Source organism: Chitinophaga eiseniae, assembly GCF_012641265.1.
Lineage (GTDB): Bacteria > Bacteroidota > Bacteroidia > Chitinophagales > Chitinophagaceae > Chitinophaga > Chitinophaga eiseniae_A.
Map to the genome: position 1 here is coordinate 461,372 of NZ_JABAHZ010000005.1, position 107,205 is coordinate 568,576.

Annotated in this window: 83 protein-coding genes and 2 tRNA genes (1 of these 85 running past the window's edge); 39 read left to right on the plus strand and 46 right to left on the minus strand. The window is 46.6% G+C overall.

The genetic code is table 11. The annotated features are described in order from the left end of the window. Both HGH91_RS21860 and HGH91_RS21865 read left to right on the plus strand, forming a co-directional pair. Positions 1 to 2,342, plus strand: the 3' portion of a protein-coding gene (locus HGH91_RS21860) for a valine--tRNA ligase (protein WP_168740920.1). 310 nt of this gene lie to the left of the window's left edge; only the last 2,342 of its 2,652 coding nucleotides appear in the window; the start codon falls outside the window, past its left edge; its stop codon occupies positions 2,340 to 2,342. Positions 2,343 to 2,401: 59 nt separating this feature from the next. Then, complete coding sequence (locus tag HGH91_RS21865) at positions 2,402 to 2,881, plus strand: hypothetical protein (protein ID WP_168740921.1); 480 nt, start codon at positions 2,402 to 2,404, stop codon at positions 2,879 to 2,881. Between the two features lies 1 nt (position 2,882). Here the strand turns inward: HGH91_RS21865 and HGH91_RS21870 are convergent, their stop codons facing one another. The 6 genes from HGH91_RS21870 to groES form a co-directional block, all read right to left on the minus strand. Next, positions 2,883 to 5,681, minus strand: coding sequence for a hypothetical protein (locus HGH91_RS21870; RefSeq protein ID WP_168740922.1), 2,799 nt, complete (start codon positions 5,679 to 5,681; stop codon positions 2,883 to 2,885). A 154-nt stretch (positions 5,682 to 5,835) separates the two neighbouring features. Next, on the minus strand, positions 5,836 to 7,263 hold the full coding sequence (locus HGH91_RS21875) for an L-serine ammonia-lyase (protein WP_168740923.1): 1,428 nt from the start codon (positions 7,261 to 7,263) through the stop codon (positions 5,836 to 5,838). 110 nt (positions 7,264 to 7,373) lie between these two features. After that, positions 7,374 to 7,850, minus strand: a complete 477-nt coding sequence (locus HGH91_RS21880; RefSeq protein WP_168740924.1) for an FKBP-type peptidyl-prolyl cis-trans isomerase — start codon at positions 7,848 to 7,850, stop codon at positions 7,374 to 7,376. 66 nt (positions 7,851 to 7,916) lie between these two features. Next, positions 7,917 to 8,381, minus strand: a complete 465-nt coding sequence (locus HGH91_RS21885; protein ID WP_168740925.1) for an FKBP-type peptidyl-prolyl cis-trans isomerase — start codon at positions 8,379 to 8,381, stop codon at positions 7,917 to 7,919. Between the two features lie 151 nt (positions 8,382 to 8,532). Beyond that, positions 8,533 to 10,170, minus strand: a complete 1,638-nt coding sequence (groL, locus tag HGH91_RS21890; protein WP_168740926.1) for a chaperonin GroEL — start codon at positions 10,168 to 10,170, stop codon at positions 8,533 to 8,535. Positions 10,171 to 10,224: 54 nt separating this feature from the next. Beyond that, entirely contained in the window at positions 10,225 to 10,506 is a 282-nt protein-coding gene (gene groES, locus HGH91_RS21895; RefSeq protein ID WP_079473337.1) for a co-chaperone GroES, read from the minus strand. Between the two features lie 357 nt (positions 10,507 to 10,863). Between groES and nusB the strand changes: the two genes are divergently transcribed. From nusB to HGH91_RS21920, 5 genes are all read left to right on the plus strand, one after another. Then, a complete protein-coding gene (gene nusB, locus HGH91_RS21900) occupies positions 10,864 to 11,793 on the plus strand; it encodes a transcription antitermination factor NusB (protein WP_168740927.1) in 930 nt (309 codons plus the stop codon). A 37-nt stretch (positions 11,794 to 11,830) separates the two neighbouring features. Beyond that, a complete protein-coding gene (locus tag HGH91_RS21905) occupies positions 11,831 to 12,274 on the plus strand; it encodes a DUF1573 domain-containing protein (protein ID WP_145674869.1) in 444 nt (147 codons plus the stop codon). Between the two features lie 29 nt (positions 12,275 to 12,303). Then, positions 12,304 to 12,648, plus strand: coding sequence for a preprotein translocase subunit YajC (gene yajC, locus HGH91_RS21910; RefSeq protein WP_246121254.1), 345 nt, complete (start codon positions 12,304 to 12,306; stop codon positions 12,646 to 12,648). Positions 12,649 to 12,758: 110 nt separating this feature from the next. After that, positions 12,759 to 13,355 (plus strand): dephospho-CoA kinase, encoded by a 597-nt coding sequence (coaE, locus tag HGH91_RS21915; protein ID WP_168740928.1) that lies wholly within the window; start codon positions 12,759 to 12,761, stop codon positions 13,353 to 13,355. Between the two features lie 73 nt (positions 13,356 to 13,428). Then, complete coding sequence (locus HGH91_RS21920) at positions 13,429 to 13,731, plus strand: HesB/IscA family protein (RefSeq protein WP_168740929.1); 303 nt, start codon at positions 13,429 to 13,431, stop codon at positions 13,729 to 13,731. Between the two features lie 90 nt (positions 13,732 to 13,821). On the opposite strand, the gene secDF is transcribed toward HGH91_RS21920, so the two are convergent. Then, positions 13,822 to 16,977, minus strand: coding sequence for a protein translocase subunit SecDF (gene secDF / locus HGH91_RS21925; RefSeq protein WP_168740930.1), 3,156 nt, complete (start codon positions 16,975 to 16,977; stop codon positions 13,822 to 13,824). A gap of 213 nt (positions 16,978 to 17,190) precedes the next feature. Between secDF and HGH91_RS21930 the strand changes: the two genes are divergently transcribed. The 4 genes from HGH91_RS21930 (at position 17,191) to HGH91_RS21945 (ending at position 21,172) form a co-directional block, all read left to right on the plus strand. Then, positions 17,191 to 18,408 (plus strand): serine hydrolase, encoded by a 1,218-nt coding sequence (locus tag HGH91_RS21930; protein WP_168740931.1) that lies wholly within the window; start codon positions 17,191 to 17,193, stop codon positions 18,406 to 18,408. A gap of 28 nt (positions 18,409 to 18,436) precedes the next feature. Then, positions 18,437 to 19,171, plus strand: coding sequence for a DUF4397 domain-containing protein (locus HGH91_RS21935; RefSeq protein WP_168740932.1), 735 nt, complete (start codon positions 18,437 to 18,439; stop codon positions 19,169 to 19,171). Positions 19,172 to 19,306: 135 nt separating this feature from the next. Further along, a complete protein-coding gene (locus tag HGH91_RS21940) occupies positions 19,307 to 20,500 on the plus strand; it encodes a pyridoxal phosphate-dependent aminotransferase (RefSeq protein ID WP_145674855.1) in 1,194 nt (397 codons plus the stop codon). 147 nt (positions 20,501 to 20,647) lie between these two features. After that, positions 20,648 to 21,172, plus strand: coding sequence for a hypothetical protein (locus tag HGH91_RS21945; RefSeq protein ID WP_168740933.1), 525 nt, complete (start codon positions 20,648 to 20,650; stop codon positions 21,170 to 21,172). 3 nt (positions 21,173 to 21,175) lie between these two features. On the opposite strand, the gene HGH91_RS21950 is transcribed toward HGH91_RS21945, so the two are convergent. Further along, positions 21,176 to 22,159, minus strand: coding sequence for a M23 family metallopeptidase (locus HGH91_RS21950; RefSeq protein ID WP_168740934.1), 984 nt, complete (start codon positions 22,157 to 22,159; stop codon positions 21,176 to 21,178). 22 nt (positions 22,160 to 22,181) lie between these two features. Between HGH91_RS21950 and HGH91_RS21955 the strand changes: the two genes are divergently transcribed. Together HGH91_RS21955 and HGH91_RS21960 are read left to right on the plus strand one after the other, a co-directional pair. Beyond that, positions 22,182 to 23,729, plus strand: a complete 1,548-nt coding sequence (locus HGH91_RS21955) for a methylmalonyl-CoA mutase (protein WP_168740935.1) — start codon at positions 22,182 to 22,184, stop codon at positions 23,727 to 23,729. A gap of 25 nt (positions 23,730 to 23,754) precedes the next feature. Next, positions 23,755 to 24,648 (plus strand): class I SAM-dependent methyltransferase, encoded by an 894-nt coding sequence (locus tag HGH91_RS21960; RefSeq protein ID WP_168740936.1) that lies wholly within the window; start codon positions 23,755 to 23,757, stop codon positions 24,646 to 24,648. Positions 24,649 to 24,723: 75 nt separating this feature from the next. Here HGH91_RS21960 and HGH91_RS21965 read toward each other — a convergent pair whose 3' ends face one another. Beyond that, positions 24,724 to 26,886, minus strand: a complete 2,163-nt coding sequence (locus tag HGH91_RS21965) for a S46 family peptidase (protein ID WP_211092385.1) — start codon at positions 26,884 to 26,886, stop codon at positions 24,724 to 24,726. Positions 26,887 to 27,052: 166 nt separating this feature from the next. Between HGH91_RS21965 and HGH91_RS21970 the strand changes: the two genes are divergently transcribed. After that, on the plus strand, positions 27,053 to 28,123 hold the full coding sequence (locus tag HGH91_RS21970; protein ID WP_168740937.1) for a sensor histidine kinase: 1,071 nt from the start codon (positions 27,053 to 27,055) through the stop codon (positions 28,121 to 28,123). Positions 28,124 to 28,313: 190 nt separating this feature from the next. Here the strand turns inward: HGH91_RS21970 and HGH91_RS21975 are convergent, their stop codons facing one another. Next, complete coding sequence (locus HGH91_RS21975) at positions 28,314 to 29,138, minus strand: M57 family metalloprotease (RefSeq protein WP_168740938.1); 825 nt, start codon at positions 29,136 to 29,138, stop codon at positions 28,314 to 28,316. Positions 29,139 to 29,692: 554 nt separating this feature from the next. Here HGH91_RS21975 and HGH91_RS21980 point away from each other — a divergent pair. Together HGH91_RS21980 and HGH91_RS21985 are read left to right on the plus strand one after the other, a co-directional pair. Then, complete coding sequence (locus HGH91_RS21980; RefSeq protein ID WP_168740939.1) at positions 29,693 to 32,500, plus strand: S8 family serine peptidase; 2,808 nt, start codon at positions 29,693 to 29,695, stop codon at positions 32,498 to 32,500. A 362-nt stretch (positions 32,501 to 32,862) separates the two neighbouring features. Continuing rightward, complete coding sequence (locus tag HGH91_RS21985) at positions 32,863 to 35,082, plus strand: DUF6055 domain-containing protein (protein WP_168740940.1); 2,220 nt, start codon at positions 32,863 to 32,865, stop codon at positions 35,080 to 35,082. Between the two features lie 79 nt (positions 35,083 to 35,161). Here HGH91_RS21985 and lpdA read toward each other — a convergent pair whose 3' ends face one another. From lpdA to HGH91_RS22020, 7 genes are all read right to left on the minus strand, one after another. Beyond that, on the minus strand, positions 35,162 to 36,568 hold the full coding sequence (lpdA, locus tag HGH91_RS21990) for a dihydrolipoyl dehydrogenase (protein WP_168740941.1): 1,407 nt from the start codon (positions 36,566 to 36,568) through the stop codon (positions 35,162 to 35,164). Positions 36,569 to 36,725: 157 nt separating this feature from the next. Beyond that, positions 36,726 to 37,385 carry a LolA family protein gene (locus HGH91_RS21995; protein ID WP_168740942.1) on the minus strand — a complete coding sequence of 220 codons (660 nt, stop codon included), beginning with the start codon at positions 37,383 to 37,385 and terminating at the stop codon, positions 36,726 to 36,728. 134 nt (positions 37,386 to 37,519) lie between these two features. Beyond that, positions 37,520 to 40,171, minus strand: coding sequence for an FtsK/SpoIIIE family DNA translocase (locus HGH91_RS22000; protein ID WP_168740943.1), 2,652 nt, complete (start codon positions 40,169 to 40,171; stop codon positions 37,520 to 37,522). A gap of 103 nt (positions 40,172 to 40,274) precedes the next feature. Further along, positions 40,275 to 41,687, minus strand: a complete 1,413-nt coding sequence (locus HGH91_RS22005) for an alpha/beta hydrolase family protein (protein ID WP_168740944.1) — start codon at positions 41,685 to 41,687, stop codon at positions 40,275 to 40,277. A 13-nt stretch (positions 41,688 to 41,700) separates the two neighbouring features. Then, positions 41,701 to 42,093 (minus strand): DUF423 domain-containing protein, encoded by a 393-nt coding sequence (locus tag HGH91_RS22010; RefSeq protein WP_145672785.1) that lies wholly within the window; start codon positions 42,091 to 42,093, stop codon positions 41,701 to 41,703. Between the two features lies 1 nt (position 42,094). Beyond that, positions 42,095 to 42,589 carry a shikimate kinase gene (locus HGH91_RS22015; RefSeq protein WP_168740945.1) on the minus strand — a complete coding sequence of 165 codons (495 nt, stop codon included), beginning with the start codon at positions 42,587 to 42,589 and terminating at the stop codon, positions 42,095 to 42,097. 33 nt (positions 42,590 to 42,622) lie between these two features. Beyond that, on the minus strand, positions 42,623 to 43,243 hold the full coding sequence (locus tag HGH91_RS22020; protein WP_168740946.1) for a 4'-phosphopantetheinyl transferase family protein: 621 nt from the start codon (positions 43,241 to 43,243) through the stop codon (positions 42,623 to 42,625). Between the two features lie 121 nt (positions 43,244 to 43,364). Between HGH91_RS22020 and dcd the strand changes: the two genes are divergently transcribed. After that, positions 43,365 to 43,901 (plus strand): dCTP deaminase, encoded by a 537-nt coding sequence (gene dcd, locus HGH91_RS22025; RefSeq protein ID WP_168740947.1) that lies wholly within the window; start codon positions 43,365 to 43,367, stop codon positions 43,899 to 43,901. 89 nt (positions 43,902 to 43,990) lie between these two features. On the opposite strand, the gene HGH91_RS22030 is transcribed toward dcd, so the two are convergent. Together HGH91_RS22030 and HGH91_RS22035 are read right to left on the minus strand one after the other, a co-directional pair. Continuing rightward, positions 43,991 to 45,115, minus strand: a complete 1,125-nt coding sequence (locus tag HGH91_RS22030; RefSeq protein WP_247651806.1) for an ATP-binding protein — start codon at positions 45,113 to 45,115, stop codon at positions 43,991 to 43,993. Next, positions 45,084 to 45,794 (minus strand): RNA ligase family protein, encoded by a 711-nt coding sequence (locus HGH91_RS22035; protein ID WP_168740948.1) that lies wholly within the window; start codon positions 45,792 to 45,794, stop codon positions 45,084 to 45,086. The genes HGH91_RS22030 and HGH91_RS22035 overlap by 32 nt, the downstream gene beginning before the upstream one ends. A 205-nt stretch (positions 45,795 to 45,999) precedes the next feature. On the opposite strand from HGH91_RS22035, the gene HGH91_RS22040 reads away from it, so the two are divergent. Next, positions 46,000 to 47,757 (plus strand): DUF885 domain-containing protein, encoded by a 1,758-nt coding sequence (locus HGH91_RS22040; RefSeq protein WP_168740949.1) that lies wholly within the window; start codon positions 46,000 to 46,002, stop codon positions 47,755 to 47,757. 53 nt (positions 47,758 to 47,810) lie between these two features. Here HGH91_RS22040 and HGH91_RS22045 read toward each other — a convergent pair whose 3' ends face one another. Both HGH91_RS22045 and HGH91_RS22050 read right to left on the minus strand, forming a co-directional pair. Continuing rightward, the gene (locus HGH91_RS22045; RefSeq protein ID WP_211092386.1) at positions 47,811 to 49,031 is read right to left on the minus strand and encodes a DUF4272 domain-containing protein; all 1,221 of its coding nucleotides are present in this window, start codon (positions 49,029 to 49,031) and stop codon (positions 47,811 to 47,813) included. A 251-nt stretch (positions 49,032 to 49,282) separates the two neighbouring features. Continuing rightward, the gene (locus tag HGH91_RS22050) at positions 49,283 to 50,137 is read right to left on the minus strand and encodes a DUF1080 domain-containing protein (RefSeq protein ID WP_168740951.1); all 855 of its coding nucleotides are present in this window, start codon (positions 50,135 to 50,137) and stop codon (positions 49,283 to 49,285) included. Between the two features lie 296 nt (positions 50,138 to 50,433). On the opposite strand from HGH91_RS22050, the gene HGH91_RS22055 reads away from it, so the two are divergent. Then, positions 50,434 to 51,156, plus strand: coding sequence for an SRPBCC family protein (locus tag HGH91_RS22055; protein WP_168740952.1), 723 nt, complete (start codon positions 50,434 to 50,436; stop codon positions 51,154 to 51,156). 92 nt (positions 51,157 to 51,248) lie between these two features. Here HGH91_RS22055 and HGH91_RS22060 read toward each other — a convergent pair whose 3' ends face one another. The 4 genes from HGH91_RS22060 to HGH91_RS22075 all read right to left on the minus strand — a co-directional run bounded on the left by HGH91_RS22060 (position 51,249) and on the right by HGH91_RS22075 (position 55,352). After that, positions 51,249 to 51,551, minus strand: coding sequence for a YtxH domain-containing protein (locus HGH91_RS22060; protein WP_145672803.1), 303 nt, complete (start codon positions 51,549 to 51,551; stop codon positions 51,249 to 51,251). Between the two features lie 582 nt (positions 51,552 to 52,133). After that, positions 52,134 to 53,378, minus strand: a complete 1,245-nt coding sequence (locus HGH91_RS22065; RefSeq protein WP_168740953.1) for a peroxiredoxin family protein — start codon at positions 53,376 to 53,378, stop codon at positions 52,134 to 52,136. Positions 53,379 to 53,382: 4 nt separating this feature from the next. Further along, positions 53,383 to 54,072, minus strand: a complete 690-nt coding sequence (locus HGH91_RS22070) for a YggS family pyridoxal phosphate-dependent enzyme (protein WP_168740954.1) — start codon at positions 54,070 to 54,072, stop codon at positions 53,383 to 53,385. 140 nt (positions 54,073 to 54,212) lie between these two features. Continuing rightward, a complete protein-coding gene (locus tag HGH91_RS22075; protein WP_168740955.1) occupies positions 54,213 to 55,352 on the minus strand; it encodes an acyl-CoA dehydrogenase in 1,140 nt (379 codons plus the stop codon). Positions 55,353 to 55,589: 237 nt separating this feature from the next. On the opposite strand from HGH91_RS22075, the gene HGH91_RS22080 reads away from it, so the two are divergent. After that, complete coding sequence (locus HGH91_RS22080) at positions 55,590 to 56,537, plus strand: arginase (protein ID WP_145672811.1); 948 nt, start codon at positions 55,590 to 55,592, stop codon at positions 56,535 to 56,537. Here the strand turns inward: HGH91_RS22080 and HGH91_RS22085 are convergent. Next, complete coding sequence (locus HGH91_RS22085) at positions 56,534 to 57,622, minus strand: DUF3810 domain-containing protein (protein ID WP_168740956.1); 1,089 nt, start codon at positions 57,620 to 57,622, stop codon at positions 56,534 to 56,536. The genes HGH91_RS22080 and HGH91_RS22085 overlap by 4 nt on opposite strands. Positions 57,623 to 57,637: 15 nt before the next feature. Here HGH91_RS22085 and HGH91_RS22090 point away from each other — a divergent pair, with 15 nt between their 5' ends. Then, a complete protein-coding gene (locus tag HGH91_RS22090; protein ID WP_168740957.1) occupies positions 57,638 to 58,516 on the plus strand; it encodes a fructosamine kinase family protein in 879 nt (292 codons plus the stop codon). Here HGH91_RS22090 and HGH91_RS22095 read toward each other — a convergent pair. Continuing rightward, the gene (locus HGH91_RS22095) at positions 58,508 to 60,940 is read right to left on the minus strand and encodes a PAS domain S-box protein (RefSeq protein ID WP_168740958.1); all 2,433 of its coding nucleotides are present in this window, start codon (positions 60,938 to 60,940) and stop codon (positions 58,508 to 58,510) included. The genes HGH91_RS22090 and HGH91_RS22095 overlap by 9 nt on opposite strands. A gap of 243 nt (positions 60,941 to 61,183) precedes the next feature. Here HGH91_RS22095 and HGH91_RS22100 point away from each other — a divergent pair, with 243 nt between their 5' ends. From HGH91_RS22100 to plsX, 3 genes are read left to right on the plus strand one after another with little or no spacing between them, the layout of a single operon-like run. Then, positions 61,184 to 61,726 (plus strand): YceD family protein, encoded by a 543-nt coding sequence (locus HGH91_RS22100; RefSeq protein ID WP_168740959.1) that lies wholly within the window; start codon positions 61,184 to 61,186, stop codon positions 61,724 to 61,726. A 12-nt stretch (positions 61,727 to 61,738) separates the two neighbouring features. After that, on the plus strand, positions 61,739 to 61,933 hold the full coding sequence (gene rpmF, locus HGH91_RS22105; RefSeq protein WP_079473289.1) for a 50S ribosomal protein L32: 195 nt from the start codon (positions 61,739 to 61,741) through the stop codon (positions 61,931 to 61,933). Positions 61,934 to 61,981: 48 nt separating this feature from the next. After that, complete coding sequence (gene plsX, locus HGH91_RS22110) at positions 61,982 to 62,935, plus strand: phosphate acyltransferase PlsX (protein ID WP_168740960.1); 954 nt, start codon at positions 61,982 to 61,984, stop codon at positions 62,933 to 62,935. A 153-nt stretch (positions 62,936 to 63,088) separates the two neighbouring features. On the opposite strand, the gene HGH91_RS22115 is transcribed toward plsX, so the two are convergent. Continuing rightward, positions 63,089 to 66,910, minus strand: coding sequence for a sensor histidine kinase (locus HGH91_RS22115; RefSeq protein ID WP_168740961.1), 3,822 nt, complete (start codon positions 66,908 to 66,910; stop codon positions 63,089 to 63,091). 5 nt (positions 66,911 to 66,915) lie between these two features. After that, complete coding sequence (gene mazG, locus HGH91_RS22120; protein ID WP_168740962.1) at positions 66,916 to 67,686, minus strand: nucleoside triphosphate pyrophosphohydrolase; 771 nt, start codon at positions 67,684 to 67,686, stop codon at positions 66,916 to 66,918. Between the two features lie 241 nt (positions 67,687 to 67,927). On the opposite strand from mazG, the gene HGH91_RS22125 reads away from it, so the two are divergent. After that, the gene (locus tag HGH91_RS22125; RefSeq protein WP_168740963.1) at positions 67,928 to 70,207 is read left to right on the plus strand and encodes a Tex family protein; all 2,280 of its coding nucleotides are present in this window, start codon (positions 67,928 to 67,930) and stop codon (positions 70,205 to 70,207) included. 59 nt (positions 70,208 to 70,266) lie between these two features. On the opposite strand, the gene HGH91_RS22130 is transcribed toward HGH91_RS22125, so the two are convergent. The 3 genes from HGH91_RS22130 to HGH91_RS22140 form a co-directional block, all read right to left on the minus strand. After that, a complete protein-coding gene (locus HGH91_RS22130; RefSeq protein WP_168740964.1) occupies positions 70,267 to 70,791 on the minus strand; it encodes a hypothetical protein in 525 nt (174 codons plus the stop codon). Between the two features lie 139 nt (positions 70,792 to 70,930). Beyond that, the gene (locus tag HGH91_RS22135) at positions 70,931 to 71,710 is read right to left on the minus strand and encodes an enoyl-CoA hydratase-related protein (RefSeq protein ID WP_168740965.1); all 780 of its coding nucleotides are present in this window, start codon (positions 71,708 to 71,710) and stop codon (positions 70,931 to 70,933) included. Positions 71,711 to 71,718: 8 nt separating this feature from the next. Next, on the minus strand, positions 71,719 to 72,726 hold the full coding sequence (locus HGH91_RS22140; RefSeq protein WP_168740966.1) for a DUF3667 domain-containing protein: 1,008 nt from the start codon (positions 72,724 to 72,726) through the stop codon (positions 71,719 to 71,721). A gap of 137 nt (positions 72,727 to 72,863) precedes the next feature. Here HGH91_RS22140 and HGH91_RS22145 point away from each other — a divergent pair, with 137 nt between their 5' ends. The 9 genes from HGH91_RS22145 (at position 72,864) to HGH91_RS22185 (ending at position 79,454) form a co-directional block, all read left to right on the plus strand. Beyond that, positions 72,864 to 73,712, plus strand: a complete 849-nt coding sequence (locus HGH91_RS22145) for a hypothetical protein (RefSeq protein WP_168740967.1) — start codon at positions 72,864 to 72,866, stop codon at positions 73,710 to 73,712. A 139-nt stretch (positions 73,713 to 73,851) separates the two neighbouring features. Next, positions 73,852 to 73,924: transfer RNA gene (locus tag HGH91_RS22150), tRNA-Gly, on the plus strand. Between the two features lie 20 nt (positions 73,925 to 73,944). After that, positions 73,945 to 74,030: transfer RNA gene (locus HGH91_RS22155), tRNA-Leu, on the plus strand. A gap of 123 nt (positions 74,031 to 74,153) precedes the next feature. Further along, positions 74,154 to 74,951 (plus strand): Fic family protein, encoded by a 798-nt coding sequence (locus HGH91_RS22160; protein WP_168740968.1) that lies wholly within the window; start codon positions 74,154 to 74,156, stop codon positions 74,949 to 74,951. Between the two features lie 75 nt (positions 74,952 to 75,026). Beyond that, positions 75,027 to 75,935 carry a helix-turn-helix domain-containing protein gene (locus HGH91_RS22165; RefSeq protein WP_168740969.1) on the plus strand — a complete coding sequence of 303 codons (909 nt, stop codon included), beginning with the start codon at positions 75,027 to 75,029 and terminating at the stop codon, positions 75,933 to 75,935. Between the two features lie 81 nt (positions 75,936 to 76,016). Further along, on the plus strand, positions 76,017 to 77,018 hold the full coding sequence (locus tag HGH91_RS22170) for an aldo/keto reductase (protein ID WP_168740970.1): 1,002 nt from the start codon (positions 76,017 to 76,019) through the stop codon (positions 77,016 to 77,018). 373 nt (positions 77,019 to 77,391) lie between these two features. After that, on the plus strand, positions 77,392 to 77,802 hold the full coding sequence (locus HGH91_RS22175) for a hypothetical protein (RefSeq protein ID WP_168740971.1): 411 nt from the start codon (positions 77,392 to 77,394) through the stop codon (positions 77,800 to 77,802). 57 nt (positions 77,803 to 77,859) lie between these two features. Continuing rightward, positions 77,860 to 78,432, plus strand: a complete 573-nt coding sequence (locus HGH91_RS22180) for a Crp/Fnr family transcriptional regulator (RefSeq protein WP_168740972.1) — start codon at positions 77,860 to 77,862, stop codon at positions 78,430 to 78,432. Positions 78,433 to 78,503: 71 nt separating this feature from the next. Further along, a complete protein-coding gene (locus tag HGH91_RS22185; protein ID WP_168740973.1) occupies positions 78,504 to 79,454 on the plus strand; it encodes an amidohydrolase family protein in 951 nt (316 codons plus the stop codon). 57 nt (positions 79,455 to 79,511) lie between these two features. Here the strand turns inward: HGH91_RS22185 and HGH91_RS22190 are convergent, their stop codons facing one another. Next, complete coding sequence (locus HGH91_RS22190) at positions 79,512 to 79,943, minus strand: VOC family protein (protein ID WP_168740974.1); 432 nt, start codon at positions 79,941 to 79,943, stop codon at positions 79,512 to 79,514. A gap of 114 nt (positions 79,944 to 80,057) precedes the next feature. Here HGH91_RS22190 and HGH91_RS22195 point away from each other — a divergent pair, with 114 nt between their 5' ends. Then, entirely contained in the window at positions 80,058 to 81,035 is a 978-nt protein-coding gene (locus HGH91_RS22195) for a GlxA family transcriptional regulator (RefSeq protein ID WP_168740975.1), read from the plus strand. 5 nt (positions 81,036 to 81,040) lie between these two features. Here the strand turns inward: HGH91_RS22195 and HGH91_RS22200 are convergent, their stop codons facing one another. The 8 genes from HGH91_RS22200 to HGH91_RS22235 all read right to left on the minus strand — a co-directional run bounded on the left by HGH91_RS22200 (position 81,041) and on the right by HGH91_RS22235 (position 93,351). Next, positions 81,041 to 81,976, minus strand: a complete 936-nt coding sequence (locus tag HGH91_RS22200; RefSeq protein WP_168740976.1) for an ester cyclase — start codon at positions 81,974 to 81,976, stop codon at positions 81,041 to 81,043. 71 nt (positions 81,977 to 82,047) lie between these two features. Then, on the minus strand, positions 82,048 to 82,674 hold the full coding sequence (locus HGH91_RS22205; RefSeq protein ID WP_247651807.1) for a Crp/Fnr family transcriptional regulator: 627 nt from the start codon (positions 82,672 to 82,674) through the stop codon (positions 82,048 to 82,050). Between the two features lie 161 nt (positions 82,675 to 82,835). Further along, positions 82,836 to 85,028, minus strand: coding sequence for a hypothetical protein (locus HGH91_RS22210; RefSeq protein WP_168740977.1), 2,193 nt, complete (start codon positions 85,026 to 85,028; stop codon positions 82,836 to 82,838). A 32-nt stretch (positions 85,029 to 85,060) separates the two neighbouring features. Next, positions 85,061 to 86,647 carry a RagB/SusD family nutrient uptake outer membrane protein gene (locus tag HGH91_RS22215; protein WP_168740978.1) on the minus strand — a complete coding sequence of 529 codons (1,587 nt, stop codon included), beginning with the start codon at positions 86,645 to 86,647 and terminating at the stop codon, positions 85,061 to 85,063. 11 nt (positions 86,648 to 86,658) lie between these two features. Then, on the minus strand, positions 86,659 to 90,009 hold the full coding sequence (locus HGH91_RS22220) for a TonB-dependent receptor (RefSeq protein ID WP_168740979.1): 3,351 nt from the start codon (positions 90,007 to 90,009) through the stop codon (positions 86,659 to 86,661). Positions 90,010 to 90,377: 368 nt separating this feature from the next. Beyond that, on the minus strand, positions 90,378 to 91,550 hold the full coding sequence (locus HGH91_RS22225) for a FecR family protein (RefSeq protein WP_168740980.1): 1,173 nt from the start codon (positions 91,548 to 91,550) through the stop codon (positions 90,378 to 90,380). Positions 91,551 to 91,618: 68 nt separating this feature from the next. Further along, positions 91,619 to 92,215: an RNA polymerase sigma factor gene (locus HGH91_RS22230; protein WP_168740981.1), complete on the minus strand. Its 597-nt coding sequence runs from the start codon at positions 92,213 to 92,215 to the stop codon at positions 91,619 to 91,621. Between the two features lie 131 nt (positions 92,216 to 92,346). Beyond that, positions 92,347 to 93,351, minus strand: a complete 1,005-nt coding sequence (locus tag HGH91_RS22235; protein ID WP_168740982.1) for an alpha/beta hydrolase — start codon at positions 93,349 to 93,351, stop codon at positions 92,347 to 92,349. A gap of 23 nt (positions 93,352 to 93,374) precedes the next feature. Here HGH91_RS22235 and HGH91_RS22240 point away from each other — a divergent pair, with 23 nt between their 5' ends. After that, positions 93,375 to 94,259 (plus strand): LysR family transcriptional regulator, encoded by an 885-nt coding sequence (locus HGH91_RS22240; RefSeq protein WP_168740983.1) that lies wholly within the window; start codon positions 93,375 to 93,377, stop codon positions 94,257 to 94,259. A 433-nt stretch (positions 94,260 to 94,692) separates the two neighbouring features. Here HGH91_RS22240 and HGH91_RS22245 read toward each other — a convergent pair whose 3' ends face one another. The 5 genes from HGH91_RS22245 to HGH91_RS22265 all read right to left on the minus strand — a co-directional run bounded on the left by HGH91_RS22245 (position 94,693) and on the right by HGH91_RS22265 (position 102,825). Then, the gene (locus tag HGH91_RS22245) at positions 94,693 to 96,159 is read right to left on the minus strand and encodes a TlpA disulfide reductase family protein (protein ID WP_168740984.1); all 1,467 of its coding nucleotides are present in this window, start codon (positions 96,157 to 96,159) and stop codon (positions 94,693 to 94,695) included. Between the two features lie 25 nt (positions 96,160 to 96,184). Next, a complete protein-coding gene (locus tag HGH91_RS22250; protein WP_168740985.1) occupies positions 96,185 to 97,612 on the minus strand; it encodes a RagB/SusD family nutrient uptake outer membrane protein in 1,428 nt (475 codons plus the stop codon). 11 nt (positions 97,613 to 97,623) lie between these two features. Beyond that, the gene (locus HGH91_RS22255) at positions 97,624 to 100,953 is read right to left on the minus strand and encodes a SusC/RagA family TonB-linked outer membrane protein (RefSeq protein ID WP_168740986.1); all 3,330 of its coding nucleotides are present in this window, start codon (positions 100,951 to 100,953) and stop codon (positions 97,624 to 97,626) included. Positions 100,954 to 101,065: 112 nt separating this feature from the next. Next, positions 101,066 to 102,196 carry a FecR family protein gene (locus HGH91_RS22260; RefSeq protein WP_168740987.1) on the minus strand — a complete coding sequence of 377 codons (1,131 nt, stop codon included), beginning with the start codon at positions 102,194 to 102,196 and terminating at the stop codon, positions 101,066 to 101,068. 80 nt (positions 102,197 to 102,276) lie between these two features. Next, a complete protein-coding gene (locus HGH91_RS22265) occupies positions 102,277 to 102,825 on the minus strand; it encodes an RNA polymerase sigma-70 factor (RefSeq protein WP_168740988.1) in 549 nt (182 codons plus the stop codon). Between the two features lie 308 nt (positions 102,826 to 103,133). On the opposite strand from HGH91_RS22265, the gene HGH91_RS31420 reads away from it, so the two are divergent. From HGH91_RS31420 to HGH91_RS22280, 3 genes are all read left to right on the plus strand, one after another. Beyond that, a complete protein-coding gene (locus HGH91_RS31420) occupies positions 103,134 to 105,044 on the plus strand; it encodes a histidine kinase (RefSeq protein ID WP_168740989.1) in 1,911 nt (636 codons plus the stop codon). A 10-nt stretch (positions 105,045 to 105,054) separates the two neighbouring features. After that, a complete protein-coding gene (locus tag HGH91_RS22275) occupies positions 105,055 to 105,792 on the plus strand; it encodes a LytR/AlgR family response regulator transcription factor (protein ID WP_168740990.1) in 738 nt (245 codons plus the stop codon). A gap of 164 nt (positions 105,793 to 105,956) precedes the next feature. Beyond that, positions 105,957 to 107,057, plus strand: a complete 1,101-nt coding sequence (locus tag HGH91_RS22280) for an acyltransferase family protein (protein ID WP_168740991.1) — start codon at positions 105,957 to 105,959, stop codon at positions 107,055 to 107,057. The last annotated feature ends 148 nt before the right edge of the window (positions 107,058 to 107,205 follow it).

Consider the following 107,205-nt stretch of genomic DNA (forward strand, 5'->3'; position numbering starts at 1 on the left):
CCCAGCTTACCCGCGAAGAGTTTCTCAAACATGCCTTTGAATGGAAAGATAAATATGGTGATATCATCTACCACCAGATAAAAAAACTTGGCTGTAGCTGCGACTGGGACCGGGTTACCTTTACCATGGACGATCATTACTATAAAGCAGTGATCACCGTTTTTATTGATCTCTATAAGAAAGGAGTGATTTATCGCGGTGCACGTATGATCAACTGGGACCCCAAGGCCAAAACAGCATTGAGCGATGAGGAAGTGGAATACAAAGACATACAGGGAAAACTGTATCATGTAAAGTATGCCATCACAGACGCCGCAGGCACGCCTACCGGCGAGTTCATTACCATCGCCACCCAGCGCCCTGAAACTATTATGGGCGATACGGCTATCTGCGTAAACCCGGAAGACGAAAGGTATACACACCTGAAAGGTCATTTTGCTACCGTGCCGCTGGTAAACCGCCGCATACCCGTAATATTTGATACTTATGTAGATAAAGAATTTGGTACCGGCGCGCTGAAAGTAACGCCAGCACACGATATCAACGACTATAACCTGGGTCTTAAACATCACCTGGAAATCGTAGATACCCTGAACGATGACGGTACCCTCAGCGCTGCCGCTATTGTTTTCGTAGGTGAAGACCGCTTCGTGGCCCGTAAGAAAGTAGTGGCCGCCCTGGCTGAAACCGGCCTGCTGGTAAAAGAACAGGAGTACACTACCCGCGTTGGCTATAGTCAGCGTAACCCTACCACCGTAGTCGAGCCCCGTATTTCCACCCAATGGTTTGTAAAAATGGCTGAAATGGCCAAACCAGCCCTGGATGCAGTAGTAAATGGCGATGTAAGAATACATCCCGGCGACCGCTTCCTGGCTACTTACAAATACTGGATGGAAAATGTAAAGGACTGGTGTATTTCCCGCCAGCTCTGGTGGGGACAACAAATACCCGCCTGGTATGCACCGGATGGCACTTTTGAAGTAGCTGCCACCGCTGCGGAAGCAGCCGCACAATTTGCCGCCCGCAACATTACCATCAGTGCAGCAGCACTGAAACAGGATGAAGACTGTCTCGATACCTGGTTCAGCTCCTGGTTATGGCCCATGGAAGTATTTAATGGTATTTCCCAACCTGGCAATGAAGACATCAACTACTACTACCCTACCTCCGTACTGGTAACTGGTCAGGATATTATCTTCTTCTGGGTAGCCCGTATGATTATGGCAGGCCTGGAATATAAAGACGTAAAGCCTTTCAGTGATGTATACTTTACGGGTATGGTACGCGACAAGCAAGGACGTAAAATGAGTAAACAGCTGGGTAACTCACCCGATCTGCTGGAACTGATCCACTCCTTTGGCGCGGATGCCGTACGATTTGGTATCATGATCTCTTCTCCTGCCGGTAACGACTTACTCTACGATGATGCCAGCTGCGAACAGGGACGTAACTTCTGTAATAAAATATGGAACGCCCTGAAGCTGGTGAAAATGTGGGAACAACGCCAGGAAGATGATACCGCTGCGGATGCTGCTGTCAGCAACTTCGCTGTGAAATGGTTTGAAAGCAGGCTGAATGAAGTACAAGCTGAAGTAGCCGCCCTGCATAAAGACTTCCGCCTCAGCGAAGGGCTGAAAGCCATCTACATCCTGATCTGGGATGATTTCTGCAGCTGGTACCTGGAATGGGTGAAACCTGGTTTTGAACAACCCATTGCCGCATCTGTATATCGTAAAACCGTATACTTCTTTGAACAACTCATGCAGTTGTTACATCCGTATATGCCGTTTATTACGGAAGAAATCTATCAGCTGTTAACGGCACGTGCCGCTGACGATTCCCTGATGATGAAACAATTCACTACGCCGGAAGCTCCTGTACACGCGACCCTGCTGGAAGGAACACTGGCTAAGGAAATAATCACCGGCATCCGTGATGCACGTAATAAAAACCAGATTAAGCCGAAAGATCCAATCGTACTGCATGTAGAAACCAAACACGACAATACTTTCAAACAACTGGAAGGTATGCTCGCGAAACAGGTGAATGCGTCTGCTATTCATTACGTGCAGGAACCGGTACCAGGTTGTATCACGGTGGTTATCGGTAAAGATAAATTCTACCTGGGCACTGAAATCGAGCTGGATACCACTACACAGAAAGCCACGCTGCTGAAAGACCTGGAATACCTGAAAGGCTTCCTGGTGTCTGTGGAGAAGAAGCTTTCCAACGAAGGTTTTGTACAGAAAGCGAAACCTGAAGCGGTAGAAGCAGAACGTAAGAAAAAAGCAGATGCCGAAGCCAAAATTTCGGTGATCGAGGAAAGTTTAAAATCCTTATAATTTTTATGATCGCCCGGTCGTTACTATACCGGGCGATTTTTTTATATCCCGGTACTATCATGCAAAAACACCTGTTACTTAGTTGCTTACTCACCGCTGTTGCCATGCCGGTATTTGCGCAAACCCATAAAAAAGTTCCTGCCGCTACCACTACCGCTGCCAGCAACAAAAGACCCGTGAAACTGCGTAGCAGCTGGGGTATTTACCTGAGCGATACCCTGCCTAAAACGGAAGTAGCCAAACTGCTGGATTCTGCACTGGTGGTAAGAGATGAAAAAAATAATAAGTACCCTGTCATTTCTTTTGCTTTTACCTACGAAAAGCATGAGCCCTATTTGAATGATACTACCGGCCAACCGGCCATCTATAAAGATTTTACGGGAGATAATTTTAAATCCCCGACCCTCACTCCGCTCTGGAGCAAAGGCCTGAAGGAATCTTTACAATCAGGCGATGTCTTATACTTCGATGAAATCATCATCAAATACGCGGAAGAAAAATACTACAAAGCGCCTTCTATCCGCATCAACGTTAAATAACTCAATAGTTAAATAATTGCTGGATCGGGATAATAAAATCCACGCGGTTCTGTGCATTGTCTACCGGGTCTTTATCAAACAGGTGGCTGAAGCGCACCCCAAATGTGAATGGCAGCGCATTACCTAAGCGCGTGTCCAGGAATAATTCCGTACCTGCAGAGGTAAAGCGGGTATTGACATTCTGCTGGTAAAAATTAGCTACGCTATAATCATAAAACAGGTTGGCACGGATACGGCTAAAGTAGAGCAACTGCGCAAAGCCCCAGTCGGGATAGGCCAATGGCAGGTGATAATTCGCGCCCAGCTTATAAATACGCGTATATAATGGCGTATTATATCCCCTTGCATATACGAAATTGTCGGTGAAGGTATAGTTAAATGACTTGTCCCTTTGCTGGAAAGCTCCCTGCAATACCAGGTTATGATTGTGCCATAACCCAGGCAGATACTGATCTAACCGCCCATACAGCTGTTCCGCAAATAAGCCGGTCACAGAATGGTTGTACTGCAAAGCCAGGTATTGACCAAAATGGGTAAAGATATTCTGCGTACCCTTGATGCGCTGATTGCTGAAGATAATGGAATTGGAGAGGAACTGTAAATCATTTCCCTTGTATTTGCTATCCAGGTAACGGTGGCGGATATTATAGTTACTGCCAAAAGACAGGCTGCGGCTGTACATACCGGCAGATAAATTGAGTGGTATGCTGAAACCCAGATACGCAGTAGCCTCATTCCAGTATACTCTCTGCCGGTTCTGATCCAGCCCGTTGCGATTAATAGTATAGTCGGCGCCCAGGTACAGCACTGGGAACCAACCGGCAAAAGTAAATCCAGCACCGATATTGGAGCTTTCCTCATTCCGGTTGTAGGTATACCCAATCGTGGTATTAGTAGTACTTAATATATTTTCGCCGACAAGTGAGATGCCATAGTCAGGGTCATTGAAAGACGGTACCCAGCTGTGGAAATTAAACGGATGGGTAAACTGGGCATATTTCTTTACCGGCAGCGAATCCCGTGGCACGATATCCAGGATGTTGCCACCCTCTTTGAACTCAGGATGCAGCCAGGCGCTGCGGCTTTCTTCAGATACCTGTTTCCAGTTGTTTTCATTCAGCGCAGCGTGGTATAACTTATATCCTTTAATGGTAAACTCACTGAAAACGAGGCTATCCCTGTTATGATCAATAGCCAGGTGCAGGGCGCTATTTCCCCTGTCGGTTACTTCATATATCTTCCGATCCGATAACGTCATGGCATATACGTTATTCACATCTTTATATCCTGCCGTAAAATAAACGGTATCGGCTTTCACTACCGGGATACCCAGGGCGGTATAGCTGAAAGGTGTTAGTACAGTGCTTTCTCCGGTGGAAAGCGATTGCTGTACCAGCGCCATCTCCCCCTTGTTGTTGCGTACTGCGCTGATCACCGCCTGATCGCCAGCAGCGAAGCGGGGATAAGTATAGTACCAGTTCTGTGGATTGGGCAATTGTTTTTCTACCTTACCTGTTTGGGTATTGATCAGTTGCAAACTGTATTGCATGCTGGGAGAGGTAGCCGCTGTAATCACCAGCTGTCCGTTTTCGCTGATATCCGGGGAGAAGAATTTTCCCCTGCCGGAGATGGTTTTCGTTTGACCGCTGACGTTATCCCAGATACGGATAACGGAGAAGTCTTTCCATCCCCAGCGGGCATCGAAGCGGGCGGCGGCCCATACGATGCGGCCATTGCGGTAGCTAAAAAAATCATCGTATACGATGCCTGGCCTTACCAGCAGGCGCTCCTGGCCAGCTGCGTTTAGCATATAAAATCCCGGTACTTTGTCACGGGCATCTTTAAGTATCACCCATTCGTTGCTGCCGGCGGCATATACATATTTATAGTTCGTAACCGGTTTTGCCACCGGTAATATACCGGTAGCCGCCGTGGTATCGGGGCGGGCCGCATAGTTATTCCACAGGGGCTGGTATTCTTTGAGCGTGGCCCGGTAAAAGCCGGTAATATTATAGCCGGTGCGTTTCTTCAGGCTATGCGACAGGGGATAAAAAAGTCCCCGGAAGCGCACTGCGTCTGTAGTAACATCTTTCCAAAAAGCGGTGCCATAATGTTCGCGGCCATAGCTGGTCATCAGGTACCCCAACGGGTAATGATCTGGTACAAAGTCGCGGTACGAGCCATTACGGATTTTCATATAGGCGTAATGTTTACCTGCCAGCGACAGTCCACGGAAGCCATCGAAGAAGCCAGGAAGCCTTCCCCTGCCCTGTGGGGTGAGTGCGGTTTCCATTACCACGGCATCGCCTTCCCAGAACCAGTTGGGTACTGCAATGTTGGTAATGGCGGCCTGTCCCAGCTGGCCACCGAGAATGGAAAACACTTTAGATACGCCCTGGCGAAAATTCATATTTTGTAGTACATGGCGGTACTCGTGTACCGACAGCTGTTCTTCCCAGTTCAGGGAGCCCAGGTCGAGGGAAGAGGGAGAAGGGGTCAGGTAAAACTCAGAGCGGAAGGGCCCGAGTTGTACGTATCCATTGGATTGCATGGTTTGATTCTGTAAAACGATGTTTACTTTCCTTTCCAGCGGCCCGATAGAGTTACGTGTATAGCGGTTGAGGTAATGCACGATATTGGCTACGCGTTCGCCCTGGGCTGTCATGCCTTTGGGAAAGATCACCCTGACGGTATCGTTGTTGATCTGTTGCCACTTAAGCGAAGGTGGATTTCCCCCGAATTGCTGTGCTGATAAAGAAAAAGAGAGGAAAATCAGCGTAATGGCAAGGATAGCACGCATAAAAAGTGATGAATTAAATTACGAATAACGGATCTAAACAATTGTAATAATGTATAAACGAAAATATAGTTCTTTCCTTATATAATCACAAGCATTCGTTTATATCTCTGCTTATATCTGCCATTCGTAATTTATCATCGTTGGTTGTACCGGGTTAGCACTCCGGCAAACTGATAGGAATATTAACGGCCAGGCCTCCATCGGAGGTTTCCTTGTATTTGGAATTCATGTCCTGTGCGGTTTCCCACATCGTTTTTACCACGGCATCGAGGGATACCTTTGCCAGTTCGGGATTGCTTTGCAGTGCCAGCTGGGAAGCGGTGATCGCTTTAATAGCTCCCATGGTGTTTCTTTCGATACAGGGTACCTGTACCAATCCGCCAATTGGGTCGCAGGTAAGTCCGAGGTGGTGTTCCATGGCTATTTCTGCGGCCATCAGCACCTGGCGTTGGGAGCCTCCCAAACATTCGGTGAGGGCTGCTGCTGCCATAGCTGATGAAACGCCGATTTCCGCCTGGCATCCGCCCATGGCGGCCGAAATGGTAGAGCGTTTTTTAAAGATGCTGCCTATTTCAGAAGCGGTAAGCAGGAATTGCTGGATTTTATCTTCGTGGAAACCATCGCAGAAAGCGATGAAATATTGCAGTACGGCTGGAATTACGCCGGCAGCGCCGTTGGTAGGAGCTGTTACTACCCGGCCAAAAGAGGCATTTTCTTCATTTACGGCCAGCGCAAAGCAGCTTACCCAGTCGAGCGTATAGCTGAAATGCTCTCCACCTGCGCGGATAGCGGTGATCCAGGAGCTATAGTCGCTGTAGGTGCGTCCCTGTAAGAGTTTTTTATTGAGCAAGGCAGCACGGCGAGCCACTTTGAGGCCCCCGGGTAAGTCGCCACCGGTATGACAGCCTCGGAAAGTACATTCCTGCATTACGCGCCAGATATTGAGCAATCCCTCACGGGTAGCTGCTTCTGAGCGCCAGGCCTGTTCATTTTCCATCACCAGTTCGGAAATGCTGTAGCCTGTTTTGATACACCATTGCAGTAGCTGGCGGGCGGTGTCGATAGGAAATGGCAGGTCTACCTGTTCGGCGCTGCTGCCGGATTCGCCTTCCTGTACCACAAAGCCACCACCAATGGAATACCAGGTAGAAGCAATTTGTTCTCCATCCTGGAAAGTAACCAGGAAGGTCATGGCATTTGGGTGGAAGGGTAATGATTCTTCAAAGAGGAAGTCGATATCTTCTACGGGATCAAAGTCTATTTCATATTTACCGCCCAGCATCATTTTGCGGTGACGGCGGATATCATCCATTTTAGGGTTGATCTGGTTAACATCGAACGTTACGGGGTCATCTCCGGAGAGGCCCAGTTGTATGGCGATGTCGGTGCCGTGTCCATGGCCGGTTTTAGCCAGGGAGCCATATAATAACACCTGTACTTTATTGACAATTGCTAATTTATGATCCTTTTCCAGTTCGGCCAGGAACCGGAGTGCTGCCCTCCAGGGGCCCAGGGTATGTGAGCTTGATGGGCCAACGCCTATCTTAAAAATATCGAATACGGAAATACATTCGTGTGCCACTAGTTAATTGATTTATCTGTAAAATTAACGGAAAAGCGGCGAATAAAAACAACGGCGCCGCGCAAGGTAAAACTTGCGCGGCGCCGTATTGTTAACGGTCTGACACGTTATTATCTATTTGTAAAATCTTTCAGCTTAATGTTAAAGATCAATACTGTGTTAGGCTGAATAGCTCCCTTACCGCCTGGTCCGTAAGCATACCCGGAAGGCAGGAAGAGGTTTACTTCCCCGCCCTTTCCTACTTTAGGTACTCCAACGGTCCAACCCTGGATGACCTCATTTAAACCGAACTTGACGTTCGTATTGCTTTCGAAAGTAGTTTTATTGAGCAGCGTACCTATGTAGTCTACTGTTATATAAGCTGCTGCATTGGGTTTATCTGCTGTGCCCGGGGTGATTACCTGGTAAAAAATACCACCTGGTTCATGTTGTACATTGGGAATATTATTCGCAGCAATGTAGGCGACGATTTTGGCGGAATCAACATTATACTGTACTCCCCAGTCGTAGGGTGGCGTATCATCTTTTTTAGAACAGGCTATCAGTGCAAGCAGGAACAATCCTCCCAACAGAAAAACTTTCTTCATACAATTTCGGTTTCGATTATTAATATAATTAAGGTGACAAAATAACAAGTATGCAATAAATGCTTTTTATCTGATACTTACTAATTCCAGGTCTGAAATCAGTACCGCATTAGGGGGAATGATACCAGGGATCCCGATGGAGCCATAGGCCAGGGCAGGCGGGATATACAGCCTGATTTTACCACCAAGGGAAATTTTCTGTAGTCCTATCTGCCATCCGGGGATATGGTTTTTCAGTTCCCGGTGATCGAAGTCGGTCGGACCAAAAGAGGAACCTACTGTTTCGCCGGTAAGCAGCTGGTTGGTATAGATCACGGTGGCAATTGAGGTAGCCTTCACAAAGTGAACACTGTCTCCTGTTTGAAGAATCTCGTAGTACAGGCCGGAAACATCCCGCTGGGCGGTGAGGTTATGAGAACTGAGATAATCCTGTATAACACTTTCAGCCCGGACATCTGCCTGGGGCATTTGCGACATATTATCTTTTTTCAGACAGCTTCCCATTGCCAGGAGGAAGCATGCACTTATCATAAGTTTTACAGCTATATTCATCCGCTTCTGTTTACTATCCAGTGTATTAAACGGCGATTTGTCGGAAAATGTTACAGTCGTTGTGTCGGGGGATAAAAAAACTCCTGACAGGGCGAACCTGCAGGAGTTTTTTGTATAGTAATAATACAGATTAATAATCCATACCCATACCGTGTCCGCCACCGCCCATTGCAGGAGCAGCAGATTTAGGTTCTGGTTTGTCTGCGATTACGCATTCGGTAGTCAGCAGCATAGCAGCGATAGAAGCAGCGTTTTCCAGTGCGATACGGCTTACTTTGGTAGGATCGATTACACCTGCCGCCAGTAAGTTTTCGTATTTCTCGGAGCGGGCGTTGAAACCGAAGTCGCCTTTACCTTCTTTCACTTTCTGTACTACGATAGAACCTTCGATACCGGCGTTAGCGGTGATCTGACGTAATGGTTCTTCGACAGCGCGTTTAACGATAGAGATACCGGTTTGTTCGTCTTCGTTAGCACCTTTCAGATCTTCCAGGGCTTCGATAGAGCGGATGTAAGCAACACCACCACCAGGTACGATACCTTCTTCAACGGCAGCGCGGGTAGCGTGTAATGCGTCATCAACGCGGTCTTTCTTTTCTTTCATTTCTACTTCAGTAGCAGCACCTACGTACAGTACAGCCACACCACCGCTTAATTTAGCGAGACGTTCCTGTAATTTTTCGCGATCGTAGTCAGAAGTAGTTACTTCGATCTGTGCTTTGATTTGTCCGATACGGCCCTGGATAGCTTCTTTTTCGCCTCTACCGCCTACGATAGTAGTGTTATCTTTATCGATAGTGATAGATTCTGCTTTACCGAGGTAAGTCAGGTCAGCATTTTCCAGTTTGTAACCTTGTTCTTCGCTGATAACGATACCACCTGTGAGGGTAGCGATGTCCTGCAGCATATCTTTTCTTCTGTCGCCAAAGCCAGGAGCTTTAACAGCAGCAACTTTCAGGGTACCACGCAGTTTGTTTACCACCAGGGTAGCCAGTGCTTCACCTTCCAGGTCTTCAGAGATGATTACCAGTGGAGCGCCTTGCTGGGCTACTTTTTCCAGGATGTGCAGGATATCCTTCATGGTGCTGATCTTTTTATCGTAGATCAGGATGTAAGGGTTAGCCAGTTCAGCCTGCATTTTTTCGCTGTTGGTAATGAAGTAAGGAGACAGGTAACCGCGATCGAATTGCATACCTTCTACTACTTCTACAGTTGTGTCGGTACCTTTTGCTTCTTCTACAGTGATTACGCCATCTTTGGTTACTTTCTGCATTGCCTGGGCAATCAGTTTACCGATTTCGCTATCATTGTTAGCGGAAATAGAAGCAACCTGTTCAATTTTCTGGGTGTCGTTACCAACACTTTCAGATTGTTTCTTCAGGTTATCAACGATAGCTTTTACAGCTTTGTCGATACCACGTTTCAGGTCCATTGGGTTAGCACCGGCAGCTACGTTTTTCAAACCTTCGCCGATGATAGCCTGTGCCAGAACAGTAGCAGTAGTAGTACCATCACCTGCCAGATCAGCAGTTTTGGAAGCTACTTCTTTTACCATTTGCGCACCCATATTTTCGATAGCGTCTTCCAGTTCGATTTCTTTCGCAACGGTAACACCATCTTTAGTTACGCCGGGAGCACCGAATTTCTTTTCGATAACTACGTTACGACCTTTTGGTCCCAGGGTTACTTTAACGGCATCAGCCAGTACGTCCACGCCCTTCTTCATTTTGTTGCGGGCGTCTATATTGAAGAAAATTTGTTTTGCCATAATACTTTTTTGTAGATTTTTCTTTTAGGAATTAATGCATTATCCGGCTTTATCTTAAACAATAGCCAGGATATCTGATTCACGCATGATTAAGTAATCCTCGCCTTCGATAGGAAGCTCCTGACCAGAGTATTTACCGTACAGAACAGTATCGCCAACTTTCACAGTGATCGGCTCATCTTTTTTACCAGGACCGGCAGCCACTACAGTGCCTCTTACGGGTTTTTCTTTTGCAGTATCGGGGATAATGATACCACCAGCTGTTTTCTCTTCTGCCGCTGCAGGTTTCACAATTACCCTGTCAGCTAAAGGTTTAATACTTAATTGTTTAGCCATAGTAGTTTTTATTTAAAAAAGATGTTTAATTTTTTATGTCCTTCCCGTCCACGAGAATTGTGCCAAGGCGGATTTCGGGTCAAATTTACAGGTTAGCACTACCGGGACTGGCGCAGTTACTGACAAATCATGACAGGTTACCCGAAAAAATGACAGTATTTCTTACGCCAAGCCGCCAAAAAGCAAAGGAGCAAAGTAAATAAGCCATATAGCCAGCCTTTTTCATTGGTATCAAAGACCTATAAAATTCCTTTACTGCTTACCTGCTGAGCACCTTTACGGGCAAAATTCCCCCGGATGTCAAATATGAATTTTTTTCTCTAATTTTGCGCCCTTATACCAGTTCTTTTTTATACGATGATCAGTAGAAGAAACATCCGGGTAAAGGTGATGCAAACACTTTATGCCCTGGAAACGATGGAGCAAAGCAGCATTAAGCCAGGTACGGCAACCAGACTTTTGAATGAGAAGCTGGACCAAACCTGCCAGATCTTTACCTACATACTTAATTCAGTAGTACAGGTAGCGCAATATGCAGAAATTGATGCGGCTGCCCGTGCCTCCAAACACTTACCCTCTGCCGAGGACCTGCAGGTAAATACCAAAATAGCAGGAAATGAGTTTATTTTCCAGATAATCAATGATAAGGGTTTCCAGGTGAACCTGGAACAGTGGAAGATGAAGCTGCATACGGATGACGATCTTCTCAGAAAGTTATATAACCAGTTAGTGACTACCGATACCTACAAGGCTTACATCGCTGATAACAGCCGCACTAAAGCCGGTGAAAAGGAAATACTGGAGTTCATTTATAAAGAAATACTGGCAAAAAGTGAATTATTTGCCCAGCATATGGAAGACACCTTCCTCCACTGGAGTGATGATGAGGAAATGATGGGGATTCTGATCAATAACTATTTCAACAAGCCTCATCTCTTTAATTTCCTCCAACTGATCAGTAAAGAGAAACTGGATTATGCGCGGGAGTTGCTGCTGACGGTAATCGATAAAAAAGAATACTGCCTGGAGCTGATCAAGCCTAAACTGCAAAACTGGGATTCTGAGCGTATTGCCGCAGTAGATATGTTGCTGATGGAAATGGGCGTATGTGAATTTCTCTATTTCCCGACTATTCCTACCAAGGTTACTATCAATGAATACATTGACCTGGCAAAAGCATACAGCACACCGCAAAGTGGCCAGTTTATCAACGGTATTCTTGATAACATCCTGAAAGACCTGGAAAAAGAGCAGCTAGTGCAGAAACAGGACCGTCCCAAAAAGTAAGTGGGAAAAGTTATTTTTACCTAAAAATAGCAATACCATGAAAAGACTGTTCTGTTTACTCGCCTGTGGAAGCCTGCTGATAGCGGCTTGCAACAACAGCGCAAAAAACAATGCCAGCGCGACCGGAACCGCTGGTAGTGCGCAAAAAAACGAGGCTGGTCAATCCGCTGCCTTGTCTTTTGAAGAAAAGGTGCACAACTTCGGAGAGATTGTACAAGGTGAAAAAGTAGAGTATTCCTTTAAATTCACGAATACAGGCACCAGCCCATTGCTCATTGAGGATGCTATTTCCAGCTGCGGATGCACCGTACCGGAATGGCCCAAAGAACCGATCAAACCAGGCCAGTCGGGCTATATGAAAGTTATTTTCGACAGTCATGGTAAATCTGGTTATACAGAGAAAGAAATCTCTGTTAAAATCAATAATAATGATGGCTATGTGCTAGGTCCTAAAATTCAGTGTAATATTATTACCAAATAGACCAGATTAAACTATTAAATCAATTATAGATGAACATCCTGAACATTTCTTTAATGGCACCTCAGGCAGGAGCCCAAGGTGGAGGTAGCTCCATGATTTCGTTCCTGTTTTTTGGTGGTATGATTCTCGTTATGTGGCTCTTCATGATTCGCCCACAGACTAAGAAAGCTAAACTGCAGAAACAATTTATCGATAATCTGAAGGAAGGAGATAAAATCGTTACTATTGCCGGTATACACGGTAAAGTGAAGAAAATTAACGATAACAATACCGTATTAATGGAAGTTAGTCCAGGAACCAGTTTCGTTATCGAACGTTCTGCCATCAGCATGGAATATACTTCAGCCCAGCAAAAAGCGGCTGATACCAAATAAGACATTACGGATTTATCCATATGAATTACGGAGTTGCCAGTAGATAGTGATATCTACCCGCAACTCCGTAATTCATATGGGGTAATTCCTATTTTTATTTAAATTGGGGCATGTTAAAAATAGGCATCACCGGCGGCATCGGCTCCGGGAAAAGTACCGTTAGTAGAATATTTGAACTATTAGGCATTCCTGTTTATTATGCCGATGAAAGAGCAAAAGATATCCTGACCAGGGACCCCGAGCTGATAGCAGCCGTGAAAGCCCATTTTGGAGCGGAAGTATACGATGAAAATGGCGTATTAAACCGGAAATACCTGGGTAATATCGTATTTAACGACAAACGCCAGCTGTCGCTGCTCAACTCCCTGGTTCACCCCGCTACTATACGCGATTCCAACCAATGGGCACAGCAACAACAGGCCCCCTATGTACTAAAGGAGGCGGCCTTGCTATTTGAAACAGAATCCTTTCACCACCTCGATAAGATCATCGGTGTTTTTGCCCCTCAGCCACTGCGGATACATCGCGTGATGAAGCGTGATAATGTTACCCGCGATGAAGTACTGGCGCGTATCAACAAGCAAATTGATGAAACCATTAAAATGCGCCTGAGCGACTACGTTATTTATAACGATGAACAACGGATGGTCATTCCCCAGGTATTGGCCCTGCACGAACAGCTGCTGGCGCTGGCTGCCGTCCATTAGCGGTTACCTTGGGTATACCGGTGCTACCCTGCGCCGGCCGTTTCCCTAACTTTGATAAAAATATGGATGAAAGATGAGTAAGGCGAATATATCTCCCATACAACTAACAGCCCAGGCTGCAGCCATTATAAAGGACCTGTTGCAGGGCGCTACCGAAGCCCCTTTCCTGCGCGTAGGCGTAAAAGGAGGCGGTTGTTCCGGTATGGCTTATATGCTGGGATTTGATGCCCGGATGGAAGACGATGACCTCTTCGAAGTAGATGGCATCCCGGTCATTATGAAGAAAGCGCATGGTATGTACCTGATGGGCATGGAAATAGACTATCAGCAAGGCGAAGAAGCTACGGGCTTTGTATTCAGGCAACCCGGCAGCTGATACTACCTTTCATTTTCCTGACACCCATAAAAAAACCTCCCGGATGACCAGGAGGTTTTTATTTATCAAACATTATTTCAGTTATCTCACTTATTTAGTAGCGGGTGTTGCTTTTTGAGCAGTCACTTCTACAGCGTCTGATTCGTTAGCCAGTTGGTTCTTCTTGTCGAAATCAACCAGTACCGGAGCAGCCACGAAGATGGAAGAGTAAGTACCGGTGATCACACCAATCAGCATAGCGAAGGCGAAACCACGGGTTACTTCACCACCGAAGATAAACAATATCAGGATGGTCAGGAACACGGTCAGCGAGGTCATAATGGTACGGCTCAGGGTATCGTTGATCGCCTTGTTGATCACTACATCCCTGTTACGGCCATGGCTACCGGTTCTGAAGTATTCACGGATACGGTCAAACACGATCACGGTATCGTTCATGGAGAAACCAATTACTGTGAGGATCGCCGCAATGAAGTGCTGGTCGATTTCCAGGGTGAATGGTACAAAAGAGCGGCACCAGGAGAATACTGCCAGTGTAACCAGTACGTCGTGCAGCAGGGAGAAGATAGTACCGATAGAGTACTGCCATTTGCTGAAACGTAACAGGATATACAGGAAGATAACCACGATAGACAGTACCGTTGCTTTTACGGCACCAGCGCGTAAGTCGTCCGAAATGGTAGGCGACACGGTCTGAGATCCTACTACATAACGGTTGTTGAACACATCCTGTGTAACGGTGTTATCGTAGAATTTCTTCAGGCCATTGTATAATTTATCTGCTACTTCCTTATCTACAGCGAGATTTTGCTGTTCGATCTTATAAGAGGTAGTGATACTTAACTGGTTAGTGCTACCGATGGTTTTAACGAATACTTCAGATTCGAATTCCTTTTTCAGTACGTCTGCCACTTCCTGTCTGTTCATCGGGTGTTCGAAACGAACCGTGTAGCTACGGCCACCGGAGAAATCGATACCGTGGTCGAAGCCGTGGAAGAAGGAAGAAACACCAGCTACCATTACCACAGCGGAAATGATATAAGCATATTTACGTTTGCCTACGAAGTCGAAAGCAGCGTGTTTAAATACTTTACGGGAAATCGGAGTAAAGTATTCGAAGTGTCTTTTCTTCTTCATCCAGAAGTCGGTTACCATACGGGATACCAGGATACCGCAGAACAGGGACAGGAACAGACCAATGATCTGGGTGGTGGCGAAGCCCAGTACCGGACCTAAACCGAAGTAGAACAGGATGAAGGCGGTGAGCAGGGAGGTAACGTGACCATCGAGTACCGGTGCATAGGAACGTTTGTAACCATCTGCCACAGCATCGTGGTAGGACTTACCATGGGTAAGTTCATCCTTGATTCTTTCGAAGATGATTACGTTGGTATCCACCGCCATACCGATGGTGAGTACCATACCGGCAATACCGGCCATTGTTAACGTAGCGCCCATAGAAGCCAGGATACCGAAGGTAAACAGCAGGTTGAGCACCAGCGCGATATTAGCTACCCAGCCGGCAGAGTTATAATACACCAGCATGAGTACGAAAATGATTCCAAAGGAGATCATGAAAGACTTAGCACCAGCGGCAATAGATTCAGCACCGAGGGTAGGTCCTACCACCTGTTCCTGTACGATTTGTGCAGGAGCCGGCATTTTACCGGATTTCAGGATGTTGGCCAGGTCATTCGCTTCTTCAATGGTAAAGCTACCACTGATGGAGGAGCGGCCACCTGCGATTTCACCCTGGATAGACGGAGCGGAATAAACGATATTATCCAGTACTACGGCTACATAGTTGAGGGTGGCTGGATCTTTAGGATTGCTAGGAGCCAGTTCGCCGGTCAGCTTTTTCCATTCATGGGCACCTACGTTGTCCATGGTCATGCTGATTTCCGGTTGGTTGTTCTGGTCCATATCCTGGCGGGCATCCACGATTCTTTCACCACCTACACGGGGAGCAGGATTGGCGGGGTTTACCTTCAGTACATAAACCGCGATTGGGCCGTGCTTATCTTCTTTATTTTCAGGACCGTATGCAAATACCGCATCTTTAGGCAGTACTGCTTGTACAGCAGGCATTTGCAGGTAACGGTTAAAGGTAGCAGTGTCTTTAGGTAAGATTCTTCCGATAGATGGACCCGGATAAACGGAACCGGTTTGCATATCTACGTTCGGGAACAATACCATGAACAGCGGGTTTTGTTTCTGCTGTTCTTTGATTTGCAGTTCTTTGCTGGCATTCTTACTGGTGTCGGTTTTAGACAGGTAAGAATTCAGGCTTCCGCTGGTATCGGCCTTTTCGTTGGCGGCAGTAGCAGCAGGTGTTTTTGCAGTAGTGTCTGTGCTGGCAGCTGCTGCAGGTGTATGTGCGCTGAGGGTATTTTTGATGGCCTCATTCATAGGAGTCAGCACATTCTGGATAAACTCCGGATTGTTTTTGTAAACTTCCCTGAACTCGAGGTTGGCAGTAGCCTGCAGGTATTTGTGAACGCGGGCGGCGTTATCCACACCAGCCAGTTCCACGGAAATCAGGCCTTTATTCTCGTCCAGGCTGATGTTTGGTTGTGCTACCCCAAATTTATCAATACGTTTTTGCAGTACGATATAGGTATTTTTGATAGCTACCCGTGATTCCTTCCGGATCATGTCCAGCACCTGCTGATTGGAGGAGTTGAAGTTGATATCCTTTTGGTAGGCGTTGGCAAAGATGGTAGCCAGTTTACCCTGAGGTGCTACTTCGGCGTATGCTTGTCCGAACAGCGTAACAAAATCGGCCTGGTTAGACTTTTTCAGTTCATTAGCCCTTTCCAGCGCTTTGTTAAATGCGGCGTCCTTGGATTGACCGGATAAAGCGCGGATCACATCTTCCACGTTTACTTCCAGTACCACGTTCATACCACCCACGAGATCCAGACCCAGATTCAGTTCTTTCTCTTTAGCCTTGGTGTAGTTGACATTCCATGGGAAACCTGCAATCTTCGTGCTGCTGGTACTGTCCAAAATCTCTTGTCTCCTCTGTTTAATAAACCCTTTCAGTGTATCTGAGTAGAAACTCTGCAGTTCCTGACTGCCAGGATATTTCTTTTCAGGTGTAGGGTATTGTTTGGCCACATCGTTTTCGGCCTGCTGCTCTATCTTCTTCTCATAGTTCCGCACTAAAAACGTGAAGGACAATTGGTACAAAGAGATAAGGATCAGTGCGATGGCAAAAAATCTTACCAGTCCTTTAAGTTGCATACTGTTTGTTTCGGGTTTATAAAAAAAAATTTTAAGAGTTGCAAAGATAGAATTTAAATCGATATATTAAAGCCCTTGTTAAAAGACGCGCAAAATCAGTATGCGCCTGCGTTTGCTGGCTAATTGGCATACTTTTTTGTAAATCTGCAGATCCTGGTTTGTGGTCTTTTAATATTATTCCGTTGCTTTACAATCAATAACAACGACAAATATATGCAAACGCCACATTATCCGACAACAGATAATTTTCTGGAAGCTTTGCTGAAAAGTCAAAAAAAGCGGCTGGGCGAGGTTTTTAGCGATCCTGCGCGGTACCGTTTACAGGTAATTTTTACCCGGATAGACAGGGATCCGGCCCAGGTGCCGCATTTTACGGAATACCGGTACGGGGTTTCCCCGGATACCTACTTCTACCCTGCTTCCACGGTTAAGTTACCCGCCGCCGCCCTGGCCCTGGAAAAGCTCCGCGATCTACAGGTACCGGGCCTGGACCGGACCACGCCTATGTTTACCGAGCCGCTGCCCGACATCAATACGGGGGTGGATAACGATCCTTCTGCGGCCGCTGGCGTACCTTCTGTGGGGCATTATATTAAAAAAATCTTTCTTACCAGCGACAACGACGCCTTCAACCGGCTATATGAACTGATAGGGCAGGAAACCTTTAACCGGCGCCTATGGGAAATGGGATACAACCAGGCACAGATCCGGCACCGGGTGGGCCTACCCCTCTTTGAAGAAGCCAACAGGCATACCAATGCCGTTTTGTTCCGGGTGGGCAACCAGGTATTTTACCGGCAGGCAGCCCAGCATAGCTCCCTGGCATTTTCGGCCAGGGAAGATTTTGCCGGCACCAGTCACTACAACCACCTCGATCAACTGGAACCCTATCCCATGAACTTCTCACACCGTAATAAACTTCCCCTCGCCGACCTGCATCATATCCTGCGCAGCATAATTTTTCCGGAGGCTGTAACAAAACGACAACGTTTCCGTTTAACTAGCAAAGATTATAGTTTTTTGTATCGGTGTATGTCGCAATGCCCGGAGGAATCAACGGATCCACGCTACAACCCAAAGCAATACCACCAGGCATATACCCGGTTTTTGCTTTTTGGAGGAAGCCGGCACTCCCGGATACCGGCTAACATCCGGATCTTTAACAAACCCGGTTGGGCATACGGATTTTTAACTGATACTGCCTATATTGTGGATTTTGCCAATAACACAGAGTTCTTGTTGTCCGCCAGCATCTTTGTTAATACAACAGGTATCCTGGGAGATGATCAACAAGCTTTTGAAAAAACGGGTAAACCCTTTCTCCGTACGCTGGGAGAAGTTATTTATGAAGCGGAAAAAGCGCGGCCCAAAGCTGTATTGCCCGATCTTTCCCGTTTCCGGTTTGTAAACGATGAAAAAATATCTGACTAATAACACAACTTTAAAAACTGAGCGCAAAATGCTAACCAAGAAAAATCGCGTATGGGCCGTTGTTGCCCTGTTGACCGGAGTAGCCGGATTTTCGTCCTGTCTGAAAAGTAATAATAACTACACACCGCCCAGACCACGGGCGCAGATTAACATATTGAACGCTTCAAACAGCCCTGTTTTTGCCAACTTCTATGACAATGATCAGAAAGTCAGCGACAATAACGTTACTTTTGGTTCTTACTATCAGTACTCAGTGTATGGTGGTCTTCATAAATTTGAGTTGAAAAACAAAAATGGGGATAGCGTCATTACCAGTCTCTCTGCCAATTACGACTCTTCCGCGTTTTATACCTACATTGCCCTGGGTAACCCGGTAAAATCCGTAAGTATTGTTTCTGATTTTACTTCTGCAGATGGCAGTAAAATTAACATTCGTTGCCTGAATCTTTCGAGTGGTGCTGACAAGGTCGATTTCTATATTGGCAATGAAAAAATAGATAGTAACAGAAATCCTATGGCACTGAGTGATCTCTACGCCGCCACGAAATTTGTACAGTTCAGTAATTTCAGTTCCGGTGGCAGTGTTTCTGTTAAAAAAGCTGGTACAAATGTAGAACTGGCCAGTGCTAGCGGTAGTACGTTGAGAGTAGGTTCATTCAATACTGGTAACGTATACACTATTTACTATTTAGGTAACTCAGCCAATCCTACAGGATTAGACAAACCACTGGTAAATGCTATGTTCAGCTTCTATAATCAATAAAATATTTTAAGTTCCAACAAACGCAGAACGGGCCGTGATTACGGCCCGTTCTGCGTTTGTATGGCAGCCCAGCATGATCTTTCCATGTATTATCTACTTTTTTTCAGTAGGTTTGTTGTGGTACAATGTTAAGATATGAATCAATTAGCAGACAGGCTGTCACGGATTTCCGAGCCTCAGACAATTAAAATGGCTAAACTCAGCCGTGAGTTGAAAGCCCAGGGTATAGACATCGTAGACCTCAGCATCGGAGAACCGGACTTTGATACGCCGGCGCATATCCGGGAAGCCGCCAAGAAGGCGATTGATGAAGGATTTACCCACTATACCCCGGTGGCAGGCATCGCGGAATTAAAGCAGGCAGTTGTTCATAAATTTAAGAGAGATAACGGTCTTGACTACACGCCAGAACAGATTGTGGTATCCACGGGCGCCAAGCAATGCCTGGCCAATGCCGTGCTGAGTATCGTAAACCCGGGTGATGAGGTGATTATCCCCACTCCGTACTGGGTTACCTATTCCGAACAGGTGAGCCTGTGCCAGGGAGAAGTAGTGTTTGTACCCTGCAGCATTGAAAACAATTACAAAATTACGCCCGCGCAGCTCGAGGCAGCCATTACGCCTAAAACCAGGCTGTTTATGTTCTCCTCCCCCTGCAATCCCACCGGTTCGGTGTACTCCAAGGCGGAGCTGGAAGGACTGGCAGCGGTATTTGCCAAACACCCGCAAATCTTTATCATTTCCGACGAAATATATGAATACATCAATTATGTAGGCAAGCATGAAAGCATTGCCCAGTTTGGCGATCTGATTAACCGCACCATTATCATCAATGGGTTGAGTAAAGGATTTGCCATGACAGGCTGGCGTTTGGGCTTTATGGCCGCACCGCTGGATATTGCCAAAGCATGTGATAAAATTCAGAGCCAATTTACTTCCGCTACCTGCTCTATTACCCAGCGGGCCGCAGTAACTGCCCTCACCGGCGATCTTAGCACCGCGGAAGCGATGGTGGCAGAATTTAAAAAACGCCGCGCCTTTATACATGAGGCACTGAAAAGCATTCCCGGATTAAAAGTAAATGATCCCGAAGGTGCATTTTATATGTTTCCCGATGTAAGTGCGTTCTTTAATAAATCGTTCGAGGATTCACATATCAAAGGTGCTGACGATCTTTGTATGTACCTGCTGCATAAGGCCAATGTTTCTGCCGTTACCGGCGTGGCTTTCCAGCAACCTAACTGCATCCGCCTCTCTTATGCTACCAGCATGGATAAACTTGAAAAAGGGGTGGAAAGAATGAAAACCTGGCTGGCCAAACTGGCGTAAGAAAAATAACTACTATTTTATGATAATCCTGGTGTGCTTCTTTTCAACCGGAAAGGAAACCGCATCAGGATTATCTTTTGTAAATTAATGAGTTGGGGTACCAATATATAAATATATTATATATATTTGTTCTTATAACGTGTAACGATGGAGTTGAATAATATACTATACATAGCTATAGCTGCCGGAGCAATAGCCATTGTATATCCGACCATAAAAGACCTTTTCAAGAAGAACAAGCCTGCCGGTGCGGCCGCTGACGAAAAGCAGCCCCCGGTGAATGCCGCTGTGCTACCATTGCAACTGCAGGCTTACGAGCGGATGGCATTATATGTAGACCGGATTACGCCGCAGAGCCTGATCGGGCGCATTTATAACCCGGGGCTCAGTGCTGTAGACATGCAGATAGCCATGGTACAGAATATCAAAGCCGAATACGAGCATAACATTACCCAACAGATTTATGTATCGGCGATGACCTGGGAAGCAGTAAAAACATTGAAAGAACAAACGATCTCCGTTATTAACCAGGTAGCGGTGCAATTGCCACAGGATGCGCCGGCCATTGAGTTAAATAAACAAATACTGGAGGTATTTATGCAGGCAGGCGAATCTCCTGCCGAACTCACTTCCCAGATTATCAATGCAGAAGCCAAGAAAGTAATGAGATAACGGTCATTTTGCGTTAATTACTTCATTCAGCAGATAGCCTTTCCCGTTAAATAATATATACAGCGGCTTTCCCTGGTACCAGGGGATGCCGGCCTGTTTTGCATGTACCTGTATATGCAGGTGAGGCTCTGTGCTGAAGCCCGAATTGCCCACACAACCCAATGCGGTTCCCTGTCTCACATATTGTCCCTCGGTTACGCATACACTTCCCATCTTGAGGTGGCCCATGAAAACATAATAACCGGGGGTTTCCAGTAATACCTGGTTGGTATTTTTTGGGCCCCTGTTCATATTGGGTGGAATATTATCTGGGTTATTGCTCTCCGCCCGCAGTACCAGCCCATCACAGGGTGCGTATACTGTATCGCCAAAAATACCATAGTCGTCGAGCTGCCGGGAAAAGATCTTCCTGGCGCGCCCACCCTGTGGATTCAGTTTTACGATATCCATGGCATAGATAGCGCCACGGAGACTAAAATGAAATACATTGGTAGGCAGGCCTTTGCCACCCTGCAGTACAAAGTATTTACCTGGCTTGAAAGGAAACGACAGCTCCACCGTTTGAGGGTGGCCGGTAGTACCGGTAAAGTAACCGATATCGAGTAAAACAAACAGCCCGGTAAACAACAGGTTGCTATAGTGCTTCCACCGTGATAGCGGCCGGGCCGAATGATCATGCTTCCGCAATGTATAGGCAGCTATACATAATAATAGCAGGACGCCAAAAACGTATTTGGCATAAATAGAAAGATATACCCAGGTACCAAATAAATAGAGAAATAAGCCCATGGAAAGGCCCAGCAGCAGGTAGCTGAAAGTACCGCGCAGCGGCCGGTTACCGGCTTTCCAAACGAGGAATAAACTAAATAAAGCCAGGGCAAGGGTAATACCTAATAAACAATAAATGATCATAATGGCCAGCCAAACTTTCACACAAATTATCAATATTTTTCTCAGCGGCGAAGTACCATAATAATTATGTAACATTGCAACGCTAGTTATAGACACCATGGAAAAAACCATTCAAACCGATTCGGGGATCGTCATCGCGCCGCTGTATACACAGCCGGTAGCGATGGAAGAACAACCCGGCAGCTTTCCTTTTACCCGGGGTATACATGCCAGTATGTACCGCGATAAGTTATGGACCATGCGGCAGTATGCAGGTTTCAGCACGGCGGAAGAATCCAATAAGCGTTATCATTACCTGCTGAGCCAGGGCGTAATGGGACTGAGCGTAGCCTTCGACCTGCCTACCCAGATAGGATATGATTCGGATCATCCAATGGCAGAGGGAGAGGTAGGAAAGGTAGGTGTGGCCATAGATTCGCTGGAGGATATGGAGATATTGTTTAAAGGTATTTCCCTGGAACAGATCTCCACCTCGATGACTATCAACGCCACCGGGTTTATACTGCTGGCGTTTTACATTGCCCTTGCCAAAAAGCAGGGCGCCGATCTGAAGAAAATTTCCGGCACCATACAAAATGATATCCTGAAAGAATATGCAGCAAGAGGCACATTCATTTATCCTCCCCAGCCTTCTATGCGGCTGATTACGGATATCTTTGCCTGGTGCAGCAGAGAAGTGCCTAAATGGAATACCATCTCCATTTCCGGTTATCATATCCGCGAAGCCGGCGCTAATGCGGTACAGGAGCTGGCCTTCACACTGGCTAACGGGAAAGCCTATCTTAAAGCAGCACAGGAAAAAGGACTGGACATTAATGTTTTTGCCAAACGGCTCTCCTTTTTCTTTAACGCGCACAACCACCTGTTTGAAGAGGTAGCCAAATTCAGGGCAGCCCGCCGCATGTGGGCACATATCACCCGGGAACTGGGTGCTACCGATCCCAAGGCACAAATGCTGCGCTTCCATACACAAACCGGGGGCAGCACACTCACCGCTCAGCAGCCACAGAATAATATTGTGAGAGTAGCCGTTCAAACCCTGGCTGCCACGCTGGGAGGCACCCAATCGCTGCATACCAACGGCTACGATGAGGCGTTGTCGTTACCCACGGAAGAAGCCGCCCGTATTGCGCTCCGTACCCAACAGATCGTTGGCTACGAAAGTGGCGTGGCCGATACGGTAGACCCGCTGGCCGGTTCCTATTATGTAGAAGCGCTCACCAACGAAGTTGAAGGCAAAGCCTGGGAGCTCATTCATAAAATTGATGCCATGGGAGGCGCTGTCAGCGCCATAGAACAAGGTTTTATCCAGGATGAAATAGCCCGCAGCGCTTATAAATATCAACAGGAAATTGAGAATAATGAGAAAATAATCATCGGGGTTAATAAATTTACAGCGGCTGATCATGTGGCACCGGAAGTATTCCGTATCGACGATAGTATCCGCGTCATACAATCAGCACGCCTGCAATCACTGCGGGAACGGCGGGATAATGCAGCGGTACAAAATGCCCTGCAACGTATACGCCAGGCCGCCGGTACCAGCGAAAACCTGATGCCGCTGGTAGTGGAAGCCGTAGAACACCTTTGTACACTGGGTGAAATATCAGATGTACTGAGAGAAGTATGGGGAGAGTATAAATAATTATATCAGCGTATTCAACATTCAAATGAGTTTAATCTATCACAACAACTGTCCGCTTTGTGGTTCTTCACAGATACACGAAGCGCTTACTGCCAAAGACTACACTGTATCCAACGAAACCTTTAACATCTTCCATTGCGGAGGCTGTGGCGGCCGTTTCACGCAAAACGTGCCGGATGACACCAACATTGGCCGCTATTACCAATCGCAGGAATATATTTCTCATTCCGAAACCAAACAGGGACTTATTAACCGGCTGTATCACAGTGTCAGGAAAATTACCCTGCGCTCCAAACAAAACTGGGTACGCAATGCCGCCGGCATCAAAATCGGCACCCTGCTGGATATAGGCAGCGGCACCGGCGCTTTTCTCCATTATATGCAACAGGGTGGCTGGACAGTCACCGGCCTGGAACCCGATGAAAATGCCCGCCGTAATGCAAAAGATATCTACAATATCACCGCGCTACCCATTGAATCATTATACACTTTACCAGCGGGACAATACGATGCCATTACCATGTGGCATGTGCTGGAACATGTACACGAACTGCATCGATACCTCGATCATATCCGTACCCTGCTGAAGCCCGGCGGATCCTTACTGATAGCCGTTCCCAACTATACTTCCATTGACGCAGATTATTACAAAGCCTACTGGGCGGCCTACGACGTACCCCGCCATCTGTATCATTTTTCTCCTGCTTCGATGGAAAGTTTATTGGCACAACACCAGATCAGGTTGGTAAAGAAACACCCCATGGTGTTTGATGGTTTTTATGTAAGCCTGCTGAGTGAAAAATATAAAACCGGTAAAAGCCGCCTGTTCCAGGGTTTCTTCCACGGTTTCCGCTCCTACCGGAAAGGGTTGAAAACAGTAGATCGCTGCAGCTCTATTGTATACGAGTGTAAATTATAACCGTGAACATATACTAAATAGCAAGGGGGAGAAATATAATTTCTCCCCCTTGCTATTTTAACCGGTCACTGTTTATTAAATAATTTTCATTTCCTGTATTAACCGGGTACATCCTGCATATTTATCAATCACAAATAATACATAGCGGATATCCACCATGATATTGCGACAGATAGAAGGATCGAAGTTGATATCGCTCATGGTACCTTCCCAGGTACGGTCAAAATTGAGTCCGACCAGGTGTCCGTATGCATCCAGCGCGGGACTGCCGGAGTTGCCGCCGGTGGTATGATTAGACGCAATGAAACAAACCGGCATGCGGCCGTTTACGCCATAGCGTCCGTAATCTTTCTTTTTATACAATTCAATGAGGCGTGCAGGTACATCAAATTCGTAGTCGCCCGGAATGTACTTTTCCATTACCCCATCGAGGTACGTATAAAAGTCATAGTGTACGGCATCGCGGGGGTTGTAGCCATCCACCTTGCCATAGGTAACACGCAGGGTGCTGTTGGCATCGGGATAAAAATTCTTCTTGCTGCCCATCACGTCCATTTGTGCCTGCATATAAGTACGCTGCAGGTTATTAATGTTGGCCTGGATATCGGCCAGCGGTTTGCTCACATTATCCACAAAGCCTTTACGGGTAGCCATTACCAGGCGGGTGGCCGGGTCGGACCACATTTGGGCGATCACGGTGTTATAGGGCTGCTGTATAAAGGCTTTTAATTTTTCGGGAGAAGTGAGGCTAGTAGCTGCATACAGCTTATCCGCCAATGCGCGGCCGTCTTTATTATTTTCCTGCCAGATACGGGCAAAGTCATTGCCGGCGTATTGTGCCGGTACGCCTTTCGCGTACAGGTCGATGAGGCTGGCACAAACATCATGGTCCACGCTGGCGTTGTAGTTCTGGTAAAAAGACTGCATCGATTCCAGGAATTGCTGGCGCATGCTTTCATACTGCCCTTCTCCCCTTTCGTGTACGTCGTTCAGGAAATTGATCAGGCGGTCGCCTACCGTAAATATTTCCACATTTTTTACCAGCTCGCTATAGTAGTCGCGCGTTTGTGCATAAGGCTGAATCTGGCGGTAGTATTCGTTCAGCGAGTCGAGTACGCCGTTGTAGGATTGCTTCCATTTGGGATTCGTTTCCATCATCCGGCGGTAGGTATCTTCATACTGCAGCTTTTTTGCAATCCCTTTGGTTTGCTTTACGCCCTGCATTTCTCCCATCCATTTCTTCCAGTAGTTAGCGGTACCGGCATATTTGGCAGCATACTGGATTTTGATCTGTTCGTCTTTGCGCATATATCCGTCCATGATTTTGAGGGCGGCATCGCGCATTTGCACTTTAGCGGCATCCAGCACGTCCACGGTTTGTTTAACGCCTTCCGAAGGAAGATATTCCGTAGTACGGCCAGGAAAACCCAGCACCATGGTAAAGTCATTTTGTTTCAGTCCCTTCAGGGAAATGGTGAGGGCATATTTCGGCTTTAAAGGCACATTATCCTTTGAATAAGGAGCCGGGCGACCATCTTTACCGGCATAGATGCGAAACATCGAAAAATCGCCTGTATGACGTGGCCATACCCAGTTGTCGGTATCGGAACCAAACTTCCCGATCGCAGAGGGTGGAGCTCCTACCAATCTTACATCGCGGTAGGTTTCGGTCACAAACAGGAAATACTGGTTGCCTTCGTAAAAAGGCTTTACCATTACCTCCTGCCAGCTTTCGCGGCGGGCGGATTGTTTAATGTCGTTTAAACGTTTATCTATGGCTGACTGGCGATCTCTTTCGCTCATTCCGGGCTTTACATCCTGGAGGGCGGCTTTGGTAACATCGTCGATACGTACAATGAAGGTGGCAAACAAACCGGGATTAGGTAGCTCTTCTACCGCTGACTTAGCCCAGAAACCATTTTCCAGGAAATTATTCTGGAGGGAAGAGTGTTTTTGAATAGCATCATAACCGCAGTGGTGATTGGTAAGCAGGAGTCCCTGTTCTGAAATCACTTCTGCCGTACAAAATCCGCCAAAGCTGACAATGGCATCTTTCAGGCTGCCTTTGTTGATATTATAAATATCTGCGGCCGTAATTTTCATTCCCATTCCTTTCATCTCCTTTTCATTAAGGCCGGAGAGCAGCTGCGGCAGCCACATCCCTTCTGTAGCATAGGTGTATTTTGTGAGTACGAGGAGTACTAACAACAACACCGGTTTCACGATTCGTTGCAACATATCTGATATTCTTTTTATAAAAGAGGCAATTTACTATAATTCGGGGAGGCCGGAAAAGATAACCCGATGTTTCCCGTATTCATCGATATAAACCTGCTGTTGACAGAGATACGGTTTCTTATCTCAGCGGATTGCCGCAATTTCATCAGATATCTATCTGTCGTAAATGTTCCGGTTAAAATTCTCGGTAGTAATAGCTCACATCACAGGGTGGCTTATATGTCTGAGTTTACCCCTGCTGTTTATCAGCGGGCAAACGGGCGACCGTAAGGCACTTTCTATTTTATTTTCAGCTGATTACCTGGTATTCCTGGTAACCTATGTAGCATTGTTTTATTTCCATACTACTTTCCTGTTTCCCCGCTTGTATTTCAGGAAGTTATATGTACTATATTTCCTGGCGGTGGGATTGATGCTGATCATGGTTAATTACATGCAGCCTTTTGATCATTTGTTCCGCCGGTTTCCACATCCTCCCATGGAAGCCGGGTGGCGGTGGCATCCACTAGCTCCGGCTCCTACGGAGCTGGAAGGGCATCCGCCTGTGCAGATTGATGTTGTCAGCGACTTCCTGTTCCTGCTCACCATTGCCCTGAGCATTGCCATAGAAACCACGCAGCGATGGCGGCAAACCGAACAACGCGCCCTGTACGCGGAAACCCGTAAAACCCAGGCAGAACTATCTTTTCTCAAAGCCCAGATCAATCCCCATTTCCTGTTTAATACCCTCAACAATATTTATTCGCTGGCCATGACACGCAGCGATCATACCGCCACGAGCATCATGAAGTTATCCAACATGCTGCGGTATGTAACTGAAGATACCCGGCACGATTATGTACTGCTGGAAAATGAGATTGATTGTTTGCGGGACTATATCGATCTGCAAAAGCTTCGCCTGACCAGTAAAACAAAAGTCAACTTCGCCGTTACCGGCTCTCCGGGCATTAAGTGTATTGCGCCGCTGGTATTGCTTCCTTTCCTGGAAAACGCTTTCAAATACGGCGTAAGCAACCACGAAGCGTCAGAAATCAATATCCTGCTGAATACTTCAGAAAAACATATTCATTTTTTCTGCAGCAATAAATTGTTCAGGATAACCGATGATATGCAACGCCCCGGTATAGGCATTGCCAATACCCGGCAGCGCCTCGACCACCTGTATCCCGACAGGTATGAATTGGAGATCCGGGAAGACAACGGCGCTTATGCCATTTCTTTACAGCTGCAGGTATAACAAATTATGCGCTGGAACAATAAAAATGATAGATAAACAGGCAGAATGTACAGCGTATAGATATGCCGGTTCCGGTAAGCGGATATAGAAAGTAATTTTGGGAGATGCGTCCCTTGTTATACTTTCCTTATACGCCATCCGAAGAACCGGCATACCTGTTGACAGGTTAGCTCACGTATCAATGCGGTGCTTAGTGATACAGATAATTTAAGGCAATAACGTCATTGGCGTTGAAGGTACGGTTGCCGCCATTGGAGCAGGCGAGCATCCAGGAGTTAGCATCTGGTCCGGTAGGTGTGCCAGGAATATTGATGGCACCTACGCCGCCATCGCCTTCATTTACAGCGCTACCACCACAGCTGTAGGAGCGGTCCATATAGTCGGTATGACGCATACCGATACAGTGACCGATTTCGTGCTGGATTACAGAACCTACATACAGTACATTAGGATTGGATCCATAAGCGTACTGGTTGGTGTTCATCTTGATAGTGCCATAAGGATTTCCACCGCTGGTAGGGAAACCGGAAGATCCAAGGGTGATGTAACCACCGCTGGGGCCCTGGTTAAATCCTTTGATGGTGATAGTTGGCGTACCGCTGGTAATGCGTTGGAACTTAACGCGGAGGTTCAGCCTGTTGTAGCGGGCAATAGCGGTATCTGTTCCGGCAACAAAGGCAGTTCCCAGGTTAACAACTTTTACCGTAATCACGCGGGGCAACGCGGTTACCAGGTAATTGGTGCGATACTGTTCGGTATTAGCAACCCGGAGAACAGGGCTAATAACTTTTTCCTTCAGCTGATCGGCAGTAAGCAGGATGTCGCCTTCCACGAGGTAACCATCTTCTGTTTTCTGCACGTTATCAGTGCTGAAGCCATTTGCTTTAATTTGGGCCAACACTTCTGCAGACACGGGGTTTGGCTGCACCTCCTGCTTTGCGCCATTCTTCTGGCAGGACGCAAATACAAATGCTGCTGCCATGCAGCAGAGAGCAGGAATTGATTGTTTTCTCATAGATTCAGATTTTTGGATTTTTGGTTAAGAAAAAAATATCCGTTTTGCCTGTTTTTGTAAACATGCAATTACTACTAAACTAAATACCAGCAATGATCTACAGCGAGTTAACATCAGGGGTGCCAACTATTTAAAATAGCGTTCCCCTTGCTGCAAATGCAATTGCTCCAGCTATATTTATTTCTCCAAAAAAACTTCAGTAAGACTGTGCTCTCTTTTTGGATGCATACAATAGCTCAATGCCTCAAAGGGCATTACCTTAAATTTTAATGATTGGGTTATGATTCATTGCCACCGGGTGTTTCCGGTCATCCAGACTTGCTCAAATTTGCTCTACAGATTGATTAAAATGTGAAATGGTTTTTACCAATCGTTGCTCAGATTTTGTTGATTTACTACTTAGAATTTCCTCTTTCAATATTACAACTTTCGTTCAATTTAAAAAAAATATTTTGCGGGGAACCGTCTAAAAAATTGTGTTGCACAAGTAAAATACAGTAGCTTTAAGTAGCAACACTAAACCAAAATCAAGTACCTGTTGCCATCATCCCCGCATGAAGCTAATAACCGTGAAAATATGGCCCTTACTGGCTTTGCTGCTATACTCCTGTTACCCCGTTGCTGCACAGCAAAAAATTATGGCAGATACGATACCCGCAAGATATGCAGCCGACACTGTTACCCTATCACATCCAAACGGCCCCTTTCTCGTAAAATTCAAAACGACGCCCAAAGCGGCTGCCCTGCAACAATATGGGCTCATGCAATCGATTACGCGTCAACATTACATATTACAGCAACTGCCGGCCGACAGCCTGATAGTGTATTGCTATCGGGCCAGCCAGGCTTATAAGGCCAGTGCCATGTTACTGGCACAAGTAGAAAAAGCGGGGCCGCAGGATAGCATGATGATGCAGATACGCTGTACCATTTCAGGCGGTCATTTGCCTTATGCCAGCGTGCAGCGGTATACTGCACAGTACAGCACAGCCGTGGTGAAAGTAAAAAAGCAGGATTGGCCCGCATTTATCAGTCAACCCGCTATATCTTTTGCCGATATCATCAGGCATCCTTCCACAGAAATTATCATTAATACCAGTAACCTTACTGCCAACCGCATTAACATCGCCCAGCAACAATTTCCATTAATACGTGGACAACGTGTATCCGTTTCCGTTAAAGAAGATCTTTTCGATACAACAGATATTGATTTGCTCGGCAGGTATCTTTCCTCGTCTTATACATCGTCACAAAACAGCTCTCACGCCTTGATTATGGCCACCCTCATAGGCGGAGCCGGCAATAGCGGTGATAAGGGCCTGGGCGTAGCACCGGAAGTAAAACTCAGCAGCGCAGATTTCAACAGCAGTCTGCTCCCAGATGACAACAACTACTATACGCAGGGAAACATCACCGTACAGAACCACTCTTATGGGACGGCCATTGAAAATTATTATGGGACGGAAGCGGTGGCGTATGACCAACAGATCCACGAAGCCGATACAATTGTACATGTGTACTCTTCCGGCAATATAGGCACCCAGGCGTCTACATCCGGCCGGTACCAGGGACTGGCGAATTATGCTAACCTGTCCGGTAATTTCAAGCAGGCCAAAAATGTAATCGTAGCAGGTGGTACAGACGACGCGCTAAACATGATGGCACTCAGCTCCCGGGGTCCGGCCTACGATGGCCGCATTAAGCCCGATATTACCGCCTATGGTCAGGATGGTACCTCCGGCGCCGCAGCCCTTACCTCAGGTGTGGTGGCGTTACTACAGGACGCCTGGCGTCAACAATACAATACTCCCCTGTCATCGGCCCTGGTGAAAGCAGTGATCATTAACAGCGCCCAACGTGCTGCCGGGCTGCTCCCAGCCTATGATCGCGGTTATGGCAACCTGCATGCGCTGGCCGCCTTACAAACGATCCGTGATCATCGGGTACTCCAGGGTGAAGCAGGCAACCAAAAAGAAAGCACCTTCCAGATCACCGTTCCTGCCGGCATACAGGAGCTAAAAGTAACCCTCTGCTGGAATGATCCACCCGCCGCCGTCAATGCGCCACAAGCGCTTATAAACGACCTGGATCTGACAGCGGTAACTGCCGACCGGCGAACCTGGCAACCATGGGTGCTCAGCAGTTATCCCCTGGCCGACTCCCTGGCATTACCGGCGAAACGAGGGCGCGACAGTATCAATAACACAGAACAGATTAGCATCCTGCAACCAGCCAGCGGCATTATGCAGCTTACTGTAAAAGGCACACGGATACCTTCCGGTACTCAACCTTTTTACCTGGCGTATGAATTTACCCCTGTAAAAACTTTCCAATGGCAAAACCCTGCTCCGGAACGCATATTGGGCGCCGGGCAAACCCTGCCACTGCAGTGGCAAACTACGTATAGTGGTAACAGTGATATTTCCTATAGTACCGACAGTGGCCGCACCTGGCTTCCTATTGCCCAACAGGTACCGGTACAACAGGGGTTATACAACTGGCAGGTACCGGAACTATTCAGCAAGGTGTGGCTGAAGCTAACGTTAACGGATACGTCGTTTGTCAGTGCCCCCTGTTATATATCTCCTACCCTTACTATACATACCGGCTTCAATTGTACCGACAGTGTGCTGTTGTACTGGAATACACAACCCAATGCAGCGGGCTACCAGTTGTACACACTGGGCAATGAACAATTAATGCCGTATAGCCAAACGCGTGATACCTTTGCATTCATCAGCAAATCGGCGGTGAAGTCCCTATACTTTGCCGTAAGCCCTATTGCCACAACAGGATGGACGGGTATGCGCAGCTACGCCCTTAATTATAGCCAGCAAGGTGTAGGATGCTATATAGAAAACCTGCTGGCAGATAAAACTACCGATAACAAAGTGTTACTGTCGCTCACACTGGGTAGTGATTATCATCTAAAAAAATTTTACTGGGAACGCCTATCCGCCAGGGGCTGGCTTTTGCTGGGAGAACAATCCACGGGGACTGTCCTCAACTTCAACTACCTCGACAACAGTGTTACAGAAGGATTACAGCGCTACCGCGTAAAGCTGGAAACCACCGATGGTCAATTTATTTACTCAGATCCCGTTACCGTGGAAATGCTGATCAACAACAATATTCTCCTGTTTCCCAATCCTGCTGCCGCCCAGCTATATATCCTAGATAAAGAAACCCGTAGCCGGAAAATGGTCATCACAGACATGAGCGGGCGCATTGTGTTGCAACGCAACCTGGAAGATACCCAGGAGATAGTACCGCTGCAACAGCTGGCCAATGGCATTTATAACTGCAGTATCTACCTGGACAATAAACGGATCTTTTCCAGGCAGTTTGTAAAACAACCTTAACAAACATCTATAATATTCCCCGTCTCCGGTAATAGGCCGCAGCAGCCTTACTTATGCCATTATTCCCGCTGCAACAACCACGAGTGGCCTTATCGCCAAGGGTAAAATCCGTCAATAACAAGTTAAGATCAGAGAGAAAATAATTATACTGAAGTTTTAATTTTAATTGTCAACAAGACAGTTAAAATTACATAACAGTTATCACCAGGATAAGATCCGAAAACCCGATAGTCAAAGAATCAATAGCCCTGTAAATTATCCGCCAAAGACCCGTGTGCCCGACTCCCTTACTGTGGCAGGTAGCCCTTCTGTATCAACCAATTTTCTGAACTATAATTCCAAACCACACAAATCAATGTTGTATGAAAAAAGTTCTATCCTTTCTTGCCTGTTTATTCATGACCACGATGCTATCTGCTCAAAAAACGGTTTATATCCCGCCAGAATTCAGCACGGATCCCTATCTATCCACCTGGTCCTGGTCGCGGAGTTACCAGTCGGCCAACTTTGTTGTATTCTGGGGGAATGTAGTAGGCACTAATCCCGCGTCCTACAGCGATCCAAACCTGGCTTTCAATCCTGTAGCAGTTTGCGATACGCTGGAGAAAATTTATACCAAATACATTGCGCAAATTGGCTTTTGCTCCGACACCGCTACCAAGAACCTGGGAAAGTACAAACTCATCATTGTGATGAATGACACCTGGGGCAGTGGAGGACCCAGTGGCTGGGCATTTGGCGGTACTTATGGCAATACAATCGGTGCTATGTGGGTACATCCGAACGCTACCCGTGATGGCGGCGTTACCAGTCATGAGCTCACCCACAGTTTGCAGGGTATGATTGCTATCCAGGAAAACCCCAACTGCGGTTTCAATGACTATGAACCTGCCGGCTTCTTTTGGGAAACCCACGCCAACTTTATGCGTACACAAATGTATCCCCGTTTTGCGAACGATGACCTCCCCCGGTGGATGGCTACCAGCATGTTCCATTACAGCTCTACCCGCCATCATTACGATGCCTTTAAAATGCTGTGGTATATGCAACAGGTAGATGGTATTACCATGGTAAACCGGCTGTGGAAGGAATCTATCCGTACCAGTTCCTCTGCCGGCGAACATCCGCTGATGACCTACCGGCGGCTAAAAAGCTGGACACAGGCGCAACTCAACGATTTTATGTTTGACTATGTCAAAAGGGAAGTAGCCTGCGACTATACCGTCAATAATTTCGGCGCTATCTATAAAGCAGAGCGCGACCGGCTCAAAACACAGGAACCCCATTATATCTGGCGCTTATACACCATGTTGCAGCAAATCAGCGCCGGCACCGGGAGATATAAGATCGACAATGCCAGTGCTCCGCAAGACTACGGCTATAATATCATTCCCTTGTATACTACCTGCAGCGGCCGTAACGTAACCGTGAAATTCAAAGGGCATACGGAGGTCAACAGCACGGCAGGCTGGCGATACGGCTTTGTGGCCACCCTGGCTGACGGCACTATTTCCCGGTACGGCGCCACTGCTACGGCCAACGAAAGCGAAATCAGTTTCACGATGAACAGTAATGAAAGTCAGCTGTACCTGGTGGTCATGGGCGCGCCCACTACCCACACCAGTTATGTATGGGAACCCGGATGGCCCAAGATCAGGCGTTATCCATACGAGCTCCGTATAGCCAATGCCGTACCTGAAGGCTACCAGAGCACTTTCCGCTCCGCCTACAAAACTAACGGGCACACGCATACGAACGGAGGCGGCTGGGTAGCCAACAGCGCCAGCGTGGCATCTACGGCTTATGTAGGCCCAAAAGCCATTGTGCTGGGCAACTCCAACATTACAGGTACGGCCCAAATTACCGGCAATGCCTGGGTAGAAAATGCCACCGTAGGCAATACCGTTACCATTAGCGGTAATGCCAGCATTTATGGAGGTTCATATACCGGCAGTGCCATCATTACCGACAATGCCGTGCTCACCAACTGTACCGTTTCCGGTAATGTTAATGTAACAGGCGATGCGCTGGAATGGGGCGTTACCTTCGGCAATTCCGTGATAGTAGGCGGCGATGCCGAAATCGGCAGCTGTGCCACCAACGGTACCTACCTGCAGGTGCCTCACTCCAATAATGGCCGCAACGATTGCGACGGCAAAGGCGCCGGCGACGCGTCTAACGTGGATATCAACAGTGCCTGGACCCAGTTTACCGATGCCCAGATGGCCTGGAGTACCACTCCGTCCTGTAACGGTACCCTCAGCACTGCTGATGTCGATAGCAGCACTTTAACGCCGGCATTCGCTAAAATAGGCAGCAGTACAGGCAATACCCGTATACGCATTTCCCCTAACCCGGTGAGCAACCAGTTTACCGTTGCGCTGGAGGGATTTGCTGCCAGCAGTAATGTGCAATTAATTATTTACAACAACCAGGGTGCGCCGGTGCATGTAAAAGACCTGCAGCGTAGCAGAACAGCTACCCTGCGGGTGAAAGACTGGAGCAAGACCAGTGGCGTATATTATCTGCGTGCTACGGGAGGCAATAAAACAGCGATAGAGAAGTTGGTCGTAACGGAATAGCGACAACCAGTAAAGTAATAAAGCAAAACAGCCGCTCTGATCAGATCAGAACGGCTGTTGCTGTATTTACAATGTATTATTACAGGTGAATCGCTTCGCCGTAAGCTACTTCTATAGCGTCTTTTACAGATTCGCTCATAGTTGGGTGCGGGTGGATAGAATCCAGCACTTCCTGGTAAGTAGTTTCCAGTTTGCGTGCTACTACTGTTTCAGCGATGATTTCAGTTACGTTGGCGCCAATCATGTGGGTACCTAACCATTCGCCGTATTTAGCATCAAAAATTACTTTTACGAAGCCTTCAGTAGCGCCGGCAGCAGAAGCTTTACCGGAAGCAGAGAATGGGAATTTACCCACTTTCACTTCGTAACCAGCTTCTTTAGCCGCTTTTTCAGTGTAACCTACAGAAGCAATTTCAGGCGCGCAATAAGTACAGCCTGGGATGTTCATGTAGTCGATTGTTTCTGGTTTGTGCGCATATTTCTTTTCATTGTATGCGATGGCTTCCACGCAAACGATACCTTCTTTAGAAGCTACGTGTGCCAGTGCCTGACCAGGAACCATGTCGCCGATAGCGTAAACGCCCGGTACATTGGTTTGGTAGTATTTATCTACCAGTACACGGCCTTTATCGGTTTTGATACCCAGTCCTTCCAGACCGATATTTTCGATATTGGCAGCGATACCTACCGCGCTCAGTACCACGTCTGCTTCCAGGGTGATTTCGCCGGTCTGGGTTTTTACTTTTGCTTTTACACCGTTACCAGTGGCTTCCACCGCTTCTACAGAGGCGTTAGTCATGATTTCGATGCCTTTCTTTTTGTATATTTTTTCCAGTTCTTTGGAGATATCTTCATCTTCTACTGGTACAATGCGGGGGAGGAATTCAACGATGGTTACTTTAGTACCGAGGGTAGCATAGAAGTAAGCGAATTCAACGCCGATAGCACCGGAGCCTACCACGATCATGGATTTAGGCTGCTGAGGCAGTACCATGGCTTCGCGGTAACCAATTACATTTTTACCGTCGATTTTCAGGTTTGGCAGTTCACGTGCACGTGCACCGGTAGCCAGGATGATGTGTTTAGCATCGTATACTGTAGCTTTACCGTCTTTGTCGGTAACTTCTACCTGGCCTTTGGTTTTTAACTTACCATTGCCCATTAACACATCAATCTTATTCTTTTTCATCAGGAACTGAACGCCCCTGCTCATTTTATCGGCAACACCGCGACTACGTTTGATTACCGCATCAAATTCTACTTTTGCATCACTTACTGTGATACCATAGTCTTTTGAATGCTGGGTATATTCGAATACCTGTGCAGTTTTTAATAAAGCTTTGGTTGGAATACAGCCCCAGTTTAAACAGATACCACCCAGGTTCTCTCTTTCCACTATTGCAGTTTTAAATCCCAGCTGAGAAGCACGGATAGCAGCCACATATCCGCCGGGCCCACTACCAATTACGATTACGTCGTATGCCATATTGTTTAATTTTAAATTGAACTGGCCAAAGGTAAAGAAATAAGCAGAAAGCGCAAAGCATAAAGCATAAAGCTGTTAGAGCGAATGACCAGCACGGTAGTTACCCGGCCAAATCATTCGCTCTAACAGCTTTATGCTTTATCTGCTATACTTTTTACTATCGGAGATCTACTACTTCAACGCCAGGATATTTTTTAGCATCGAAGCTAAATAACGCATCACTCAAATTGGTGTTAGGCGTGAAATTGGTGATTTCGTAGGTGTAGTGGTTGCCATTCTTTTCAAAAACCTTCATTTTGGCAATGCTTTGGTTTTTCTTGTCGATAGACACAATCACCTTGAAAACGTTCTTGGACTTGTCGGTCGGCGTCAGCTCAATATTCTGCAGCACTTTACCTTTTTCGGTGGTTTCACCGTTCAGTTTGTACAGGTAATCTTTGTCGTAAAAGTTGGTAAACAGTTTGGCAGGTGTCATCGCGCTGCTGCTTTGGTCTACGTTGTTGACAGTTACCTCGTTTACATCTTTGGCGTAAGTCCAGGAAGTTTTGTTATCGCTGATAATTTCCTGTCCCGGTAAGGTTACTTTGTATTTAGCACCTTTCAGGTATACGGTTCCTTTTTTTGAATCGGTTACACTGTTATTGGCACCTTCTACTTTTAATATAAAATTGGCTACTACTGTTTTTAATGACTTGAATTTATTACTAACACCATCTAAAACAGTCTTTGCCTTGGGGTCTGAGGCTCCTTTAGATTGTGCCATGCCGCTGAAAATGATACCACTCAACAACATTCCTGTTAATACAAATTTCTTCATCGTAATTTTTTTTAGTTTGTGCTACCCTCGCTAGGCAAATGCCATGCCGGTATAACCTTGTTGGTTCTTTTACAGGGTGCAAAAGTCTATATATTTCCTGAAAATGGGTAATAAATTCCCGATGCCTTAATATATTATAACAAATTATTAAGGATTTCCTGTAACTCGCTTTCGGTTCTTACCAGCACTTCCCTCGCTTTACTTCCCATGTTAGGTCCCACAATATTGGCTGCTTCCAGCTGGTCCATGAGGCGGCCGGCCCGGTTGTAGCCCAGTTTCATGCGGCGCTGCAGCAAAGATGTAGATCCCTGTTGGGTGGTAACGATTACCTGGGCGGCTTCTTCAAACAGCGGATCGCGGTCGGCGATGCTCAGCTCCTTGCCGTCGGGATCTTTGTCATCCACATATTCCGGCAGCAGAAAGGCATCGGGGTAGCCCTTTTGGTTGCCGATAAATTCAGCCACGCTCTCTACTTCCGGCGTATCCACGAACGCACATTGCAGTCGCACCAGCTCTCCGTTGAAGGACACCAGCATATCCCCCTGTCCTATCAGCTGCTCGGCGCCGCCGATATCGAGGATGGTACGGGAGTCGATTTTGGAAGACACCTTGAATGCCACCCGGGCCGGGAAGTTGGCCTTGATGGTACCGGTAATAATGTTAACAGACGGGCGCTGGGTGGCAATAATCAGGTGAATGCCCACCGCACGGGCCAGCTGGGCCAAACGGGCAATCGGCATTTCCACCTCTTTACCGGCTGTCATAATCAGATCAGCGAACTCATCCACCACCAACACGATAAATGGCAGGTAACGATGCCCCTTCAGCGGGTTCAGGCGACGTTGGGTGAATTTACCGTTATACTCCCGGATATTACGGGTACCTGCTTCTTTCAGCAGGTCGTAGCGCAGGTCCATCTCAATACAAAGCGCATTGAGGGTATGGATCACTTTTTTGGTATCGGTAATAATCGCGTCGTCCTCCCCTGGCAGCTTCGCCAGGAAGTGCTTCTCGATAAGTTTATAGAGAGAAAGTTCTACCTTTTTCGGATCTACCAATACAAACTTCAGCTGGGAAGGATGCTTTTTATAGAGCAGCGATACCAACAGTGTATTGATACCAACGGATTTACCCTGGCCAGTGGCACCCGCCATCAGCAAGTGCGGCATTTTAGCCAGGTCGGCAATAAAGTTTTCGTTGTCGATTTTCTTACCAATGGCAATAGGCAGGTCCATGGTGCTGGTCTGGAACTTCTCCGAGGCCAGCATATTCTTCAGCGATACGATCGACTTCTTCACATTAGGCACCTCTATACCAATGGTACCCTTACCCGGGATAGGCGCAATGATACGGATACCCAATGCAGATAAGCTCAGCGCAATATCATCTTCCAGGTTCTTAATCCGGGAAATACGTACACCGGCCGCCGGTACTATTTCATACAGGGTCACAGTAGGACCTACGGTAGCACTGATTTTCTGTATGGAGATGTCATAATTCTTGAGCGTATCAATGATCTGGTTTTTATTCTTCTCCAGTTCTGTAGTGTCCTGAACAATCACCTTATCGGCGTTATGGTTTTCCAGCAGGTCCAGCGTCGGGAACTTATAATCTCTCAGGTCCAGCGACGGATCAAATGGATCTACCGGTTCCACGGGGCGGGAAGGTACTACTTCTTCTACCTCATCTTCCTCATCCTGGTAAGTGGGCTTGATTTCGAATGCTACTTCACCTGGCTCATTCTTTTTCTTCAGCGGCGGAAGCGGCGGCTCTACTTTTTCTTCTATATACAGTAACGGTCCGGGATCTTCTTCTTCCTCTTCTTCTTCCTCTTCGGGAGATAATTCATCGTCAAACGCCTCTTCCGGTTCGGGCATTGCTACAGGAGCCGCCACCGGCGGCATGTACGGCGCATGGGAAGGGATAACGGTGATATCTTCTTTTTCTATCAGCTGCAATGGTGGCAGTCCCTCTTCGTCTTCCTCTTCCTCCAGGTGTGGCGGGATGACCATCACCCCGTTATCTTTCAGTCCATTTTTGCGCGGATCGTCTTTGGCCGCTACCGGTGCGGCAGTAGTGGCTGCCTGTGGTACGGGAGCAGCAGGAGTAGCTGCCGGCACGGGTTTCGGCAGTTTCACCTTTTTCTCCGGCCATTTGAAGCTGAAATTAAATTTCCAGATCAGCCAGGAAAAGCCCACTACCAGGAGCAACAGGGCTGTACCGGTTTTGCCTACAAAGCCGGAAGTCCATTTATTCAGGGCATCGCCCAAGGCGCCTCCCCAGGGGAAGTTGTAACCACCGGCAATAAACGCCATCGACATACTGATGAAGAGCAGGCCGAAGAGAATATACTTTACATTGCGCCAAACGCGGAATACGCGTCGGCCTACGATAAAGTTGATACCTATGATAAAGAAGAAATAGCAAAACAGGTAAGCTGCAATACCTACCCCATAAAAGAAAAAGTTGTGCGATACGTAAGCTCCGAGGCGGCCCAGCAGGTTATCAACTTTTACATCTCCGAAAAATAATTCCCGGGTAGAATAATGAAATATTTTATCCTGGTCATCTTCCCAGGTAAACAGGTAAGAAGTGAATGCAATAAAGCAGTAAACAGACAGTAAGAGGAAGAATACCCCCATGACTTTGTGGGTACGTTCATCTTTTACGAGCTCTTTTACTTTTACCTCAGGCTCCTTGTCTTTCTTCAACACATCCGGGTTAGGTGCGGCGCCTTTCGGTTTTTTGTTTTCCGGTTTTTCGGTTTTCAGTTTATTCCTGGACATAATTAGCTTTTAGCTGTTACTGCCAGCTGCAGCCTTCAGTACGATGGTTGATACTAAATGGTGACAGCAGTGTAACTTCAATTGGGATTACCTGGGTGGTTGATTACAACTGTAAGATCCAGTGTGTAATAAATGCCGGCACCAGGGGATCAATGGTTTGTTCCAATTCTCCATATTCACTTTCTCTACAGGTTTTACAACGCTGGAACAGATGGTTTAGTCCATCAAATTTACGTATTGTCGTCAGCAGATTGCCATATTCATTTAAAGTACGGCTGATAGCATTGAGATTAGCCGTGGCATCTACCTGTATGTCTTCTGTACCATTAATGGCCATAACCGGGCATTTGATCGCCCTCAGGTATTCGGCCGGTTTAAAGCGCAATATAGAAATAGCTTCCGGTGTTAGCGTCATGGCGGTAGATTGTACCATTTCATCTTCCGTGAGCTGTTTTTTCTCTTCGTCGCTGGAGCTCTGGTATAATTTCCGGAGCATAGCTTCGGCTTCGGGTTTCAGAGAAGCCAGGTCACGATCGCTGGCCAGCAGGTCCCAGTAGGGCTTCAGCCGTTTCTGACTGGCAAGGATGGCACTGTCACTATCTCCCGCCAGTTTGCTTTTAATCGCCAGCTGCCGGTCTACCAGCTCGCGTCCGGGCAGGCCCGGACCGGCCATAGATATCACAAAAGCCACCAGCGGGTTGTTGGCCGCCGCAATTTCGGCGATCATGGCCCCTTCGCTGTGTCCGAGCAGGCCTATATTCGCTACATCCACGTCTGTCCTCGTTTTCAGGTATCCCATTGCTGTAACGGCATCATGGGCGAAGTCATAGATGGATGAAGAGTCATACACACCGGTGGAATTCCCAACGCCCCTGTCGTCGTACCGCAGTGAAGCTATGCCATTACGGGCAAAATAATCGGCCAATACCAGGAAAAGTTTATGCCCGGCAATTTCTTCATCCCGGTTTTGTGGTCCTGAGCCACTCAACATCACCACTACCGGGTATTTCCCGGGAGCTGCCGGACGGGTAAAGGTTCCTGATAAAGATACTTTATCCTTGGTATTATTAAACCTGACTTCCTGTGTCAGGTAAGGAAACGGTGGTTTAGGCTCCTGTGGCCGGTTATACAGGCTCTCTTTGGGCACTTCCTTTTTCCCCAGGTCCAGTGCGCCTTTATCATTCCCAAAGCTGGCAATACCTTTAAATTGCTGGCTTGCCGCGTCCCATACGCCGGAGTAAGCAAATCCCACTTCACTGATACGCAATAGTAGCGTGTCTTTCCGGTAGACGACCGTTTCGAAATCCAGCGTTTCTGATTCGGGCAGGTCGGGCAACTGCAAATGGCCGGTATATCCTGCGCCCTCGGGCAGCAGGTCTACTATCACCCTTTTCTTTTCGCCATAGTACAGTTTAAAGACCCCATACCACTTACCGGTCATTGCCGGGTTATCCTGTGCCATTGTCGTTGAACCTACCAGGCAACCCAGTATTAACACCCAAAAACCTTTAAACATACAAAGCTCCTGTTTATGCTTTTAATTTCAGAATGCCTGACAACAGGCAAATCCAACCTGCTATAAAAAATACACCACCAATGGGGGTGAGAATACCAATGCCTTTTAATCCCACATTACCTGTCATTTTCAGTACGGTGAGCAGGTATAATGACCCCGAAAACAGGAGTATGCCAATGATAAAACATCTTCCTGCCCATTCCAGCTGGCCACCGGGAAGTTGTGCAAAAAGAATTCCTGTAGCTAATAACGCAAAAACGTGATAAAATTGATAAGTAACGCCTGTCTGAAAAGTAGATACAGTTTCCGGGGGCACCAGCTCTTTCAGCTTATGTGCACCGAATGCACCCAAGATGACTGCCAATGCGCCTAATACTGCCGCCCAAACTAAAAAACTCTTATGCATACTAGAAATTTTGCGTAAAGGTATCCAATGAAATATTATCCGATGAAATGATGTGCTGTGATTGCTGATAGAAGGGCAGTCGCTCTGCCAGTTTCTTTTCCACGAATCCCACCAGGTCTTCCCCTTCCAGGTCGGCAATCAGCGGGCGTTTGGATTTTTTGCGTTCCAGCCGTTCTACCATGGTTTCCAGGGAAGGATTAATCCAGATGGTAGTCCCGTGATCATTCATAAAATCCATATTTTCCTGGAAGCAGGGAGTACCACCGCCACAGGAGATCAGGAAATTTTCCTGTTCAGACAATTCCCGGAGCAGTGTACTTTCGCGCTCCCGGAAATAATCTTCCCCTTTAGTGGCAAAGATGTCTGCAATGGCCATTTCTTCTGCTTCTACAATTACTTCATCCAAATCATAGTAGGGAAGCTGCCAGTGATCTGCCAGCTGTTTTCCCCAGTAGGATTTGCCGGCGCCCATAAAACCTAGTAAATATATCTTCATAAATAACGCAACAGTGCTTAATAAATCCTTTCCTCACGCAGGATGAGTCCATGCCAGGCATAGGTCATTTTCCATAATATATTGCAAATATAACCGGGTATTTGTATCCTCTTTGTTAAAATCGGCGGTAATAAAACCAGCCTGTTGATAAACAAAGGGGTGCAACCGCATATTTTCTTTAAAATCAACACTTCCCTGGCCATACCATTTAAACATAGCCTCTTTGGCGCTCCAGCAGATGGTTTTATGGACCAGCTCATGTGCAGGGTCTATAAACGATCTTTCTGCCGGGCCGAGGAATTTATGTGATACCCTTTCAATTTTCGGCTTCACCTCTTCAATATCTATGCCTACTGCCGCTTTGGTACTCACAATAGCCGCAGCATAGTCGCCACAGTGAGAAATGGAAAAATGATAACTATTGCAGGCCAGTACTGGTTTCCGGCTGTTTGTGACCATAATACCGTGCACCGGAAATTCCGGAAAAAGCGTTACCAGCAAGTATCTTCCCGCAAAATGCTGTAACCGTTTATGCGGATGATGGATAGCGGGGCTGATATTTACCTGTTGCCGGAAAAAGTCTTCTGTCTCTGTGATCTTCCATACTCCCAGCCTGGTTTCCGGTTCAATTTGTATCGTTCGTATTAATGGCATATCTTGCCAAATTAAAGCAAAAAAGCAGAAAAAACAGTTTTTGGCGCTTCGTCTTTAACGAAACCCTAACAGCTGAAAATCAAAAGCTAACACTACAGCTCACTAAAACCAAACGACTAAGATGATTTTGTCAGACAAACGGATCCTGGAGGAAATTGAAAAAGGCACTATCGTTATTGCTCCTTATGACCGGAAATACCTGGGTACCAATTCCTATGATGTACACCTGGGCAAGCACCTGGCTACCTATAAAGACCGGGTACTGGATGCGCGGAAACACAATGAAATAGAGCATTTCGAAATACCTGAAGAAGGCTATGTTTTACAACCAGGCACCCTGTACCTGGGCGTAACAGAAGAATATACCGAAACACATGCACATGTTCCTTTCCTGGAAGGTAAGTCCAGCACAGGTCGTTTAGGTATCGACATCCACGCTACTGCCGGTAAAGGCGATGTGGGTTTCTGCAATACCTGGACACTGGAAATTTCCTGTGCCCAACCCGTGCGTATATACGCCGGTATGCCCATTGGCCAGCTGATTTACTTTGTGGTGGAAGGAGAAGTAGAAATACTCTACAACCGGAAAGGCAACGCCAAATATAATGGCCGCACAGTAAAGCCGGTAGAAAGCATGATGTGGCGCAACGAATTTTAGTCTTTTCCCGCAAAGGCGCAAAGAAAAAAAGCAGCAAAGGATAATATCATATTCCTTTGCTGCTTTTTTTCTTTGCGCCTTTGCGAGCGTTACTCCCCCGCTATGATCCTCACGTTGTGCGCTTCTGTAATGGACGGCACTTCCAGCTTACTGATCAAACGCTCCATGGCCGCCAGCGGCACAACTGCCTCCCGCTGTTTATTTTGCTGTAACAGCCTGGCAGCCGGCACCTCCACATATACAATCGTTACTTCCGCCTGGTAAATACTAAACAATCCCATTAACTGTTCCCTCATTTGCCGGGTAATGTTGGTGGCATTCCATACAAAGGGTTGTTTGTTACGGAGATAAACCCTGGCTTTTTCCTTCGCTGCCTGGATCACGGTACCATTGCCACTTTTATCGGTGGGCTTTATTTTCATCTCCTGCCGGATATCATCCAGGGAGATGACCGGCAGTTGCGGGAAATGTTGCCGTACATAAGTATCCTTTCCGGCGCCCGGGAGACCACTCATCATCATCACCGATGTTTGCGGCTGTTCAAATGGCACATAGTCCGGCGAGCTGCCTGCTTTATGCAGGTAGTGCATTTTCGCCTGGTTGGTAGCAAAAGCGCGGGGTTGTCCCCAGCAATCGTTTTCCCGGCACAGTTCTTCAAAGCAATCTACTTTATACAGCAATGCCTCCTGATCGGTGCAATAGCGCCCGAGAGCATCGGCCCTGGCCAACAAGGCCAGCAGGGCGGTATCTACTTCCAGGCTGGCGCTGATCACTGCTTTCTGCGGATCCGGTTTTTCGAATACCCACAGTGGCAGGCCGTGATAACGTACCAGCTTGGCAATTTGTTCCCGTATAGTAAATGGGGTGGGCACTTCGCGGTAAAGGATTTGCCGGGTACGTGCTTCTCCTTTACGGGCATGCCCTGCCGAGGTGATGCTGCCATCGGGTTCTACTACCGTGGTGCTGTATTTTTCCACGTCGTGCAACAGGGCGGCGGCCCACATGATTTCCTGTGTTGCCAGCGGCAACGCCTGAAAACCCGGTAGCGCCGCCAGGGCCGTCAACACCATCTGCGTATGTACGGCCACGTTACCTTCCGCATGATGCCGGGCATGCTGTGGCACCTCCTGCATCACCCTTACCCACGCGAACTCCTGCTCCAGCCGGGTCCAATCTTTATGTTCACTTAATTGCCACATAGTCACCTCCTTCATGATTTAATTTAGCACGGCGCCAATGCCTGGTCCAGTGCTGGTCTGTTTTAACATGTCCTTTCCGGACATATTTAAACACATTGTTTGCAAAATCGCTCACCGCGTATCCATCGGCATTACGCGATACAATCCCTTCTATAGTAGTAGGCTGCCCGGTATGCACGTCATAGGGTTCGAAAGTCCCGCGGCTGTTCACCAATGCCAGGATATCCTGTTCGAAATCTTTTCGTGCAGGCGGCGGCGTTACCCGTTTTATTTCCGGTACCACCGGTAAGTCCAGCATAGCAGCATAAAACCGGGTTTCTTCCCAGCTCAGCCAGCGCTGGCCCTCGCGGATACCAAATACATAGAAATGATGTTCCAGGTAGCGATATTCGATCGAATGTACTGCGTACAGGTTCTCCAGGAAAATTTCCAGGTCGCCCAGGTCATTCTTAATACTTTGCCAATAGCGGCGTATGCTTTCCGTCCATGCCGATGTAGTGGGCGCTGCATGTGAGCGCGCAAATACGCCGTGGCGAGAAAGACAATTATTTTCACCGTCCAGTTTTTCCGTGTGAATCAGCACCGGGATTTGCTGCAGCAGTGGCCAGTAGTCATGTTGAATGCGGTCATCGCTGGTAGTGCCGGGCGAAAACGGATAATGCCAGGTACGGCCATATTTTTGAGAAATTGCCATGTTATCGGGTTTAAATTAAACAATCGTATCACAGGCCGGTTCCAGGATGGAACGGCTAAAGGAATAAATTAATATGCCTGTGACATTACATGGCTCAAGTGTTAATCGTGTTTAATCAACGAGCCGCAAAAATAAAGAAAATAATTAAATAGTATATTACGTCAGCTTTGAAACAACCAGGCACCCACAACAACCAGCTAACACCATGAGAAAACTCCTTCTTTGCGCTACTGCTGCTGCAGCCCTGGCGGCTTGTAACAACGGTAGTGACGGCAGCCAGAAAAATGGCACAGACAGTACAGCCAACATCGCCTTCAACAGTTATGAACAACGGTTTATTGACGCCTTGTGGAAACACAATCCCGATTGGGCTACCAGTGTAGGCTTTCACAAGTATGACTCCGTATTGATCGTTCCTGACAGCGCTGCTACCCAGGCACAACTTGCCTTTGTACAGCAACAACTGGATTCCCTGAAATCCATTGACCTGGCCACTTTGAACGATGCCAACAAAATCGATTACCAGCTCATTCAAAACTACCTGCAATCTGTTCAATGGTCGGTGAATGAATTGAAGAGCAGCGAGTGGGATCCCGCCGGCTACAATGTGAGCAGCACCTTCGCATTTATACTGAACGAAAACTACGCACCACTCGAATCGCGCTTGCGCAGCTTTGCCGCCAGGTTGCAGCAGGTACCGGCCTATTACGAAGCTGCTAAGAAAAGAGTGAAAGATCCCGTACCTGAACTCACCGCATTGGCCATCGATCAAAACAATGGCGGAGCGTCTGTATTTGAGAAAGACTTTGCCGACTCCCTGAAGAAAACCAGCATCCCGGCCGCCGAACAAGCTACCATGCTGGCCAGCGCCAAAGCAGCTTCCAAAGCCATTCACGATTATGCAGGCTGGCTGAAAGCGCTGAAACCGGAACATCCCCGGAGCTTCCGGTTGGGCAAGGCCCTATACGAGCAGAAATTTAAATTCGATATACAATCTTCTTCCAGCGCTACCGCCATCTATGAAGCAGCACTACAGCGCAAAGCCTTTGTACATGGCGAAATGACAAAGATCAGCCGCCAGTTGTGGCCGAAATATTTTGGTCAGACGCCTATGCCGGCAGACTCACTCGAACTGGTAGGCCGTATGATTGACACACTTTCCGTTCAACACGTGAAGCCGGAAGAATTTCAATCTGCCATTGAAAAGCAGATACCCGTGCTGATAAGCTTTATCAAGGAAAAAAATCTCTTGTACCTGGATTCCACCAAACCGCTGGTAGTACGCAAGGAACCTGCGTATATGGCCGGTGTAGCCGGTGCTTCCATCAGCGCCCCCGGCCCGTACGACAAGGGTGGCAATACTTATTACAATGTAGGCAGCCTGGAAGGATGGCCTAAAGAAAAAGCTGAAAGCTACCTGCGCGAATACAACAAATACATCCTGCAAATATTGGATATCCACGAAGCCATCCCCGGGCATTATACCCAACTGGTGTATGCTAATCAATCGCCCAGTCTCATTAAATCATTGATGGGCAATGGCGCTATGATTGAAGGATGGGCTGTATATACAGAGCAAATGATGCTGGACAATGGCTATGGCCATGATGAGCCGGAAATGTGGCTGATGTGGTACAAGTGGAACCTGCGCACGGTATGTAATACCATACTGGACTACAGCGTTCACGTGAAAGATATGAGTAAGGAAGACGCCATTCATTTGCTGACTAAAGAAGCATTCCAACAGGCTGCCGAAGCAGAAGGGAAATGGAAAAGGGTGAGTGTTACCAGTGTACAGCTGACCAGCTATTTTACCGGGTACAAGGAAATCATGGATCTGCGGGACGCTTATAAAAAGCAACAGAATAAGGATTACAACCTGAAAACATTTAATGAAAAATTCCTGAGCTACGGTAGTGCGCCGGTTAAATATATTCGCCAGCTGATGCTGGGCAATCAGTAATAATCATTCATAAAAAGCCGGAAGCGTACGGCTTCCGGCTTTTTTATGAATACTCAGGTATCGCAGCTAACATCATCCCATTCCTGGTTCCTATAGGTAATCAACCAGTTCAGCGCATAATGTCGTTCATAAATCACGCCTGGCGGCAACGGCGACGGCTCTTTTTTCACACGGGCGTTCACGCAGGCCCAGTCGGCGCGGTAATACAGATCGTTGGCATCAAGTATTTCAGTAGCTGAACGCAGTTCTGTGGCTGCATCCAAAAAGGCCGCCGGATCAACGTCTGGTCCGCGGAATGGGAATACGTCCTGTGGCACCATATTAAGATCACAGAGTGCATCCATTTCTCCCAGTGCCGGTATTTTTTTCAGTGCCCATAGCAGCACCCAGATATCTTCACATTTCCAGGTTTCCCTTTTTCTCCCTTCCTCCTGTGGATCGGCCAGAAAGGCTTTTTCGCCAGCCGTGGTGTGCTCCCAAAGGTGGTAGCGTTGCAGGTAACTGATAATTTCCGGCGCTTCAATATAACCAAAAGCAACTGTATTGATAGCCGCCAGTACGGCCACGCGGGTAGCCACTTCGCGGGTGCTGCGCAGTTGTACGGTCGATTCGTCTTCAATGGCTGGCAGCCATGCAATGGTTGGTACGTTCATGGCGTTCAATTGCGCGATATTGCGTTCCCGCCGCGCCAATGCCTGTTCTGATGCCTCTCGTTCTCCATCAAAATATTTTGCATCGATATTCACCGGGAGCGCTGTAGCAGTAGAACGGCCAGTTACATCGAGCAACAATGCCCCGGTTTTATCCCAAAAGCCTTGTACGTCTGTTTTGAAAATGGTAGTATCGCCGCTAAAGAAAATGCCATCCAGTTTTTGGGCCAGCTCCAGGATCATGGTTTTGTTTTCTTCCGTGAAAGCCGGGGTAGCCACGATACCTATTTCAGTGTTCAGCGTAGCTACTTTCGCCAACAGTAATTCTTTCAATTTAGGATTGTCTGCAGGCAGTTCCTGTATAAATCCGTACATACCGCGCAGGTTAGTGATGACCGGGTCATCGTTGTGTACCAGCTGGTAGCCTGGGATAGCCCGCTGACGATAAGTAAATGTGAGGCTATTGCCCTTACGGAAAAGCGTTTTCCCGGTGGTAACCGTTAACTGTTCCCATTGATGGGCGGGGCCGGTTATTTTCACTCCTTTTTCTCCGAAATGTGTTTGCAGGTGGGTTAACACTTGCTGCATGTTTGTTTCATGCGTGTAGAGGGTACAATTTTCCATGCTGTTCTGTTCGAGGGCACAAAGTTAGCCATAAGCGGGCATAAATGGTATTGGATTTGCCTTTATTTGATGAAGGTAGATAGGAAAACAACGGCAGATTTTATTCTCTTCATCATAAACCAATGGCCATATGAAAAACAAAACCTTGCCAGTCGTGACTGTCTGTTTATTACTCCTGGCAGCAGCATGTGTACCACCCCGGCGTTCCAAACCGCCAAGACCACCAAGGCCTCGTCTTCAAATGGATATCGTTACTTTCCCTGCTTTGTCTTGTTACGGTTTTGCAGCTGGTGAAGTATTTTACTTAGTTTAACGGGATCGTTTACATATGGAGAAAGATCGAAGAGTTCCACTTTCCTGAAAGCTACAGGGTGACTTTCACTTTGCAGGGAGATAGATCCTCCTGTTAATAAACGGCCTTCCTGCAGTAACTCGGGTTTCGCGTGTGACACAGCGCCACCACCCACCTGGGGTTTATTATATACGATAACAGTATCTCCCTCTACGATATGTTTAATCACAGAATCGCGGAGTACCAGGGCTTCGATATGAACCCACTGATCGCCGTGATAGGTTTTGGAAGTAGAGCTGATGCAATGGTCTTTGATGAGTTTACCATTCATTACCACGTTGGTACCCGGTGTACAAAGATTACAGGTAGAGCGTGGATTGGTGCCATCGCCGCCCAACAGTTGTTCTTCCAGTGAGATGGGGAAGTCCTGGTCCTTCGTCATACTGGCGGCTGTTTGTCCGTGTAACATCACACCACTATTGCGGTAAGCCCATCCTGGTCCGCCTTTCACCTGGTCGCCGGTAAATTTATATTCTACTACCAACAGGTAGGCGGAGAAATTCTTTTTGTAGAAGATATGTCCAAATTGTCCGTTGAAATCATCGTAGTGATCATAGCTTACTTTCAGCATGCCACTGTCTACCCGGAAAGTATTACCAAAGTTATCATTCAAGTCATGTCCGGTTATTTTGACATCCCAGTTTTTCAGGTCTTTACCATTAAAGAGTTTCAGCCACTTATTGGGGGCTATTTCCTTCTGGGCGGCGCTTTGGAGACCAGCTAACAATAATAACGCGGTCAATGTTTTTTTCATATGTCCTTTTATTTAATGAGTTAAGATAAACGATCGGTTAGAGAAATACAAGATGAATAACAAGCGTTGGTTAAAATACTTGTTGGAAGGCATTTACAGCGCGTTGGGAATCATATAAAAAGCGATTTCCGATAGTATTGTAGCGAAGGGAAGAGTGTGTAAGAAAATACGCACCGTACCCAATGTGCCACAGGTCGAAAGATGCCCGGCATATATTTATCTCCCTAACAGTCAATTATTTATTAGCAGATAACAAATGTGCAGGGTTTTCGCTGGTAATTCCACAAACTGTATATATGAATGCCTTAAAACAAAAACATACTATTGCATCACCTCAGGGAGGAACCTTATATGATGGTTCCAACATCATCAACGTAACGCCGGAAGGCAGGATTGTATCTATTTTTACGGGAGCCTGGCTGGTAGGAAATGCCATTGCCAGGGTAGATAAAAAACCCGTGCAAAGTTTGCTGAAGTTGCTGGGCGCAGGTTACCTGCTTTACAGGGGCATCAGCGGCAACGACCTGATTAATGGGCTGCTGGGCAAGCGGAAAGCCGATAAGCATATTGGCGCGGTGAATATCCGGACTACCATTACGATCAACAACCCTAAGGAAGAAGTATATTACTTCTGGCGGCAGCTGAATAATTTGCCGGTATTTATGCGGCATTTGCAGTCGGTAGAAGAAAAAGATCCATTCCATTCACACTGGATCGTAAAAGGCCCTGGTGGCGTTGGCACGCTGGAATGGGATGCAGAAATAGTGAAAGAGGTACCGGGTCAACTGCTGGGCTGGCGTTCCTTACCCGGATCATCCATTGCCACAGCAGGCAGGGTTACTTTCCATGAAACCTATAATGGTGGTACTGAAGTAGACGTGATGATCACCTACCGGCCTCCTGCCGGATATGTGGGCTCCGGGCTGGCCTGGCTGCTAAATCCTGCTTTCGAAAATATGATTGTCGGGGATATCAAACGGTTCAAGAATTATATGGAAACCGGGGAAGTGCTCTCCTGAATTGATTCCCGAAAAAATGAAGCGGAGATAAAAGGGCTTACCTGTTTATCTCCGCTTCATTTTTTAACAGCTGCTGTTTATCGCAAAAATCTTTATGACAATGCTTCTTTCTTAAATCGGTTAAAAGCACCCTGGCTTTTATTAATCAGTTTTAGCACGCGTTGACGTACATCGTCCTGCAGTCCGGTAATTTCATGTTCAAAGACTTCCCTTAACTCAGATAAATCTTCTTTCTCCTGCCCGATTAAACCATTGATTTTATGACGCCAATCATCTGCGGTTGACTTAATTTTCTTGCGGGTTTTATCACCGCTATCCGGCGCTGTTAACATACCAATGACGATTCCGGTAGTTAATCCCGCTATAGCACCTGCTAAAAATTTTGTTGTAGACATAGTATTGGATTTTTATGGTTAAACAAATGAAACGCGTGCATGGTTCAAGGGGCACGCAAAGACGCTAAGAAGCAAAGCAGCAAAGAAAATAGTTAAGCATGAAAGGAGATTCTTTGCTACTTTGCTTCTCAGCGTCTTTGCGTGATAATTTTTTCCAAATATCAGGCCATTAATGGCACACCTTGCAGGCGCTGTTCTTAAGAAAATGTTATAGTATGAGAAGCGTAAAGAGAAGAAACCACCTGCCGAAAGAAGTGTGAAATAAGTTTTTAATAACGTAAAACATCGATGGAAACGCTATCCAGGACAATCTCAGAGTAGACATTGCCCCGGCAGGTGGATAAGATAAGCGTATTAGATAATGGAATTTATAAAAGTCAAACGGAGCAGTAAAATAATTACATTCTAGTATTTTTCAAACCTTTTTGAAAGAAATGAAATAATAAATTTTATTAAAAAGTAAATCCTCTCCGGAGATCAAATACCAGAGAGGATTTACGCTTTTCAGCGTCAATATTATATTTTAATCAAATATTCTTCGTTAGCCGTTTTTGCAGGGAAAATTGCCGTTATTCCCACTGCCTATTTTGCGTTGAGCATATCAGTAGTGAGCCGGTTGAAGTCGGCCTGAAACTGCTCATAGTGTTCGCCGGTACCCGGGCCTGAAAACCCGGTATGTACTTCCTGCACCTTACCTTTTTTGTTGATGAAGATGGTGGTCGGGAATCCTTTGATACCAGTGAGCTGTGGCAATGTTTTCTCTCCTTTTTCAGGATCTGCCGGTGTTACGCCGGTAACAAGCACCGGGTATTTTACATCGAAGCGTTTGAGGAAACCTTCCAGGCTTTTCTTTGATTTTTCAAAATCGGGGGTCCGCTCATAGGCGAGGCCCAGCACTTCTACGCCCCGGTCTTTATTCTTCTCGTACCATTTGCTCAGGAATCCGGTTTCATCCATACAGTTGGGGCACCAGGAGCCCATGAGGGTAATGATCACCACCTTATCCTTAAAGCGATCGTCTTTGAGGCTTATCTTATTACCGTTGAGGTCGGGGAAGCTGAAATCCAGCTGTTCATGACCCGGCTTCATGGTAGCGATGGTTTTTTCGTCTGGTAAACGGGCGGTGTCATTTTTTACAGCCGACCAGTATTCGAGGCCATCGCCGATCCCGGCATAGAAGCGGCCATTGGAGATGCTATCTTTTCCTACCTGTGCCGTAAAAAGGTAGGCATGGGAACCGTCGAAAGTAGAGAGGCGAAGGGTATCGCCATCCACTACGCCTTCCAGGAAGCGGTAGTCGCCGGTAGTTGTCAGGAAAGTACCCTGTACCAGGTTACCCACCTGTTTAAATTCGCCAATAGCGGTAGACGGCGCCTTATCCTTATCTTTCGGAGATACAAACTGCGTTGCCCAACGGCCGGTGACATTCGCTGCAGCGGGTTTGTTGACAGGGAACCGGTCGGCGTTGCCTGCCGTTGCGGTAAACGGAATGCTCACGTCTTTGTCGGCCAGGTGCCTGATCCATACCCCTTCCAATGCACTGTCGGAGTTGAGTTTTGCCTTAAACTCCGAATCAAAGAAAGGCATTTTGATAAACACCGAATCGCCCTGTTGTTTTACATCATCTACCAGCAGTTTATCCGTGGCGTTGAGCACGAACAATACCGGTTTACCGATGCTATCTCTTACATCAAAGTTGAATACGATATCTGCGCCGTCCTTACGGTGCAGTTTGGCCTGCCATACGCCATCAGACAGGTGTTTGGCGGTATTTCCATTGCAGGCGGCCAGTCCGATGCCCGCCAGGTAGATCCATAATTTCTTCATACGTTTACTTTTGTGAATAGTTCCTTTCTCCAAAGAGCAGGCTGCCAATACGTACCATCGTACTCCCTTCCTGCAGGGCGATGGGGTAATCGGCGCTCATGCCAATAGACAGTTCTTTAAAATACGTTTCGTGGTTAAAATAAGTGGTTTTAACTGATCCGAATAATTGGTGGAGCTGGTGGAACTCTTTATGGATCTGCGTTTCATTGGTAGTATTGGTGGCCATTCCCATCATACCGGAAATACGTACATGTGAAAAAGCTGCCGGGTTGGCCGCATAGGTTTGAAGCAGTTGCTGTAACTCCTGCTCATCCATACCAAATTTGGTTTCCTCTGCTGCGATATGCACCTGTAACAGGCAATGGATCACCCGCTGGTATTTAGCGGCCTGTTTGTTTATTTCCTGCAGCAGCTTCAAGCTGTCTACCGCATGGATAGTATGCACAAAAGGGGCGATATATTTCACTTTATTGGATTGCAGGTGACCAATAAAGTGCCATTCAATATCTGCCGGTAATACTGCCTGTTTTTCGGTTAATTCCTGTACATAGTTTTCTCCGAAGATTCTTTGCCCTGCTGCGTAAAAAGCCTCTACATCACTTACGGGTTTTGTTTTGGATACGGCCACCAGTTTTGCCTGGTATGGTGATAGCTGGGAAAGAACCTCCTGATACGCTTTTAAGTTAATAGCCATTTTGCAAAAGTAAGCAGAAAGCTGAAAGCATAAAGCAAAAAGCCATTAAAGCGAATGATCAGCGCAATAAATATTCAAATATTCGCTTATACAATTCGCTTTAATGGCTTTTTGCTTTATGCTTTCAGCTTTTAGCGCTTTTACGCGAGTATAGTACGGCTGATAACGATGCGTTGTACTTCCGAGGTACCCTCATAGATCTGGGTAATTTTGGCATCGCGCATGAGGCGTTCTACGTGGTATTCCTTTACGTAGCCATATCCTCCATGTACCTGCACGGCTTCTGTGGTTACCCACATGGCTGTTTCGGAAGAGAATACCTTGGCCATAGAGCTGCTGAGGGTATAGTCGAGGTGATGGTCTTTCTCCCAGGCAGCTTTCAGGCATAACAAGCGGGAAGCTTCAATGCGGGTGGCCATATCTGCCAGTTTAAACTGGATGGCCTGGTGCTGGGATATTTCCTTGCCAAATGCTTTTCTTTCCTTGGAGTATTTGAGCGCCAGTTCATAGGCGCCGCTGGCGATGCCCAGGGCCTGGGAAGCGATGCCGATACGGCCGCCGGCCAGGGTTTTCATGGCAAACTTAAATCCAAAGCCATCCTCCCCTATTCTATTCTCTTTGGGAACCTTTACATCCTGGAACATCACGCTATGCGTGTCGCTACCGCGGATACCCAGTTTATTTTCCTTCGCGCCGATAGTAACGCCAGGCATATTCTTTTCTACAATCAATGCGTTGATCCCTTTGCTGCCTTTTTCCGGGTGGGTTTGGGCCATTACCAGGTATACGCTGGCGGAGTTACCGTTGGTGATCCAGTTCTTGGTACCATTGAGCAGGTAGTGATCCCCTTTATCTTCTGCGGTAGTGCGCTGGGAAGTGGCGTCAGAACCGGCTTCCGGCTCGCTCAGCATAAAGGCCCCAATAATCTGACCGGAGGCCAGGGGGACCAGGTACTTTTGTTTTTGTTCTTCCGTGCCGAAAGTTTCCAGGCCCCAGCAAACAAGAGAGTTATTTACACTCATGACCACAGAGGAGGAAGCATCAACTTTGGAAATTTCTTCCATGGCCAATACATAAGAAATCGCATCCAGTCCCGCTCCCCCATATTTAGGGCTTACCATCATTCCCAGGAACCCCAGTTCTCCCAGTTTCTTAACCTGTTCGGCCGGGAACTTCTGGTGTTCATCTCTTTCTATTACACCGGGCAACAATTCGTTGATGGCAAAATCGCGAGCAGCCTTCTGTATCATCAGATGCTCTTCCGTCAATTGAAAATCCATGGTTATAATTTTATAGGTAATAGTGTCCAAATTATTTATAAATCAGCACCTAAAAAAATGACGCGATTAAAATTCAATGTTATCAATCATATTCGGGAAAATATTGAACAAATCGCTACAATACCTCTACTGTATTGGATTTGGTTCAGATATTATATACAACTTTTTTACCATTGCACTGTCCCCTGCTTTGGGCGTTCACATAAAATCCTGTAGCTTGCCTATAATGATCTTTTTATGAAGAATATTAAAATAATAGAAGTAAAATCAGAAATCGGAGCAGGAACCAGGGGCGCCAGTTTAGGTGTAGATGCGATCAAGATTGCGGCACTGGATTTCATGAGCAACTTTTTTGTGCACTTCCCCACCGAAGCAATTGAAACGGAGAATAAACTGTTATTTGAACCCATTGAATCGCCTTATGCCAAGCGGATCAAGGGCACTTTCAATATGTATGAGCGTATCAGCAAGAGTGTATGTGAAACGGTAAAAGCCAATTGGTTCCCGGTTTTGTTATCGGGCGATCACAGTACCGCAGGCGCCACTATTGCCGGTTTGAAGATGGCTCACCCCAAAGCCAAGCTGGGTGTGATCTGGATAGATGCCCATGCCGACCTGCATACGCCGTATACCACCCCGTCGGGCAATATGCATGGGATGCCGCTGGCCACCGCTATTGCAGAAGATAATATGGACTGCAAAGTGCATGATATCGATGAGAATACCGCCAAAATGTGGAATGCACTTAAAAACATCGGTAAAATAGCTCCCAAAGTACTTCCGGAAGATATTGTATTCATCTCCCTCAGAGATTTTGAGAAGGAAGAAGACCACCTGATCAAACAATATGGCATGAAAGTGATTACCACCAGCGAGGTACGCCGCAAGGGACCGGAAAACATTTCGCGGTCGGTATTCCGTTACCTGAGCGACTGCGAGTATATATATGTATCGTTTGATGTGGATAGCCTGGATGCTTCCATTTCCAAAGGAACCGGTACGCCGGTGAGTAATGGATTAAGGGAGCGGGAGGCAGAGGACCTGATTGCGAAATTCATGCAGCACCGCAAGATCTGTTGTTTTGAAATTACCGAGGTAAACCCTACCCTGGACCGTGAGAACCTGATGGCGGAGATAGCCTTTAATATCCTGCAACGTAGCGTAAACGTACTGATGATGAACTAGGGTTTTATTTTAAAGTAGGCGATCAACCAACCTGTAACCTCACTATAGCTGCGAATACCCTTGTCTTGCTTATTAGCTTTCAGATAGCGGTCATATGCCGCAGTAAAGAATTCATCGGCCTTGCCGGTATACGCTTCATAGAAGCGGATGATGGCCTTATGGTCGGCTTTCACACCGGGTACCGCCCGGCTCCAGATGCTTTTAGCCAGGGTGGTATCGTGATAGGCTAATTGCCGTACGCTGTACATAAACATATCGAAATGGGCAGCATAACGGAAATGGCTATCCGGAATACTGGTAGCCGCCAGGTATCCTACAAAATTGGCATCTTCTTCTGGTGCATATCCCAGCTGGTGGGCTATTTCATGGCAAATAATAAATGGCTGCAGTACGGCGGGTACCGTCGTATTTACCTGGGCCTCCCCCGTGAAAGGGTTCAGGTAACCAGTTACCCCGGTATAGTTCAGCCATTTACCGTACAAGGAAGGTTTAATGCTGGGCGCCTTGTATTGCAGGGCGGGCCAGGTATGGGCGGCTGCCGCATAAGCAGCTACTGCCCGCTGGAAAACCGGGGTTGCGGTGGTATCCGCCTTCATTATACCAATTGTGTCGCCGGTATTGGCTTTTTCGAGGTTAACCAGTTGAAGCAGGGTATCTGAAAGCTGGTAAAGCTGTTGTGTATTGTAATGGGTGGTCACAACGCCCGTATCGGCAGCGAGCGGGTTCCGCTCATAGTTGCCACCCCATAACACCAGGAAAAAAAGGTAGGCTTTTAACAGGAAATGAATGCCTTTCAGCACCAGCATACCGGTATCTTCCCAGGCGAGGCGTACGAGTTTATAACATAGTTTTAACAAATAAAATATTCCTCCAATAATCCAGGCAGTATATATTACATCGCCAATGCTGAATGGAACTATACCTGTTACATGTCTGAAAGCCAAGCTACTCCACTTATACCACCTATGGAAGTAGAAATCGTTAAAATGATTACTCCAGGCAAATAATATTTTTAACAACAGTATAGCCGTAAGTGTTAGTACAATACGGATGATTTTCTTTTTAATCCGGATTTTTGTTTCCATATAATGTGGCGGAACATGATAGATGAAATTCTACAAAAGCAGTTGAGTACGGCGCTCTCCGAGCAATTGAAGGTAAAAATACATATAAATGAGGCAAAAAGCGTTCATGGGGGCGATATTAATAAATCTTTTCGTATAGCCACCAACGAGGGATATTTTTTTGTGAAGATGAATGATGGCGCACGTTTTCCGGATATGTTTGCGCAGGAATACGCGGGTTTACTGGAGTTGCAGTCGGCTCGGGCGCTGGATACGCCGAAACCGCTGGGTTACGGGCGGGTGAATGGACAGGCTTACCTGTTGCTGGAGTTTTTAACAAAGGGGCCCGCGCTTAGCGGTTTCTGGGATGATTTTGCGGTATCGCTGGCCCGGCAGCACAAAGTAACGCAGCCTCACTTTGGTTATAACGGGCCTAATTATATTGGAAGTTTAAAGCAATACAATACGCCTTACAGCAGCTGGGCAGTGTTTTATGCGTTTAACCGGTTGTTGCCGCTTATCCGGATGGCGTATGACCAGCAGATTGCAGATAAGCAGATGGTACAGCAGGTGGAAACCTTATGCCGGCAGTTGCCGCATATATTTCCGCCAGAAGCGCCTGCTTTATTGCATGGGGATTTATGGTCAGGCAATTTTATGGTAGGCAGCAAGGGGAAAGTTTGTGTATTTGATCCGGCAGTATATTACGGGCATAGGGAGATGGATTTGGCTATGACCCGGCTTTTCGGCGGATTTGATACCCGTTTTTACTATGCTTACCAGGCAGCCTATCCATTATCGTCGGGCTGGCAACAACGGATAGGCATTTGCCAGTTATATCCTTTAATGGTGCATTTATTATTGTTTGGCGGTAATTATTACAACAGTATCCGGGAGATTTTGCAATCATATTGATGTGTCGCCGGGGAGTGTGTCGATAAAGTCGCGCATTTTATGATATTCTTCTTCCACCAGCGGGTAGTATTTATCCAGGTCTTCCTTGATTTCGGTAAATAGCTGGGTGATTTCGGTGCTGTATGCTTCCTGGTTGAAGCGGAGTTGATTTTCCAGCTCCTGCATTTTGGCGTTGATCCAGGTGAGGCCCACCATGGCGAAGTTGGGCTTCAGTTTATGCACCTGAAATTTCATTTGTTCCCAGTCGCGGTGGTCGACCAGTACGTCAATTTTTCTGATTTCATCGCGGATAGTTCTGATAAAGATTTCGAACAAGTCGGCGGCATAGGAAATGTTACCCTCATAGAGATCTGTGAGATACTTTACGTCCAAATCGCTATTAAACTCAAACCCACTTAGGTGCTGCACTTCTTCCATTATTAGTTCTGTTTCGTCTTCGTTGAGATATTTATTAAAAATCTGCAATAGCTGGTCTGGCGTGTACGGTTTTGTGAGAATGTCGGTTATTCCTGCTTCTCTGGCCATTGTAGCGGTGCTTTCCATGGCTACGGCGGTGGTGGCAATAACGGGAGTAGCCACATTGGGTTGTTGTTCGTCCAGTCTGATTTTTTGCGCCAGTTCCAGTCCGTTCATCCCCGGGATACGGATGTCCATGAGGATAAGGTCGTATTGCCTGGAGTCCAGAAAATAGGTAGCATCGGGCCCGTTGGTAGCGAGCTGATAGTTGATTTTATATTTTTCGAGCAGGCTCATGATATATCGGAGGTTCATTTGATTATCCTCTACGACGAGTACCCGGGCATGTTCGAAGGATCTTTGCAAGAGCTTTCTGCTTAGTTTTCCGGCGTTGGTGGTGAGGGGGCGCCGGCTATCCATAAAGGGGATATTGAAACTGAAGCAGGTATTAAAACCGGGCAGTTCTTCCACGGCGATAGTACCTCCCTGGAATTCCACCAGTTGTTTAGCGATGGCGAGGCCCAGGCCGGTGCCGCCATATTTTTCGCGGATATCTCCTTCTGCCTGTTTATAGTTTTTAAAGATCAGTTCCAATTTATCTTTCCGGATGCCGATGCCGGTATCTGCCACGCGGAACCGTATCCAGAGTTTGTTATCCAGCCAACTTTCCTGGGTGGCTTTGATAGCAATTTCACCTTCATTGGTAAACTTCTCTGCATTTCCTAACAAATTGAGTAGTATTTGGTTCAGTAGCACGTTGTCGCCGATGAGCCAGGTATTGAGGCTGGCCTCCAGTTCGGCGGTGATTTTCACGGGTCGGCGGCCCAGTTTTAGTTCGAAAGTATGGCGGAGGGATTGAATCAGTTCGCGGAGGTTGAATTCGCGTTGGTTGACTTGTATTTCCCCGGCTTCTATCCGTGAAATATCGAGAATATCACTGACGATGCCCAGCAGTATGCCGGAAGAGTGTTTAAGTATGTTAACGTATTCTTTCTGTTGTGGGTCCAGCTGGGTTTCTTCCAGGAGGTGGGCCATACCGATGATGGCGTTGAGCGGTGTCCTGATTTCGTGGCTCATGCTGGCGAGGAAGTCTTTCTGTGCATGGCGGGCCTCGTCGGCCTGTTTGCGGGCTTCCTCGAGATCGGTTTGCAGTTTCTTTTGCCCGGTAATGTCCATATGGATGCCTGCTCCTCCGGTAATACGGCCGTTGTGGTCGTAGATATTCGTGGAGCTGGCCAATATCCACCGGTGGGAGCCGTCTTTCAGCTTTATTTCCATGTCGTACACCAGGGGAACGTTTTCCTCCAGGCGTTTTCTGCGGAGGGCCCTGGCGAAGGCGCGGTTTTGTTCCGGCACGAAGACATCTGTAATATTTTTACCGATCAGTTCATTTTCCTGGTAGCCGGAAAGGCGACAGAAGCTTTCGTATACGCGGGTAATATTGCCTTTGACGTCGGTTTCGCACATGGCAGCGTTGAGGTTATTGAGGATGACCCTGAATTTTTCCTCATTGCGCCGGATGGCTTCCTGCGTATGATGGCGGCGGGTGACGTCGATGGCCTGCCAGATGCTTCCGCTGAAGCCGTGGCCATTGAATACGGGGAGATAGGTGATTTCCCATATCTGTCCGTTACGGAAGGGGACTTCCCAGCCAAACCAGGGCTTTTTATCCCGGCGGAGGGACTTCATCTTTGCTTCCAGTGGGACGTTTTCGTCGACCATGGGCTTAAAGAACCGGATGAGATCGGTATAAGTCCGGTTGATGGGAGATTCCTTTCCCATGTATTGTGCAAAGATGTCGTTTATCCAAATGCAGCGGAATTTTTCATTGGTTACCAGGATGCCGGCATTGGTACTATTAAGCCAGGCGGTAATGGGCAGAGAAAAGATGTCCGGTGCGCCGTTTGCTGGCATGCCGGTGTGCTCAGAAGCAATTGTTTTCTTACTCTTTCTTCCAGTGGCCTTCATCTATTGATGGAATAGGGGACTACGGGTTTTCAATAATTGTTGAATTGCGAAAAACAGGTATAAGATAAAGGTGAATTCCGTACCTTTGCGCCTCACGCCCGATGTCACAACATCAATATGGCTGATATTTTATGATATAAATATATATATAAATAAGATATCGTTAGTGAACAAATTTATGAAATTTTTGCAATTGCAAATATTTAATTACCTTTGCATCCCTCTAAAAGTGAGGATATTGATATGAAACCACTCCGCGAATTTGATATTGCCTTTGTCGGATTAAATCCGGGGGTTCATTCATTTCAGTATGCTATCGGAGATAGTTTCTTTGATAATTTCGAAGAGCCGAAGGATTTCAGCAATTGTGCGGTGACTGTCAACCTCTTATTAGACAAAAAGAGCAATTTCTTTTTGTTGAAATTTGAGATTGGCGGGAAGGTAACTGTTACATGTGACCGTTGTGGCGAGCCCTTTGAAATGCAGCTTTGGGATGATTTTAACCAGGTAGTAAAGCTGGTAGAGCATCCGGAACAGCTGGCAAACGATGAAGAGGATCCGGAAGTTTCGTATATATTGAAAACAGAAAGCCATTTAAATGTGGCAGAATATATCTACGAATTCATCCATTTGAGCATTCCAATGCAGCGGATCCATCCCGACAATGCCGATGGCAAGAGTGGATGTAATCCGAAGGCGATTGAAATGCTGGAGCAAATGAACCAGCAGGCAAAAGAAAATGATAACCCAATCTGGAAAGGGTTGGATAAATTTAAGGACAATTAAAAATTAAATAAAATGCCAAATCCTAAACGCAGACATTCTCAGCAAAGATCAGCAAAGAGAAGAACGCATTATAAGGCGGTAGCGGATACTTTAAGCACAGACAGCGCAACCGGTGAAGTGCACCTGAGACACCGTGCTCATTGGGTGGAAAACAAACTGTACTACAGAGGTAAAGTAGTGTTGGAAAAACAGAGCGCAGCTAAATAATTATTTTACTTATTTTTACCCGAGCTAACAAGAACAAACTTGAGTTACATGAGAATCGGGCTTGATATGATGGGAGGCGACTTCGCCCCCGCAGAAGCAGTAAAAGGAGTAAAAGTATATTTAGACACTGTTGCATCTGATGTGCATCTGGTATTGATAGGAGACGAGCAACAGTTGGCTCCTTTATTAACAGCTGCACAGCTGGACCAATCAAAATATTCAGTTGTTCATTCATCCCAGGTAATTGGGATGGATGAACATCCTACTAAGGCGCTGAAAGAGAAGCCACATTCATCTATCTCAATCGGTTTTCATTTATTGAAGGAAGGAAAAGTAGATGCTTTCATCAGTGCTGGTAATACCGGCGCCATGATGGTAGGCACCTATTATTCTATTAAGGCCATAGAAGGAGTGCAACGTCCTACTATATCTACCCTGGTACCCCGTGAAAACGGTTCGTACGGTCTGTTACTCGATGTAGGTATCAATGCCGACTGCAAACCTGAAAACCTGGCGCAATTTGCCCTCCTTGGTTCCCTATACTCCAAGCATATCCTGAAGGTTAACAATCCTAAGATAGGCTTGCTGAATATCGGTGAAGAAGAAGGCAAAGGCAACCTGCTTGCGCAAGCCACCTATCCCCTGTTAAAAGAAAACAAACAAATCAATTTCGTTGGTAACATTGAAGGTAGAGATATCTTCTCTGAAAAATCAGATGTAATTGTTTGTGAAGGTTTTACTGGTAACGTGGTGCTGAAAATGGCAGAATCATTCCATGAAATCGCGGTAAAACGCAATATTCATGATGAATACATTAACAAACTGGATTTTGAATCATACGGCGGTACTCCCGTTTTAGGCGTTTCCAAACCTGTAATTATCGGTCACGGTATTTCCAAAGGAATGGCCTTCAAAAACATGATACAACTGGCACAACAAATTATCGACAGCAAACTGTTGGAGAAAATTAAAGAGAGCTTTGTAGCAAAAGAAGTACAATAATCCTTGCCGAAGAAGTTATTTAAAAAAACCGTTTCGAATGATCGAAACGGTTTTTTTATTGTTGCTCACGCAAAGGCGCTAAGCAGCTAAGAAGCAAAGAAGTTGATCAACAATCTTTGTGTCTTAGCTGCTTAGCGCCTTTGCGTGAATCTATTATTCCTGGGTGAGCGGCAGTTTTACGTAAAAAGTAGTGCCTTCATTGAGGATGGTTTCAAACCATATTTCCCCGCGGGCCTGTTCCGCAATGTTTTTACACATGGCCAGGCCCAGGCCGGTACCGGAAGACTTGGTCGTAAAATTAGGCACAAAGATGCGGGACTGTACCTCTGTTGAAATACCTTGTCCGTTATCCGCTACACTGACGATCACGTACTGGTCGGCAGTTTTCTGTAAGCGCACCCTGATCTGCCCTTTCCTGTCGTCGGGAATGGCTTGTATAGCATTGAGCAACAGGTTGGTAAAGAGCCGGTTCATCTGCGTTTTATCGGCAAATACATAAAAGTCCTGCTCCGGCATGAGGTAAATAACTTCACAGTCTTCATGTCCCTGGTACAGTGAAGTAAGTGAGTGCACCACCTCATTCAGCAACACGGTTTCGTTGTTCGGTTCCCCGATGCGGGCAAAGGCCGAAAAGTCGGACGCTATATTGGACAGGTGCTCGATCTGCTCTACCAGCGTGCCTGCTACGTTGCGCGACAGCTCCTTTACATTGGGCGAATCGCCGGCAATAGCGCGTTGCAGGTATTGGATACTCAACTTCATGGGGGTAAGCGGATTCTTGATTTCGTGGGCTACCTGGCGGGCCATTTCTCTCCAGGCCCCCTCCCGCTCGCTCTTGGCCAGCCTTGCCGCACTCACTTCCAGCTTACGCACCATTTTGTTATATTCTTTTACCAGCGCGCCGATTTCATCGTCTTTATCCCATTCTATTTCATCGTTACGCTGCCCCAGGTTCACGTGACGCAGCTTTTCCGTTACCAGGGAGAAGGAACGGGTGATAGAGTTGGTGATCAGCAATGCCAGCATACCGGCAATGAGGAAGATAAAGGCGTTGAAGTTAATCAGCGCTACCAGGAAGTTGGATATCTGTTGATTCAGCTCTGTTTGAGTAGCAAAATACGGCACATTCAGGTAAGCGATCACCTCGTGGGTATCATGATTACGCAGGGGCATGTAGCCCGACAGGAAAGGCATGATACCAATATATTCCGTATGGATAAACTGGATCTGCTCCTCGCGGAAAAGGCGGAAATAGGCCTGTGGATCCATTTTGGAGGAAATCAGCCCTTTGTCGGTCATCAGCGGCTGCGTGGTGAGCTGCAGGTTGCCATCCCGGTCGTATATATTGATATCGAGCGCCCTTTCATCGGCGATATCAGAAAGGGAGGCCGACAATTTCTTCATCAGTTCAGAGTCGTATATATCCCCCACCTGGTCGAGATCGCGCTGATTTTCGAATACTTTTTCCACATCCTTCGCTACCTCCCTCATGGTTTTACTCAGGCGCTCACGATTTTGCGCTTCCGAGCGGTAGATGAAGAATTTGATGGTAGTGATACCGAGGATGAGGAAGGAAAATACGATAACGAAAATGATAGTACCATGTACTTTCTTGCGGATGTTTACATTGATAAGGCTCCGCAGGTTGGCCAGGCGCATCCTGGCTTTGATGAGCAGGTCGAAAGCCTTGTAGATGACGATGATGAGCAGGAACAGGCAAAACATGTAGGCAAAGAGCGTAATGAACTCTATAAACATCCTGTTTTCCTTTACTACCATCACTACTTTTTCGGCCGACGCTCTATAGATCAGCTCAGAATAGCCTTTAACAGATCTTATCTCTACATCAGCAACGGGAAGATCATGCGGATAGAGGCGTATAGGGAATGGAAAGTCGTTGTTATTGCTTACGAGTATGCCTTTATCGTATACCGCAAAGGAATAGGTGCCGGCGTATTCGCGGCCGGGATCAGAGAGGTCGCCTTCCACCAGTAGTTCGGGGTAAAGGCGATCGCTGCTCACCGGTTTGGGCGATAAAGTGTACACCAGCCAACCGGCAACGTCGTTATTGGCTTTACGAAATTCCTTTTTGGCGATATAGCTATAGTCGTTGAAACTGCGTTCGTAATAATATAGATCGTTGCCAGGAACCAGTGAAGACGCGGCTTCCGGGTTGGTAAACATCAACCGGTTAAAAGTCATCAGGCTCACGGTGTCCGAAGAAAACAGGGAGGCGCCGTTTTCATCGTAGGCATAGATATTTACCTTAAACCGGCTCAGGTATCCCTGGAAATATTTCTGCAGGAGTTCATCGAAGGCCGCCTTACGGCGGTCCCTGGCGCCGTGGTCCTGGAAGAAAAACTGGATGGTTTCATCCTGTTCTATTTTTTTCCCGATATCATTCAGCAGCATTTCCAGGTAAGGATCTTTCTGTTTAGACAGGTCTTCCGCCAGCTTCTCCCGCGCATATAATTCTTTGTGATTGTTGTAATGTACGAGTGCGCCAGAGGTGGTGATGGTCAACAGGAAAAGCCAGAACAGGAATGGAACTGTAGCCAGGCTGCTTTCGAAGCGGTCGGCAATAAAATCGAGCAGTACGATATACAGCAATAGCCAGATCACCATGGATATGGAGAAGGGCAATTCAGGATTATGCACCCGGAACACCAGCCAGATAATACCTACAGCTCCCAGCCAGATGTACTTGGTACGGTACTGGAAATTGGTGAGTTCATTGAGCAGGTAGTTAATAATCTGGGAGAAGAATAAAAAGCTGAACGAAATGAATCCGAGGACTACAAAGCCGATGACACTGTACATAATACTGTATTCCGGCAGGCTGATAAAGTTGGTTACATCAAACGATATTTTGGAATCGATTACCAGGCTTTGGATCAGGTCGGCCATGAATTGCTCTACGATATAGAGAATGAGGCTGGCAACGATGATGACCCCGCTTTGCAGCCAGCGGTTCCGGATCACCGGCGGGTTGATGGTTTTTACGTGTTCCCGGAAAAAGAGGACCATCCAGAATGCGAGCAGTACGTTGACGAGCAGGTCGCCGAGGGAATAAAACACCTCATCTTTCGCGTAGATCCTGGGGTCGAAGATGTTGAGCTCTTTCAGGTCGAACGGGAAGGGGTACATATAGCTAAGTACCCGGAGCCCGAATACAATGAGAAACAGGAACAGGAAGCCATACAGCGGGTTCGTGGTTTTCGCCAGTAAGGTGGCAAAGAGGTTCAGGAATATCAGCACGCAGATACAGCCCAGTACCCGCAGCAGTACGCTCAGGTTATTGGGTGGATGCACGTGCATACCGGCGTTATAGTCGAGATAAAAAAGCGTTTGTCCGTTTCCGTTATTCACCGGCAGGATAATATGTTCCGGCAGCTGCAGGGCTGGCATTTCCCGCAGGATGCTATATTCATCGCCCAGTTCTTCCTTATGGTAAAAGTGGCTGACGAGGTAACTGTTTTTGATGGCATATTCCATGCGCACCGGTATTACGCCTACCAGGAATTGCTGGTGTGCGGCGGTAGATTTCATCCGGCGGGTAAGCACTTCATAATAGCCGTTTTTCAGCTTCATGAACCGGTCGCCCGCTTGCAGGGTCGTTTGCAGTTCATCTGGTTGCACCTGGCTGGTATTCCAGAAGGTAAGCCATACGCCGGAGTTGGAAGAGTCGTAGGCGAAGAGATAGTATTCAGGTTGGTTAGTGAGCTGGTCCAGCGTTTTCTGGCTATAGTTGCGTTGCAGCAGGGCGTTGGTGAGCGAAGTATCAGCCACCAGGCGTTGAAAGTCTTTTTCGCGCTGGTGGATACTTTTCTCCATGCTGCGTTTCACGCCTTGTGGCGAGGAGTAGTACGACCAGTAGTTGCTGAACAGGAAAGCAAAGGTAAAAAGCCAGGCAGCCACGATCAACAGGTATCCATGCCGGAGGAAAAAGAGTCTTATTTCTTTAGCGTCGATCAATGCGTTTATAATTTTTCGGTGGCTTTCACCTGGTTCCAGAGTGTATCCATTTCCGGTAAGTTCATATCATTGAGGGTGCGGCCTTGTTGCAGGGCCATGGCTTCCATGGCCTGGAAGCGGCGCTGGAATTTTTTGTTGGTACGTTCCAGGGCGTTTTCCGCATCGATATCGAGGAAGCGGGAGTAGTTGACGAGGGAGAACATCACGTCGCCAAATTCGTCTTCTATCTGTTCTTTATTCCCCGTTTGGACCACTTCTTCCAGTTCTGTCACTTCTTCCTTTACTTTATCCCATACCTGGCTGGTGGTATCCCATTCGAAGCCAGTTTGTTTGGCTTTTTCCTGGAGGCGCATCGCTTTCACCAGGGCGGGCAGTGATTGTGGCACACCGCTGAGCACTGATTTTTTGCCTTCTTTGAGCTTCAGTTTTTCCCAGTTTTGCTTCACCTGGTCTTCCGTTTCGGCTTTAACATCGCCGTAGATATGTGGGTGGCGGTGGATGAGTTTATCACATACGCCGTTGATGACGTCGTTGATATCAAATTGTTGCTGTTCCGAGCCTATTTTGGCATAAAACACGATATGCAGGAGGATATCGCCCAGTTCTTCCCTGATAGCCTTCCAGTTTTCTTCAGTGATGGCATCGGCCAGCTCATAAGTTTCCTCGATAGTGAGCTGCCGGAGCGTTTGGATGGTTTGCTTGCGGTCCCAGGGGCATTTTTCCCTTAAATCGTCCATGATCTGCAGGAGGCGATCAAAAGTAGCTGTCTTTTCCATATTTTGTAAAAATAGGGATCATTTCGGGGATTTTGATATTTAGGCTCCTGGCGGGGGAAAACCTGTAAAATTGGGGATTTCTTTTTCTTGGTTAAAAGCCCATTTTACTTACATTTGCGAGCTATAAAATTGTAGTGATTTCATGGTTGGGGAGTAGCTGTATTTTGTTGCTGCAAAGGATTTTTTGCCGTAATGGAATCGAAAGAACTGACAATCAAAAATCCCAAAAAAGTATTGAGTTATGAATCCGAAACACATTGCGCTTATTTCATCGGAGTTAGGTATTTCCGGCAAGCAGGCAGAAAATACTATGACCCTGTTATCCGAAGGTTCTACCGTTCCGTTCATCAGTCGTTACCGTAAAGAGGTAACTGGCAGCCTGGATGAAGTACAGATAGGCCGTATAGAGGACCTGCAGAAGCGTTACAAAGAAGTGGATGATCGTCGTGAGTTTATTATCAAAACGATTACGGAGCAAGAGAAAATGACCCCTGAGCTGCTGGCCAAACTGGAAGAGACCTGGGTATTGGCGGAGCTGGAAGACATTTATCTGCCTTATAAACCCAAGCGTAAAACGCGTGCGACGGTGGCTATTGAAAAGGGATTGGAGCCTTTGGCCAAGCTGTTGTTTGAGCAGCAGGACACCGATACTGCCGCTGCGGAAACCTTTATCAACGAGCAGGTAGCTTCGTCTGAAGAGGCCCTGAAAGGCGCCCGTGATATTATTGCGGAATGGATCAATGAAAATGCCGAGTGCCGCGATAAGCTGCGTAAACTGTTTACCAATACTGCTAAACTTACCTCTAAAGTAGTAGAAGGTAAAGAAGCGGACGGTGATAAATATAAAGACTATTTCGAGTTTTCAGAGGATTTGCGGGAGATGCCTTCTCACCGGGTGCTGGCTATATTACGGGCTGAAAACGAGGGTATCCTGTTTAGCTCTATAGCACCGGTAGAAGAAGATGCGAATGCGCTGATCAACAAACAATTTGTAACCGGTAAAGGCGCTGCTGCAGAGCAGGTAACCAAAGCTGCTGCCGATGCGTACAAACGCCTGTTGCGTCCTTCCCTGGAAAATGAGTTCAGGGCAGTGGCCAAGGAAAAAGCAGATGCCGAAGCGATAGAAGTATTTGCTGAAAACCTGCGCCAGTTGCTGCTCGCAGCGCCATTGGGCCCTAAAGGCGTTATTGCCATCGACCCTGGTTACAGAACCGGTTGTAAAATAGTAGCGCTGGACAACCAGGGTAATATGCAGGCGAACGATGTTATTTTCCCACTGGAAAAAAATTACAAACGGGATGATGCTGAGGCCCTGCTGAAAAAGTGGGCTGATAAATATGATACCGCTGCCATCGCTGTAGGTAATGGTACTGCTGGCCGTGAAACAGAGGAGTTTGTGAAGAAGATCGACTTTGGGAAGAAGATCAATGTATTTATGGTGAACGAGAGCGGTGCTTCTGTGTATTCTGCTTCAGAAGTAGCGCGGGAAGAGTTCCCCGACTACGATGTAACCGTAAGGGGAGCCGTTTCCATTGGCCGTCGTTTGATAGATCCGCTGGCCGAGCTGGTGAAGATAGATCCTAAAGCTATTGGTGTAGGGCAATACCAGCATGATGTGAGCCAGTCGTCGCTAAAACAGAGCCTGGACCGCGTGGTAGTGAGTTGTGTAAATAACGTGGGGGTAAACCTGAATACCGCTTCCAAGCATTTGCTGGCCTATATTTCCGGTCTGGGTCCTTCCCTGGCGGAAAACATCGTAAAATACCGTAAAGAAAACGGGGCTTTCAGTAACCGTATGCAGTTGAAGAAAGTACATCGTTTGGGAGATAAAGCATTTGAGCAATGCGCCGGCTTCCTCCGTATTGAAAATGGGGATAATCCACTGGATAATTCAGCGGTGCATCCGGAGCGTTACGACCTCATTAAGAATATGGCGGAAAAGCAGCATTGCACAGTACCCGACCTGATGAGTAAAGACGATCTACGGAAGCAGATCAATCCGAAAGATTATGTAAGTGAGGAAGTAGGTTTGCTGACATTGGAAGATATCCTAAAGGAGCTGGCTAAGCCCAGCCGCGACCCCAGGGATGAGATCTCCATCTTTGAATATGCAGAAGGCATTCATAAGATGGAAGATGTGAAACCGGGTATGGTACTGCCGGGCGTAGTAACGAACATTACTGCGTTTGGAGCGTTCGTGGATATAGGTGTGAAGCAGGATGGGCTGGTGCATATTTCCCATCTCTCCAATAAATTTATCAGCAATCCTAACGAGGCGGTGAAGCTGAATCAGAAGGTGCAGGTAACGGTATTGGAAATAGATGTAGCACGTAAGCGTATTTCTTTGTCGATGAAAGACAGCAATGCCGGCGGAGCGCCAGGGCAGCGTAAAAACCAGGATTCCCGCCCTAATAACGATGCACGCCGCGAGCCGCGCAAGGATAAACCAGCCGCGAAGGAAGCGCCGTTAAACGATTTCCAGGCTAAGCTGGCCGCGTTAAAGAATAAATTTGATCATTGATGACAGTGACCGATATTATAAAAAGAGGCCCTCGCTTGTAGCGGGGGCTTTTTTTATGATCAGCGTTCAAATTTCTGCATCCATTGCAGGAATTTCTCCGGGTAGTCGGTATCTCCTTTTTCGCTGAAAAGGAGCAGGCTGCGGTTGACTGTGATACCTACATAGATGATATCCCGATCGATGTCTATTGCCAATGCGGCCTCATCGTAGCCTGATTTTCCCGGCATATATCCTTCGTTGAAGAGGATCTGGCTTTCTACTTCGATGGGAGGTGTTACTTTAAACCGTTCGAAAAAAGTTTTCCGGGCTTTGCTGATCAGGGCTTCGAAGCGGCGTTTCAGCGGTTCTTTTTCGAATACGCCACATTCCATGGCATATTTGCCGTCGTAGAACAGGAAAGAGTTCCAGGAAGCTACCTGGTCGGTCTGAATAGTATCGCCGGCGGCGATCATAGTATCTGTGGCGGGTAACGTTGTTTCATCTGCCAGTACAACAGCCCTTACCTGTTGACCGGGACCACTACAGGCTACAATACAAAGCGTAAATGATATCAGTGACGCCACCGGAATCCGTTTCGCACTCATGGTTAATTTTTTAATTTTTGACGGGGTTACAAAAACACTGACAGGCACCACTTTCCCGCAATGTATATACGATATTTTGTCAGTGGAAGGTTAACAAGTCAGATTATAGAAATGTTTAATGGTTTTCAATAAAATAGTGCTATTTTCCTTTGAATTCGGGTGATCTTTTTTCTACAAATGCCTGCATGCCTTCCTGCTGATCTTCGGATGCAAATAGAAGATAAAAATTTTTACGTTCAAAATGTAATCCTTCTTCGAGGCTGGTATCAAATGCTTTAAGCACGGCTTCTTTGGCCATTTTAAGCGCTACAGGGCTCATTGTAGCGGTTTCGGCGGCCAGTTTAATGGCTTCCTGCAAAAATAGTTCTGCGGGCACTACGCGATTTATCAAGCCCGCCTGCAGGGCCTCTGTTGCCGTAATAAATCGCCCGGTGAGCACCATTTCCATGGCAAGGGCTTTTCCTACGGCCCGGGTGAGACGTTGGGTACCGCCGGCGCCGGGCATGATGCCCAGCTTTATTTCCGGCTGGCCGAACCGGGCTGTTTCGCTGGCTACGATCATATCGCAGAGCATTGTCAGTTCACAGCCACCACCCAGGGCGAAGCCGCTCACCGCTGCTATAATGGGTTTCTTTATTTTTTTTATGGTATCCCAGGTACTGAACTGGTCGATATTATACATATCGATGGCGGATTTGTTGGCCATTTGTTTAATATCGGCGCCAGCGGCGAAGGCTTTTTCGTTGCCACTGAGTACAATAGCCCTTACCTGGTCATCGGCATCCAGCATTTTGAGTGCATCTCTCAACTCGCTCATCAGCTGGAGGTTGAGTGCATTCAACTCTTTAGGGCGATTGAGTTGGATATGGGCCACAAATGGCGCTACTTGTTGGTGTATGATGATATATTCTGGTTGCATTTCTAAATTTAAAGAAATATTCCAAATATAAGCACCAGGAAGCCAAGGAATACAATACCAGCGGACAACAGGTAAATGCCCAGCAGGAAAATGCTTTTAAATAAAGACTTTACTAATGACTGGTGATAGTTATTCCGGAGGGCCAGCACCAGGTAAATAACAATAGACCAGTAGCAGATGGTAAGGAATATACCCTTATGAAAAATGGCTGTAAGTATGGATGCCAGCAGACCGATGATGAAAGCGAAGGTATGCAGGTGGATAGCGAAAATGGCATGATCGGCGTAGAGCCATTTTTTCCGGTCGTACATCCATTTCATGAACAATGCGAAAAGCGGGAGCAGTATGAACATCAGCTTGGGCAGGTTATGCTGGAACATTTCCACGATGACCGCCTGTGTATCTTTTCCGTATTTATGTTGCACCTCCACCATCCTGCGCATTAATTTTCTGGCTACGCCATTCAGGCGCTGGGAATCGGGCAATGCCTGTTGCAGGGAATCGAACTCGCGGGCGGACTTCACATTATTCATCGAGGTAGCCAGTTCCTCTATTCTACGGCCGGTAGCGGAGCTGTCATTTTCAAATGCTTTTTTGAGCCCGGCGGTGCCGGCAGCCAGCCGGATGGTATCTTTACCGATACCGGTATTGAGCAGTGTTTCCTCTGCCATTTCATCCTCTCCATTTTCCTCTTTATGGCTGGAATTCAGGGCCAGCACACCAAAGAAGAAGACGAAGGAAACAAATACATATAGTTTAATCGGATTTACATAGCGTACTCTCCTACCCGCCATATACTCCCTGGTAAGGAATCCTGGTTTGACCAGCAAGGCTTTGAGCGTAGTCAGGAACTGGGAATCGTAATGAAAGATATCTGCTACGAAATGGCCTACCAGGTGGCCAAAGGTTTCATGTTGTACCGTATTTTCCTGTCCGCAGTGGGTACAGTAACGTTCCGGCACTTCCGTACCGCAGTTAAGACAGTTCTTTTCCTTACGTAGTGGTTGCGTTTTCAAGCGGTTAGATCGGTTGTTGGTTGAAAATGCCACAAGATATCAAAAATTACGGGGCGTCCCTGTTCCGATTAAAAAATTTTAATATGAATTTTGCGTTTTACTTTTGTCACAATTAAAAATCAGCGATTTTTACGTTCATGAAGAAAACGATACTACTGGCATTGGGAATGCTGGCCATTGCAGGCAGGGGGTTTAGTCAATATTACTTCCAGGACATTTACAATACAGATCAAACAACAGCCACCATGGCCTTATTGAAGGCCAATAAGGTAAAAGTGCAGAAGGTACAGACCCTGGATGCCAATATGGAAATGGACAAGGACTTCCGCTGTGAGCGTAGTTTGAGTCCTACCTATCACCAGATGCGTTCCCAGACGCAGTCGATTTCTACCGGCTATTCTGCCACCGTATCTTCGTTTACCGCCAGGGGGCAGCTGACCAAAACAGTGGATAGTTCGGCTGCCAGCATCACCATTACACTGTACCGTTACACCGACGAGGGGCGTTTACAATATATCAGCAGCACTTCTACTGCGAGGGACAGCAAAATGCGTTTTGATGAAACCCGCAGCTATAGTTACGATAGCCAGGGGCACTTACAGCAGATGATACAGAAAAAGGGCAATGGTGGGGATTCTGCGCTGATATCTTTCAAAACAGACAGCAGCGGTCATGTGACAGAAGAGCTGGAACAGCGCCGCGGTACACCGGCCAAGCGTACGTTTTATAATTACGATAAGGCGGGGCGGTTAACAGATGTATACCGCTATCAGCCCTCCAAGAAGCGGATGCTTCCTGATTATATTTTCGAGTATAATGACCAGGGGCAGTTGTTGAAGATGACTACCGTGAACGCCCAAACGTCGACTTATACGATCTGGCAATACGAATATCAGCCGAATGGCTTACCTTTGAAGGAAACGTGCTATGGCAAAGGAAAGGAACTGCTTGGTATGGTGAAATATGACTATGATCTTAATCCATAAACGCAGGTAAAAAAAACGGAATTCATAAAATATTTTAATTCAGCGAGGAAAAAATTTTGCAACTTCGAAAAGATTCCTATCTTTGCAATCCCAACGAAAAAAAGCCACTGCAATTATCGTTGGAAAGTTCTTTAGAAAAGCGGAAGTAGCTCATTTGGTAGAGCACGACCTTGCCAAGGTCGGGGTGGCCGGTTCGAGCCCGGTCTTCCGCTCTGAATTCAATTCAACACGGACCCTGGTGGTGGAATTGGTAGACACGCGGGACTTAAAATCCCGTTCGCAGCAATGCGAGTGTGGGTTCAACTCCCATCTGGGGTACAAAATGGTGCTGGCGCACTAAAGTTGCTTTAAAGGCATCGCGGAAGCGGTGCCTTTTTTGTTTGTAGGAGAATCGTTATATTTCTACTATTACATTTCGCCATTGATTTCATTCTTTGCATCATGAGTACTTATCCGCTTCAAATAGTAAACGATGACCTATTGCAGCAATTCAAGGATAAAGTTGATGCAACTGCTCTGACTACAAAATTTGCTGCATTGGAAGATGCAGCGTTATCCAATGATAATTTCAGTTTTTATGCTTCAGTAGCGTCTGTCTATTCCAGTAAAATTGAAGGAGAACCGATTGAGCTGGACTCTTACATAAAGCACAAAAGATTTGGCATTGAATTTCAGCCAGACTATACAAAGAAAATTGACGATTTATATCTCGCCTATCAATTTGCTAAAGACCATACATCTACAAGGGAAAACATTTCAACAATACATACCATTTTAGCAAAACATATTGTTTCCAAAAACTGGCAAGGCCGTTTTAGAAATCAGAATATGTATGTAACCACAGATGATGGTAGCATTGAGTGTGTTGCCGCTTCTCCATTTATAGTGAATACCGAAATGGAAAAGCTATATAATGATATTGAGATACTACTGAAACAACAATTGGACATACAGGAAGTCTTTTATTTCGCCAGCATGATCCATCTTATTTTTGTTAAAATACATCCCTGGAATGATGGCAATGGCCGAAGTGGCAGGTTACTGGAAAAATGGTTTCTTGCACAACATTTAGGTCACAAAGCATGGTTTGTACAATCTGAAAAGTATTATTATTTGCATCATCAGGAATATTATAGCAATATAAGGTTACTTGGTCTGGAATATGATGAGCTTAATTATACTGCAGCCTTGCCTTTTGCCATGATGTTAAGTCAGGCTGTGCTGGATCCTGGCAAATAAAGCTCCCCCGGGCCATTCCCAAAACGTTTTTATTTCTTCCTTTGGAATCATGTTTGATTTTTATAATTTCATATTATGAAAACGACAGAAAGTGTGGAGGATTTTTACAAAAGACTTCCCAAGGATGTTGCTTCGCCGCAATCAACAAATAATGCGGGAATAGGTCATTTTAATGTCTTCAGCCGGGAGTCTTATTCCGTTGTTTCACCTTATAGCCGCAGGGATTTTTACAAGGCATCCCTGATCATAGGGACGGGCAAGCTGTATTACGCAGACAAGTGGGTACAGATAGACCGCCCTGCCATGCTTTTTTCAAACCCGGTAGTCCCGTATTCCTGGGAACCGGAGTCTGAGCAGCAATCCGGATGGTATTGCCTGTTTACTGAAGGCTTTATCCAGCATACTGAACGTGTAGAAAGTCTAAAGGATTCCCCGCTCTTTAAAATAGGGAGCAATCCCATTTTCTTTCCCGGAGAAGCACAGCTGCAGGAAATTTCTAGCATCTTTCAAAAGATGATGGCGGAAATGGCTTCCAGCTACGCTCAGAAATATGATGTGCTGCGTAGTTATCTACACCTACTGATCCATGAGGCCATGAAATCCAATCCAGTCAATAGTTTTGGAACTTATGCCAATGCCTCGGCGCGGGTTTCGGGACTGTTCCTGGAGCTGCTGGAGCGACAATTTCCTATAGACTCGCCCTTAGCAAGTCTGTCACTGAAAACTCCTGCCGATTATGCTCATGCGCTGTCGGTACATGTTAATCACCTGAACCGGTCTATAAAGGAAACCACGGGAAAAACGACTTCCGAACAGATTGCTACCCGGATAGCTAAAGAAGCGAGCGCCCTTCTGCAACATACAGACTGGAATATTGCGGACATCGCATACAGTCTCGGGTTCGAGTACCCGTCGTATTTTACCAATTTCTTCAAAAAACACACCGGCATGTCGCCTAACCAACTTCGCAATATAGCTGTTTGAATAGTGTAAGCATCCGTTTGATTATTATAAACAGGCAGCTTCCCGCATTTCTACCTTTGCATAGAATAAAATTTAATGACTATGCAATACAGGAATCTGGGAAAAACCAATGAACGGCTGTCAGCCGTCGGCCTTGGCTGCATGGGTATGAGCTTTGCTTATGGCCCGGCAGATGATAAGGAAAATATAGCCACACTTGAAAAGGCATTAGATCAGGGCATCAACTTTTGGGATACGGCTGATATGTACGGCAATGGAGCGAATGAGGAGCTCATCTCAAAGGTGTTGGTCCCTAACCGGGAGAAGATATTCATCGCGACAAAGTTTGGCTTCCGGTTTAAAGATGGTATTGCAAGACCTAGCGGAAGCACAAGTACATTTTTCGATGGTTCCCCTGCCTGGATTAAAATTGCCGTGGAGCAAAGCCTGAAACGGCTGAAAATTGATACCATAGATTTGTACTATGCTCACCGGGTTGATCCCAATGTACCGATTGAAGAAACAGTAGGCGCGATGGCCGATCTCGTCAAAGAAGGCAAGGTCCGTTATATCGGCTTGAGCGAAGCATCAGCCGCTTCCATTATAAAGGCCCATACGATCCACCCGATTACAGCTCTGCAAAGCGAATATTCATTGCTGGCCCGCGATGTGGAGGGCGAAGTCCTGAAAACGATAAGGGAGTTACAAATCAGCCTGGTTCCCTATGCTCCCCTGGCAAGAGGGCTGTTTTCCAATGTACTCGATCTCAATAGCCTCGCCGAAGATGATTTCAGGCGAACATTGCCACGCTCTCATGGCGAGCATGCAGAAAATAATGCCAGGCTTGTTGCTGATTTCGCGTTATTGGCAAAAGATAAAAACTGTACTCCCGCCCAATTGGCGCTAGCCTGGGTACTGGCGCAAGGCGAAGATATCATCCCCATACCCGGAACCAAAAGGAGAAAATATCTCGAAGAAAATGCCGGTGCGGTTGAGATTCAATTGACCGATCAGGAACTGACATTGATTGATACCATAGTTGCGAAATATCCGAATATTGGCGCCCGTTACAACGAAGGCGCCATGGCAATGATTGATCACTGATAACCTGGTTTTGCAAATTCACAGGGACTTGCGGTTCCAAATGAATTGCATGTGGGGTACCTGGACGCAGCCGTTAGATATCAAAGCAAAATTTGATTCAGACGCTCCAGGTCCCCCATACATGCCGCTATTTAAACAGCTCCGCCAATTTTGCCTCCAGCTCTTTTCCATGAAGATTCATCTCAACAATATTACCTTTATCGTCAATCAGAAAACTCCTCGAATATAGCTGCGCTTGGCAGCTATTGATTTTAAATGAGTGATTTTAAATCGACGATATTTTTTAATTTGAAGATGTTAATGAGGTCATTTATTGGCGATGAGCAACTAGTGGCTGAAAGAATATCTTTAACTAACTTCTGGTATCAATCTCATGAAAAAAATCCTGCTAATGACCATTTCTTTTCTCACAACAGATCTTTTCGGGCAAACGCCTGAAAGTTTAGGATTTGATAACAATCCGGTTCTCAGCAAACAGGAATCTGTTTTTCTAAACTCTCTGTCGAAAGATCAACATAAAATTTTCGACTTTACAAATAAAAAAATCGCCTTTGTAACAGGAAATACCGGAAACGAACTACTTACTAAAACTGATTTTTTCAGAATTTGTGTGAAACCTTATACCGACAAAGGCTCCCAGCCCCAGGTTTCTTTTATCAGCCTTACAAAGGAAGAGCAAGAAAAATCAGGAGGATATGACGCGCTGGTATTGGCCTGGGTTAAATTATTTACCGCCAAACAGAAAAGAAATATCATAGAAAAATTGGAAACTGAGAAAAAATAGCCGTAGGCTAACGATGAGGTAGATTGTTGAAGGGGATATTTATACTATTTTCATTTTATGAATTTTCAACAGCTGACTAAATTTATTACCGACAGGATTCAATTAAGCGAAGCTGATTTGCAGCAAGTGCTTTCTTGTTTTCATCTCCTGATTGCAAAAAAGAATGAGGTAATTGGCAGAACAGGAGAACTATCAAGACGAATGTTTTTCGTAAACAAAGGATGCTTACGGGTGTATTTTATAAAACCAGACGGAAGAGAAGCGACACGCCGGTTTGCTTTTGAAAACTCTTTTTCTACCTCTTTAACATCTTTTATCGATGGTACATTGCTCAAAGAAGATACACAGGCTATTGAGCCATCGGAATTGCTATATATTCACCGCGAGGATTTTTATTCCCTATTGAACACTATTCCCGGTTGGGAAATATTTTATCGTGGTTTTCTGGAACAGGCCTATATTATCAACACCAGCAGGCTGGAAGATTTTATTACACTAAACCCGCGGGAGCGTTATCAATTGCTGTTGAAAGAAAACCCGCAGATGGTACTCCGTTTACCTAATAAGTTGGTGGCCAATTATCTCAATATAACCCAGGAAGCACTCAGCAGAATAAAATCCGGATCCTGATTATTTGATCCCGATCAATAATATAGCGATTGGATAGCTGGACTTTTGCAGCTCACCCAATTCAATCAGCTATGCGCATTATAACATTAGAAGAACACATTGCCTTACCTGAATTTAGCCATGAGATACAGCAGTGGCCTTTACCTCCCCAGGCAGTGGAGAAACTCGCTGACATCAACGATACCCGCTTAAAATCAATGGACGATAACGGTATTGATGTGCAGGTATTATCTGTAGTGGGAAGGGGCGCAGAAAGTTTACCCCCACAGGAAGCCCTGCAATTCGCCATGAGATACAATGATCTCCTTGCCGCAAGAATTGCCACACATCCTACCCGGTTTAAGGCCTTCGCACATTTACCGATGTCTTCCCCGGAAGCCGCAGCAAACGAGCTGGAAAGGGCAAAAGAAGAACATCATTTCTGCGGAGCCCTGATCAATGGGCTCACCAATGGTAAATTCCTGGACCTTCCGGAATTCAGGCCATTACTGCAAAAAGCAGAACAATTACAAATGCCTCTTTACCTGCATCCCGGCCTGCCACCTGAAGCTGTAGCCGAAGCCTACTACAACGATCTGCCGGGGTCAATGGGTGTGATGCTGGCATGCGGCGGTTGGGGATGGCATGCCGAAACAGCCCTACAGGTACTACGTTTGATCATCACCGGAACATTAGACCGGTATCCCGGGTTAAAGATCATCATTGGGCATATGGGAGAAATGATACCGATGATGATGTCCCGGCTGGATGAAAAATTCCAGGTTTCCGGCACAGGGTATCACCAGCGTGCAGTTAGCCAAACCCTGCGCGACCAGGTGCACATTACCACCAGCGGGATTTTTACCTTAGCTCCACTGATGGCTGCACTGGGAACTTTTGGTATCGATAATGTGATGTTTTCCGTAGATTATCCTTTCAGTACAAATGAAGCGGGGAAACAGTTCCTGGAAAGTATTCCACTGCCTCCCGAAGATGTAGCGAAGATAGCAGGAGGGAATGCGGAAAGGTTGTTGGGCTTGTAAGATGATGAAGAGGCGGTGCCAGCACCGCCTTTTCATCATTCTTTGAAATTTCTCTCATTAATTACCTGCCGGATACGTATAACTCAGCATCCACTTAATCCCAAACTTATCTTCACACATACCGAAATAGGCTCCCCAGAAAGTCTTATTCACCGGCATTTCTACTTTTCCGCCGGCTGAAAGTGACTTAAACAGGGTATCTACTTCCTCTTCTGAATCGGCGTGGATCACCAGGTGTATGTTATTCCCCAATACTACTTTCTGTTCCATGGATTCAAGAAAGTCAGTCGCCATAAGAATGGCGCCGCTTTTTGTGGTCAGTATAATATTCATGATCTTATCCCGCTCGTGAGGGGGCATATTTTCGCTGCCAGGAGCGTCTTTGAAACGGGTAAATGAGGTAAACTCTCCTCCAAAAACAGACTTGTAGAAATTCATGGCCTCTTCGGTATTACCCAGGAAATTGAAATAGGTGGTGATTGCTTGCATGATGATTTGTTTAATGGAAACAAAGGTAAAGACAGAAAGCAGTTGCCATAAATGGTAAATACGGCAACTTATGGTGGGTATTTGCGTCATTCATTTGATCTATATTTGGTGATTATGATCCAGATATTCATCCTCACTGTAAGAAATGCTGCCGTGGCTTCCATTGCTGACTGCCAGCATGTTTTTACCATGGTAAACACCTTTCTGACTGATCGTGGGAAAAAGCCGTTGTTTGACGTACGGCTGGCGGGTATTACCGACGAAGTAAAGTATAATGGCGGTCTTTTTAAAGTAACCCCCGATGTGCGGCTGGAAGACATACAAACCGCCGACCTCATTATCATTCCCGCCCTAACGGGCGACATGAGCACTGCAGTTATGCTCAATACCGCCTATTCGCTGTGGGCAGCCGAACAATATAAAGAAGGCGTGGAAATCGCCAGTTTGAGTTCCGGCGTTTTTCTGCTCGCCTTCGCCGGACTCTTGCAGGGTAGGCAATGTACTACCCATTGGAATTATGCCAATGAACTGAAGTACTATTATCCTTCTATCGATGTGGCAGATGAACGCATGATCACCGACCAGCATGGCCTGTATTCCAGCGGAGGGGGAAATGCCTACTGGAATTTATTACTACACCTGGTGGAAAAATATGCGGGCCGGGAAATTGCTATCTATGCAGCCAAATATTTCGTCATTGATCTAGACAAAAGTATACAGTCTCCCTTCATCGTGTTTCATGGCCTGAAAGATCATCACGACGACAGCATCAAAGACGTACAGTTGTATATTGAGAAGCATTATAAAAACAAACTCACTGTTGATGAACTGGCGAAACACTTCAACATGAGCCGGAGATCTTTTGAACGACGTTTTAAAAAAGCTACGCGGAATACTGTTGCCGAATATATACAGCGGGTTAAAATAGAAGGGGCTAAAAAGCAACTGGAAATAGGCAGAAAATCTATCCAGGAAGTAATGTTGAATGTTGGGTATACGGATACGCAGACCTTCCGGGATGTTTTCAGGCGTAATACGGGCATGACCCCGGTAGAATACAAGAACAAGTACGCGAGGAAAATGCTGGACTAAACCAATTATTTTACTATCCCCAGCTGCTTCATCATTGTCAGTTCGTCGGTAACCCGCCAGTGTTCTGCTATTTTACCATCCACTATTTCTTCGATATTGATCTGGTTAACGCTCACCTGTTTACCGGTAGGTGGTATACCGAATAAAGTATCCGTTTGTGTACCGGTCATTACTACCCTGGCTACCACCCTGTTGTTAGTAGCAATAACATCTTTAAGGGTATAATGCAAATCCGGAAAAGCTTTCCGGATTGCATTTACAATGGGTTTCAAACCATCCGGGCCCTTTGGAGGATCCGGCACAGATGGCGTATGATTGATATAATCCTGGCTCAATAATTCATCTAATACTTCCACATGCCCCTTATTCCAGGCTTCATCGAAATAGCGTTCCACCAATTGTTTATTTTTTTGCGCCACCGCCGGACCCGCCTGATTACATGCCGTAAATAACAGGAGCAGGGTTCCCGATACTGCCAGGGCGGATAGCGGGATCTTCACCGGTTTAACTAACATATTGTCGACCGCATATCTGCCGCTGCCATTCATCAGCAAGGCGAGCGACAGGCCTATTATCAGTAAGTGATACTCATACCCCTCTCCTTTTTGTGTGCCGAACCAGTTCATAAAAAAGCCGTTCTCCACATGCGCGGTGAAAATGATACCAATAAATAGGAGGATCATGGCTACTGACCATATCCGGGAGGCGAAACCAATAATCAGGGAAAGTGCACCAAAGAACTCGATGACGATTACCAGGAAGGCAATGAGCCAGGGCAGATGCAGGGTATCTGTAAAAAAGACCATTTCATTGCCGAACCCGGGACCGCCAAACCACCCGAGTACTTTTTGTGCGCCATGGGGAAATAATATCAGGCCTAGCGTGAGACGCAAGATCAGGCCTGTCCAGTCATTGCGTGTACCAAAAATTTGCTGCTTCATTTATTTGTGTGTATTTAGAACCACAAATGAACGATGCGGGAAAATCAAAAAAATTAAACTGGTTGAAGAAATTATTGCCGGCTTAGCTTTTTCCGGAGCATACTGAGAAATACAGGCGTAAAGCCTAAATAAGCCGCCACCTGTTTTTGTGGTATGCGCTGTTCCAGCTGGGGGTATTTTTTTATGAAATCCAGGTAGCGCTGCTCCGCCGTAAAGGAAAGGTTTTGATTAATACGGCGTTGCTGTGCCACAAAAGCATTCTGCAACAGTATCCTGAAAAAACGTTCAAACTTAGGCACCTGCTCATACAACCGTTCAAGGTCTGGCTTTGAAATCTGTAATAACTCGGTATCTTCCAATGCATCTATATAATATTCTGAAGCCGTACCGGTAAAGAAGCTAAAAAGATCGCTTACCCACCAGCCTTCCACACCAAACATAACAATGTGTTCAAAACCACCTTCATCGATCGAGTACATTCTCAGGCAACCTTTGGTAATAAAGTTCTCCGTTTTACAAATTTCGCCCTGCCGGAGCAGGAATGATTTCTTTTTGAGGGTACGTGGGGTTAACAGGGAATATAAGAGGTTGACTTCTTCTTTCTCAAGATGAATATAACGTTCAATGTTTTCCAGGATAAGTTCATCGCCCATATAGCTGCCGGCTTTAGTGCTGTTATCTTTATTATAAAGTAACAATGTTAATCTTTTATGAAGAGAATAATAGCAGTTATTTCAAGATATTTATACTGTTACCGTACCCACCGGCATCCAGGCTGGCGTCAATAACAACAGCGGTGTTACGTCACCGCTGTTGTCTCATAACCTGGTTAATCTATTTACTGTAAGGTAGCGACCTTTTATTCCGCCACCATATGTACCCCTTTCGTATCACTGACAATGGTATACAATTTATTTTTCCAGGGCACATGCTTTAATGTCCCTTCCATGCCACGTGACAAATGAGGAGATAATAAAACAGGTTTATCACCTGAAAGATCTGGCCGAAAACCAAAAAACGAACGGATGATAATTTCGGCAAATGCGCCACCGCAACCTTCATTCGCATCTTGCCCACCGCGGCTGGCAGTGCGGACTATAGGATTATAACCGTGGCTATCCGGTCCCAGGAACTCATGCGACTGTGCCCAGGGTCCCTGGTGTGTAATTTCCTCTGTAGCGCGTAGAAAAGTTAATGCGCGGTTAAAATCGCCCAGGCGACACATGACATCCATTGTTAACGGCGGCCATGCGTCATAACTGCCCATCGGGCCATGGTCTGGCCGATCCGATTTTGCAGCAGCAGGATCTTTAAGCGACATAGCACGCATCCATGTTTTGGTGAGTAATTCGGACTGTACAAAATGATTCATCTCCTTCTTTATCTTTCCTGTCAAGTCATTTTCCAACGCCTGTCCGATAACGATATAATCAAAACAATGGCGGATAGGTACTTTATTGCCGGCAGTATCAAGTGCATTCCAAACCCCTTCTTCGGGAGCATAAAGCGACATAACGAAAGGCAGCAGCTTCTTTGCTTTAGCTTGCAATATGGCTGCACGCTCACTGTTGCCCGATTGCTGAAAATACTCCGCGGTTTTTCTTAGCATATACACATTAGCTGCATTCAGCGAAGGTACTCCTTCGATATAACTGGGAGAGCATTCGAGTAAGTTCTCGGCCCCACCATAATTACCCAGGGGCAAATCCTTTGTCAGCGGACGGGTTTCATAAAAGGTGGCTAATGCTTCGAGATGCTCCAGTACGGACTGGTCACCGATGCGCCGGCGGAGGAAGGAACTGTCGCCGGTTACAGCAAGATACGCTTCTACACAGCGAAAGATGGACCAGTCGTTGGCCGCGTACCAGGGGCCTGCGCTTCCACCTGACAAGTCATCTACTGCATAACAACGATGAATATCCATCGACAACCATTTTGCCAGGTGCTCCTGCATTGTTTTCGGTTCCAGCATTGCCCAGGTATTGGCCCACATTTCAGCATCCCAGAAATAAGTCAGCGTATTTGCCCACTGAGGGCCCGCCGTTACAAAGCAACGCGGGCTCAAGGGAAGGTTGGTCCGGCAAAGTAAAAGCGGGGTTAATGCGCCCATGTAATATACCCGCCGTATTTTTGGATCGTTTGTTATCAAAGTGGGGAAATGCCCTGAAAAATGGTTGTTCCCAGGTACAAAAGATCCCTGCCAACGCTCCTCCCATTTCATCTTAGCCGCATCAAATTCTTCCCTGAAATTCCTTGTCCAGCTATCAGCCAAGGCACCTATGGCTTTAGCGTTATCACCGATTACGCATGCCCATTCAATGACTTTCTTTTCCCCCGGAGCCAATACTATGTTCCATTGTACTTCGTTTTTATTACCGGCAATAAGGAATGTATCTGGGACGGTCACAAATGAAAAACCCGTTACAGCCTGGGAAGTCCTATCCTGTATAGCGAAGCTCTTTCTATCGCCAGCCTGTAAATCTGCTGGCGACAGTAGGGTGAAATTGGCATCCATCGGACGTCCATTTCCCCAGGTCCGCCAAGACTGGGGCGCATAATAACGTACCTGTCCGTGGCATTTTACACTAAGCGTCAGGCGCTGATTTTTCGAAGACTTGTTGTGCAGCACCAATTTTTCCAACACACCCTTTTGTTCAAATGGCAAACGTATGAGTGAGCTCAGCGCTACATTGCCGATAACGGTTTTTCGCTGCACTTCATACGGAAGCCAGCGGCTGTATGATGCTGTGACCGACTTTCCATTTACCAGTAATGCACATTCTCCTGGTTCTTTTTTATCGTCTGACAACGAGGGTGAATTCAGCCCAAATTCCCACGAATAAGGTTGCGATCCGCCCTGGGCATATGGCGGGAAAGTAAGGTTCTGGAACCCGGTAAGATTTTCCGTTGTCTGTAACGCTCCAATAAAGTTCGTCACCGAAGGGAAGTTCCTAAGGGAGGAAACAGCCATCCAATCTGATCCTAATGCTTCAAGCTTTGGAATAGCTGACGATGACTTACGTCCCTGTCCAAAGGCGAGCGTAGTCATCATAAGCATAGTAATTAGTAGACGCTTCATTATATTTACTGGTAGTCTGGGTTTTGTTTTAATGCCGTATTAACATGAATTTCCTGCTCAGGAAGTGGGTACAGGTAATTCTTTGGAGAGGTAAATACTCTGTTTACCAGTCCGTCATATGTACCATTAAGCACCTGACCAGCAATTCTCCATCTTTTAATATCAAAATATCGGAAGCCTTCAAAGGCTAGTTCTACCCTTCGTTCATTGCGGATACGCTGGCGCATCTGGTCCTGTGAAAGACCTGCTGGCAAAGGAGGCATATTGGCACGGGCTCTTACCGCATTTACATCCTGGTAAACCTGTCCATTGGGTCCGCTTACTTCATTCACCGCCTCAGCATGAGTGAGTAATACTTCTGCATATCTCATCAGTGGTACGTATGCGGTATTAGGAACACCGGTTTTCTGTGTATTTACTCCTCCGTTTGCAACAACTTCCTCTTTATCGCATGATTTCCAATACAGATAAGGGATGTAAGCAGTTTTAGCAGCGCCAATCAGATCAATCGAACCATCTTCCCAATGCACGGTGTCGCGGCAGACGGTTTGCGCCATGCGTGGATCACGGTTCCGGAAAAGGTATTTTTTATCTACCCGCGGATCCTGCGGATTGTACGGATCACCATTGCTGAACTCATAGGCATCCAGTAAAGATGGAAGCGGATGAACCGATTGCCAGTAGAATTGCATGGTGGAGATCAGGAACCCCCAAAGTCCATATTTACTGTTGTTCGGAGCCAGATAAAAAGCAGCGAAAAGATATTCCGGGTTATTTTCCTGTTGCCCTAACACATGTGAAAACAGCCCGCGATAGTATTTACCAAGTGAATATTTTCCGGAATTGATTATCTGGGAAGTCAACGTGGCCACTGTATTCATATCCCCGGCAACCGCCTTACCGGAAGCATCAAATCCATGGTAGAGATAGGCTCTCGCTTTCACCATCAGGGCTGCTGATTTTGTAACGTGTCCCTGGGAACCCCAGAAATCCTGATCTGGCAGATTGGCGATGGCAAAATCACAATCAGCCACAACCTGCTTGAAGATGGATTCTGCATCCGACTTGGGCACCATTTGCGTTTCAAGGGTAAGTGGTTCTGTAACCAATGGTACAGCGCCGTAGAAGACCCATAGCCGGTAATACTCCATTGCTCTCAACAATTTAACCTGCGCCTCCAGGTTCGCCATATCCGCCTTACTCATATCGTTCCCGGTATACTTATTCAGGTTTGCCAGGAAAATATTATAGGTGGCGAGGCGCTGATATCCCCAAATATACCAGTTATCAGTGGCATGAGAAGACACAGTAATCCCCTGATTGATCAGTTGTTCATTGTTATAACTAAAAACGCTTACCCCATTATCGGAGATTCCGTCCAAATCCTGGATGCCGCTGGAGAGGTAATAATCCTGAATAGTATTATAACAGGCTGCCAATCCAAGCTTGAAATCATTCGCCGTTTTCCAGAATGTTCCTGAGCTCAGCTGGTCTGTGGGATTTTGATCGAGCACCTTTTGACAGGAAGAGAGTGGCGCTACGATCCCCGCTAATATGAATATGGATATATATAAATACTTGGTCGCTTTCATAATTACTGGATTTAGAATTTAGCAGAGATACCAAACGAGAATGCCTTGTTTTGCGGGTAAGATAGAAATCCTCCATCCTGTGGTTTCTCAGGATCTGTGCCAGGGAATTTTGTAAACGTCAGGAAATTATCAGCAGCAACAAAAATTCTGAGATACGATAATCCAACATGCGTTTTGCTGAGTGATGCGGCAGGCACAGTATATCCAACCTGCATTTGTTTAACACGCATATAGGATTTATCAAACAACTGATAGGTGGATGGATGACTCCAAACGCGCTGTGCACCTGCGGTGGTGTAGAAATACAAAATAGGGTCTGTATTGGAATGATTCTGAGGAGTCCAGTATTTATCCACCTTGTCTGCCATTGGCGGAGTTCCTGCATAAAAAGGCGTAAGTCCTGCTGTAAAAGAGTAGAATCCATATTGTCCTTTAACCCCCTGCAGGAAAGTATACAAATCAAATCCTTTCCACGCTAAACTAATGGTCGCACCATATACAAAAGAAGGGAATACTCCTTTCGTCATAACAACCCTGTCGTTATTGTCTATTACACCGTCATTATTGGTATCTTTATACCTGATATCTCCGGCCTGTGTTGCATCTCCAAACTGTTTCGGCGCTTTATTCACCTCATCCTGCGTCTGGAATATGCCATCCATCTGCAGCAGATACCAGGAGTTCCAAGGAGTACCTTCTTTAATAACGGTGTTACCGTTGTCCTGTTGCGCACCGAATTTCACGGTAGTATTCCTGAAGCCACTGATATTAAATCCAACGTTATAGGAAAAGTCTTTCATTGCTCCGGACTTGATGCTATTGTTATAGCTGATGGCCAGTTCCATTCCCGTATTTCTCATGGCGCCGCTATTTACGGTTGGTGGAGTCAGACCCACTACATACGCAACCTGTGCTGTACGCAGGATATTCTCTGTTTGTTTGCGATAGATATCAAATACCAGGTTGAAGTGATTAAACATAGTAAGGTCCAGACCAGCGTCCGACATGGTTGTTTCTTCCCAGGTAATATTCTCATTATTCAACCCTGAAACATAGGCGCCGGTTTGAAGTGTATTTCCGAATGGATAAGGATTGCCCAGGTTCACCAATGCCTGATAAGGGTAATTACCTATATTCTGGTTACCCAATTTTCCCCAGGAAGCACGAAGTTTCATATCGTTCACTATTCCACGGCTCTTTAATGCATCCATGAATCGCTCTTCGCTGATGCGCCAGCCAGCCGATGCCGACGGGAATATACCAAAACGCTTTTCCGGTGCCAGTCTTGAACTGCCGTCGTAACGCATGTTGAATTCGAAGAGATATTTTCCTTTAAAGTCATACTTAGCCCGACCAAATACTGAGCGCAGTGCCCAGGTGTTACTTGTTCCTCCATTGAACTGAGGCGTAGCATCACCAGCATTCAATTCCTGCAATGTTGATCCGGTTGAAAAGCTGGGCCTTGATCCCGAAAGCTTGGAATAATTCTCTTCTTCCTGGCTATAACCTGCCTGCACGCCTATATGATGATCGCCGAATGCATTATCATAATTTAAATAAGTATAAATACTTTTATAAATCGTCTGATCCATATACTCGCTCAATCCTATTGCAGGTATGTTATTAGACAATGCCATGCTATCCGGGTGGAAGAAATTATATGTTGGAATAGTATTTCCAAATGCTTTGTTCTTGTTAAAATACCCATTCACTGCTCCCTTTGTATACCAATTCAAGCCCTTGAATAGTTTAAGATCCAGCCACAGTTGCGCATTAGCCGCGTAATCAACATTTCTGGCCACCTGCTCATTTGCCGCGAACTGGTTGGGTCTTACATATTCCCAGGGAAAAGCGCGATAAGTGTATCTGCCTGATCCGTCCTGCACCCAGGGCAACGCAGTGGGGGGATGAGCAAGGGCTTGATAATATGCATCATCTGCACCGTTTATAGGCTGAGATTGATCACCGGACTTCAGTCCCATTGTAAGGCCGGCGCGCAGACGCTGACTTACTTCAGATGTCATGTTGAATAATGCATTATACTTTCTGTAGGAAAATCCCCGCATGATTCCCTGTTGATCATTATAGCTGATAGATGCATCATAACTGGTCTTGCTTCCACCACTGATAGAAATATTATGGAGATAGGTAGGCGCCGTGCGGAACATTAATCCCTGCCAGTCAGCATTTGGATATTTGGAAGGATCGGTACTATTTTTATATTGATCAATTACTGACTGCGGATACATGAGATCAGGATTATTCACGCCTCCATTGATATTCGCCTGATTGAACAACTCCATATATTGCGCGGAATTGGTAACAAACTTTGGTAAACGTGTCGCTTTAGCCATTTGACCAGCAAAATCGTAAGAGACGGTTACTTTACCAGATCTGTTAATTCCGCTCTTTAATGTTACGAGGATGACACCATTTGCCGCACGTGCACCATATATCGAAGCAGAAGCAGCATCCTTCAACACAGAAATAGATTCGATCATCGTTGGGCTGTAGTCCGACAAATTTCCAGGCACACCATTGATAAGTACCAGTGGCGCCGAACCAGCCGGGCTGTAAGTACCTTGTCCCCTGATCAGGACATTTAAGTTTTCGGCACCTGGCTGCCCGGAATTCTGTGTGATCTGTACGCCTGGAAGCATACCTTCCAGCGCAGCAACCGGATTGATTACCTGCCTCTTTGCTAAATCTGCCCCTTTCACAGTTGCCACCGAACCAGTAAGATTTACCTTTTTCTGAGTACCATATCCCACAACAACAATCTCCTGTTGTTGTTGGACCACCTGCTTAAGCACCACATTGATTTCGGTTTTGCTACCTATGTTTACTTCCTTTTGCTCCATTCCAATGAATGAATACACCAGGATTTTAGAGGTACCGTCCGGCACAACAATAGCATATTCACCATTGTTATCTGTACTGGCACCTTTATTAGTTCCTTTCAACACAACAGAAACACCCGGCAAAGGGCTGCCATTTTCATCCGTCACTTTTCCCCTCACCCTGTTTTCAACTGCCTCCACAGAAGGCGGCGGTACTGGCGTACGTTCTGTTTTCTGCTTAATAATTACTGTTTTTTCGACAATAGAATACTCCAGGAATGAATTTTCCAGGCAGGCATGCAACGCTTTCTCAAGCGGTACAGACTTGAGGTCAACAGTCACACCGGCTACCCGGTCCAACAATTCATTTGGGTAAAGAAAATTATATTTTGTTTGTTTCCTTATTTCATTGAACACCTTTTTCAGCGGTGCATTGTGAACAGAAATAGAAACATTCTGCGAAAAAGCGCCTGCATTTACGTGGAGACAGGCAACTGTTAAAAGAAATGCCGTTAGTTTCATGATCAACAGCGTTTTGGTTGCGAGACAAAATCTTCTATTTGCCCCATTGGTTCTACATACACCAGCGCGCGCGATTTTTCGCCTGGAGTTAGTGCAAAGCGGATCTAATTCCATAACTTTGGTTGTTTGGGTGAGATAAATAAGCAGTCTTAAGCCGATTGTAGTTAATTGCCCAAATGATGACCGGGGGTGTTTCCAGCACTTCCGGCTTTTTTTAAGGCATCAGTAGTACTTTGTTAATCCATAACGTATGAAATTTTTAAGTGAACACTAATGTGGAATTCAGCAAATGAATCATCACAGATAAAGTGGGATGCCCTATTCTTTGTTTTTCATTGTCTAACCAACATGTTTTGACGGGAAGGAAATCAGCGCCGGACAATCACTGTCCTATCCTTGATTTCAAAGTTGACCGTTCCGGTTGCCTGCAACATTTCCAGGACTTTTGATAACGTGACATTACGTGAAATATTACCGCCAAAATGCGTGGGCACATTGGCTTCATACTGAACATCTATATCGTACCACCGGGCTAATTGCCTCATGATGGAATGCAAATCGCTATTATCGAAATGAAAATTACCTTCCCTCCAGGCGGCTACCTGCTCCAGGTCAATGTCATCTGCTATACTAATATTCTCTTCACTTTTCGTCTTCGCCTGCTGACCAGGTTTTAACAATACCGAAGCACCGGGTTTAGTTACCTTTACACGCCCTTCAAACAAGGTAGTTTTTACGCCATTTTCATCTTCGTAGCCATTGATGTTAAAATGTGTACCCAGCACGTCGACGGCCATTTGTCCCAATTTTACTTTGAAAGGCATTTTAGCATTTGCCGCTACTTCAAAATACGCTTCCCCTGTTACTTCCACAATCCGTTCATTCCCCTCAAAAAAGGTTGGATAACGAATGGAACTTTCAGCATTTAGCCATACTTTGGTGCCGTCAGCTAATTTCACCTGGAATTGCCGCCCCCTGGGTGTTGATAAGGAGTTATATGCCGGATGCTGACCGGATGCTGCTTCCCTGGCATAGCTCAGCTCTCCATCCTGTTTAAGGATTTTTGTATCCTCATCCTGGTTGATCATTCCATTGCCCGCGCTGTCCAATGCAATTTGTTTTCCATTAGCCAGCGTAAGAACGGCGCCACTTCTTCCGGGCTGTACATCCGTTTTTTCGATTTTTGCCAGTTCCTTATGGTGGGGCTTCTGCAGCAACAGGTAGCCACCCAATAAGATGCCCGTGGCCACAGCCGCAACGGCTATCCAACGGCGTAGGTTCATTTGCAGTATGGTACCGGGTTGCCTGTTGTTTTTTCCGTCATCGATGTTTGCCAGCAAGGAAGCAAGCACCGCTTCCTTGTCACTATCCCCTCCCTGCATAACAAAGGCTTCGTCATTCATCATCTCCTCCATTATCTCTTCCAGTTCCTTCCGGTCGTACTTCCTTTCCGCCAACAGGTCGTAAAGCTGCAAAAAGTCTTCCTCACTGAGGTTGTCATTCAGATACTGCCTAAAAAGTATTTTTATTTCCTTTGACATAAATAGTGCTTACTATCTATAAAGACAGACGAGCGGAGAAAAAGAAAACATTGTTTTTGAAAAAATCTTTAAAAAGAGAGAGAAAGAATTAAATATATAATAATCAACAGGTTATGAATATTCTTTAAAAGTCTTTTCCGGAGCAGCTGTAATGCCCGCACCATATAGGTTTTGGAGGAAAGCGGTGTAATATCCAAGCGGGTAGCTATTTCGTCATGACTTAATCCTTCTATTCTATGAAGGATAAATACCTGGCGAAGTTGGGATGGCAAAGATCGAACAGCATGTTGTACGTCATCCCGCAAATGTTTTCTCTCCAGCGTTTCCTGTGGAGATAAAGGGGAAGACGCAAAGTAGGCAACGAGGAAATTTTTATTAGACTCCCTTATCGTGGTCGCCTCCAGGTGGTTAAGGGCTAAATTTCTTGCTATTGTACTAAGGTAGGCCTTGAAATTTTTAACCTCCGGTAATCTCTCCCGGTTATCCCATACTTTGAGAAATACCTCCTGGGCCAGGTCCCTTGCCGATTCCGGAGATTTTGTAATACGTAAGCCCAAACTATATATAAGTGTCCAATATTGATCAAACAGCTCCTGGAATGCAAGCTTGTTTCCACCCGCCAGCAATGCTAATAATTCATGTTCACAACGTGGTAAATTTTCCAATTAAGGTATTTTGCTAGGTACAAGATACATATTTCCATTTATTTTATTTTCCAAAGACTGATAGTAATTGTTGACCGAACGAGCGATAAAAAACGTAAGGCACCGTCAACACGATGCCTTACCCTGTATTCTCACCTGTTACTTGCCAGATAGGCGGCCGCCTCTTCGACTGCCTGCCTCCCCGCAGCTATAATGCCGCCCATCTGGAAGAAGCCGTGGACCATACCTGCATACTCGGTTAGCTTTACCTCCACTCCGGCGGACCGTAGCTGCTGTGCATATTGAATGGCTTCATCCCTTAATGGGTCATATTCCGCTGTGATGATAAGCGCAGGCGGCAGCCCGGATAAATCGATGGCTAAAAGCGGCGCCGCGTCAGGATGATTACGGTTAATTAAATCAGGCGTATACAAGTCCCACGCTATTTCCGCTCCCTCCAGGGTGAGATTAGGGCCATCAGCAAACTGCTTCCAGGACTTTGTGCTGAGAGAAGAATCCGTTACGGGGTAAATTAATACCTGGCAACGGATGTTTATTCCCATACCCACTGTAGCTTTCCTGGCAACAACCGTAGCCAGCGCCCCGCCGGCGCTGTCACCCATCAATGCGATATTCGCAGCATCAATTCCCAAAGTAGCCGCCTGATCAACTACCCATTCCAATGCAGCGCAACAGTCATTCAGCCCAATAGGAAAGGGATATTCCGGGGCCAACCTGTAGTCAACTGAGATTACTATAGATCCCGATAACCTGGCTAGGGTACGCAGTGGCCGGTCATGTGTATCAAGACTTCCTGCATTAAACCAACCGCCGTGAAAATATAAAACCGCCGGTAACAAAGGCTGACCGGAGGGGCGGTAAATGCGAATGTTAAAAGTACTTCCATCCGATGATGAAATTGCCTGTTCTTCAATAGAAAATATCTCTTCCGGTTCACCTGCCATAGGAATAAAGCCTTCGTAAAACTTGCGGCCAACCAGTATGCTATCTTCCATTTCAGGGACGTTAATAGCCCGTATAAATTCCAATGCCTTATCAACTTCAGGCGACAATACCAGGTTATTGTTCATATTTTTTCCTGCAAAAATGCATGCCGAAAGGTCATAAAATAAAATAGTATGATTTATCTTCTTCATAAAAATATTTATACCTTCACCATATGGTAAATCTGGAATGGTATAGGACATTTAAGGCGGTATACCAAACAGGATCACTGACCGCTGCCTCCAAAGCTTTATTTATTTCACAACCCAATGTCAGCCAGCATTTATCCGCGCTGGAGGCGCATGTAGGTAAACAGCTTTTTGAACGTAAACCCAGGCTGGTACCTACAGATTATGGTAAATTATTCTATACACAATTGGTCGAGCCTCTTGAAAAGCTGGAAAACCTTGAAGTTTCCTTCACAGCACTGTGCAGGAGACAACAATTACCAACCATCCGCCTGGGCACCGTCAAAGAATTATTTCATTCCGTTTCGCTGAAACGGCTGACTCATCTTTCCTCAGATTTAACTGTATCTTTTGGGATAACCAAAGATCTGTTAGCGAAGCTAAGCGACGGGGATCTTGACTTTGTAGTAGCTACCCACCAGGTAGACAGGAAAGACATTGTATTTGAACCTGTTTTTACAGAATCATTTGTGCTTGCGGGTAATCCTGCCCTCGATATCAGTGCATTCCGTACGTTAGTCAAAAGGCAAGACTGGAATAAAGCCGAAGAATGGCTCTTACAACAAACCTGGTTTGCTTACAGTGCAGATTTAGCTATTATACGAAGATTCTGGCTCGTTAACTTTCAAAAAAGGCCCGCCATTAAACCGCGGTTTATTATCCCTGATATGAATACCATTTTACAAGCCATCAGTGAATACGGGGGGCTTACCATTGCCGCTGACTACCTGGTAAAAGACCTGAAGAAAACGGGAAAACTAATAGAAATATGGAAAGGCAGCATCCCTACTACCAATACGATTTACCTTGCTTATAATAAAACAAAAACAACGATGGCGCAGGTGGAGCTCGTTAAATCGTTATTGAAATAATAGCGACAAATCATCCCTCATTTACATCAATTGCGACAAAAAATGTCGTAATTGTCGCGAAATTGTCGCAAAACACAGCTTTGCGACAATTTTGTCGTAAAGTTGGTAAAATGTCATAAAGTAAAGGGCAAAAAGTTACACTATTCCTGGTGGATCAATCCACAGAATTTCCTAAGGCAGGCAGAAACAATCTAATAGGGGTTATTGAAACAGCGTTGCTCTCGCTGCATGAAGGAAATTTTGCGCGATACCAGGTACGGCCATCAGAATTTAGAAAATGGCAGGAGGAGTGGAAGAAGTGAGAACCAATCACCTCAAATTCCATTGTAGCTCAAAAGTCATTGAAATGAAGCTCAAAAAAACCACTTTTTGAGCTTCATTTCAATGACTCCTGAGCTACAAACGACACGTTACTGCGTCGTTTGTGTTATCACTACTGCTGATTCGCTAACGTAATCATCGCAGAAACCTCTGCTACAGCAGCATCATCTCCGCCACTGAAACCGGTGAAACGGAAACGAATATTGCCTTTTCCATCGATCACAAACTTGGTAGGAATGCCTTGCACTTTATAGCTGTCTACTACTTTGTTGACGCCGGTAGCCGGATCTTTCAGGTCCATCAGCACTTCGAACGGATAGTTATTGGTGGTAACAAATTTCTTGGCGCTAGCGGGAGCATCGGCTTCTTTTTCCCAGGTGTGTACGAAGAGAAATTTTACATTCGGATCGTTCTTATACTTTTCCATGGCTTTTTTCATGGCAGGGAAAGAGGCTTTGCAGGGACCGCACCAGGTAGCCCAGAAGTCGAGCACAATAGTTTTGCCTTTGTAATCGGAAAGAGATACGGTGTTGCCGTCTACATCCTTTAAAGTAAAGCCGGGCGCTGGTTCCTGGATGATTTGTCTGGCAAATTCTTCCTGCATTTTCTTGTCCAGCCCACTTTTCAGGGAGTCGATATAGTTTTCCAGCTTGTTATCGTTACGCACTTTGGCGTAGGCGGCTGCCAGCAAAGCTTTGTTGTTGCTGTTCAGCTTACCCTGGGCAGCGATGTCGCTCATGCGGGCAAATACTTCGGGATAGTCGCCTTTGGCCAGGAGTACTTTCGCAAACATCTCGTTTACCTGTGGTCTGACAGGCGTTTCGGCCTGCTCTGCACGTTTCAGGTATACCAGGGCGGAATCGTATTCTTTGTCGTCGTACAGCAACTGGGCATAGCTGCTCAGGTATCCGGGATACCCGATAGCGGCGAAGCCGGCGCCTTCTTCATTCTTCCGGGTTGTTTTAAATTGCCATGCATCTTCAATGGCTTTTTTCAACAGCACTTTTGCTTCCGCGGTGTGTCCTTTTTTGGCAATGCGCTCAGCTGTGCCTGCCCATCCCTGGCCCTTCCAGAAAGGAGATACAATGCTGTTGGCATACTCCAGGGCCTTAGGCAGGTTATCGGCAATAGCGTAGGCAGTGCCTACACTATTACGGGCGTAGTCATACACGACCCGGTCACTGTTCAGCTTTCCTTCGGGAAATTTTTTCTCCCAGGCTTTATACAACGCCTCTTTCTTTACCGGGTCGTTTTCGTTGTAGATAGTTTCTACCGATTTATTCCTGACAACGATACCGGCGGGGAACTTTTTCTCTGCCGCGGTGCGGATAGAATCGCCTACATTGCCTTGCTTCAGCTGGTAAAAGTATTGGGCGGCGGTGAGCCAGTCCGTTTCTTTTTTGCTTTTGGTCAATGCATACATTTTATCCGACAGCAGGTTTTTCTCTGCGTCGCTGCCTTTGGCGAGGCGATTGTAATACCGCATCAGCGAATCCTGGTTGATTTTGGCCTGCCCGTTGGAGGTGGCGGCCACTGCCAGCAAGCTGCCACTGAGCAGGATGGGGAGTACTTTTTTCATATAACAGATGGTGGTTTTAGATTAATTAGTAACCTTGATTTTGTGTTAAAGCCGGGTTAGCTACCCGTTGTGCATCCGGAATCGGGTACAGGATGTCGGTACTGGCCCAGGTGGTAGGGCGCATGCCTCCTATTACATCATCTGCACGTGTTTTACCACCGCCGCTGATGCTGGGTGTACGTTTCAGGTCAAACCAACGGTTGCCCCACTCGCCAAACAGTTCGGCCTTCCTTTCCTGTTCTACGGCCAGCAGCAGGTTCGGTTGCGTAAGACTGTTATCGAGCATCGGCAACCCTGCCCTGGAGCGGATAGTATCTACATCGGCAATGGCCCCGGCGAGGTTACCCTGTTGTGCCCTGGCCTCTGCTCTTACGAGATATTGCTCTGCGAGGCGCAGCATTACGTTAAACTCATTACCTGTAGAAGCTCCCGCGGGCAGCGAAGTCATTTTATACTTGGTGATTACCTTGTAATTTTTACCGCCGATATCGGTAGCCGATATCCAGCTGGTTTTACGCAGGTCACCTGGTTCCAGCGAGTTGTACAGTGTATCCGTTAACGTTACTGCCGGCACAGAGCCGGGCGTGGCTGTATAACTTCCCCCGTTGGCGTCCCGGTTGTTCATATAGGTGGATATGCCAGTGAGCGTAGCCAGCTGCCATATTACTTCGTTGCTGGAATTGCTGAAGGTGGTATTCAGGTTTTTATTTAAGCTATAAAGACCTGAATTTATTACCGCATTAGCCGCAGCTTCTGCATTGGCCCATTGCTTTTGATAGAGGTAAACCCTTGCCAGCAAGGCGTTGGCCGTTTGCCGGTTAATCCGGGTTCTCAACGCCGCCGGATAGGCATCTGTTAATACCGCTTGTGCTGCTGTAAGGTCCCTGATGATCTGTGCCCATACTTCGGTGGCTGGCGCCCGTGCCAGGGTGGCATTCTTTAACGGATCGTCGGTAACAGGCAATGGCACATCCCCGAACATATTTACCAGGTAGAAAAGCGTAAAGGCTCTCCATACTTTTATTTCTCCCGTTAACTGATTTTTTACGGAAGATGATAAAGTAGTACTCCGGGAGATGCCATCCAGCATGGCATTGGCCTGGCCGAGTGTGGAATAGGTATAGCCCCAGAGCACCTGTTGTACAACGCTGTTGGTGATGGTAATACTATTGGTTTTGAACTCATCAAACGCGGGACTGGAAACGTTGTTCTGCAGCTCGTTGGCAGAAAGCCCCGGCATTTCGCTGAGCGGAAACAAGGCATCGCGTGTAGATGATGCATTGTAAATCCCCAATACCGCGCTGGTAGCCGTGGCATCAGAAGCAAAGGCCTGGTCGAGCCCCACCTGGGTGGTGGGAGGCCCTATTTCCACCAGTTTTTTGCAGGAAGAAAACGTAGAGCCAGCCAGCAACAACCCGGCGATTACTTTTTTATTTATGGTGAAAGAAAACATGAATGCAGATTTTAGAATGAACAATTAATACCTAATACGATGGTTCTCAGCGGAGGCATGGCAATCATGCCGGTGCCTAATCCCGGAGGGCCTCCTGGCACGCTGGTTTCAGGATCATAGATGTATTTGTTCTTTGTCCAGGTAAACAGGTTTTGTCCTTCTGCATATACTTTCAGGCCACTGATTTTGGCTTTTGTCAACCACCGCTGCGGGAAAGAATAGGAAATCGCTGCCGATCTCAGTTTCAGGTAGCTTGCATCTCCCCATAAGGCGGTGGAACTGCTGTACTGCGTATAGCCGAGATAGATAGGTGTGCCTGAAGTAGAGGTAGCGGCCGGATAAGTGGCGTTGTCTCCCGGTTGCCGCCACCTGTCTAGCACGGCCGTATTCTGGTTACTTCTGCTGCTACCGATAGGTGTGCTGAAATTGTTGGTAGCTCCTTTGCGGTGGTTGAACTGCAGGAAGAAGCTGAGATCCCAGTTCCGGTAACTAACGGTGTTGTTTAATCCCCCGAAGAACGGAAGCCCTGGTTTGATAATTTGACGGTCGTTGTTGAAATCAATCACACCATCTTTATTCAGGTCCTGGTATTGCGGAATACCGGTGTTAGGATCATATCCTGTATAGATAAACTTCCGCACCATGTCAATCGGCTGACCTACCAGGTAGCTGCTGGCATAAAAAGATTTTTCTATACCGGGGAAGCTTACCAGTTTATTCCGGTAGAAAGTTACATTCAGCGAGGATGTCCATCCGAAATCGTGTCTCTTCACATTCAGACTTGTGAGTTCCAGTTCCACCCCGCTGTTTTGCACCAGTGCTGGCATGTTAACTGTATAACTATTGTATCCTGACTGTAAAGCCAATGCCGCAGAAAGCAGCTGATCGGCGGACCGGTTACGGTAATAGTTACCGGTAAATGAGATCCTGTCATTCAGGAAACCCAGCTCCAGGCCAAATTCCATCTTGCGGGTAGTTTCCCATTTGATACCCGGGTTTGGCAATGTTGACCGGATAAGGGCAGAAGAGCCCTGGTAGGTCCCGGCAGCAGATAATAATGGCAGATAAATATAATTGCTGATCTGGTCATTACCTGTGGATCCATAGCTGGCTCTCAGCTTACCGAGGCTAAGCCAGGGCATAGTTTCCTGCACAAAGTCTTCCTGGGAAAATAACCAGGCCGCACCTACTGCGCCAAAGTCGCCATAGATGTTATCCGGACCAAACCTGGAAGAGGCGTCGCGACGGAAGGTGAGATTGAGCAGGTATTTTTGTTTGTAGTCATAATTCACCCGACCAAATAAAGAGGCAAAGCGGTAATCGAAGTAAGAAGCCGAACCGGTAACAGTACCTGCACCTACAATAGAACTCATCAATGCCTCGCTGCTATAGTTTTGTGCATTTAGGCTCTGGCCGGTAGAGAGGCTACGCTGATAAGTACCGCCCACCATGAGACCCAGCCTGTCCTGTTTTCTCTCTATGGTATAATTAAGGGTAGGTTCTACAATATAGTTCTGCGATTTAGTGTTCGCAAACGTAGCAAATGACTGCGGATTACTAATCGGGTTCTGGGTAGACGCCGGCATAGGATTCGCCTGGTCCAGCGTAGTATTGGTAAAACCCATATTCACTTTAAAGTCCAGGTTTTTGATGATGGTATAACGCAGGTTAGCGTTGGTCATCAGGTTGCCGGTGGAGTTGGTATTGCGGCGTTGCAATATGGCCAATGGGTTGGTAAAACCGCTTACCCAGGCCAACTTCCCGGTACTGTCATACAGGGGCATATTGGGCGGCAGGTTGTACATCGAGATAACATCAGATCCCGGTAAAACGGTTTTATCGTTGGAATAGTTGGCCGTGAAGGCAGCGTAAAACTTGTTATTGGAAGAAGTATGATCAGCAGAGAGACGGCCGGTGAAGCGCTGGCTGTTGAAATTACCGGGGTATACGGTAGTTTCCTTATGATAGCCGGTGCTGAACATAAAATGTGTTTTAGTATCTCCACCGGAAATAGATGCCTGCGCATCTGTAGTCCTTGCTGTTCCGCCTACCAGTAGTTTTTGCCAGTTGGTATAGGCATTTTGATCCCAAACGGTTAACTCGGGCGCATTAGCGGTATTAGGCGTAAGTCCGTCATTCTTAAATGCTTCCTTTCTCAGGTCGAGATATTCCTTTGTATTCATCATCGGAATAAAGTGGCCTACCTTTCCTGATCCCGTGTAGGCGTTTACGTTAACCCTTGTTTTGCCCGACTTCCCTTTTTTGGTGGTGATGAGGATTACGCCGTTGGCGCCCCGGGCGCCGTAGATGGCAGTGGCATCGGCATCTTTCAGGATGTCCATCCGTTCAATATCATCCGGGTTAATCATGCTGAAAGGGCTGATACCGCCATTGGTGGCGGAGGTACCCAGTGCGTTGAGATTATCTGTAGGCGGATAAGAACCGTTGAAGTTGGTGAAAGGCACCCCGTCAACCACGTATAATGGTATATTGCCCGAGTTCATAGACCCTTGTCCCCGGATCTGTACAACGGCGGCACTACCAGGCAAGCCATTCTGCTGGGTGATCTGCACTCCAGGAATACGTCCGGGCAAAGCTGCCAATGGGTTGGAAATAGGTTGTTTGCTGATTTCCTTCGCCGTGATGCTGCTCACGGAGCCGGTATTCATTCTTTTAGTGGTAGTACCATAACCGATGATCACCGCTTCTTCCAATGCCCTCGTTTGTTGCTCCAGTACTACATTAATGGTAGTACGGCCATTGGCCATTATCCGCTGTGTTTCATAGGAGAGATAAGAGACGATCAGTACGGCATCGGAAGGTACATCCTTCAATACGTAATCTCCATTATCGTTGGTCATAGCGCCAAAGGGGGTACCGGGGATCACCACCGACACTGCGGGGATAGGAGATCCCTGTGTATCGGTGATTCGTCCCTGGATAGTAATTGATACCCGCGTGGCCCCCAGGTTATTACTCCCCGTGCTTTTCAGCCGGATAGCAATAAACTTGCCCGACAGGTGGTAAGTAAATGGTTGGTTATCGAAAAGCAATTTTAGCACGGCGTCGAGTTGCTCATTTTCTACAGAAATATTGACCGGCACCGCCTGGCTCATTTGATTCTTCCCGTAGATAAAGCTGTACCCGGTTTGTTTCTCTATTTCTTTGAATGCTTTTTCCAGCGAACCGGATTTAATATTCATAGATACTTTCTGTGCAAAGGTCTGACCGGCTATTAACAGGCAGCTCAGCAACAGTAAAGTCCCGAAGTAGTTAGCGCCCCATTTTCTATTTTTCCTTCCCGGTAGGCATAGTGCACTCGTTAGCTTTCTTACAAGCATAGCTTCTGGTTGATTTTTGATGAATAAATACGTCAATCGGCATGGTGACAATCCTTCTCATGTTTGTAAAGTGGCCTGCCTTACAGATTTGAAAAATTGGCTGGTGTATGCTTTATTTTATCACGGTAATCTTCCGCCCTTCAATCTTGAAATGCACGAGATTGGTCATCTCCAACAGGTTCAGTAATTGAGATATGGGGACGTCCCTCGGAATTTTAGCGACAAAAAAGTCTTTAACATCGGTTTGATACACGACGTCTATATTATAATATCGTTGTAACGTTGACATGATGGTGGTAATATCAGCGCCGTCGAAGTAGAGCAGTCCTTCTTTCCAGGCCGTTGCCTGTTGCAGGTCTACATTTTTCATCAGCTGCAGTGAGCCGCCTGCAGTAGTAGCCGCCGCTTCGCCCGGGTGCAGTACCTGTGAGGCACCGGGCGTATTCACCTTCACCGCCCCATTGACCAGGGTTACCTGCATTTTTCTTTCATCGCCAAAAGCCCGGAAATTGAAAGCAGTCCCCAGTACTTCGATGGTCGCCTTATGGCTGGCAGATGTAACCAGGAAGGGCTGGTGAGCGTTTTGCTTTACTTCAAAATAAGCCTGCCCCGTAGCGGCCACTTCTCGTTGTTTACCATGGAAGGAGGTAGGATACGTGAGGGTAGAACCTGCATCTATCCATACTTTGGTACCATCGCCCAACACAATGGCAAGTGGTTTACTGCCATTGGGCACCTGGATGGTATTCAGGCTGCTGGCAGTATCAGCACCGGCATAAGTGATTTGCCCGTCGGCATTTTTCGAAACGCTGACCTGTCCCTGTACGACGAGGGTACCATTGCCGGCGCTGTCGAGCAGGATACGTTGTCCATTACCCAATGTAAGCACGGCATGATTACCGGCCGGTGCAGGGATATCATTGCGGAAACGCACGGCCTGTGGCGCCAATGCTGTTGGCTGGTGCTGGTAGAAATAATAACCGGTACCGAGTACCAGGACTACTGTGGCAGCCGCCGCCCAACGGTTCCAGTTGATGACCTTCCCCGAACGACGACGCAATACTGGCTGCAAGCGCTCACGGATAGCGGCTTCCAGCTGCTGCTGATCACCCAGCAGTTGCTCGTTCCAATCGCCCTGCTGCTGAAAAGCATTGAACAATTGGTTGTACTGCAACAGCTCTGCATCGGTAGCTGTACCAGATACCACTTTTTCCGCCAATAGTATTACTTCCTCTTTTGTCATACGTAGCCGTTCTTATACATAGGCAGTTGTAAAAGGACATACCCTTAAAAGCATCTCAATTTTTTTTTGAAATGGTTGTTTTACTTGTATTGGGTTAGCACAGGCAAGAGTAACATAGCAAGCAGGTAAGGATCTACCGCTGCCCGGATGCGTTTTAGCGCAATCGTTTTTTGCGCTTCCACAGTTTTAATAGATATATTCAATAAGTCTGCTATCTGTTGATTGGTCAGCTGACCATCCCTGCTCAGGAGAAATATTTCCCGGCATTTTTCAGGAAGATGGTTAATCACCTGCTGGATAATCGCCTTCAGGTCGTTTAATTCCAGGTAGTCCTGGGGGCCAGGGGTTTGGGGGAAAGATAAGCCGGCGAGCGCTGTATAGAAATCTGCTCTCACCTTGCCGGAGCGGATATAGTTAGCCACTTTAAACCGCACCGCACTGCGCAGGTAGGCCGGAACGGCCTGGATGTCGAGCTGCTCCCGCTTTTCCCATAGCCAGGCAAATATGTCCTGTACAATGTCCATACATACATCCTGGTCCCGGAGCAAATGAAACGCAGCCTGGTACATGCGCGACCAGTGGCGGGAATACAGCATATCAAATGCTGCCACATCACCTCTCTTCAGCATGCTTATCAACTCCAGGTCACTATGGGAACTTTCCGGTATCAAATTATCTACATTTCTACCGCTAAAATAAAGAAAGACGCCAAAATTCCCCATACATATAGCATAATCTACATGTAAGTGCTCCGCGAATATTCCCCTACCCTCCCCGGACATCTGTTTATTTCCGGCAGTTATTAATCTATGTAAGCCGATATTGGTTGTACCCCTAATTTTGAAAAGCAGTCATTCTATTTACCCGCAAGGGGATTTAAACAGAAATAATATATATTGAAACAATTTTTCGTTATCTAAAGCGCAATTAACTTACTGTGAGCACCATCTTCCGTCAGACCATCAAAGCCTTTGGGCTGCTTTACCTGTTTTGTTTTGTTACCTCCTGCCAGGTAAACGATCAGCAAAAAACGGCGCCCAAAAGCCCGCAACCTGGTCAGGATTCGCTCTATATTGCCACGGTGCTGTCTTTCGACACCTCTTCCCAGCAAAGGCGGGCGGAGAAAATAAACGAGATGCTGGCCAGTATCCCGCAAACGCCGCAGCGGGACAGCAATCCCTGGTACAACTACTTTAAAGCATACCAATACGACCTCCGTAAAAGTGCGGACAGCAGCGCACAGTTCTATCATCTTATGAACCCCGCCCCCGGGCAAACGGATCTGTTAGCACTGAAAGACTATGTACTGTTTAACAACGCCATCAGCAATTTCAACATCGCCAAAGCGGAGCTGGTGAGCCAGACTATGTCTGCAGTAGAAAGGGCAGAGAAAAACAACAGCGTATTCGTATACCGGCTATACGACCTGCTGGCCAAAGCATATTACAACAATGCCAATATCAATAAGTCTATCGAGTATACCCAAAAGTACTATACCCATCACCCCTTCAAAGATCATCCGGCTATCCGGCAGCGCTACTTTGATATCTGCTTTATGCTGGCAGCCCAGCAATCGAATCCGGGGAAAATGCAGGCCTACCTCGACAGCGCCCGCGCCTTTGCCCGCCTGATCAATGACAGCCTGGCCCTGGCCCGCACGTATGACTACGAATCCCAGGTTTATTCCATAGAACAGGAGCCCGCTAAAGCCGTGGAAAGCCAGCGAAAGTATTTTAACTACCTGGCACAACATGGCCAGCTGAATAAAATAGCTTTTAATAACCTGGCTACTGCCTTCACCCGCAATAACCAGCCCGATTCAGCGATTCACTACTACCAGCTGTGCATCGAATGGGCCAATCAACAAACCTCTAACGTAAACCTGCAACCTGTTTACGAAGGATTGCATGAATCATACAAGAAAAAAGGGGACTATAAAGAGGCGCTGGCAGCTTTGCACCATGCTTTTAATATCTACGGCGCCAATAAAGAAAACATTGAAGCCGCCAAAATAGAAGAGCTGCATACACAATATCAGACCGAGAAAAAAGACCAGGCCATCGCCTCCCTCCAAACTACCAACAATCTCAATAGAAAAATTATTAACCAGCAACGCTGGATATTTGTAACCATCTGCTGCTTACTGATAGCGGTCGCCTCTTACGGCTATGTTGCCTATCGCCAGAAGTTGCTCAAAGAAAAGAACGAAAGGCTGGCCACGGAAAACAAACGCCTGATCCTGGAACAAAAAACCAGGCAAATGCAGTTAAACCCGCATTTTATTTACAACGCCATCGCCAATTTGCAAGGCCTGATCAGCGATGATAAAAAATATGAAGCCAATGCTTACCTGGTGGCCTTCTCCAAACTCATGCGCGACATCCTGGAACTTAACCGGAATGATCTCGTTACCCTGGAAGACGAAGCACGTTCCCTCAAAAACTATATTGAGCTCCAGCAAATGCGTTATGAAAATGCATTCGATTATGAAATTGAGGACGGCGACCTGGATAGCTCGGAACTCTTAATCCCACCCATGCTGATTCAACCCTTCGTGGAAAACTCCATTGAACACGGATTTAAAGCCATTGACTATAAAGGCAGCCTCATAATCCGGTTCCGGGAAGAGCCTACCCGTTTGGTGATCACTATCGAAGATAATGGCAGTGGGGCAAAAGCAGTAGTACAAAACCCCACCGGCAAAAAGTCGCTTTCCCGCATCATTACGCAGGAGCGGCTGAACGTACTCTTTAACCAGCAAAGCCGCCAGGCGTGGTTTGAATCAGGACCCAAAACGGAAGGAACGGGCTTTTTTACCGTCATTTACCTTCCCATACAAATAGCATAAACGATATCAGATGACTATATATATCCTCGAAGACGAAAAGAATATTCTCAAACACCTCATGGCTTTGGTGAGCGATATCCCTTACCTCCAGATGGTCGGATATTCGGCCGATGTGGCAAAGGCGATCACAGAAATTCCCCAGCTACAACCCGAGTTGATATTGGCCGACATACAACTCAAAGACGGAAACAGCTTTACGCTTTTCAACAAAATCAACGTAGAGTCGAGCCAGATTATTTTCATCACCGCATACGACCAATACGCCATACAGGCGCTGAACCTGGGCGCATTTGCCTACCTGCTCAAACCTATTGAAACCAATATTTTCAACGAAACGGTCGACCGGTGCTTCAAAAAAACAGAAGAGCATAAATTCAACCGGCAACAGTTGGAACTTTCTTCCAACTATTACAAAGGAGACACCAGGCCCCGTAAAATTGCGCTGAAGAACTTCAAGTTCACCCAGATAGTGCCCATAGAAGACATCCTCTATTGCAAGAGTGACAAGGGTTACACCACCTTCCTGCTAAAGGACGGCACTTCTGTATTGGTATCTAAAATCCTGAAAGATTACGAACCTCTGCTGCCCACCGATACTTTTATCCGTTGCCATCAATCCTACCTGGTGAACGGCAATTATATCAGCAAGTACTTTAAAGACGGTTACCTGGAAATGTTGACTGGTGATAAAGTACCGGTATCTGACCGTAAGCGGGATATTGTACAGGAGTTTATAGAGAGATTGTAGTCACGCAAAGGAGCAAAGTAACAGAGACGCGAAGATATGCACGCCTTGGTCACTTTGCTTCCCTGTTGCGCTGCGTGAAAAAATTGGTCTTCCATCTTGCGAATGCCCTTCCTACTGCTTATCTTACCGGTTGCCCTGATCAAATTTAATGGGCGAGACATAGTATGGAAACAGGAACAGTGACTAAAATTAACGTCCAACCGGATCTATTAAAAACCAGGCAGCACTACCAGGTGCTGGACGGATTGCGGGGAGTAGCCGCTCTGGTAGTAGTGATATTTCATTTCCTTGAATGGGTGTACAGCGACTACAGTAAAAACTTTGCAGGACATGGATTCCTGGCAGTCGACTTCTTCTTTTGCCTGTCGGGCTTTGTGATTGCCTATGCTTATGATGGCCGCATTGACAAGATGGGATTAAAAGAATTTTTTAAATCAAGGCTTATCCGGCTGCATCCCCTGGTAATATTAGGAAGCGTCATTGGGTTACTCGCTTTTTTATTTGATCCGTTTGCCACACTTCCCAACACTTATAGTTTTGTACACCTGGTTGTTTTATTTTTCTGCTCCATCTTGTTGATTCCCTATCCTGTAATGACGGAGCGCAGCTTCAATTTATTTGGTTTCAACGCGCCTGCCTGGTCTTTATTCTGGGAATATGTGGCCAATATCTGCTATGCCCTGGTGCTACGCAAAGCCAATCGCGGCGTACTGGTAGCGCTCATGATAGCAGCTACCCTCGCGCTGGGTTATGCAGGCCACAGTGCCGGCAACCTGATGGGCGGATGGGGAAAAGATAATTTCTGGCATGGCGGGGCGCGTGTAGCTTATTCCTTCCTGGCCGGGATGCTGGTGTTTCGTTTTAATCTTATTATCAAAAATAAACTGGGATTTGCGGGGCTCACTGTATTATTGTTATTCGCCTTACTGATGCCTTACTTTGCCCACAACTGGTTGGTAGAACTGGCCGTAGTATTAGTTTATTTTCCATTATTGATTGCGCTGGGAGCAGGTGCGATGGCTAACAATGGCTGGAAAAAAATCTGTGTATTTTCCGGCAATATTTCCTACCCGCTGTATATGACACATTACGCGGCGATCTGGATGTTTGCAAACTACTATACCGCGCACAAACCGGACACGCTCACGCTTACCTTCATTGTAATGGGTGCTACCGTGGTATTGATAGGAATTGCTTATGCGGCCATGAGGTTATATGATATCCCGGTAAGGAAATATTTAAGCAACAAGAGAAAAATGAGTTAAATAAACCTATTGTTATAAAAAGAGGGTGTCTCAAAAGTAATTTTGAGGCACCCTCTTTAATTTTGAGAAAAAAGGGCTGATTTATCCAGATAATCTGGTTGAAAAAAAGACTTTCAAGTGTTGGTCAGGGTAGTTAAATTTGGGTATG

Bases quoted from the DNA above. Each gene is read 5' to 3' on its own strand.
- HGH91_RS22100 (WP_168740959.1), top strand. From the start codon at position 61,184: ATGAAACCACTCCGCGAATTTGATATTGCCTTTGTCGGATTAAATCCG.
- coaE (WP_168740928.1), top strand. From the start codon at position 12,759: ATGTTAAAAATAGGCATCACCGGCGGCATCGGCTCCGGGAAAAGTACC.
- HGH91_RS22085 (WP_168740956.1), bottom strand. From the start codon at position 57,622: ATGGAAACAAAAATCCGGATTAAAAAGAAAATCATCCGTATTGTACTA.
- HGH91_RS22050 (WP_168740951.1), bottom strand. From the start codon at position 50,137: ATGAAAAAAACATTGACCGCGTTATTATTGTTAGCTGGTCTCCAAAGC.
- HGH91_RS22030 (WP_247651806.1), bottom strand. From the start codon at position 45,115: ATGAAGGAGGTGACTATGTGGCAATTAAGTGAACATAAAGATTGGACC.
- dcd (WP_168740947.1), top strand. From the start codon at position 43,365: ATGATTTTGTCAGACAAACGGATCCTGGAGGAAATTGAAAAAGGCACT.
- HGH91_RS21995 (WP_168740942.1), bottom strand. From the start codon at position 37,385: ATGAAGAAATTTGTATTAACAGGAATGTTGTTGAGTGGTATCATTTTC.
- rpmF (WP_079473289.1), top strand. From the start codon at position 61,739: ATGCCAAATCCTAAACGCAGACATTCTCAGCAAAGATCAGCAAAGAGA.
- HGH91_RS21955 (WP_168740935.1), top strand. From the start codon at position 22,182: ATGGAAAAAACCATTCAAACCGATTCGGGGATCGTCATCGCGCCGCTG.
- HGH91_RS22080 (WP_145672811.1), top strand. From the start codon at position 55,590: ATGAAGAATATTAAAATAATAGAAGTAAAATCAGAAATCGGAGCAGGA.
- HGH91_RS21945 (WP_168740933.1), top strand. From the start codon at position 20,648: ATGGAGTTGAATAATATACTATACATAGCTATAGCTGCCGGAGCAATA.
- HGH91_RS22035 (WP_168740948.1), bottom strand. From the start codon at position 45,794: ATGGCAATTTCTCAAAAATATGGCCGTACCTGGCATTATCCGTTTTCG.
- HGH91_RS21930 (WP_168740931.1), top strand. From the start codon at position 17,191: ATGCAAACGCCACATTATCCGACAACAGATAATTTTCTGGAAGCTTTG.
- HGH91_RS22010 (WP_145672785.1), bottom strand. From the start codon at position 42,093: ATGCATAAGAGTTTTTTAGTTTGGGCGGCAGTATTAGGCGCATTGGCA.
- HGH91_RS22015 (WP_168740945.1), bottom strand. From the start codon at position 42,589: ATGAAGATATATTTACTAGGTTTTATGGGCGCCGGCAAATCCTACTGG.
- HGH91_RS22135 (WP_168740965.1), bottom strand. From the start codon at position 71,710: ATGCAACCAGAATATATCATCATACACCAACAAGTAGCGCCATTTGTG.
- HGH91_RS22165 (WP_168740969.1), top strand. From the start codon at position 75,027: ATGAAAACGACAGAAAGTGTGGAGGATTTTTACAAAAGACTTCCCAAG.
- HGH91_RS21940 (WP_145674855.1), top strand. From the start codon at position 19,307: ATGAATCAATTAGCAGACAGGCTGTCACGGATTTCCGAGCCTCAGACA.
- HGH91_RS22170 (WP_168740970.1), top strand. From the start codon at position 76,017: ATGCAATACAGGAATCTGGGAAAAACCAATGAACGGCTGTCAGCCGTC.
- HGH91_RS22125 (WP_168740963.1), top strand. From the start codon at position 67,928: ATGAATCCGAAACACATTGCGCTTATTTCATCGGAGTTAGGTATTTCC.
- HGH91_RS22000 (WP_168740943.1), bottom strand. From the start codon at position 40,171: ATGTCCAGGAATAAACTGAAAACCGAAAAACCGGAAAACAAAAAACCG.
- HGH91_RS22055 (WP_168740952.1), top strand. From the start codon at position 50,434: ATGAATGCCTTAAAACAAAAACATACTATTGCATCACCTCAGGGAGGA.
- groL (WP_168740926.1), bottom strand. From the start codon at position 10,170: ATGGCAAAACAAATTTTCTTCAATATAGACGCCCGCAACAAAATGAAG.
- HGH91_RS22045 (WP_211092386.1), bottom strand. From the start codon at position 49,031: ATGGAAAATTGTACCCTCTACACGCATGAAACAAACATGCAGCAAGTG.
- HGH91_RS22220 (WP_168740979.1), bottom strand. From the start codon at position 90,009: ATGAAACTAACGGCATTTCTTTTAACAGTTGCCTGTCTCCACGTAAAT.
- HGH91_RS22160 (WP_168740968.1), top strand. From the start codon at position 74,154: ATGAGTACTTATCCGCTTCAAATAGTAAACGATGACCTATTGCAGCAA.
- HGH91_RS21985 (WP_168740940.1), top strand. From the start codon at position 32,863: ATGAAAAAAGTTCTATCCTTTCTTGCCTGTTTATTCATGACCACGATG.
- HGH91_RS21865 (WP_168740921.1), top strand. From the start codon at position 2,402: ATGCAAAAACACCTGTTACTTAGTTGCTTACTCACCGCTGTTGCCATG.
- HGH91_RS21935 (WP_168740932.1), top strand. From the start codon at position 18,437: ATGCTAACCAAGAAAAATCGCGTATGGGCCGTTGTTGCCCTGTTGACC.
- HGH91_RS22185 (WP_168740973.1), top strand. From the start codon at position 78,504: ATGCGCATTATAACATTAGAAGAACACATTGCCTTACCTGAATTTAGC.
- HGH91_RS21920 (WP_168740929.1), top strand. From the start codon at position 13,429: ATGAGTAAGGCGAATATATCTCCCATACAACTAACAGCCCAGGCTGCA.
- HGH91_RS22070 (WP_168740954.1), bottom strand. From the start codon at position 54,072: ATGGCTATTAACTTAAAAGCGTATCAGGAGGTTCTTTCCCAGCTATCA.
- secDF (WP_168740930.1), bottom strand. From the start codon at position 16,977: ATGCAACTTAAAGGACTGGTAAGATTTTTTGCCATCGCACTGATCCTT.
- plsX (WP_168740960.1), top strand. From the start codon at position 61,982: ATGAGAATCGGGCTTGATATGATGGGAGGCGACTTCGCCCCCGCAGAA.
- HGH91_RS22005 (WP_168740944.1), bottom strand. From the start codon at position 41,687: ATGTTTAAAGGTTTTTGGGTGTTAATACTGGGTTGCCTGGTAGGTTCA.
- HGH91_RS22020 (WP_168740946.1), bottom strand. From the start codon at position 43,243: ATGCCATTAATACGAACGATACAAATTGAACCGGAAACCAGGCTGGGA.
- HGH91_RS21905 (WP_145674869.1), top strand. From the start codon at position 11,831: ATGAAAAGACTGTTCTGTTTACTCGCCTGTGGAAGCCTGCTGATAGCG.
- HGH91_RS22250 (WP_168740985.1), bottom strand. From the start codon at position 97,612: ATGTTTTCTTTCACCATAAATAAAAAAGTAATCGCCGGGTTGTTGCTG.
- HGH91_RS22180 (WP_168740972.1), top strand. From the start codon at position 77,860: ATGAATTTTCAACAGCTGACTAAATTTATTACCGACAGGATTCAATTA.
- HGH91_RS22190 (WP_168740974.1), bottom strand. From the start codon at position 79,943: ATGCAAGCAATCACCACCTATTTCAATTTCCTGGGTAATACCGAAGAG.
- HGH91_RS22240 (WP_168740983.1), top strand. From the start codon at position 93,375: ATGGTAAATCTGGAATGGTATAGGACATTTAAGGCGGTATACCAAACA.
- HGH91_RS22260 (WP_168740987.1), bottom strand. From the start codon at position 102,196: ATGACAAAAGAGGAAGTAATACTATTGGCGGAAAAAGTGGTATCTGGT.
- HGH91_RS22275 (WP_168740990.1), top strand. From the start codon at position 105,055: ATGACTATATATATCCTCGAAGACGAAAAGAATATTCTCAAACACCTC.
- HGH91_RS22195 (WP_168740975.1), top strand. From the start codon at position 80,058: ATGATCCAGATATTCATCCTCACTGTAAGAAATGCTGCCGTGGCTTCC.
- HGH91_RS22040 (WP_168740949.1), top strand. From the start codon at position 46,000: ATGAGAAAACTCCTTCTTTGCGCTACTGCTGCTGCAGCCCTGGCGGCT.
- groES (WP_079473337.1), bottom strand. From the start codon at position 10,506: ATGGCTAAACAATTAAGTATTAAACCTTTAGCTGACAGGGTAATTGTG.
- HGH91_RS22075 (WP_168740955.1), bottom strand. From the start codon at position 55,352: ATGGATTTTCAATTGACGGAAGAGCATCTGATGATACAGAAGGCTGCT.
- HGH91_RS21980 (WP_168740939.1), top strand. From the start codon at position 29,693: ATGAAGCTAATAACCGTGAAAATATGGCCCTTACTGGCTTTGCTGCTA.
- HGH91_RS22215 (WP_168740978.1), bottom strand. From the start codon at position 86,647: ATGAAAGCGACCAAGTATTTATATATATCCATATTCATATTAGCGGGG.
- HGH91_RS22255 (WP_168740986.1), bottom strand. From the start codon at position 100,953: ATGCTTGTAAGAAAGCTAACGAGTGCACTATGCCTACCGGGAAGGAAA.
- HGH91_RS22090 (WP_168740957.1), top strand. From the start codon at position 57,638: ATGATAGATGAAATTCTACAAAAGCAGTTGAGTACGGCGCTCTCCGAG.
- HGH91_RS22210 (WP_168740977.1), bottom strand. From the start codon at position 85,028: ATGATGACTACGCTCGCCTTTGGACAGGGACGTAAGTCATCGTCAGCT.
- HGH91_RS21975 (WP_168740938.1), bottom strand. From the start codon at position 29,138: ATGAGAAAACAATCAATTCCTGCTCTCTGCTGCATGGCAGCAGCATTT.
- HGH91_RS21950 (WP_168740934.1), bottom strand. From the start codon at position 22,159: ATGTTACATAATTATTATGGTACTTCGCCGCTGAGAAAAATATTGATA.
- HGH91_RS22130 (WP_168740964.1), bottom strand. From the start codon at position 70,791: ATGAGTGCGAAACGGATTCCGGTGGCGTCACTGATATCATTTACGCTT.
- HGH91_RS21885 (WP_168740925.1), bottom strand. From the start codon at position 8,381: ATGATAAGTGCATGCTTCCTCCTGGCAATGGGAAGCTGTCTGAAAAAA.
- nusB (WP_168740927.1), top strand. From the start codon at position 10,864: ATGATCAGTAGAAGAAACATCCGGGTAAAGGTGATGCAAACACTTTAT.
- HGH91_RS22265 (WP_168740988.1), bottom strand. From the start codon at position 102,825: ATGCTGAAGAGAGGTGATGTGGCAGCATTTGATATGCTGTATTCCCGC.
- HGH91_RS21880 (WP_168740924.1), bottom strand. From the start codon at position 7,850: ATGAAGAAAGTTTTTCTGTTGGGAGGATTGTTCCTGCTTGCACTGATA.
- HGH91_RS22225 (WP_168740980.1), bottom strand. From the start codon at position 91,550: ATGTCAAAGGAAATAAAAATACTTTTTAGGCAGTATCTGAATGACAAC.
- HGH91_RS22095 (WP_168740958.1), bottom strand. From the start codon at position 60,940: ATGAAGGCCACTGGAAGAAAGAGTAAGAAAACAATTGCTTCTGAGCAC.
- HGH91_RS22065 (WP_168740953.1), bottom strand. From the start codon at position 53,378: ATGAAGAAATTATGGATCTACCTGGCGGGCATCGGACTGGCCGCCTGC.
- HGH91_RS22060 (WP_145672803.1), bottom strand. From the start codon at position 51,551: ATGTCTACAACAAAATTTTTAGCAGGTGCTATAGCGGGATTAACTACC.
- lpdA (WP_168740941.1), bottom strand. From the start codon at position 36,568: ATGGCATACGACGTAATCGTAATTGGTAGTGGGCCCGGCGGATATGTG.
- HGH91_RS22235 (WP_168740982.1), bottom strand. From the start codon at position 93,351: ATGAAGAAGATAAATCATACTATTTTATTTTATGACCTTTCGGCATGC.
- yajC (WP_246121254.1), top strand. From the start codon at position 12,304: ATGAACATCCTGAACATTTCTTTAATGGCACCTCAGGCAGGAGCCCAA.
- HGH91_RS21960 (WP_168740936.1), top strand. From the start codon at position 23,755: ATGAGTTTAATCTATCACAACAACTGTCCGCTTTGTGGTTCTTCACAG.
- HGH91_RS22280 (WP_168740991.1), top strand. From the start codon at position 105,957: ATGGAAACAGGAACAGTGACTAAAATTAACGTCCAACCGGATCTATTA.
- HGH91_RS22245 (WP_168740984.1), bottom strand. From the start codon at position 96,159: ATGAAAAAAGTACTCCCCATCCTGCTCAGTGGCAGCTTGCTGGCAGTG.
- HGH91_RS21870 (WP_168740922.1), bottom strand. From the start codon at position 5,681: ATGCGTGCTATCCTTGCCATTACGCTGATTTTCCTCTCTTTTTCTTTA.
- HGH91_RS21965 (WP_211092385.1), bottom strand. From the start codon at position 26,886: ATGTTGCAACGAATCGTGAAACCGGTGTTGTTGTTAGTACTCCTCGTA.
- mazG (WP_168740962.1), bottom strand. From the start codon at position 67,686: ATGGAAAAGACAGCTACTTTTGATCGCCTCCTGCAGATCATGGACGAT.
- HGH91_RS22145 (WP_168740967.1), top strand. From the start codon at position 72,864: ATGAAGAAAACGATACTACTGGCATTGGGAATGCTGGCCATTGCAGGC.
- HGH91_RS22200 (WP_168740976.1), bottom strand. From the start codon at position 81,976: ATGAAGCAGCAAATTTTTGGTACACGCAATGACTGGACAGGCCTGATC.
- HGH91_RS22175 (WP_168740971.1), top strand. From the start codon at position 77,392: ATGAAAAAAATCCTGCTAATGACCATTTCTTTTCTCACAACAGATCTT.
- HGH91_RS21970 (WP_168740937.1), top strand. From the start codon at position 27,053: ATGTTCCGGTTAAAATTCTCGGTAGTAATAGCTCACATCACAGGGTGG.